The sequence below is a fragment of the Motiliproteus sp. MSK22-1 genome (assembly GCF_001968815.1).
Lineage (GTDB): Bacteria > Pseudomonadota > Gammaproteobacteria > Pseudomonadales > Balneatricaceae > Motiliproteus.
In genome coordinates this window covers 1-115,343 of sequence record NZ_MIEQ01000024.1, presented here as the reverse complement: position 1 = coordinate 115,343, position 115,343 = coordinate 1, and the positions used below count along the sequence as shown (strand labels likewise).

Annotated in this window: 103 protein-coding genes (1 of these 103 running past the window's edge); 57 read left to right on the top strand and 46 right to left on the bottom strand. The window is 46.6% G+C overall.

Annotated features, from left to right (window positions below):
- Positions 1 to 318, top strand: the end of a protein-coding gene (locus BGP75_RS05155; RefSeq protein ID WP_076716092.1) for a LuxR C-terminal-related transcriptional regulator. Its footprint begins 501 nt before the window's first position; 318 of the gene's 819 nt are visible here — the last part of the coding sequence; its start codon lies beyond the left edge, outside the window; the stop codon is at positions 316 to 318.
- A gap of 69 nt (positions 319 to 387) precedes the next feature.
- Here BGP75_RS05155 and BGP75_RS05150 read toward each other — a convergent pair whose 3' ends face one another.
- Positions 388 to 1,227, bottom strand: coding sequence for a helix-turn-helix domain-containing protein (locus tag BGP75_RS05150; RefSeq protein ID WP_076716089.1), 840 nt, complete (start codon positions 1,225 to 1,227; stop codon positions 388 to 390).
- Positions 1,228 to 1,324: 97 nt separating this feature from the next.
- Between BGP75_RS05150 and BGP75_RS05145 the strand changes: the two genes are divergently transcribed.
- The 4 genes from BGP75_RS05145 (at position 1,325) to BGP75_RS05130 (ending at position 5,072) form a co-directional block, all read left to right on the top strand.
- A complete protein-coding gene (locus BGP75_RS05145) occupies positions 1,325 to 2,515 on the top strand; it encodes an MFS transporter (RefSeq protein WP_233152844.1) in 1,191 nt (396 codons plus the stop codon).
- A gap of 3 nt (positions 2,516 to 2,518) precedes the next feature.
- Positions 2,519 to 3,421 (top strand): DMT family transporter, encoded by a 903-nt coding sequence (locus tag BGP75_RS05140; protein WP_233152843.1) that lies wholly within the window; start codon positions 2,519 to 2,521, stop codon positions 3,419 to 3,421.
- Positions 3,422 to 3,621: 200 nt separating this feature from the next.
- Positions 3,622 to 4,179 (top strand): YbhB/YbcL family Raf kinase inhibitor-like protein, encoded by a 558-nt coding sequence (locus BGP75_RS05135; RefSeq protein WP_076716086.1) that lies wholly within the window; start codon positions 3,622 to 3,624, stop codon positions 4,177 to 4,179.
- 98 nt (positions 4,180 to 4,277) lie between these two features.
- Positions 4,278 to 5,072: a helix-turn-helix transcriptional regulator gene (locus BGP75_RS05130; RefSeq protein ID WP_076716084.1), complete on the top strand. Its 795-nt coding sequence runs from the start codon at positions 4,278 to 4,280 to the stop codon at positions 5,070 to 5,072.
- A gap of 8 nt (positions 5,073 to 5,080) precedes the next feature.
- On the opposite strand, the gene gcvA is transcribed toward BGP75_RS05130, so the two are convergent.
- On the bottom strand, positions 5,081 to 5,983 hold the full coding sequence (gene gcvA / locus BGP75_RS05125; protein WP_076716081.1) for a transcriptional regulator GcvA: 903 nt from the start codon (positions 5,981 to 5,983) through the stop codon (positions 5,081 to 5,083).
- A 156-nt stretch (positions 5,984 to 6,139) separates the two neighbouring features.
- Between gcvA and BGP75_RS05120 the strand changes: the two genes are divergently transcribed.
- The 15 genes from BGP75_RS05120 to BGP75_RS05050 all read left to right on the top strand — a co-directional run bounded on the left by BGP75_RS05120 (position 6,140) and on the right by BGP75_RS05050 (position 18,586).
- Positions 6,140 to 7,285 carry a CaiB/BaiF CoA-transferase family protein gene (locus BGP75_RS05120; protein ID WP_143820987.1) on the top strand — a complete coding sequence of 382 codons (1,146 nt, stop codon included), beginning with the start codon at positions 6,140 to 6,142 and terminating at the stop codon, positions 7,283 to 7,285.
- A 9-nt stretch (positions 7,286 to 7,294) separates the two neighbouring features.
- Positions 7,295 to 8,137, top strand: coding sequence for a MaoC family dehydratase N-terminal domain-containing protein (locus tag BGP75_RS05115; protein ID WP_076716074.1), 843 nt, complete (start codon positions 7,295 to 7,297; stop codon positions 8,135 to 8,137).
- A 130-nt stretch (positions 8,138 to 8,267) separates the two neighbouring features.
- The gene (locus BGP75_RS05110) at positions 8,268 to 9,263 is read left to right on the top strand and encodes a TRAP transporter substrate-binding protein (RefSeq protein ID WP_076716070.1); all 996 of its coding nucleotides are present in this window, start codon (positions 8,268 to 8,270) and stop codon (positions 9,261 to 9,263) included.
- Between the two features lie 75 nt (positions 9,264 to 9,338).
- Positions 9,339 to 9,914, top strand: coding sequence for a TRAP transporter small permease (locus BGP75_RS05105; protein WP_076716065.1), 576 nt, complete (start codon positions 9,339 to 9,341; stop codon positions 9,912 to 9,914).
- Positions 9,914 to 11,299, top strand: a complete 1,386-nt coding sequence (locus BGP75_RS05100) for a TRAP transporter large permease (RefSeq protein WP_076716061.1) — start codon at positions 9,914 to 9,916, stop codon at positions 11,297 to 11,299. The genes BGP75_RS05105 and BGP75_RS05100 overlap by 1 nt, the downstream gene beginning before the upstream one ends.
- Positions 11,300 to 11,370: 71 nt before the next feature.
- Positions 11,371 to 12,264: a CoA ester lyase gene (locus BGP75_RS05095; protein WP_076716058.1), complete on the top strand. Its 894-nt coding sequence runs from the start codon at positions 11,371 to 11,373 to the stop codon at positions 12,262 to 12,264.
- Positions 12,265 to 12,267: 3 nt separating this feature from the next.
- Entirely contained in the window at positions 12,268 to 12,666 is a 399-nt protein-coding gene (locus BGP75_RS05090; protein ID WP_076716053.1) for a VOC family protein, read from the top strand.
- Positions 12,659 to 13,423 carry a sulfite exporter TauE/SafE family protein gene (locus tag BGP75_RS05085; RefSeq protein ID WP_076716049.1) on the top strand — a complete coding sequence of 255 codons (765 nt, stop codon included), beginning with the start codon at positions 12,659 to 12,661 and terminating at the stop codon, positions 13,421 to 13,423. Before BGP75_RS05090 ends, BGP75_RS05085 begins: the two co-directional genes overlap by 8 nt.
- Before the next feature lie 162 nt (positions 13,424 to 13,585).
- On the top strand, positions 13,586 to 14,215 hold the full coding sequence (locus BGP75_RS05080) for a hypothetical protein (RefSeq protein WP_076716045.1): 630 nt from the start codon (positions 13,586 to 13,588) through the stop codon (positions 14,213 to 14,215).
- Between the two features lie 2 nt (positions 14,216 to 14,217).
- A complete protein-coding gene (locus BGP75_RS05075; protein ID WP_076716041.1) occupies positions 14,218 to 14,601 on the top strand; it encodes a hypothetical protein in 384 nt (127 codons plus the stop codon).
- A 344-nt stretch (positions 14,602 to 14,945) separates the two neighbouring features.
- On the top strand, positions 14,946 to 15,188 hold the full coding sequence (locus tag BGP75_RS05070) for a Trp family transcriptional regulator (protein ID WP_076716037.1): 243 nt from the start codon (positions 14,946 to 14,948) through the stop codon (positions 15,186 to 15,188).
- Between the two features lie 14 nt (positions 15,189 to 15,202).
- Complete coding sequence (locus BGP75_RS05065) at positions 15,203 to 16,600, top strand: anthranilate synthase component I family protein (protein ID WP_076716033.1); 1,398 nt, start codon at positions 15,203 to 15,205, stop codon at positions 16,598 to 16,600.
- Positions 16,600 to 17,262, top strand: coding sequence for an aminodeoxychorismate/anthranilate synthase component II (locus BGP75_RS05060; protein ID WP_076716029.1), 663 nt, complete (start codon positions 16,600 to 16,602; stop codon positions 17,260 to 17,262). The genes BGP75_RS05065 and BGP75_RS05060 overlap by 1 nt, the downstream gene beginning before the upstream one ends.
- Before the next feature lie 129 nt (positions 17,263 to 17,391).
- A complete protein-coding gene (locus BGP75_RS05055) occupies positions 17,392 to 17,892 on the top strand; it encodes a DUF1993 domain-containing protein (RefSeq protein WP_076716025.1) in 501 nt (166 codons plus the stop codon).
- A 109-nt stretch (positions 17,893 to 18,001) separates the two neighbouring features.
- Positions 18,002 to 18,586, top strand: a complete 585-nt coding sequence (locus BGP75_RS05050; RefSeq protein ID WP_076716021.1) for a uracil-DNA glycosylase family protein — start codon at positions 18,002 to 18,004, stop codon at positions 18,584 to 18,586.
- A gap of 103 nt (positions 18,587 to 18,689) precedes the next feature.
- Here BGP75_RS05050 and BGP75_RS05045 read toward each other — a convergent pair whose 3' ends face one another.
- From BGP75_RS05045 to BGP75_RS05030, 4 genes are all read right to left on the bottom strand, one after another.
- Positions 18,690 to 19,277 carry a hypothetical protein gene (locus tag BGP75_RS05045; RefSeq protein ID WP_076716017.1) on the bottom strand — a complete coding sequence of 196 codons (588 nt, stop codon included), beginning with the start codon at positions 19,275 to 19,277 and terminating at the stop codon, positions 18,690 to 18,692.
- Between the two features lie 109 nt (positions 19,278 to 19,386).
- Positions 19,387 to 20,013, bottom strand: coding sequence for a hemolysin III family protein (locus BGP75_RS05040; RefSeq protein ID WP_076716221.1), 627 nt, complete (start codon positions 20,011 to 20,013; stop codon positions 19,387 to 19,389).
- A 160-nt stretch (positions 20,014 to 20,173) separates the two neighbouring features.
- On the bottom strand, positions 20,174 to 21,412 hold the full coding sequence (locus tag BGP75_RS05035) for a glycosyltransferase (RefSeq protein WP_076716014.1): 1,239 nt from the start codon (positions 21,410 to 21,412) through the stop codon (positions 20,174 to 20,176).
- 65 nt (positions 21,413 to 21,477) lie between these two features.
- Entirely contained in the window at positions 21,478 to 21,834 is a 357-nt protein-coding gene (locus BGP75_RS05030; RefSeq protein ID WP_076716010.1) for a DOPA 4,5-dioxygenase family protein, read from the bottom strand.
- A gap of 492 nt (positions 21,835 to 22,326) precedes the next feature.
- On the opposite strand from BGP75_RS05030, the gene BGP75_RS05025 reads away from it, so the two are divergent.
- The 6 genes from BGP75_RS05025 to cydC all read left to right on the top strand — a co-directional run bounded on the left by BGP75_RS05025 (position 22,327) and on the right by cydC (position 29,527).
- Positions 22,327 to 22,968: a GbsR/MarR family transcriptional regulator gene (locus BGP75_RS05025; protein ID WP_083704632.1), complete on the top strand. Its 642-nt coding sequence runs from the start codon at positions 22,327 to 22,329 to the stop codon at positions 22,966 to 22,968.
- Positions 22,961 to 24,562 carry a cytochrome ubiquinol oxidase subunit I gene (locus tag BGP75_RS05020; protein ID WP_076716005.1) on the top strand — a complete coding sequence of 534 codons (1,602 nt, stop codon included), beginning with the start codon at positions 22,961 to 22,963 and terminating at the stop codon, positions 24,560 to 24,562. The genes BGP75_RS05025 and BGP75_RS05020 overlap by 8 nt, the downstream gene beginning before the upstream one ends.
- Positions 24,563 to 24,573: 11 nt before the next feature.
- Positions 24,574 to 25,716 (top strand): cytochrome d ubiquinol oxidase subunit II, encoded by a 1,143-nt coding sequence (gene cydB / locus BGP75_RS05015; protein WP_076716002.1) that lies wholly within the window; start codon positions 24,574 to 24,576, stop codon positions 25,714 to 25,716.
- Positions 25,717 to 25,728: 12 nt separating this feature from the next.
- A complete protein-coding gene (cydX, locus tag BGP75_RS05010) occupies positions 25,729 to 25,854 on the top strand; it encodes a cytochrome bd-I oxidase subunit CydX (protein ID WP_076715998.1) in 126 nt (41 codons plus the stop codon).
- A gap of 131 nt (positions 25,855 to 25,985) precedes the next feature.
- Positions 25,986 to 27,767, top strand: a complete 1,782-nt coding sequence (cydD, locus tag BGP75_RS05005) for a thiol reductant ABC exporter subunit CydD (protein ID WP_076715994.1) — start codon at positions 25,986 to 25,988, stop codon at positions 27,765 to 27,767.
- Positions 27,764 to 29,527 carry a thiol reductant ABC exporter subunit CydC gene (gene cydC / locus BGP75_RS05000; RefSeq protein ID WP_076715990.1) on the top strand — a complete coding sequence of 588 codons (1,764 nt, stop codon included), beginning with the start codon at positions 27,764 to 27,766 and terminating at the stop codon, positions 29,525 to 29,527. Before cydD ends, cydC begins: the two co-directional genes overlap by 4 nt.
- A 112-nt stretch (positions 29,528 to 29,639) precedes the next feature.
- On the opposite strand, the gene fusA is transcribed toward cydC, so the two are convergent.
- Positions 29,640 to 31,733: an elongation factor G gene (gene fusA, locus BGP75_RS04995; RefSeq protein WP_076715985.1), complete on the bottom strand. Its 2,094-nt coding sequence runs from the start codon at positions 31,731 to 31,733 to the stop codon at positions 29,640 to 29,642.
- Positions 31,734 to 32,293: 560 nt separating this feature from the next.
- Between fusA and BGP75_RS04990 the strand changes: the two genes are divergently transcribed.
- The 4 genes from BGP75_RS04990 (at position 32,294) to BGP75_RS04975 (ending at position 35,904) form a co-directional block, all read left to right on the top strand.
- The gene (locus BGP75_RS04990) at positions 32,294 to 33,445 is read left to right on the top strand and encodes a glycosyltransferase family 4 protein (protein ID WP_076715981.1); all 1,152 of its coding nucleotides are present in this window, start codon (positions 32,294 to 32,296) and stop codon (positions 33,443 to 33,445) included.
- 6 nt (positions 33,446 to 33,451) lie between these two features.
- A complete protein-coding gene (locus BGP75_RS04985) occupies positions 33,452 to 33,853 on the top strand; it encodes a hypothetical protein (protein ID WP_143820986.1) in 402 nt (133 codons plus the stop codon).
- A gap of 20 nt (positions 33,854 to 33,873) precedes the next feature.
- Positions 33,874 to 34,683, top strand: coding sequence for a hypothetical protein (locus BGP75_RS04980; protein ID WP_076715974.1), 810 nt, complete (start codon positions 33,874 to 33,876; stop codon positions 34,681 to 34,683).
- A gap of 75 nt (positions 34,684 to 34,758) precedes the next feature.
- Positions 34,759 to 35,904 (top strand): hypothetical protein, encoded by a 1,146-nt coding sequence (locus BGP75_RS04975; RefSeq protein ID WP_076715970.1) that lies wholly within the window; start codon positions 34,759 to 34,761, stop codon positions 35,902 to 35,904.
- A gap of 4 nt (positions 35,905 to 35,908) precedes the next feature.
- Here the strand turns inward: BGP75_RS04975 and BGP75_RS04970 are convergent, their stop codons facing one another.
- Positions 35,909 to 36,793 carry an adenylate/guanylate cyclase domain-containing protein gene (locus BGP75_RS04970; RefSeq protein WP_076715965.1) on the bottom strand — a complete coding sequence of 295 codons (885 nt, stop codon included), beginning with the start codon at positions 36,791 to 36,793 and terminating at the stop codon, positions 35,909 to 35,911.
- A 449-nt stretch (positions 36,794 to 37,242) separates the two neighbouring features.
- Between BGP75_RS04970 and BGP75_RS04965 the strand changes: the two genes are divergently transcribed.
- Positions 37,243 to 38,475: an EAL domain-containing protein gene (locus tag BGP75_RS04965; protein ID WP_076715961.1), complete on the top strand. Its 1,233-nt coding sequence runs from the start codon at positions 37,243 to 37,245 to the stop codon at positions 38,473 to 38,475.
- A gap of 120 nt (positions 38,476 to 38,595) precedes the next feature.
- On the opposite strand, the gene BGP75_RS04960 is transcribed toward BGP75_RS04965, so the two are convergent.
- Both BGP75_RS04960 and BGP75_RS04955 read right to left on the bottom strand, forming a co-directional pair.
- Positions 38,596 to 39,429, bottom strand: coding sequence for an HDOD domain-containing protein (locus BGP75_RS04960; protein ID WP_076715958.1), 834 nt, complete (start codon positions 39,427 to 39,429; stop codon positions 38,596 to 38,598).
- Positions 39,430 to 39,603: 174 nt separating this feature from the next.
- Positions 39,604 to 41,274: a methyl-accepting chemotaxis protein gene (locus tag BGP75_RS04955; RefSeq protein ID WP_076715955.1), complete on the bottom strand. Its 1,671-nt coding sequence runs from the start codon at positions 41,272 to 41,274 to the stop codon at positions 39,604 to 39,606.
- A 476-nt stretch (positions 41,275 to 41,750) separates the two neighbouring features.
- Between BGP75_RS04955 and BGP75_RS04950 the strand changes: the two genes are divergently transcribed.
- Both BGP75_RS04950 and BGP75_RS04945 read left to right on the top strand, forming a co-directional pair.
- Entirely contained in the window at positions 41,751 to 42,986 is a 1,236-nt protein-coding gene (locus BGP75_RS04950; RefSeq protein WP_076715951.1) for an HDOD domain-containing protein, read from the top strand.
- 154 nt (positions 42,987 to 43,140) lie between these two features.
- Positions 43,141 to 44,463 (top strand): HDOD domain-containing protein, encoded by a 1,323-nt coding sequence (locus BGP75_RS04945; protein WP_143820985.1) that lies wholly within the window; start codon positions 43,141 to 43,143, stop codon positions 44,461 to 44,463.
- Between the two features lie 130 nt (positions 44,464 to 44,593).
- Here the strand turns inward: BGP75_RS04945 and BGP75_RS04940 are convergent, their stop codons facing one another.
- Entirely contained in the window at positions 44,594 to 45,178 is a 585-nt protein-coding gene (locus BGP75_RS04940; RefSeq protein ID WP_233152842.1) for an HNH endonuclease, read from the bottom strand.
- Between the two features lie 674 nt (positions 45,179 to 45,852).
- Positions 45,853 to 46,482, bottom strand: a complete 630-nt coding sequence (locus tag BGP75_RS04935) for a PolC-type DNA polymerase III (RefSeq protein ID WP_076715947.1) — start codon at positions 46,480 to 46,482, stop codon at positions 45,853 to 45,855.
- 376 nt (positions 46,483 to 46,858) lie between these two features.
- Here BGP75_RS04935 and BGP75_RS04930 point away from each other — a divergent pair, with 376 nt between their 5' ends.
- Positions 46,859 to 48,565 carry a formate--tetrahydrofolate ligase gene (locus tag BGP75_RS04930; protein ID WP_083704631.1) on the top strand — a complete coding sequence of 569 codons (1,707 nt, stop codon included), beginning with the start codon at positions 46,859 to 46,861 and terminating at the stop codon, positions 48,563 to 48,565.
- A 166-nt stretch (positions 48,566 to 48,731) separates the two neighbouring features.
- Here BGP75_RS04930 and tkt read toward each other — a convergent pair whose 3' ends face one another.
- The 11 genes from tkt to BGP75_RS04875 all read right to left on the bottom strand — a co-directional run bounded on the left by tkt (position 48,732) and on the right by BGP75_RS04875 (position 62,145).
- Positions 48,732 to 50,762 carry a transketolase gene (gene tkt / locus BGP75_RS04925; RefSeq protein ID WP_076715946.1) on the bottom strand — a complete coding sequence of 677 codons (2,031 nt, stop codon included), beginning with the start codon at positions 50,760 to 50,762 and terminating at the stop codon, positions 48,732 to 48,734.
- Positions 50,759 to 51,727 carry a transaldolase gene (gene tal, locus BGP75_RS04920; protein ID WP_076715945.1) on the bottom strand — a complete coding sequence of 323 codons (969 nt, stop codon included), beginning with the start codon at positions 51,725 to 51,727 and terminating at the stop codon, positions 50,759 to 50,761. Before tal ends, tkt begins: the two co-directional genes overlap by 4 nt.
- 15 nt (positions 51,728 to 51,742) lie before the next feature.
- Complete coding sequence (locus tag BGP75_RS04915; protein WP_076715944.1) at positions 51,743 to 52,402, bottom strand: HAD family phosphatase; 660 nt, start codon at positions 52,400 to 52,402, stop codon at positions 51,743 to 51,745.
- A 24-nt stretch (positions 52,403 to 52,426) separates the two neighbouring features.
- The gene (locus BGP75_RS04910) at positions 52,427 to 54,001 is read right to left on the bottom strand and encodes an FGGY-family carbohydrate kinase (RefSeq protein WP_076715943.1); all 1,575 of its coding nucleotides are present in this window, start codon (positions 53,999 to 54,001) and stop codon (positions 52,427 to 52,429) included.
- Between the two features lie 12 nt (positions 54,002 to 54,013).
- Entirely contained in the window at positions 54,014 to 55,090 is a 1,077-nt protein-coding gene (locus BGP75_RS04905; RefSeq protein ID WP_076715942.1) for an alcohol dehydrogenase catalytic domain-containing protein, read from the bottom strand.
- 264 nt (positions 55,091 to 55,354) lie between these two features.
- A complete protein-coding gene (locus BGP75_RS04900; protein WP_076715939.1) occupies positions 55,355 to 56,470 on the bottom strand; it encodes an ABC transporter ATP-binding protein in 1,116 nt (371 codons plus the stop codon).
- Between the two features lie 115 nt (positions 56,471 to 56,585).
- Positions 56,586 to 57,401: a carbohydrate ABC transporter permease gene (locus tag BGP75_RS04895; protein ID WP_076715938.1), complete on the bottom strand. Its 816-nt coding sequence runs from the start codon at positions 57,399 to 57,401 to the stop codon at positions 56,586 to 56,588.
- Positions 57,394 to 58,038 carry a carbohydrate ABC transporter permease gene (locus tag BGP75_RS04890; RefSeq protein WP_233152846.1) on the bottom strand — a complete coding sequence of 215 codons (645 nt, stop codon included), beginning with the start codon at positions 58,036 to 58,038 and terminating at the stop codon, positions 57,394 to 57,396. Before BGP75_RS04890 ends, BGP75_RS04895 begins: the two co-directional genes overlap by 8 nt.
- Positions 58,039 to 58,440: 402 nt before the next feature.
- A complete protein-coding gene (locus BGP75_RS04885) occupies positions 58,441 to 59,784 on the bottom strand; it encodes an extracellular solute-binding protein (protein ID WP_143820983.1) in 1,344 nt (447 codons plus the stop codon).
- Between the two features lie 166 nt (positions 59,785 to 59,950).
- Positions 59,951 to 60,982: a LacI family DNA-binding transcriptional regulator gene (locus BGP75_RS04880; protein WP_076715934.1), complete on the bottom strand. Its 1,032-nt coding sequence runs from the start codon at positions 60,980 to 60,982 to the stop codon at positions 59,951 to 59,953.
- Between the two features lie 242 nt (positions 60,983 to 61,224).
- A complete protein-coding gene (locus BGP75_RS04875) occupies positions 61,225 to 62,145 on the bottom strand; it encodes an ABC transporter substrate-binding protein (RefSeq protein ID WP_076715921.1) in 921 nt (306 codons plus the stop codon).
- 458 nt (positions 62,146 to 62,603) lie between these two features.
- Here BGP75_RS04875 and BGP75_RS04870 point away from each other — a divergent pair, with 458 nt between their 5' ends.
- The 8 genes from BGP75_RS04870 (at position 62,604) to BGP75_RS04835 (ending at position 72,788) form a co-directional block, all read left to right on the top strand.
- Positions 62,604 to 63,362 (top strand): ABC transporter substrate-binding protein, encoded by a 759-nt coding sequence (locus tag BGP75_RS04870; protein WP_076715919.1) that lies wholly within the window; start codon positions 62,604 to 62,606, stop codon positions 63,360 to 63,362.
- Positions 63,363 to 63,413: 51 nt separating this feature from the next.
- Entirely contained in the window at positions 63,414 to 64,007 is a 594-nt protein-coding gene (locus BGP75_RS04865) for a hypothetical protein (RefSeq protein WP_076715916.1), read from the top strand.
- Between the two features lie 140 nt (positions 64,008 to 64,147).
- Positions 64,148 to 64,468, top strand: coding sequence for a hypothetical protein (locus BGP75_RS04860; protein ID WP_076715913.1), 321 nt, complete (start codon positions 64,148 to 64,150; stop codon positions 64,466 to 64,468).
- 83 nt (positions 64,469 to 64,551) lie between these two features.
- On the top strand, positions 64,552 to 65,844 hold the full coding sequence (locus tag BGP75_RS04855) for a CinA family nicotinamide mononucleotide deamidase-related protein (protein WP_076715912.1): 1,293 nt from the start codon (positions 64,552 to 64,554) through the stop codon (positions 65,842 to 65,844).
- Between the two features lie 57 nt (positions 65,845 to 65,901).
- A complete protein-coding gene (locus BGP75_RS04850; RefSeq protein ID WP_076715911.1) occupies positions 65,902 to 66,753 on the top strand; it encodes an ABC transporter substrate-binding protein in 852 nt (283 codons plus the stop codon).
- Positions 66,754 to 66,987: 234 nt separating this feature from the next.
- Entirely contained in the window at positions 66,988 to 69,726 is a 2,739-nt protein-coding gene (locus BGP75_RS04845) for an ATP-binding protein (RefSeq protein WP_076715909.1), read from the top strand.
- A 61-nt stretch (positions 69,727 to 69,787) separates the two neighbouring features.
- Positions 69,788 to 71,791 (top strand): DNA topoisomerase III, encoded by a 2,004-nt coding sequence (locus BGP75_RS04840; RefSeq protein ID WP_076715906.1) that lies wholly within the window; start codon positions 69,788 to 69,790, stop codon positions 71,789 to 71,791.
- A 139-nt stretch (positions 71,792 to 71,930) separates the two neighbouring features.
- Complete coding sequence (locus BGP75_RS04835) at positions 71,931 to 72,788, top strand: PA4780 family RIO1-like protein kinase (RefSeq protein WP_076715905.1); 858 nt, start codon at positions 71,931 to 71,933, stop codon at positions 72,786 to 72,788.
- 67 nt (positions 72,789 to 72,855) lie between these two features.
- Here the strand turns inward: BGP75_RS04835 and BGP75_RS04830 are convergent, their stop codons facing one another.
- From BGP75_RS04830 to BGP75_RS26740, 4 genes are all read right to left on the bottom strand, one after another.
- On the bottom strand, positions 72,856 to 73,317 hold the full coding sequence (locus BGP75_RS04830; protein WP_143820982.1) for a hypothetical protein: 462 nt from the start codon (positions 73,315 to 73,317) through the stop codon (positions 72,856 to 72,858).
- Between the two features lie 260 nt (positions 73,318 to 73,577).
- Positions 73,578 to 74,099, bottom strand: a complete 522-nt coding sequence (locus BGP75_RS04825) for a MerR family transcriptional regulator (RefSeq protein ID WP_076715903.1) — start codon at positions 74,097 to 74,099, stop codon at positions 73,578 to 73,580.
- A gap of 156 nt (positions 74,100 to 74,255) precedes the next feature.
- Positions 74,256 to 74,828, bottom strand: a complete 573-nt coding sequence (locus tag BGP75_RS04820; protein WP_076715901.1) for a hypothetical protein — start codon at positions 74,826 to 74,828, stop codon at positions 74,256 to 74,258.
- 135 nt (positions 74,829 to 74,963) lie between these two features.
- Positions 74,964 to 75,176, bottom strand: a complete 213-nt coding sequence (locus BGP75_RS26740; RefSeq protein WP_143820981.1) for a hypothetical protein — start codon at positions 75,174 to 75,176, stop codon at positions 74,964 to 74,966.
- Positions 75,177 to 76,090: 914 nt separating this feature from the next.
- Here BGP75_RS26740 and BGP75_RS04805 point away from each other — a divergent pair.
- The 3 genes from BGP75_RS04805 (at position 76,091) to BGP75_RS04795 (ending at position 79,581) form a co-directional block, all read left to right on the top strand.
- Positions 76,091 to 76,654 (top strand): PEP-CTERM sorting domain-containing protein, encoded by a 564-nt coding sequence (locus tag BGP75_RS04805; RefSeq protein WP_076715895.1) that lies wholly within the window; start codon positions 76,091 to 76,093, stop codon positions 76,652 to 76,654.
- Between the two features lie 526 nt (positions 76,655 to 77,180).
- Complete coding sequence (locus tag BGP75_RS04800; protein ID WP_233152841.1) at positions 77,181 to 77,870, top strand: transposase; 690 nt, start codon at positions 77,181 to 77,183, stop codon at positions 77,868 to 77,870.
- Positions 77,871 to 78,627: 757 nt separating this feature from the next.
- A complete protein-coding gene (locus tag BGP75_RS04795) occupies positions 78,628 to 79,581 on the top strand; it encodes a cycle-inhibiting factor (RefSeq protein ID WP_076715892.1) in 954 nt (317 codons plus the stop codon).
- A gap of 71 nt (positions 79,582 to 79,652) precedes the next feature.
- On the opposite strand, the gene BGP75_RS04790 is transcribed toward BGP75_RS04795, so the two are convergent.
- The 4 genes from BGP75_RS04790 to BGP75_RS04775 form a co-directional block, all read right to left on the bottom strand.
- Positions 79,653 to 79,919 carry a hypothetical protein gene (locus BGP75_RS04790; RefSeq protein WP_076715889.1) on the bottom strand — a complete coding sequence of 89 codons (267 nt, stop codon included), beginning with the start codon at positions 79,917 to 79,919 and terminating at the stop codon, positions 79,653 to 79,655.
- 183 nt (positions 79,920 to 80,102) lie between these two features.
- Complete coding sequence (locus BGP75_RS04785; RefSeq protein WP_076715887.1) at positions 80,103 to 80,312, bottom strand: BrnA antitoxin family protein; 210 nt, start codon at positions 80,310 to 80,312, stop codon at positions 80,103 to 80,105.
- Positions 80,305 to 80,598, bottom strand: a complete 294-nt coding sequence (locus BGP75_RS04780) for a BrnT family toxin (RefSeq protein WP_076716213.1) — start codon at positions 80,596 to 80,598, stop codon at positions 80,305 to 80,307. Before BGP75_RS04780 ends, BGP75_RS04785 begins: the two co-directional genes overlap by 8 nt.
- A gap of 219 nt (positions 80,599 to 80,817) precedes the next feature.
- Entirely contained in the window at positions 80,818 to 81,261 is a 444-nt protein-coding gene (locus BGP75_RS04775; protein WP_076715876.1) for a transposase, read from the bottom strand.
- 256 nt (positions 81,262 to 81,517) lie between these two features.
- On the opposite strand from BGP75_RS04775, the gene BGP75_RS04770 reads away from it, so the two are divergent.
- Positions 81,518 to 82,063: a site-specific integrase gene (locus BGP75_RS04770; RefSeq protein WP_076715875.1), complete on the top strand. Its 546-nt coding sequence runs from the start codon at positions 81,518 to 81,520 to the stop codon at positions 82,061 to 82,063.
- 266 nt (positions 82,064 to 82,329) lie between these two features.
- On the opposite strand, the gene BGP75_RS04765 is transcribed toward BGP75_RS04770, so the two are convergent.
- The 3 genes from BGP75_RS04765 to BGP75_RS04755 all read right to left on the bottom strand — a co-directional run bounded on the left by BGP75_RS04765 (position 82,330) and on the right by BGP75_RS04755 (position 87,381).
- Positions 82,330 to 82,731: a GFA family protein gene (locus tag BGP75_RS04765; protein WP_076715874.1), complete on the bottom strand. Its 402-nt coding sequence runs from the start codon at positions 82,729 to 82,731 to the stop codon at positions 82,330 to 82,332.
- Positions 82,732 to 83,095: 364 nt separating this feature from the next.
- Positions 83,096 to 86,203, bottom strand: coding sequence for an AAA family ATPase (locus tag BGP75_RS04760; protein WP_076715872.1), 3,108 nt, complete (start codon positions 86,201 to 86,203; stop codon positions 83,096 to 83,098).
- 2 nt (positions 86,204 to 86,205) lie between these two features.
- Positions 86,206 to 87,381 (bottom strand): exonuclease SbcCD subunit D, encoded by a 1,176-nt coding sequence (locus BGP75_RS04755; protein ID WP_076715871.1) that lies wholly within the window; start codon positions 87,379 to 87,381, stop codon positions 86,206 to 86,208.
- A 274-nt stretch (positions 87,382 to 87,655) separates the two neighbouring features.
- On the opposite strand from BGP75_RS04755, the gene BGP75_RS04750 reads away from it, so the two are divergent.
- Positions 87,656 to 89,029 carry an L-serine ammonia-lyase gene (locus BGP75_RS04750; protein WP_076715859.1) on the top strand — a complete coding sequence of 458 codons (1,374 nt, stop codon included), beginning with the start codon at positions 87,656 to 87,658 and terminating at the stop codon, positions 89,027 to 89,029.
- A 55-nt stretch (positions 89,030 to 89,084) separates the two neighbouring features.
- On the opposite strand, the gene BGP75_RS04745 is transcribed toward BGP75_RS04750, so the two are convergent.
- Complete coding sequence (locus tag BGP75_RS04745) at positions 89,085 to 90,116, bottom strand: hypothetical protein (RefSeq protein ID WP_076715856.1); 1,032 nt, start codon at positions 90,114 to 90,116, stop codon at positions 89,085 to 89,087.
- 143 nt (positions 90,117 to 90,259) lie between these two features.
- Here BGP75_RS04745 and BGP75_RS04740 point away from each other — a divergent pair, with 143 nt between their 5' ends.
- Positions 90,260 to 90,646, top strand: coding sequence for a Rap1a/Tai family immunity protein (locus BGP75_RS04740; RefSeq protein WP_076715845.1), 387 nt, complete (start codon positions 90,260 to 90,262; stop codon positions 90,644 to 90,646).
- 64 nt (positions 90,647 to 90,710) lie between these two features.
- Here the strand turns inward: BGP75_RS04740 and BGP75_RS04735 are convergent, their stop codons facing one another.
- Positions 90,711 to 91,295, bottom strand: coding sequence for an XRE family transcriptional regulator (locus tag BGP75_RS04735; protein ID WP_143820979.1), 585 nt, complete (start codon positions 91,293 to 91,295; stop codon positions 90,711 to 90,713).
- 221 nt (positions 91,296 to 91,516) lie between these two features.
- On the opposite strand from BGP75_RS04735, the gene BGP75_RS04730 reads away from it, so the two are divergent.
- From BGP75_RS04730 to BGP75_RS04720, 3 genes are all read left to right on the top strand, one after another.
- Positions 91,517 to 92,278 carry a sulfite exporter TauE/SafE family protein gene (locus BGP75_RS04730; RefSeq protein ID WP_076715842.1) on the top strand — a complete coding sequence of 254 codons (762 nt, stop codon included), beginning with the start codon at positions 91,517 to 91,519 and terminating at the stop codon, positions 92,276 to 92,278.
- 184 nt (positions 92,279 to 92,462) lie between these two features.
- The gene (locus tag BGP75_RS04725; protein ID WP_198939275.1) at positions 92,463 to 92,903 is read left to right on the top strand and encodes an Hsp20 family protein; all 441 of its coding nucleotides are present in this window, start codon (positions 92,463 to 92,465) and stop codon (positions 92,901 to 92,903) included.
- A gap of 193 nt (positions 92,904 to 93,096) precedes the next feature.
- Positions 93,097 to 94,428 carry a DegQ family serine endoprotease gene (locus BGP75_RS04720; RefSeq protein WP_076715837.1) on the top strand — a complete coding sequence of 444 codons (1,332 nt, stop codon included), beginning with the start codon at positions 93,097 to 93,099 and terminating at the stop codon, positions 94,426 to 94,428.
- A 196-nt stretch (positions 94,429 to 94,624) separates the two neighbouring features.
- Here BGP75_RS04720 and BGP75_RS04715 read toward each other — a convergent pair whose 3' ends face one another.
- Positions 94,625 to 95,098, bottom strand: a complete 474-nt coding sequence (locus tag BGP75_RS04715; RefSeq protein ID WP_076715834.1) for a peroxiredoxin — start codon at positions 95,096 to 95,098, stop codon at positions 94,625 to 94,627.
- Positions 95,099 to 95,514: 416 nt separating this feature from the next.
- Here BGP75_RS04715 and BGP75_RS04710 point away from each other — a divergent pair, with 416 nt between their 5' ends.
- Entirely contained in the window at positions 95,515 to 97,557 is a 2,043-nt protein-coding gene (locus tag BGP75_RS04710; RefSeq protein WP_083704630.1) for a methyl-accepting chemotaxis protein, read from the top strand.
- Between the two features lie 72 nt (positions 97,558 to 97,629).
- Here BGP75_RS04710 and BGP75_RS04705 read toward each other — a convergent pair whose 3' ends face one another.
- Entirely contained in the window at positions 97,630 to 100,122 is a 2,493-nt protein-coding gene (locus BGP75_RS04705; RefSeq protein ID WP_076715831.1) for a bifunctional diguanylate cyclase/phosphodiesterase, read from the bottom strand.
- 2 nt (positions 100,123 to 100,124) lie between these two features.
- Positions 100,125 to 101,774, bottom strand: a complete 1,650-nt coding sequence (locus BGP75_RS04700) for a FecR domain-containing protein (protein WP_158070064.1) — start codon at positions 101,772 to 101,774, stop codon at positions 100,125 to 100,127.
- 596 nt (positions 101,775 to 102,370) lie between these two features.
- Here BGP75_RS04700 and BGP75_RS04695 point away from each other — a divergent pair.
- From BGP75_RS04695 to BGP75_RS04685, 3 genes are all read left to right on the top strand, one after another.
- Positions 102,371 to 103,948: a BCCT family transporter gene (locus BGP75_RS04695; protein ID WP_083704628.1), complete on the top strand. Its 1,578-nt coding sequence runs from the start codon at positions 102,371 to 102,373 to the stop codon at positions 103,946 to 103,948.
- Between the two features lie 81 nt (positions 103,949 to 104,029).
- On the top strand, positions 104,030 to 105,148 hold the full coding sequence (locus BGP75_RS04690; protein WP_158070063.1) for a mandelate racemase/muconate lactonizing enzyme family protein: 1,119 nt from the start codon (positions 104,030 to 104,032) through the stop codon (positions 105,146 to 105,148).
- Positions 105,149 to 105,151: 3 nt separating this feature from the next.
- Entirely contained in the window at positions 105,152 to 106,282 is a 1,131-nt protein-coding gene (locus BGP75_RS04685) for a mandelate racemase/muconate lactonizing enzyme family protein (protein WP_076715826.1), read from the top strand.
- 91 nt (positions 106,283 to 106,373) lie between these two features.
- Here the strand turns inward: BGP75_RS04685 and BGP75_RS04680 are convergent, their stop codons facing one another.
- Positions 106,374 to 107,033, bottom strand: coding sequence for a GntR family transcriptional regulator (locus BGP75_RS04680; protein WP_076715820.1), 660 nt, complete (start codon positions 107,031 to 107,033; stop codon positions 106,374 to 106,376).
- 102 nt (positions 107,034 to 107,135) lie between these two features.
- Complete coding sequence (locus BGP75_RS04675) at positions 107,136 to 107,318, bottom strand: hypothetical protein (protein ID WP_076715817.1); 183 nt, start codon at positions 107,316 to 107,318, stop codon at positions 107,136 to 107,138.
- Between the two features lie 252 nt (positions 107,319 to 107,570).
- On the opposite strand from BGP75_RS04675, the gene BGP75_RS04670 reads away from it, so the two are divergent.
- On the top strand, positions 107,571 to 107,762 hold the full coding sequence (locus tag BGP75_RS04670) for a hypothetical protein (RefSeq protein ID WP_076715814.1): 192 nt from the start codon (positions 107,571 to 107,573) through the stop codon (positions 107,760 to 107,762).
- A 207-nt stretch (positions 107,763 to 107,969) separates the two neighbouring features.
- Here the strand turns inward: BGP75_RS04670 and BGP75_RS04665 are convergent, their stop codons facing one another.
- The 5 genes from BGP75_RS04665 to iolD all read right to left on the bottom strand — a co-directional run bounded on the left by BGP75_RS04665 (position 107,970) and on the right by iolD (position 113,828).
- Complete coding sequence (locus BGP75_RS04665) at positions 107,970 to 108,800, bottom strand: class II fructose-bisphosphate aldolase (protein WP_076715811.1); 831 nt, start codon at positions 108,798 to 108,800, stop codon at positions 107,970 to 107,972.
- Between the two features lie 32 nt (positions 108,801 to 108,832).
- Positions 108,833 to 109,678, bottom strand: a complete 846-nt coding sequence (locus tag BGP75_RS04660) for a 5-deoxy-glucuronate isomerase (RefSeq protein WP_076716204.1) — start codon at positions 109,676 to 109,678, stop codon at positions 108,833 to 108,835.
- 86 nt (positions 109,679 to 109,764) lie between these two features.
- Positions 109,765 to 110,769 carry a 5-dehydro-2-deoxygluconokinase gene (gene iolC, locus BGP75_RS04655; RefSeq protein ID WP_076716201.1) on the bottom strand — a complete coding sequence of 335 codons (1,005 nt, stop codon included), beginning with the start codon at positions 110,767 to 110,769 and terminating at the stop codon, positions 109,765 to 109,767.
- The gene (locus BGP75_RS04650; RefSeq protein ID WP_076715809.1) at positions 110,769 to 111,941 is read right to left on the bottom strand and encodes a Gfo/Idh/MocA family protein; all 1,173 of its coding nucleotides are present in this window, start codon (positions 111,939 to 111,941) and stop codon (positions 110,769 to 110,771) included. The genes iolC and BGP75_RS04650 overlap by 1 nt, the downstream gene beginning before the upstream one ends.
- A gap of 36 nt (positions 111,942 to 111,977) precedes the next feature.
- Positions 111,978 to 113,828, bottom strand: a complete 1,851-nt coding sequence (iolD, locus tag BGP75_RS04645; RefSeq protein ID WP_076715806.1) for a 3D-(3,5/4)-trihydroxycyclohexane-1,2-dione acylhydrolase (decyclizing) — start codon at positions 113,826 to 113,828, stop codon at positions 111,978 to 111,980.
- 250 nt (positions 113,829 to 114,078) lie between these two features.
- Between iolD and BGP75_RS04640 the strand changes: the two genes are divergently transcribed.
- Positions 114,079 to 114,987, top strand: coding sequence for a TIM barrel protein (locus tag BGP75_RS04640; protein ID WP_076715802.1), 909 nt, complete (start codon positions 114,079 to 114,081; stop codon positions 114,985 to 114,987).
- Positions 114,988 to 115,343 lie beyond the last annotated feature (356 nt).

The following is a 115,343-nucleotide window of genomic DNA, read 5'->3' as shown; positions in this document are numbered from 1 at the left end:
ATCAACGCTCTGATCAGGCAGTTCTGGCTGTCTCAGGCATCGGAATATATTCAATACGAGAAATCTGATGGCCCGATGAAACAAGCGCTTAATAGCTTCGCCAGTGGCGTGTTGACACAACGGGAACGAGAAATAACGGGGCTGATTCTCAGAGGACATTCATCAAAAGCTATAGCCGATATGCTCAATATCAGTGTTGGGACGGTCAAAGTTCATCGCAAGAATATTCATACCCGACTTAACACCTCAACTCACTCAGAAATCTTTACGCTGTTCCTGGCCCATTTAAGCGAGCTCGAATCGACACAAGTTTCTTGAGCATTTTCAATCCCGCTCACTTATGTATCTTCAACATCATCCTTTCCTGGATGCTCAACATCGTCCCATTTATGTACTTTCAACATCAAAATAGCGTCCAGGGGTTTTTCCCAGCGCTTTACGAAACATGGTAATAAATGCACTCTGGCTTTCGTATCCTAAATCCTGAGAAATATTGGATACCGAATCCCCCTGGGCGATTCGGGTAATAGCCGCAAGTAATCGGGCTTGTTGACGCCATTGCCCAAAGGTCATACCGGTTTCCTGTCGAAAATGACGAGCCAGCGTCCGCGAACTAGTCCCCAATTCCATAGACCAGTGATCCATCGAGCGCTGATCAGCAGGGTTAGAGCGCAGCGTTTCTGCGATATGTTGGAGCGGCTTACTTTCGGGATAAGGTAAGTTTAGCGGTGTTTCAGGAATGGTTTTCAGTTGGTCCAAAAAGACATTGACGAGTCGCCCCTCTGGCCCCTCCTCATCGTAAAGGGTATCAAACTCAACCATGGCCAACATCAACTCTCTTAACAGAGACGTTACGGTAATAACCTGACAGTGATTGGGTAACCCATGAGCGGCTTCCGGTGAAAAATAAACGTTTCTCATCTGAACTGCATGAATCGTCTTGGCATCATGTTCAATAAATGGTGGTAACCAGACCGCCCGTTGAGGGGGGACAATCCAGTATCCGGCCCCCACTGCTGATACTTGCATCAACCCTTTGGCCACAAAAAGCATCTGCCCCCAACCATGACTGTGGAATGGTGCATAAAAACCAGCCTCATGATCAGCTTTGCGAACAACCACCAGTCGCGGAACTTCTTCTACCCGATTGACCGGTTTACCATTGAGAGTGGCCCAGTGTTTTGGCACTTCAGGCAACTCTGTCTGTTTCTCGATATATTTTGTCATGTTTTCTTATATACGCCACTTTTCAACTCTTTTAAAGTAGCTGTTCATAGAATGATATTCGAGATCATTGCACAGGATTGCGTTTAGGAGTGTTGTTGTGAAAGTTTTTCGCCGCCCAGAAATGTTACTTTTTTTAATGGCTGCTGCTATGCCAATTTCCTTTGGGGTCTGGCAGGCACTGCTCAATAATTTTGCCATTGAGCGTGCCGCTTTCGGGGGAGTCGAAATTGGAATTCTTCAGTCTTTACGCGAAATACCAGGTTTTCTAGCCTTCGGTGCAGTCCTGTTGCTGGTTTTTATGCGCGAGCAAACTCTGGCTCTGGTGTCGCTGCTATTGTTGGGCATAGGTACTGCCCTGACAGGTTATTTCCCATCAGAAATCGGGCTTTATTGTACGACTGTACTAATGTCTGTCGGCTTCCACTACTACGAAACCATCAATCAGTCCCTATCACTTCAGTGGTTTGAGAAAAAAGAAGCGGCTCACAAAATGGGACAGCTGGTCGCCGTCAGATCCTTTGCCGGATTGGTTGCATTCGGTCTGGTCTGGCTAGCCTTGGATCTGTTCAAGATAGAAATGGAAATGGTCTACTTGCTGGGTGGTGGCATTACCATCGCAATCACCATTTTCTGCTGGTTGATGTTCCCTCGTTTACCGGAAAAAGTAGAGCAGCATAAAAAACTAATTCTGCGAAAGCGGTATTGGTTGTACTACGCGCTCACTTTCATGGGAGGTGCTCGCCGACAGATATTCGTCGTGTTCGCAGGCTTTCTTATGGTTGAAAAATTTGGATTTTCAGCCGCTGAAATTTCGATCATGTTCCTGGTCAATGGCGCGTTAAACATGTATTTCGCACCGAAGATCGGAAAACTGATCGGTTACTGGGGCGAGCGTAAAGCGCTGACAGTGGAATATATCGGATTGATTGCAGTTTTTTCGGCCTATGCCTTTGTTTCCAATCCCTGGATTGCCGTAGGCCTTTACGTTCTGGATCACCTGTTATTTTCGATGGCAATTGCCCAGAAAACCTACTTCCAGAAAATTGCTGACCCGAAAGACATGGCATCAACCGCCGGAGTCGCATTCTCTATCAACCACGTTGCGGCGGTCGTGTTGCCCGCAGCCTATGGTTTATTATGGATCATATCCCCGGCCGCAGTATTCCTGACCGGAGCCGCAATGGGTGGCATATCTTTAATTTTAGCCAGAATGATTCCCCATAAACCCGAACCTGGCCATGAAGTAACCTGGAGCAAAGCAAAAATTACTGCAGAGGCTACTGGTTAACAAATGCTACCCAACAGAGAGAGTAAAAAGCCTCAACACAATATGTTTTGGGTAACAATGTGGATGGCCGGTGCCTTATTGTCCTTTATGGCCATGGCTTTAGGTGGCAGAGAAACCGCAGGGGAACTGAATACGTTTCAAATACTGTTTTTCCGCAGTGTTGTCGGCCTTTTGTTGATTATGATACTGCTACATCGCAGTGGATGGGATCAGATTAAAACACAGAATTTTGGTCTTCATTTTATTCGCAACGTTGCTCATTTTGGTGGACAATTCGGCTGGTTCTACGGGATAGCCTATATCTCTCTGGCAGAAGTTTTTGCTATTGAATTCACTGTCCCCATTTGGACCGCTATCGCTGCCACAGTCTTTCTGGGTGAAAAACTGACCCCACCGCGGGTTGCAGTTATCGTACTGGGTATCACAGGAATCATGATAATCCTGCGACCCGGAGCCGGTTTAATCAGTATTCCTGCGCTCGCTGTTCTGGGTGGTGCTCTTGGCTTTGCCATGACTCATATCCTCACCAAAAAGCTAACCCACCAAAGCACACCGCTATGCATCCTTTTCTACATGACACTGGTGCAGCTGCCAATGGGGTTTATTCCCTCGTTGGAAAACTGGCTATGGCCTTCGACTTATGGCTGGTTTTGGCTGGTAATACTGGGCATCACCGCAATGAGTGCCCACTATTGTGTTACCAAAGCACTGAAACTGGCCGATGCGACAGTAGTCGTGCCGATGGACTTTTTGCGTTTACCTCTGATTGCTTTGGTCGGATTTGTCTTCTATGGCGAGACTATTGATAGCTGGCTAGTGGTTGGAGCAGTGACAATTCTGGTCGGAATTCTACTCAATATTCAAGGTGAAAATCGAAAGTTAAAACTGGAAAACACTCCCAATTAGCCATAAGGCCGACTAATCAGCGAGAGTTTGCAGCCAGTAGAAGCAAAATAGAACCAACCTAGATAAGCCCCACCATTCCCGTTAAATAGTTTCAGAATGATCAGTTCAGTCGCCATATTGACCGTTTACGTACGTCTACTCACCAAAGAAGCCCGTAAGCTAACCTACTCCACAATCATCATTCAGGATAGGAATAGAATATGAGTTTTCCCCGTTATGGCCAACTGTTTCTCAGTACTGCGTTTGCATTAGCGATTTCCGCACCGCTACAGGCGTTCGAGCTGAATAGCTCTGACATATCAGAAGGCAGCACAATGCCCAAGGCGATGGAGTTTGCCGGATTTGGCTGCTCGGGAAACAACCAGTCTCCCGCATTGAAGTGGACTAACCCACCAGCAGGTACCAAGAGCTTTGCTATTACAGCTTATGACCCTGACGCACCAACAGGTAGCGGATGGTGGCATTGGCTGGTAACGGACATTCCGGCCAATGTGACTCAACTGAAAAGGGGAGCAGGTTCCAAAGAAGGTAAGCTACCTGTTGCCAGCAGATCCTTTAGCAACGACTATGGCACAATGGAGTTTGGTGGTGCCTGTCCGCCTGAAGGAGACGGAATGCACCGCTATCAGTTTACAATCTGGGCTCTCGGCGTTGATAAATTATCAGTTCCTGACAATGCTTCTTCAGCATTGGTCGGCTATATGCTGAATGCCAACGCAATTGAAAAGACGCGCTTAACTGCGACATACCATCGTTAAGCAGGTTGGCGGGCAGCTGATTGGCCTGCCCGCCTGATAGCCATTGATATAGGTAGCAGTTAATAGAAAGAACAAATAATAGAGAGAACAAAGCCCTTATGCAGCTAGAGATATCCAGTTTCAGGTCAAAGCGCCCTCAACCCCTTCGTGATGTACCGATTCATTCCCCCTGTATAATGCATGTTGATCAGGGAGTGAAACAGCTGGTCTGGGAAAACAGAACGATTGCTGTCGATAAGAGTAACCTGCTGATTGTCCCCCCGCGACAAACATTGACGTTTGTGAATACACCCGCTCAAGGACAATACCTGGCCAGAATAGTGAGCTTTTCCGGTCAACTTCCTCCCCATATTACTGAACAACTGTTTGCCGCTACAGCTCAAAAAGCGCCATCTCAACCATATAACTATAATCGACCTTTGGCAGATATCAGCCCGGAAGTAAGTCATATCTGGAATACACTGATCACGGCTTCTGAACAAAACCTGGATGAACAGCTTCTGCTTCATTACAGTTACGGGCTATTGTTGATGCTGTCAAAAAGTATCGACTTATCTGCAATATTTCTCAATAGAAGTGATTCTATTATCGATAAGGTTTTACAACAGTTTCGTTGGTCGCCCAGCCATGACTGGAAGATTTCAGATGTCGCACAACGGATGGCCATGAGTGAATCAACCTTAAGACGCAAACTCAGCCAACAGCAGACAAGCTTTAGAGAGTTATTACTGGAATTTCGGCTTTGTTACGGATTGGGACTGCTGCAGAAACAACATCTGTCGCTGACGGATATAGGAGCCATGTGTGGATATTTATCCTATGATCGGTTTGCCCGCCAGTTTACCGGACGTTTTGGACTTAGTCCCAATGCTTATCGAAAAACCAATCAATAACCACGGATTCAGGGTAGCTCCCGCCGCTCTGGTATTTTGATAATCCAGTCTCGCAGGGCCTGAACTTTAGCGCTCCGCATATGATGCTCAGTGGTGACGAAATAATAAGACGGCTGATGGCCCAGATTTGACTCCAGCTCAAAAGGGATGATCAATTCCCCTCGCTGCAGATATTCCGCAGCAAAGATACGATTAACCAGGGCAACGCCCAACCCCTCCAGCACCGCCTGAAAGGTATGAATGGAATTGAGAAACCAGAGCTGTCCGGGAGTCCGGATATGATCATAGCCACCGCTGGCAAGATAGTTATCCCACTGCACCAGCCGCCGCTCTGTATAGATCAGACGAAAATGCTGAAGATCCTCCGGCCCCTGAAGCTGTTTTCCCCCCTCAAGAAGCGCCGGGCTGCAAACAGGACACATGTCCTCAGCAAACAGATATTCACTGTGTAAGCCTTCCCAACCACCAAAACCATAACGAATCGCACAATCCACCTGATCTTTATCAAACTCCAGGTAGCGCAAAGTATCCGCAATCCTCAACTTAAGCTGTGGATGTTGTTGATAGAATGAACTGAGACGCGGAACTAACCAGCTTTTCAGTAACATGGGAGGTACCGCCATCGAAACCATCTCTCCTTCCCCATGCTGAACCAGGTCCCGCGTTGCATCTTCCATATCGTCAAAAGCAAGTCGCAGCCGGGTCAGATATTTTGCCCCGGAATCGGTCAGAGCAACGCGGCGATTAAAACGGCGAAACAGTGGCGTCTTTAATTCATCCTCCAGCTTTTGTACCTGGTGGCTCACCGCTGCCGGAGTCACACAAAGCTCATCAGCTGCTTGCTTAAAGCTGAGGTGACGGGCAGCCGCTTCAAATGCACGTAACGCAGACAGGGTAGGTAAACGCCGCAAGAGAATTCTCCAAAATTAATTCAGACTCAAATATCAGATTAATAAAACTATCCCGACAACCGTAATTTATCTCGTTTGTCAGCGGTTCAATCAAGTTTCATTATATCCATAAGAAAAACGAACACACAAATATTGCTCTTTCCAATGGGTATCCAGATGCAACAACAAACTGTAACAAAACCGCTTGAAGGGCTGCTGGTCATCTCTATAGAACAGGCATTGGCAGCACCACTATGTTCCTGTCGTCTAGCTGATGCAGGGGCTCGGGTAATTAAGGTTGAACGTGATGCCGGGGACTTTGCCCGCGGTTATGACAGTGCCGTCAACGGAGAATCCTCTTACTTTGTCTGGACCAACCGTGGCAAAGAATCCGTGGTGGTAGATATCAAATCTGCTGACGGCCTGGAGCTGATGCATAAGATGCTGGCGCAAGCAGATGTATTTATCCAGAACCTGGCACCGGGAGCGACCGCACGAATAGGCCTGGACTCCGACTCACTGAGAACTCGTTACCCTCGACTGATTACCTGTGATATTTCCGGTTATGGCGAAGCCGGCGAATACAAGGATATGAAAGCCTATGACCTGTTGATTCAGTCCGAGAGTGGGTTGGTTTCAGTGAGCGGAGCGGCAGAAGGGTATGGCCGTATCGGTGTATCTATCTGTGATATAGGTGCGGGTATGAACGCCTTATCCGGTATCCAGCAGGCCCTGCTGAAGCGGGAAAAAACCGGGCAAGGCAGTGCAATAAAGGTTTCGCTGTTCGACGGTGCCGCAGACTGGATGTCAGTACCAATACTGCATCAGAAATATACTGGTAAAGGTCCTGCTCGAGTCGGATTAAAACACCCTTCTATTGCTCCCTATGGAGAATTCAAATCCAGCGAGGGTAAAAGTCTGGTGCTATCAATTCAAAACAACCGCGAATGGCAACGTTTTTGTGAGGAAATTCTTGAACAGCCCGACTTGGTGGATGACCCTCGCTTTAGTAGCAACAACCAGCGAGTTGCTCATCGGCCAGAACTTGATGAGCTGATCAGTCATCGTTTCAATGATTTTAACAGTGCCGAACTTCGTCAACGGTTACAAACCAGTGGCATTGCTTTTGGGTCAGTTAATCATACTGAAGATCTGGTATCCCATCCTCAGCTTCGCTACACCCGGGTTCAGACTCCTTCTGGACCCGCAGATATCGTTGCACCTCCGGTTATCTTCGACAAAGACCCTATCGCTTTCAATCCTGTACCGGCACTGGGCGAACATACTGCAAGCATATTTGCTGAATTTTCAACCAATAAATAGGGTTTATCCATGTCATCCTTTCAGAACTATTCCAACTGGGTTAATCGGACTGAGCATAGTCGTGATCAGCTAGATGCAAACCGAGTCCGGTCTTTGGCAGCAACACTGGATTCAAATCAGTCTTGTGACAATAGCAGCCCACTGCCCCCCCTTTGGCACTGGATTTTTTTTAACCCTCAACATAATACCGCCGACCTGGGCCCGGACGGACATGCTCGAAAAGGTGGATTTCTGCCTCCAATAGATCTCCCCAGAAGAATGTGGGCGGGAGGAAGGTTTAAATTTGTTCAGCCACTACTGATTGGAGATCAGCTGACACGACTGTCAACAATCAGGAAGGTTCAGCTCAAAGAAGGGAGAAGCGGAGCGCTGGCCTTTGTAACTGTTGAACACAAAATACAGGGAAGCGCAGGCGGTGACTGGATCGAAGAGCACGATATTGTCTATCGTCCGGCAGCTGAAAGCCCCTGGCAGAAAGCCAGAGTACCCGAAATTGATTCCGAACCAGCCGATTGGTCACAAGAGATTCGACCTGATCCGGTATTGCTGTTTCGTTATTCGGCGCTGACCTTTAATGGCCATCGTATTCATTACGACCGGGAATACTGCCAACAGCAGGAAGGCTACCCTGGCTTGATTGTCCATGGGCCATTGACCGCAACACTGTTACTGGAACTGCTTAAAAGGAACCTGCCTGAAGCGACAGTCAAAAGCTTTACATTTCGCGCCCTGAGGCCGCTGTTTGATCACCTTCCTTACAGTATACACGGCCGTGTTGAAAACAATGTTGTGCGCTTATGGGCAAAAGATTCTCAACAACAGCGAGCTATGGAAGCTGAAGCCAGCTTGTAATCAGAAAAACATCAGCAACTGACAGGATTCTGCATAGCTCCCCTATCCACTGAAAGAGCCTTTAAGGCTCTGGGTAATCAATTAAAAGGGAATTTTAAAAGCTCTTTATAAAAACAAGTAGGAGATCACCATGAAAAAGCTACTGGCCAGCACGATAGTATGTAGCGCATTAATTATTGGCACACTGGATTCTGCAGTTGCCGCAAATAAGATAACCATCAAATTCTCCCATGTTGTGGCTGAGAATACACCTAAAGGGAAAATGGCTAACCGCTTTAAAAGCTTACTGGAACAGCGGGTCGGTGAGCGGGTGGAAGTTGATATCTACCCAAACAGCCAACTGTTTGGAGACAACAAAGTCCTTCAGGCAATGCTGCTGGGAGATGTCCAGATAGCAGCCCCAACCCTATCCAAGTTTTCCAGATACACCAAAAAGCTACAGCTGTTCGATTTACCTTTTCTATTTAAGGATATGGAGGCAGTAGAACGTTTTCAAAGCAGTGATCAAGGGCGTAGTCTGCTGAAATCCATGGAACGAAAAGGCTTGATCGGCCTGGGCTACCTGCACAACGGAATGAAACAATTATCTGCTAATGATCCACTGCGTATTCCCCAAGACGCAAACGGAAAGAAGTTTCGCATCATGAGTTCAGATGTCTTACAGGCTCAATTTGAGGCTGTTAAGGCTGTTCCCTTAAAGAAGCCATTCTCTGAAGTATTTACCCTTCTGCAAACTAAAGCGATTGATGGCCAGGAAAACACCTGGTCCAACATATATTCGAAGAAGTTTCATGAAGTCCAACCCTATATCACCGAATCCAACCATGGTTTAGTGGACTATATGGTGGTGACATCAGTGGAATTCTGGCAACAGTTGGACAACGAGCTACGTCGGGAAATTAAACAGGCAATGGACGAGGCCATTCAGTTTGGTAATCAGGTGGCACTTGAAAAATCAGTCAGTGATCGCCAGGCCATACTGGACTCTAAGCGCTCAGAACTCATCACAATTACAGACTCACAACGTCAGCTATGGATTGATGCGGTTCAACCGGTATGGAAACAATTTGAAAGTCAAATAGGCAACGCGCTGATCGAGGCCGCAGTTCAATCCAACACCCCCTGATTCAGTTCTTACTAACGCTGGATAACCTAAGGGCGGAACCCGCTTCCGCCCTCTTACTTGTATTCTGAGGCCACAATGTTACGTAATCTCATCAATAGCGTTGAGGAAGGCTTTTTGTCTTTGCTGCTGATATCCATGGTGCTCCTGGTCTTTGTCGAAGTCCTGATGCGCTTTGTTTTCAATAGCGGGATTCACTGGGCTCAAGAACTCACTCTACTACTCTCGGCCTGGTTTGTACTATTTGGCGCATCCTACGGAGTGCGTGTTGGTGCGCATATAGGCGTTGATGTTTTTGTCCGAATGCTTCCACGACCGATCCATCGTCAATTGAGTCTGCTGGCAATTATTCTTTGCCTGTTCTACTGCGGGCTGTTTCTTCTGGGCTCCTGGTCCTATTTGTCAAAATTAGTATTGATTGGCATTGAACTGGAAGACCTGCCGGTACCGGCCTGGGTCGCCAGCAGTGTCCTGTTAATCGGATTCACCCTGCTACTTTTTCGATTTCTGACATTAGGTTGGAATATCGCTCAGGGAAGAAGTGAAGGGTTTCAGTTGGCTGATGAAGCCAAAACATCGATGGCCATTGCCGATGAACTATCAGCCGATTATCAGCATTCCAGCGAAGCAGCCATCCCCCAGGAGCGCAAATAATGACGATCGCAATGCTTTTCATTTGTTTATTTATCTGCATGTTTATCGGCATGCCAATCGCCATCGCTCTTGGTCTGTCATCAATGACCACCATTTTACTTTTTTCCAACGATTCTCTGGCCTCCGTAGCACTGAAGTTATTTGAGGCGACTTCGGAGCACTACACATTACTCGCCATCCCTTTTTTTATACTGTCCTCTGCATTCTTATCCACGGGCGGAGTGGCTAAACGGCTGATAAATTTCGCCGTTGATTGTGTAGGGCACATTCGAGGCGGACTGGCAATGGCTTCGGTTCTAGCCTGTATGCTGTTTGCCGCAGTTTCCGGGTCTTCGCCGGCGACAGTTGCAGCAATCGGAACCATAGTAATCGCAGGCATGGTGCGATCTGGCTACCCACAATCATTCGCTGCCGGTGTGATAGCCAATGCCGGGACTCTGGGCATCCTGATCCCTCCCTCTATTGTTATGCTGGTTTACTCGGCAGCAACAGAAGTCTCTGCCTCAAAAATGTTCATGGCCGGACTAATTCCAGGTCTGCTGATGGGTTTTATATTGATGCTGGCTATCTATATTGCCGCCCGCATTAAAGGACTGCCATCACAACGATTTCCAGGATTCAGGCAACTGGCTCGTTCAGGCATGGTCGCCCTCGGCGGAATAATGCTGATCTTTATTGTGTTGGGCTCTATCTATGGTGGTGTGGCGTCTCCGACTGAAGCAGCTGCAGTGGCAGCAGTCTATGGTTATCTGGTAGCCGTATTCGGCTATCGTGACATAGGTCCTTTAAAAACAATCACCTGGATTAACAAGGGTGAAAGGTTTTACTGTGCATGCACACGTAATTTAATCCCACTGCTATTGGCACTGCCCCGTTCTGTTATTGACCCAGAGGTGCGAAAAGTAGTCCTTGATGCTGCCAAAGTAGCAATGATGCTTCTTTTTATTATTGCCAATGCCATGTTATTTGCTCATGTCCTTACTACCGAGCGAATTCCCCATCAGATTGCAGAAGCAATAATCGCTTGGGGGCTACCAGCCTGGGGGTTCCTGATCATCATGAATCTTCTGTTACTGGCAGCAGGTAACTTTATGGAACCTTCAGCTATTTTGCTGATCATGGCACCAATCCTGTTTCCGATTGCCATCCAATTGGGTATCGATCCCATTCACCTGGGAATCATTATGGTGGTCAACATGGAAATAGGCATGCTTACCCCGCCGGTAGGCCTGAATCTATTTGTTACCGCAGGAATCACCGGCCAGAACATGATCTGGGTAATTAAAGCCTGCTTACCCTGGTTAGGGCTGTTACTTGGCTTTTTGCTGCTGATTACCTACATCCCCCAAATATCGCTCTTCTTACCAGAACTGATGTATCAGTAACGAATGGACAGCGAACAGCTGTGCCAACAACTGAAATAAATCTCTGAATATCATCACTGGAGAACTACCCTATGAGTACATTAAACAAAGCTCGAAGCTATTTGTTTGTTCCCGCCAATCGTCCGGATTTTATTGCCAAAGCTGCCGATAAAAACGCTGATGTCATTGTACTTGACCTTGAAGACAGCGTACCTGATCAGGCAAAGGCAGAAGCTCGCAACCAGCTACCCACCAGTATCACCCAACTGAAAACCCAGGATCAACGGGTAGCCGTGCGGATTAACTCAGAACTGGAACACCTGACCAATGATCTTAATTGCCTGGAATTAGTACAACTAGATTCGGTGTTATTGCCCAAAGTAGAGAGTGCCGGTGTCATTAGCCTGATTGATTCACACCTCAGCAAACTGGAGGAAGAACAAAACATGGCCGCAGGATCAACCCGACTAATCGCCATGATCGAATCCAGCAAAGGAGTCCTGAACGCCCGTGAAATAGCCGCCTCATCACCACGAATCAGCTCACTGGCCTTAGGATCTGAAGACCTTTGCGCCGAGCTTGGAGTGCCACCAACGAATCAAAGTCTTCTGGGAGTCTGCCAGCAACTCGTCCTGGCTGCGGCAGAATCATCAATTTCGGCACTGGGTTTTCCGGGCTCCATTGGCGAATTCAGTCATTCGGAAAAACTGGACACTGATCTCTCAACCGCAAAAGCAATGGGATTCCATGGCGCACTCTGTATCCATCCACTTCAAGTGGCTGCGGTCAATCGCATATTTACCTACAGCGGAGAACAACGGCGATGGGCTAAAAGAGCAATTGAGGCTATGGATGAAGCAACCAGGCTGGGATATGGAGCCTGCCAACTGGACGGCAAGATGCTAGACGCACCTGTCATTGCATTGGCTCGACAGATATTAGCGCAAACAACCCCCTCTCAGGCAGATACCCCCAGGAGTATTTAAGCAATGTTGATATCTCGACTGGATCATTTAGTACTGACGGTTACCAGCATTTCTCGAACCTGTGATTTTTATAACAGGGTACTAGGTATGGAAGTGGTTACCTTTACCGGCGCCGATAACAGGGAAAAACGCAAGGCGCTGAAATTCGGTCAGCAAAAAATCAATCTGCACTCAGTTAAATGTCCACTGGAGCCTCATGCCAGACAACCTCAAGCAGGTTCAGCCGACATCTGTCTGATTACACCACTGGCGCTTCCTCTGGTCATGCAGCATATCCAACAAGAGGGCGTCATCATTGAACAGGGACCTGTTCCCCGTACCGGTGCCACTGGTCCCTTAACATCGATCTATTTTCGTGACCCGGACGGAAACCTGATCGAAGTGAGTAGTTACGATCTTTGAATCGCTACAGCTGTTTGGTATTGGCCTGGCAGCCAATACGCTCTCGGCGCTGGCTGGCGGGGGCACCGGCCTGTTGCAATTGCCACTGTTAATATGGCTGGGACTGCCGTTTTCCGTTGCATTGGCCACTCACAAGGTAACAACTGTCGCCATGGGAACAGGTGCTCTTTTTTATGCATTAAAAAAGAAAAATCTGAATTTCCACATCATCTTACTGCTATTTGGAGCAGGGCTGCCCGGAGTTTTACTGGGGGCAAAAATGGTGCTACTGATACCGGAGACTATAGGACTGATTTCCCTTGGCCTTCTTAATATTGCAATTGCCTGCTATTCAATCGCCGATAAAAACCTTGGCCAGACAATAGCACCAGCGACACTAAACAATAGGCCAAAATCAATAGGGCTCGGAGCGCTTGTATTATTCCTCATCGGTATCATCAACGGATCACTGACAAGTGGTACAGGATTAATGGTAACTCTCTGGTTAGTGAGGTGGTTTGGACTTGATTATCGACTTGCGATTCAACACACCCTGGTTATCGTAGGTATCTTCTGGAATGCAGCAGGAGCCATAACACTGACACTCTATGGAGAAGTCAACTGGCAATGGGTAGCAGTCCTGTTTCCTGCAGCAGCACTGGGCTCCTGGCTAGGGGTTTATATCGGCAGCCGAATCAGTAATCAGCATATTAAGAGGTTATTTGAAGTATCCGCATTAATCGCTGGCGCGCAGCTGATAATGCAGCCGTTTTATTAACAGCTGGAATCAGATTTTGTGATTTTTCTTGGAGTGCTTTCCGGGTTGCTAGAACAATAGTATGTCCCTGTAAAAGCCATTGACTTCCTAGATGGATATTGAGAAAGTTAGCGCGATTTTTTAGTACATAAAGGATTTTGGCTTAAATAAAGGATTTTTTATATGAGTGATTATGTCTTTCCCTTAGTGTTCCCTGATTTTCTTATTGCCGTTCCCAGACCATCTATTAAGGTCGATTTACCTGATTTTTTACCTTTTGATGATGTTATTGAAGACCTTTTGGATGATAAGACCACAAAAGTTCCTGATCTTGGTCATGCTGGAGTATTGTTTATAGGTAATCAAGGAGGAAAAGGTGTAACAAAATATTATGAATATGGAAGGTACCGTTCGGGCTCAGGAGAAACAAGAAGAAGACCAATGCCAGATTGCTCTTTTATAAATGGTAAACCTGAAACAAGGTCATTAACTGATATATTTCATCATATTTCTAAGGTTTCTGGTCAAAACGGACGGATTAGTGGTGTATCTATAGAAGTCCCAGAAAAATACAAAATAATGCTTGAATACTGTAAAAAAAGAGTCTCAGAAAACAGAAATCCTAACAGAAAAAAATATGACATCATAAATTATAGCTGTGTTACGTTTGTACAGGAAGTCGTTGAATCTGCAGGTGTTAAATATGACTCATCTGTTTTAGATGCTAGACCCATTTCTTATATTAATACTCTTAAATCAGAATTCACCGATATAAATTATTTCTCCAATACCCTTGAGATTGAAGGACATTAACCATGTTGATTCGAAAATTAGCATCTATAATGCTTATATTGTGTCTTTTGAATTCATGTGGACAAGATCAAGAGACAGAGTTAACAATTCCTAATCGACCTAATTCTGTCCCTGACAATGCTATGTGGCTAGGTGGAACTGATGGAGGGGCTTGGGTCGTATTATCCAAACTTAAAGATGATCCATCCAGCATCTATCGTGCAGAAGTTTATGGGGATCACGCAGGGGAAAAATGGTATATCGGGCGATTGAAAATAGAACCTGATACAGGTGCAGATATTAAGTTAGATAATCCCAAAATCTTCGGAGTTTGGGACGGTGACAACTTATTACTAAATGATGGTAGAGTTCTAAAATCAATAGATGAATTCGATCCATTTAAATAATGATCAACAGCCACCTGCAGAGCGGCTGGCATAATAAAACCCCATAGAGGCCAAAACCCAAGCTTCACTAACCTTATCCACTCTTGATACTCGCTTCTCTTCTGTTTGTTGATTCCGAATATATTCTCGAAATATATACTCAAAGCCCAATTGTTATTGCGGGTTAAGTACGCCTTTCGGGTGGTATCTGACATTGAAAGCCAGTGCACGATAGTGAAACACCAGAGTGAGAGAGTTTTATATCGCCTAAAACACAATACGAAGTGGATGCACGAGAGTCACGCTAGAGCCTTTATAAAAGTTCTACATTGACAGCCGCTTTTTTTGTGATAACGTACTAGTACATGAATACGGATGAATTATATACGCAGGAACTGATCTCTCATCTGTTGGAGGCCAAGAACCCGGACAGTATGGAGAAAGTACTGCACAGTCTGCTAACCCCTTCAGAATTCCACGAGATCAGCAAAAGACTGCAGATTATTAAACTGTTGCAGGCGGGTATGCCGCAACGACAAATCGCTGAAAAACTGGGCGTCGGTATTGCCACGGTTACTCGCGGCTCACGCGCCTTAAAGGCCCAATAGGTTAGAAACGCTTTATGAACAACAAGCCAGCTAGAATAGAGCTGCCAAGAAAGCCCAATTACGTCACGATCACAGCAGATTGTGACTTCTTTGGTCTATTCAAGAAAATAGAAAGGCGCTACAACAATTGCTTCTACCTCGAATCTCTGGGGGAAGAAAGTCATATAGCCCGTCATTCAATTATCGGGTTTGATCCGGAAAAAGTGCTGTACGCCAACGGAAACACCCTGACCATCGAAAACAGGGACGGCTCGATTGAAAATTATGAGAGCGAAAACCCCTACTACCTGTTACGTGAGATCGTTCCTCAGAATATTATTTCACGAAAGTATGCCGGAGGCCTGACAGGATATCTGGGCTACGACTGCATGAACTACTTTGAGTCGACCCTGAGCCTGCAAGACAGTGAGCTATTTGACGTATTCCGTTTTGGTTTATTCACCGATGGCCTGATTCTCGACAAGATGACCGGTGAAGTTATCTACTTCTACTACAACGACAGCCGCTTAGCCTTGGTGGAACAGCTGCTTGCGGCAGAAGAAGTGATTAGTGGTGAACTGGTGGTGACAGCAACAGGGGAAACCATGACCCAGGAGGACCACCGCGCAGCAGTACTGAAGGTAAAACAAGATATTATTAACGGCAAAATCTTCCAGACCGAAGTCGGATTTAAAAAGAGCTTTCACCTCGAAGGCGACACCATCAACATCTATGAGCAGATGAGAGAAGTTAATCCATCTCCCCAGATGTACTACCTCAAATTTGATCAACAAAAAGTGATCGGCGCCAGTCCAGAGCTCTTATTCCGCTTACGCCAGGGGGAAATGGAAACCTTCCCGTTAGCCGGTACTGCCAAGCGCGGGGCGGATAGAACTGAAGATACGGCTCTCGCCCGTGCGCTGCTGAATGATCCCAAAGAAATAGCCGAACACAATATGATTGTCGATTTACACCGTAATGATATTGGTCGTGTTGCACAATTTGGTACCGTCAAAGTCCGTAGTCTGATGGATATCAAGCGCTTCAGCCACGTCCAGCATATTTCCAGCGAAATAGTAGGCATTATCTCCGACAAGGAAGATATGTTCTCTGGCCTGGCAAGTAACTTTCCGGCAGGAACCTTGACAGGTGCACCGAAGATCGAAGCGATGAAGATCATTAACGAGCTGGAGAATGATGGGCGCGGACCATACGGCGGTGCTGTAGGTCATTTTTCTTTTAACGGTGATTGTACTTTTGCTATTCCGATTCGTACCTTATTTGCTAATGGCGAACAAGCCTATGTACAAACCTGTGGTGGTAATGTGTTCGACTCTAACCCAGAGGATGAGTACGAAGAGATTCGCCGCAAATTTGCTGGCACGAAAAAAGTCTTGGATAAATTCGCTCCCAAAAACCAGGCGCAGCAGTAATGAAAATTTATATCATCGACAATTACGATTCCTTCACCTACAACCTCTATCAGTTTATTGGTGAAATACTGACCGCCGAAAAGAATCAGGGCAATATCACTGATTTTGAGATCATTGTTAAGCGCAACGACCAGGTATCACTTGATGAAATCCGTCTGAGTGATCCCGATCGTATTATCATTTCCCCGGGACCAGGCTCACCTGACGACGAAAATTATTTCGGCATCTGTGCCCAGGTCATTGAACAGTTTGGTCCTGAAACACCGTTACTCGGAGTCTGTCTTGGAATGCAGGGAATTGTGCACGTGTTTGGCGGTAAGGTAGTTAAAGCTCAGTTACCAATGCATGGCAAAATCAGTCCTATCACTCACGATGGACAGGGTATGTTCTGCGATATTCCTGATCAACTGGAAGTTATGCGCTATCACTCATTGATGGCCGAGTCAGAGAGTTTTCCTGACAGCCTCAGACTGACTGCCGTAGTCGGTGACTTACCACTCAGCGCATTCAATCAACTGGAGAAAATTCGTGCAGGTGGCGACTTTGAAATAATGGCTATCCAACACAAACAGCATCCGATCTATGGCATTCAGTTTCACCCTGAATCATTCGCGACAGAAGGAGGGAAAGAGTTAATCAAGAACTTTTTGTTCTGCCAGTGAAGCGAATATACAAGGGGCTTGCACACAGGTCCCTTGCCTGCAAGAAATAGCTCAGCAGATCATCAGGCTAGTTAATCGCAATATTGCATTTGAGTAATGCGCCCATGAAATTGGAGCTAATTGAACAGGATGATTCCCACCAAAGTATTTATTCACTATCTCAATCGTTTAAAACGAATGCTCCGAAAGATGGAGCACTCCCAAGTGGAAAACCATGACCTACTGCACGCTCGTTTGGCGGAAGATATGTTTCCGTTAGTACAGCAGGCCAAAGTAGCTATTGGATTTTCGTTACGGGCCAGCTGCCCACTTGCAGGATTGGAAATAGTCTCATTCGAAGATAAAGAAGACTCTGTCACCAGCCTGATAAAACAGATATCGTTGACCGTTGATTATTTATCTAAGATTCCCTCAGAAAGCTTCAACCATATGGGAGACAGAATCATCCAGACAAAAGCAGGATTCGCAGAACATGAACTGGATGGCGATACCTATTTTTTAACCTATGCGTTACCTAACTTTTTCTTTCATCTGAATATGGTTTACGCGATTCTCAGAAATCAGGGAGTGGCTCTGAGTAAGTCTGACTTCGATGATTTTCATCAGTATCCTGATGATTTTTCGTTTTGAGTATTTTCGTTTTTAGAAATTTGACTGGAAACGATTAACTATCGCAGATTTACTATAGCGAACTGGAGACTAGAATTAGACTGATGGAGTAGCCGGGATACCAGAACCTATGAAACCCTTCACCTCCTTGTTGGCTGAAGTTCGAGCATGCCGGATATGCGAAGCTGATTTGCCCCTTGGCCCCCGGCCTGTTCTTCAATTACACCCTAATGCCCGTATATTGATCGCTGGTCAAGCTCCGGGAGTGAAAGTTCACAACACTGGAATGCCCTTTAATGACCCCAGTGGAAACCGTCTACGCGAGTGGATGGGTGTATCACGAGAACAGTTCTACGACTCTCAACAGTTTGCCATAATCCCTATGGGTTTCTGCTATCCGGGAACGGGAAAGTCAGGTGACCTTCCACCTCGCCCGGAGTGCGCACCCGCTTGGCGAAAACAGCTGTTGGAGCATCTACCTGACCTGGAGCTTACTATTGTGCTCGGCAAGTATGCCCAGTCCTACCACTTTCCCACAGCTAAGCTGTCGGTAACGGATCTGGTGAAATCCTGGCAGAATTATTGGCCAGAACTCCTTCCCCTTCCCCATCCCAGTCCAAGAAATAATATCTGGCTGCGACGAAATCCCTGGTTCGAAGCAGAAGTGCTCCCATTGCTGCAACAACGTGTCACAGAAATTCTCGCGAGCAAATAGTTATCCTGCAAAAGAACCCGTGCTAAATCGCCGGGCTACTGAAAGACTTTAGGTGCCTATAAACAAGGCCCTGATGCAGCCATACAGTATTGGTTTTTTAAAATCACTTCAGATCATCAAACTTATTGCGTAACTTTTTAAAGTTTTTATGGAAATGCTCACTATCACCGAACTCACTGAATTGACTGTACCGGTTATGCATTGTTTTGAGGTTACGGGCATGTTTGATAGGACACCAGTATTGCTCAGTTCTACCAGCGACTTCCTGCACATAGGCGATGACGCCGTTAAAATAGCCGCAGTAGACACAATTGATTTTCTCGATCAGGTTCAGGTATTGCAGATAATGACGATCAATAACAATATAGTCGCTACGCTTAACTTTGGGGATACCGTAAACAGGGAAACAGCTGAATTGGAAGATGGTTACCACCAGATCCATCAGCAGCGCCGGAAACAAGTTTAACCATATGATTGGTGCTGTAGCTATATTACGCAGTCTGGCATGTCTCAGATAGTCCCTTATTCGGGTAGTCTGTTCTCGATGCCTGCTAACGACTTCCTCCTTAAAGAGGATAGCTCGCTTAATCACATCATAGGAATACTCTTTCTTTTTATTTTCTATTTCATTGATAAGCTCTTTTTCAAGGGCTTTTATTTCATTTAACAACGCTTCCAGTCTGTTAGCCATGGGAAATCAAATCCGCCGGTCAAGTGAGTCGAGGCTTAATTCTTTTGTACTTCAGGAGTATAGTTCATCGTCACAAAACAACGATAATAGAACCGAATTCAGATAATCCCTAGCGCACAAATCCAAGTATAGAAATAAAGTGGCTGACCGAACCGGTCAGCACAAACAGATGCCAAATCCCATGGGCATGCCTGAGCTTATGGGCGCTATCCAATACATAGAAGATGATACCGATTGTATAAGCGATCCCACCAACGGTTAACCACACCACCCCGGCTAACGGCATCGCCGCTTTCAGACTGGAAAATTCCAGAGTACAAAGCCACCCCATAATCAGATAAATCGATATCTGTAGTACTTCGATTCGGCGAGGGTTCAAAGTATCAATAAGCAAACCGATAAGCGCCAGACCCCAGACGACAGCCAATAGCAAAGGTCCATTACCATCTACCAGAGAAACGAGCATATAGGGGCTATAGGTACCGGCAATCAGCAGATAGATGGCAACATGATCTAACTTTCTGAAGATTCTTTTCAGACCTGGAGAATGGAAGCTATGGTACAGGGTGGACATGGTATACAGAATAACCTGTGTCAGGCCAAACAGAGTAAAACTCAGCACCATCAACAGATTATTATGAGCGATACTAACGGTTAGCAAGGCCCCCAACCCTACCAGCGCAAAAACTGCACCAACCAAGTGGGAGATGCTGTTGAACTTCTCACCGTAGTACACTTTTTTGATACCGCTCGTTTTCAACGACTCTGAGGGATGCTTAATTATACACCAGTCTTAACAACAGGATGTTTGCACAGATAAACGTTAAATTCTCAGAATAAAACTGATACAAATAAAGAATCTACTGTCATATCAATCTACCTGTCGTTAGCGGAAATCAGCCCTGAACTTTATTTTTAGCTTCAATCCACTGGGACATATACTGGAAGCTTTTCATACTATGATGACGTAGCATAGACCCGGTAAAGTTCTCCAATCGATGCTGCTCCAGCTGCTCGCGTAACTGTTTAATCCGTCCTATCAGGCTATCACCAATAGAGCGTTGATCGTAACACTGGTTAATGATGTTCACTCCTCTTGATTGTAGTTGCCGCCAAAGCTCCTGATCCTGATACAGACTGACCGCCTGTTCTGCGAACAGCTCAGGATCATTTTCAATCATGCCGTTCCAGAGCAGGTCATCATGCATACCTTCAGCGCCAATATCAGTGGTAATACTGGGCGTACCACAACGCATAGCTTCCGTAAGCTTCCCTTTAATACCGGCACCAAAGCGTAATGGGGCTAAACAGACACGGGCCGATTTCATCACAGCCTGGGCATTTTCAGCCCATCCCAGGACTTTAAACCCCTGCTTTTCATTGTGTAACTGAGTGGCTTTAGGAGGTGGATAAGCACCGTAAACATGAATCTCTGCTTGAGGTAGCTGTTTACGAATCAGGGGCCAGATAGTCTGTTTCAAATGCAGTACTGCATCCCAGTTAGGCTCATGGCGAAAGTTTCCGATAGAAATAAAGTGCTGACGATGATTATATTCTGGCCATCCAGCCTGCACTTCGGAATCAATATTTGGCAACATAAAGCGACAGTGATGCAGTAGCGAAGAACATACCTTGAAACGATCTTTGAGAAGCGCTATTTCCACATCAGAGATCATCAGAGATAAGTCACAACGTAAGATGCTTGATACTTCGCGGATAGCCAGATCACCGGCTAAATCCTGTGATGTTAGCGCTCGTTGCTGCTTTAGCGCTTTATGGCGAGCATTTCTTAAACAATGTAAATCTTCGGTATCCAACAATCGTAAAGCTTGTGGGCAGTGTTTCTCCACTCGCCAGCCAAACTGCTCTTCCATCATAAAGCGGTCAAACATCACAATATCAGGTGCACATTGCTGAATAAACTGATCAAAACTACGGCTATTCAGCTCGATACTGACTTTTTCCACACCGAGCTCTGTTAAATCCGCCATAAAGTCGGTATCTGATGCTGGGCTGGCGTAAATCACTCGCCACTGCTGCTGGATAAATCGCTGAATCAATTGCAACATCCGTGAACCCGCTGCGGATGAATTGGGTTCTGGCCACACATAACCGATAATCAGCACTTGAGTCATAATGTCTTAAAAGTCCAGGGTTGGTAAAAACTCATCAGTGAATAGAACAAGAGCCAGCCAGCGGCCTATTCAAACTTGGAGAGATCAAGCTTCTTTATTTCTCCCATCCATATGGCACGCTCGGAATGATCACCAAGATCATTACCCGTATCAGGGTGTATAAAGATAACCAGACCTTGGCGATTAAATGCCAGCCAAGGGACCAGTTGCCCAAACAGCTCCGGTTTAAAGGCCAGTTGGCAGCTCCAGTCAGGGTGGGGACCAATCGGCTTTTGATGGATTCGCCCAACCGAAATGGGGAAACAGCGCCCTGCTGCTTGACAAAGGTTTCTGGCCTGCTCCAGCGTTGTCTTATCAAAATAAACATGAGCATGATAGCCGGAAATCACGGGTAAGGAATCGCTCAATTTAAGTGTTTTCATAGCGGTTTTTCTTAAGCTCTGGATGCTTCTGTCAGAAATTTTGTCGTTAAGCGATTGCAAAACTGCTGGTTATCCAGAATTTTACTTCAGATCAGCAACAATGTAGTGAATTCCTTTGCTAAAGAATGCTTTTATCATCGCCTGCTTTCGACTGGTTCAGAGAACCTGCAAAGAGGCCCGATGGGCTTATTCATCAGTTCTCTAACCGTTGATGATCCAAATAAACCCATCATAAATTGTCAGAACCTCGCTAAAGGGTGTTTTTTTTAAGGAAAAGTAAAAAATAGGACTTTTTCCTATATCGAATAATCTGAAATAGTCTTTAATTAGCTTACTGCAAGGAGAGCAGTGAAATGGACATACTGATACAAAAAGTACATATTTTTCTTTACCTTTCTTTTCTTATTCCTAATTGATTAATATCATCTGTTGATATTAATTTCTTTTGCTTTAAACTTTCAGAAATTACTGAACATTCAAAAGGCCTGAAAGATGACGATATCACCAATGATCGAGTCCTTTGTCTTTCATTTTGGAGAAATGGGTAGCCGCTGGGGCTTCAACCGGACAGTCGGGCAGATGTATGCATTGATGGTCGTCAGCGATAAGCCCATTAATGCTAATGAAATAGCAGAAGTACTGAATATATCCCGTGGCAACGTCAGCATGGGGATTAAGGAGCTGCAATCCTGGCAACTTATTCAGCTTCATCATTACCCGGGAGACCGAAAAGAGTACTACTCCCCCAAAGGTGATATCTGGGATATGGCTAATACTGTATTTGAAGAGCGTCGAAAACGAGAAGTTGACCCGACTCTCTCTTTACTTCGAGATATTCTGTTGGAGCAGCCTGGCAATGATTCTGAGGCCTACGCCCAAAATCGTATGCGTGAAATTCACGACCTGCTGGAAACCCTCGTTGCCTGGACCAGTGAACTGCAAGGCCTGAACCCAGACAAACTCAACCGGTTAATGAAACTGGGAACGGGGGTTTCTAAAGTGATGGACCTGTTGTCCAAAGCCAACAAGAGCTCTTCAGCAAAAAGTAAGTCCCGGAATAAAGATCAGCTACCCTTCAGAGATACATCAAATACCCATTCAGATTCTCCGATGAGAGACGATTCCAATGATTGACGATTCACTGGTTGACCTATCCCGATGGCAATTTGCCATCACTGCGCTTTATCACTTTCTGTTTGTCCCTCTGACCATTGGTATGACATGGATTCTGGTGATCATGGAGGCTGTCTATGTCATGACTGGGCGGGAAATTTACCGGGATATGACCAAATTCTGGGGCAAACTGTTCGGTATCAACTTTGCGTTGGGCGTCACCACCGGGCTGACGATGGAATTCGAGTTCGGTACTAACTGGTCCTATTACTCACACTATGTAGGGGATGTGTTTGGCGCCCCGCTGGCAATTGAAGGACTGATGGCGTTCTTTCTTGAATCAACTTTTGTTGGTATGTTTTTTTTAGGATGGGATCGACTCAGCAAGCGCCAGCATCTGACCTGTACCTTTTTGATGGCTTTGGGTACCAACTTCTCGGCTCTTTGGATTCTAATTGCCAACGCCTGGATGCAGAACCCAGTGGGTGCTGAGTTCAATTATCAGACCATGCGTATGGAAATGACCAGTTTTTCCGAGCTCGTATTTAACCCGGTTGCCCAAGTCAAGTTCATCCATACCGTCGCCGCAGGTTATGTAGCCGGGGCCATGTTCGTGCTGGGTATCAGTAGTTACTACATACTTAAGGGCCGAGACCTTGCTTTTGCCAAGCGATCTTTCTCAGTGGCTGCCGGATTTGGCCTCGCATCAATACTATCGGTGTTGATACTGGGAGATGAGTCAGGTTACGAGGTGGGTGATGTGCAAAAGGTCAAACTGGCTGCCATTGAAGCAGAATGGGAAACAGAGCCTGCCCCCGCAGCATTTACAGCTTTCGGTTTTCCCGACAGCGAACTCAGGGAAACTCACTATGCGATTAAGATACCCTACGCACTGGGAATTATCGCGACTCGCTCTCTGGATGAAGAAGTTACGGGCATCAAGGATCTGGAAGCCCACAGCGAAACACGAATCCGCAATGGCATGATTGCCTACGAATACCTCACAAAACTACGAGCGGGTGACGAGAGCAATGAAAATATCGAGGCATTCAACCAGACCAAACAAGATCTGGGCTATGGCCTGCTGCTGAAACGCTATACAGCCGATGTGGTGGATGCCACCGAGCAGCAGATTCAACAAGCAGCAAGGGACTCCACACCTCCTGTCGCTCCGTTGTTTTGGAGCTTCAGGGTAATGGTGGCCTGTGGTGTAAGTCTGCTGGTGATATTTATCATGGCCTTCTACTACAATGCACGGCGAGTGATCGAGCAAAAACGCTGGCTGCTTAAAGCAGCCCTGTATGGAATCCCCCTGCCCTGGATTGCTATAGAAACGGGTTGGTTTGTTGCCGAATTCGGCCGCCAGCCCTGGGCCATCAGCGAAATACTGCCTACATTTATGGCGACCTCCAGCCTGACTGCCAGTGACCTTATCATCAGCATGAGTGGCTTTATTATTTTTTACAGCTTATTGGCCGTCCTTGAATTCTGGTTGATGTTCAAATTCGCCCGTCTCGGACCAAGTTCGCTGCATACGGGAAAGTATCACTTTGAAAAAGACCAGAATTTGACTGCCTGCAAGACCGACGGTCCCCAAACAGTAAGCAGTATTTAGGAGTCCAGATCATGTTATTTGACTACGAAACACTAAAGCTCATCTGGTGGGGACTCATAGGAGCTCTGCTGATCGGTTTCGCCATCACTGACGGAATGGATATGGGTGTCGGGACGCTACTGCCCTTTATTGGTAAATCCGATGATGAACGCCGCGTGATAATCAACACCATTGGACCGCACTGGGATGGTAATCAGGTATGGTTTATTACCGCAGGAGGGGCTCTTTTTGCGGCTTGGCCCAGTGTTTACGCCACTGCATTCTCCAGCTTCTACTTTGCGATGATGCTGGTTCTGTTTGCACTGTTTCTACGTCCAATCGGTTTCGATTACCGCAGCAAAATTGCTGATCCCCGTTGGCGCCAGTTCTGGGATAGAGCCCTGTTTGTCGGCAGCAGCGTACCCCCGCTAGTCTTTGGAATAGCCTTTGGCAATCTTTTTCTGGGCATTCCTTTTTCATTGGATGAATTTTTACGTGCAAGTTTTGAGGGATCTTTTTTCGATCTCTTTAGCCCCTTCGCTTTACTCTGCGGTCTGGTAAGCTCCGCCATGTTCACCATGCATGGCGCTACCTGGCTACAGCTACGCGCCAGTAATCCCATAACCAACCGTGCAGCATCCGTAGCTGGCTGGGCTGCCGTCATTGTGATTATCTGTTTTACGATCGGAGGAATATGGGTGTATTGGGGATTGGGCGGTTACCTTATTACTGTTCAACCTGATCTGAATGGATTACCTGACCCTCAGGCAAAAACCGTAGTGTTACAAACAGGAGCCTGGCTCACTAACTATAGGGATATGCCCTGGACACAGCTATTCCCGCTACTGGGTTTTGCCGGAGCAGCCTCCGTATGCTTATGCTCTCGCCGAAACTGGCCAGCTTTAGCATTAGCCAGCAGTTCAATCAGTATCATCGGAATCATTCTAACCGCAGGCATATCACTATTTCCTTTTATCCTGCCTTCCAGCAGTAACCCTAATAGTAGTTTTACCGTCTGGGATGCTGTATCCAGTCATTCAACACTGAATATCATGTTCTGGGCTGCGGCAGTGTTACTGCCGATCATTATCAGCTACACCCTTTGGTGCTACATCCGTATGTGGCGACAGGTCACTGTGGATGAAATTCGCGATAACAACCATTCAGCTTATTAGAAGGAAAATACTATGTGGTACTTTGCGTGGATACTGGGTGTATTGCTGGCCTGTGCATTAGGTGTAATCAACGTCATGTGGTACGAAGTGGAACAGCACCAGGACGATGTCGCTGCTGATGAGACAATTGGCCACTAATAAACCGTTGCTAAAAAGACAGTGATTGAGCAGACAAGCGCTACCCGTCAAGCTCCTCAGCGCTCCCCTGCTGCTGGTAACAGTGCAGAACCTAAGGCCGGACCGACTGTTCTAAGATTGAGTGTGCAGATATGACCGACAACGCCGATACAGTCAATTCAGCTGACAACCTGCAGAACAAACGATGGTTAAAGGCTCAGAAGTCACTGGCTGGTTCAACACTCAGCCAGTCAGTGGCCATGGGGGCTATTGCAGGCATTTTACTTATTGGCCAGGCTGCCCTGATGGCCTGGATCGTCGATAAAGTGATGTTCTCAGACTGGTCCCTGAAGCAGTGCCAACCCTATTTATTGACCATGCTGGCGCTGATTCTGTCTCGATCACTGTTTAGCCGCTTCAGCGAAAGGCTTGCATTTGAAGGCGCCGCACGTATCAAGATAAGCCTGCGTGATCAACTTCTCCGCCGTCTCTACCAACTAGGCCCGTGCTATATAAATAATGAGCGCAGTGCCGAGATTAGCAATTGCCTTCATAACGGTATAGATGCTCTGGAAGCTTACTACGCCCGCTACCTGCCAGCAGTCGCTTTCAGCTCTCTCATTCCACTGGCTATTCTGGTTGTGGTATTTCCACTGGACTGGAAGTCAGGGTTAATCTTTCTGGTCACCGCCCCCTTGATTCCCTTTTTTATGATATTGATTGGTAGCCAGGCTGAACAACTGAACCAGCAACGGTGGCGCGCCCTGGCACGAATGGGTAACCACTTTCTGGATCTCATTCAGGGGCTCACGCAACTTAAGCTCTACAATGCAAGTCGTAGAGAGATTGATACCGTAGCGCAGGTCGCCGATCAATATCGCCACTCAACGCTTTCGGTCCTCAAAGTCGCTTTTTTATCATCCCTGGCACTAGAGTTCTTAGCCACTATCAGCATTGCATTGATTGCCGTCATTATCGGTTTTCGACTCTATTGGGGAGAAATGAACTTTGGCATGGGATTAATGGTGCTACTACTGGCGCCTGAGTTTTACCAACCTTTTCGTAATCTGGGGACGCAATACCATGCCCGTATGGAAGGTATCAGCGCTGCAGAAAAAATGCTGGAGATCCTCAATGCCAATGTGCCAGACCAACCCTCTGCCAGTGATACCGACAAAGCATCAAACAGCAATATTCTGCATCAGGTTCAGAGTATCAGTTTAGAAAACGTTCATTATAGTTACAGCCCGGATCGCCCGGCCATTCAGGGAATAAATATTAATATAACAAGCCCCGGGCTCTATGCACTGGTTGGTGAAAGTGGTGCCGGAAAGACCACTCTGGTAGAGATGCTGCTGGGATTTATTTCACCTCAAAAAGGCCACATTAAGATCAACCAGCAACCATTACAACAATTAGGCGTACACCTCTGGCGTCAACAACTGGCCTGGATACCTCAATCTCCCCAGCTATTTTCCGGCTCAATTATCGACAATATCCGCCTTGGTAATACAGCCGCTGATCTCGACTCTGTTAAGCGAGCAGCTGAAAAAGCGGGAGCATCAACCTTTATCGATGCTTTCCCTGATGGTTACAACACTCAGATTGGCGAACAGGGCACAGGACTGTCTGGAGGGCAACGACAGCGTATTGCTTTAGCCCGCGCTTTTCTTAGAAAGTCCACAGTACTTATTCTGGATGAACCCACCTCCCACCTGGACCCAGAGAGTGAACACCTTATTCAGCAGTCACTGAAGCTATATGCGCAAGAGCATATTGTCATAGTCGTTGCACAACGCCTTCATACGGTGCGTATGGCCGAACGAATTTTTATGATGTCTTCGGGGCTACTGCTGGAATCTGGTAATCATCAACAACTATTGGCCAAGAACGGGCACTATGCCCGGTTAATTGCCGGGAAACGCCCTGAATGAAAGACCTGTTGCGCTTACTTGCCCTGTCCAGATCCCGATGGCTATGGATGAGCTTAGGCATATTATTAGCTCTGGTCACTGTGATTGCCAATATCAGTTTGCTGTCTATCTCGGGTTGGTTTCTGGCTTCAATGGCTGTTGCAGGGATTGCCGGCATCAGTATGAATTATTTTACGCCAGCTGCCATTATCCGCTTTCTCGCTATTTTACGTACAGCAGGTCGTTACGGAGAAAGACTGGTAACCCATGATGCTACGTTACGTCTCTTAAGCGATTTACGAGTCTGGTTTTATCGCCGGCTAGAACCCTTGGCCCCCGCACAATTGCAGAATTACCACAGTGGCGACCTGCTCAGCCGTATCCAGGCCGATATAGACACTCTCGATAATTTCTACCTGCGGCTTTTATTGCCATCAGTTGTGGCCCTGATTGGTATCCCACTGGTGGTTATTATTATCGCCCTCTATGACCACACCATCGCCGGACTAACCCTGGCGGCACTACTCTTGGTCGGTGTAGCCATTCCATTACAACTGGCCAACCGCACCCGGAAAAAGGGTAAACAGCTTATAACAGAGTCTGCTGCTCTGCGAACAGCGTTGATAGACGGAGTACAGGGTATGCGCGAACTGATCATCTATGATGCTACCGAGCGTCACAGCGATCATTGCTTGAGCCTGAGCCAGTCTTACACCGACCTTCAACGCCAGATAAACCGGGCCAGTAGCAGCAGCCAGGCACTGACTCTGCTGGTCATCAACATCTGCGTCTGGATATCCTTATGGCTGTTGATTCCACAGGTAGCATCAACAGCAAGACCGCCGGTTGAACTGGCAATGCTCATATTGCTGGTCATGGCCAGTTTTGAAACAGTGCTGCAAATGCCGTTAGCCTTCGAACAACTCTCAACCACCCTGACAGCAGCACGACGCCTGTTCAGCATTATTGATACCAAACCCCGTAGAAAAGAACCAGGTAAGAGCTCCCCAGCCCTACAACGCTGCGATCTGCATCTTGATAATATAAGTTTTGATTACCGGGATAATGACTATCCTGATAATGATCCGCAAACCTGTACTCCCAATAAAAACGGAGTACTCAACCGCTTTAATCTAACCATAGGACAGGGTGAAAAAATAGCGATTCTCGGGCCCAGCGGTGCGGGTAAGACCAGCATTACCCATTTGCTACTCGGCTTTTGGCAACCACAACAGGGAAGTATATCCATCGGAGGATACAACATTGACGACTTCTACAGCGAAGACCTTCGGCGCCATTTCTCAGTCGTTTCTCAACATAGCTATCTTTTTGCCAATACCATTCGTCACAACCTGTTATTAGGCAACCCTCAAGCAGACCAGGCCATGCTCGATCATGCCTGTCGTGTCGCCGGGCTGGATACATTCATTAGCACCTTACCAGACGGCTATGATACCTGGCTTGGAGAAACAGGCCGAGGGCTTTCTGGTGGACAGTCCAGACGTATCGCCATAGCTCAGGCGATCATTAAGCAAGCTCCTGTTTTAATATTGGATGAACCCACGGAGGGACTGGATCCGATAACCGAAGCCAAGGTAACTGAAGCGCTGCTTGAAGCCATGAAAGAGCGTACGGTGATCCTCATTACTCACCGGTTAACAATGCTTGAAGCTATGGACAACATAGCGATTATAGAAAACGGTTCGGTTGTGGAAATCGGGAATCATCAACAGCTGAATAAAACCAGCAAGCGGTACCAGAATCTGCTGAGTTATTTTTAGTTGCAGGAAGTCGCAATTCGATTACAGACCCCACGCTGACAACCTTTTCTACATCAAAAAAAAAGCCCCGATGGCTTGCGCCATCGGGGCTTATTAAAGCAAGCCTGCTAAATTACTTCTTAGCTTTTTCCGCCTTACGTTCTAGCTCAGCTGCAACCACTTTCTCAGAAACAGAGTTCGGGCAAGGCAGATAGTGAGCGAATTCCATAGAGAACTGACCACGGCCAGAAGTCATGGTACGCAGGCTACCAATGTAACCAAACATCTCAGACAGAGGAACGTCAGCTTTAATACGAACACCAGTAACACCAGCCATTTGATCTTTGATCATGCCACGACGACGATTCAGGTCACCAATGACATCACCAACGTGATCTTCTGGGGTAAACACGTCAACTTTCATGATTGGTTCGATCAACTGTGGTCCAGCCTTGGACATGGACTGACGGAATGCACCACGAGCGGCAAGTTCAAACGCGATTGCTGAGGAGTCAACTGCGTGGAAGCCACCGTCGTACAGTTCAAATTCAACGTCCAACACAGGGAATCCGGCAACAGGCCCTGTGTCCATCATAGACTTGAAGCCTTTCTCAACGGCCGGGAAAAATTCCTTAGGTACGTTACCACCCACAACGGTAGAGCTGAATACGAATCCGGTTCCTGGCTCCCCAGGCTTGATACGGTAATCGATCTTACCGAACTGACCAGAACCACCAGACTGCTTCTTATGAGTGTAAGTATCTTCGATCGGCAGAGTAATAGTCTCACGGTAAGCAACCTGAGGTTGACCCACGTCCAGATCAACACCATAAGTACGCTTAAGGATGTCTACCTTAATATCCAAGTGCAGCTCACCCATTCCCTTAAGGATGGTTTCACCGGAATCTTCGTCCGTTTCAACACGGAAAGAAGGATCTTCTGCGATCATCTTACCGATAGCGATACCCATTTTCTCTGATCCGCCCTTATCTTTAGGTGAAACAGCAATGGAGATTACAGGCTCTGGGAAGATCATGGCTTCCAGGGTGCATGGGAACTTAGGATCACACAGGGTATGACCCGTCTGAACATTCTTCATGCCGACAATTGCGATGATGTCACCGGCTTGAGCTGAATCCAGCTCGTTACGGTCATCCGCATGCATCTCAACCATACGACCAACACGTTCTGTCTTACCGGTAAAGCTGTTAAGGATAGTCATACCCTTTTCTAACTTACCTGAATAAACACGAACGAAAGTCAGAGCACCAAAACGGTCGTCCATGATTTTGAACGCCAACGCACGCAATGGCTCATCAATGGATACCAGTGCAGTCTCACCAGTCGGCTCTCCTGCTTCATCAGTCAGAGGCTGTGGGTCAACTTCAGTTGGGCTAGGCAGATAGTCAACAACGGCATCCAATACCAGCTGAACACCTTTATTCTTAAAGGCAGAACCACAGTAGGTTGGGAAGAAGTCCAAAGCAATAGTACCCTTGCGGATGCAACGCTTGATATCTTCCATAGATGGCTCTTCACCATCCATATAAGCCATCATTAAATCATCGTCTTGCTCAACTGCCATTTCGATGAGCTTCTCGCGATATTCTTCAACCTGATCAACCATGTCAGCTGGAATATCAACAATTTCGTAGTTTTCCGGTAGACCAGAATCATCCCAGACAAACGCCTGGCGAGTCAGCAGATCAACAATGCCAACAAAGTTTTCTTCGATACCGATTGGCAGAACCATAACCATCGGGTTTGCACCCAATACGCTTTCTACCTGTCCGACAACACGCAGAAAATCTGCACCCATACGGTCTAGTTTGTTAACGAAAATGATTCGTGCGACTTCAGATTCGTTAGCATAGCGCCAGTTTGTTTCTGACTGAGGTTCAACACCACCAGAACCACAGAATACACCAACACCACCATCCAGAACTTTCAGAGAACGGTATACTTCAACAGTGAAGTCAACGTGCCCAGGAGTATCGATGATGTTGAAGCGATGGTCTTTCCAGTAGCAGGTAGTCGCTGCAGACTGAATAGTAATACCGCGCTCCTGCTCCTGTTCCATAAAGTCAGTTGTTGCCGCACCATCATGTACCTCACCGGTCTTATGGATCTTTCCGGTAAGCTTCAAGATACGTTCTGTAGTGGTGGTTTTACCCGCATCAACGTGCGCGAAAATGCCGATATTTCTATAAAGCGATAGGTCTGTCATTACATTACTCGATAGGTCAGGTAATTCTGGGCGGAATAAATAGCGCGCTAGGGTACAGGATATTAAAGTCGTTTGCACCACTTTTAGCTGACAAGAAGCACGTTTGATAAAGAAGAGTGGACCTTACCTGAATCTGTTCGTCAGTGTCCATCAACAAGACAGGGCTGGATCCTGCGAAATAGCGGGCGCGGACAAAATTAAAGCCTTGTTCGCCTCCCTGTTAAGTTTCCGATAACGGCCGTAATTATGTTGGAAAAAACACGAATAAATCTTGCTTCCTTAACACTCTGGCCTAACCATTAGCAGGGCAGGATAAATATCAGCGATCGCTCTGGAGGTATTTCAGCCCCTTCAAACAGCACTGTCTTAAGTCGCTGAAACAGGAATTCCTCCTTATGACTCTCAGCCATGTTTTTGCTAAAGTTCCTTTTTTGTGACACAAAGCTCTAATAAGGAAGATGCAAAAAAGGACGACCCAAAAACTTGGGGCTATACCGGATAGACATTAGCAGGCCTGCTGTAATTGCCAGAAGGCCAGGGAAAATAGGTAGTAGAAGGTAATGGAAAAAATCCAAAAGACTGCGGTCTTTTCTTTTTATAACACCCCAAGTGGCCGATTTTCCTGGTGGGATAGCTTTCCTCAGCTATTGACCCAAAAACTAGAAGACAAGAATGTTGATCACTTTTGTTTCTATAGAGAGTTCACCGAAGAGAGTACGCACCCCAAAGACGAACAGTTTACCATTACCACTGATGGCCTACCTCATTATTCCTGGCTCCTCAACATACACAGACTGTCCAGGACCTACGACAGTGTGATTTTCCACACTCATTCATTTTACCCTCCACTGAAAATCTGGATACTGACCCTGTTATCAAAAAACAGAGTATGGATTACCACTGAACACCGTATAGGCTCGACCAGTGCCCCTACCTGGAAAATGAAGCTCAGAGCCTTTTTAAGAAAACTGAAGCTCATGCCCAAGACTATAGTCTGCGTATCCAATGCTGTAGCAGAGCGAAACACTCAGCTCTACGGCGACTTTGGCATTGTGAGAATTCACAATGGGATTTGCCTTCCAGAAACCTATCGAAAGCCCAGAAAAAGAATACCTAAAAAAGCTCTATATGTCGGTCGGCTCGACAAGAAAAAAGGTATATGGAATCTTTTGAAAGCATTCAGGTTACTGCACACCCACTATAAAAGAAACGACATTAAACTCTGTGTCGTAGGAGGTGGGGGAATCCTAAACGATTTGAAGGCATATGTAAGAGATAACGATCTTAATGACATCGTTGAATTTGCCGGATATCAACCTGACCCCGAACCCTTCTACTCCGACTCAGACTTTGTCATCATTCCCACCATCGTTAAAGAGGCCTGCCCTCTCGTTGCGCTGGAAGCACGTTGTCACGGATTACCTGTCCTCTATTCCAATAAAGGGGGATTACCGGAAACAGTGGTCGAAGGAAAAAGTGGTATGCCTCTTTCTGGTCTGTCAGCTGAAAACATTGCAGAATCTGTAAATTGGTTTGTTAACGATGAACGATTATATAACTCCATGTTAGAAAGCTGTAGAGATGGATTAGAGTATTTCTCCATTGATCGTATGACTGATGATTATATCGAACTTTATCTAAGAAACCTGAAAACCAACAATAGCAAGACCAGATCTCCGTTCATCAAGGAAGAGAAACAGCAAAAAAGGTAAATGAAAATGCAAATATCTGATCTTTCCTGTCAGGACCAAAGGCATTCAAAGATAGTTTCTGCAAAAATCGACAACAACACTCTATGGTTTAGGTTTCAACATGATATAGACACCGACCTAAGTGATGCTTCTGCTTTCCTCGTCGCAGCACTTGTGCCTGCAATGTTATTAGGTGAAGATATTTATGTTGACGAAAAGTACACAGTATCCTCTCGCTTACTGGACAGTTTGCCTCATATTCAAGAGGTATATAAAAACTGGAATCCAATATTCAAACCAGTGAAAGTTATTTCTAAAAGAAAGGTACTTAAAAGCGAAAACAGCCAAGTCGCCTGTTTTTTTCTGGAGGCGTTGATGCAACCTATACATTATTTAAGAACTTTGAAAAAATTGACAGAGTCATATTAATCAATGGATTTGATTTCACCATGGATGACAACACCTGGTCCTCCATGGTAAATAAAAACAGAAACTTTTCTGAGGGATTAGGAAAACCACTTATTGCCGTTGAGACAAACTTTAAGAGTTTTACGTCTTTCTATGGATTGGTTCGTTTTACAAATTTTGGCTCATGTCTTGCCTGCATAGGGCTGATCCTTGGTTTTGAAACAGTTTATTTAAGCAGTTCTGCCACTTATAGAAAAATAATGTTCTCTGGCTCACACCCTTTGGTGGATCCTTTTTGGTCAACCGAGGTTACCCGATTTATTCATTGCGGTTTGGAGGCTGACAGGTCTGATAAAATCAAATACCTATGCAGTAATAGAGAAGCAATTGATAACCTATGGGTCTGTTGGAAAAAACCTGAGATTAACTGTGGAAAATGTCCGAAGTGCATTCGAACATATGTCGCATTATTAACAAATGATATTATTGACTTCAAATTCCGGGAAAAGCCAGAACCAGGAGATATTCAGAAGGTAGAAATTCACAGTGAAGAAGAACTCTCTTTCTTTGAAGAGTTTTTGATACATGCCAAAAACTATAAGAAAGTAGAATTATCGAAGGTACTCAGTAAAAAGATATTAAGATATAAACTCAAGCAGATATTGATTGAAATAGTGGACACCTATCTTCCGAGAGCACAAGCCTGGAGACTTAAGAGAAGAAGCGATGAAGACCATATGGTAGATATCAACCTGGAACCCAGGTACTCAGATAGAAATGTACTGGAACACGTACGAGGTAAGAAAAACCTCTCACTAAATGAAACAAAAGTTGGTACAATCTACCGCTAAATTTATTCCCCAGCAATCATTATTAATACTCAACCAACTGAGCCCGTTTTCTCAGCGAGAAACTTAGGAAAGAAAATGAACATCACAAGCATCCAGGTTAAAAATGAAGATAATTACAATGAGTTATCTGGTTTTTGTGACAACTACAATCTTTCGTATCGTTTTCCAAAACATATAATTCCGGAACTACGAGCAGATGCGTTTATTGCTGCAAGCCTTATTCCTGCTATGCTTACTGGAAAAAATATTATTATTGAAAAAAATATTCCCGTATCTAAAAAACTACTGAAAAACATTAATACTTTACAGGATATATTTTTTTTATGGGGCCCCTATTTAAAGAAAGACTTTCATAGAATAGAAATAATTGGTGGCATAGAGTCAGAGCCAAAAACAACAAACGACTCTACCGTTTCTTTTTTTTCAGGTGGTGTTGATGGAACTCACACATTTCTTAAAAACAAGAATAATATTGATTATTTATTGTTTTCAAAAGGAATAGATATGCAGTTGTCCAGCAAAGACCTTTATGAAATGGCCTTTGCTAAGAATGAAGCGTTTCTCAATAAGAGAGGAAAGAAACTCTATTCAATAGAGTCTAACGTACGCTTCCTGGGACACGAATATGGGCTCAGTTGGAATATCTGTTTTGGAGGCGGCCTTTCCAGCATAGCTCTGGCAGGAGGATTTAAAGGCTGCTATATAGCATCAGGTCTGAGCTATGCTGATATGTATCCTCATGGCTCAATCTTTGTTTCAGACCACCTTTGGGGGAATGAACACACAGAGATCATTCATGACGGTGCCGAATCAAGACGTATAGATAAAATTCAATCTATCGCAAAAGATACTGACGTTCTCAATATTCTCCGGGTCTGCTGGCATGATAAGGGATACAACTGTGGAGAATGTGAAAAATGCCTTCGAACCATGACAAGCCTTCGTGCACTGGCAATAACCGCAACAACATTCCCTGAATGTACCGATGAGGTTGTCACTCAAAAAATAGCAAAACTTAAACTGTATGAAGAACATGATGGTTCATTCTTGGCAGAAAACCTCAGTGAAGCGAAGAAAAGTGGGGATACTGTTTTAGTCAAGGCACTCACTAAGGTACAGAGAAATTTTCAGATACGGGAGTCGGTGCGGATGCTTGACGAAGCATTGTTAGGTCAGCGGCTCGGAGGATTCAAAAAATGGCTGAAGCGCGTACGCAGTTAAACTCTCAGTCTACACAGCTAAAATAGATCAGTTGCCCGTTATTCTCGCTAACGGGCTCTCCAAGGCTCACTTGATTGTCATCGACAAGCGTAAGCTCTTCATGATGAAGATACAGTTTCTCTCCTGCTCTTGTTTTTACATAAGTGCCATTTGTACTCTGATCCTTTAGCACCACTTTACCGGAACGATATTCCATTTGTGCATGAAACCTTGACGCGGTCTCTGAAACAACCCTGAGACTGCACTGATCACTACGCCCGATAGTACAGAGCTTTTGGGATGAGTTAAGAATGATGACCTGATCACAACATTTAAGGGAAAATGCTTTTTCAACTACAGGTTCTGTCGGAACCACAGAATGGCCAAAAAGTTCAGTATGATCACTTTCTTCCCATAAAACCTCATAGATATTAAACATATCCTGTTTGCCTTTAATTGGAATATGATTCAAATACCTTGCTTTTCTCTGTTTATAGCGGGACAACTTATTATATGCATCTTCCGATAGAATAATTTGATTTTTCTTGGCCAGATTAACCATCCTGGATGCTACATTTACAATATCTCCAAAAGGACGCCCTCCCTGCACTGCCGTAGGACCTGAATGAAAACCCATCCGCATTGCAATAGTACCTTTTCGGTTAAGCCGCTCCTGGATATCACAAGCTGCCTCTAATGCACTATCAGCAGACTCAAAGGAAGCCATGATCTCGTCTCCTATTATTTCGATCACAGTTCCAGAGTTTTCATTAATGATACGACCAGCATCGCCAAGACACATCACCACCATACTATGCGCCTCTGCATCACCCAAGCGCTCGTAAAGTGCCGTACTCCCGGCAATATCGGCAAAAAGCAGGGTTAGGTCTAGCGTATCATTATCGGGCATCTTACTTATCCTGAGAGCCTGCTGGAGCTAAAGGCCAGATCATGCGATTAGTAACCATCACCTGTCTGAGTATAGGATGAATGGAATAGCTTTTCCTTAAAGTCCAATCTTTGTTCAGTCCATCGTCTAAACCACTATCTGTCTCTTCTATCCCCTTCTGTCCATATGCTGCTTTTACTCAACCATCTTGAGCACTTAAGGTCAGCTCGCGTTTCTATAGAGAGCTGTTAAGTAAAACAAGTGTACATAAATTCCGTCTAATCATGGGTTCATTGCTATACTCAGTTTGTTGCCAATAGCAGACAACTACACTATGCAAAAATTAGCAGACTGTGAATTGTTGGACGCTCATCGCCTTTCCCAGGTAGCTTCGCTGCTACAGAGTCTCCATCCTCATAGACATTTCGTATGGTTAACGCATCTTCATTCTGATAAAGGTGGAATAAAATATGGATGCTTGTGGTTACCGGAAACATGTTTCGGCTGGTGCTGTCATATTTGGCGAAGGAGACGCTGGTGATTGCGCTTATATTGTAGATCGTGGGGAAATAGGGCTCGCAACCCGGATAAATGGACTGGATATTCAATTTGCAATAGCCAAAAGAGGGGACCTCATCGGTGAAATGGCACTTATTGATGACGGAGTCAGGTCAGCCACCGCAACAGTACTCGGTGATGCCGAGCTGCTTGTCATTCCTAAAGAATATATCCAGCGCCTCATTAAGGTAGCCGATCCGACCGTTGTATTATTAATCAAACTGGTACTGGAACGCTACCGGGAAATGAGAATCAGGGTCGAGCAGGTTTCCAGAGGAGTTACACTGGATAATGATCCGAACGCTCCTGAAGTAAGGGAATCCCATCTAAAACACCAAACAAGCATCGCAGCCCGCCGGTTAGATGACGAGCATAGCCTCCAAAGTGCATTGGAAAATAAAGAACTGCAACTCTACTATCAACCCATCATTGATCTGACCAATGGAAGAGTATTGGGCTGTGAAGCTTTAATTCGTTGGATTCACCCCCAAAAAGGCCTGATCCCCCCCTTAGAGTTTATTGGATTGGCAGAAGAAACCGGTCTGATCGTACCGATAGGTTATTGGATATTTCAAGAAGCAGGACGAGCCTTATCGGATTTCAAGCGGGTTATTGCTATGGATAACGATCCTGGCTCTTTTTTTGTCAGTGTAAACCTGTCAAGCCGACAGATTGAAACCCAACAGCAAGTCGAAGGTATTAAGAAGGCTCTGACCGATGGCAATATGGATTTAACTAACATGAAGATTGAGATTACAGAATCAGTTTTGATGAGCAATCCACCTCGAATTGCAGACGTGCTGACAGAATTAAAACAGTTTGGCATTAAAATCGCGCTCGACGACTTTGGTACCGGTTATTCCAGTTTCAGCTATTTACACAGATTCCCGATAGACACCTTAAAAATAGATCGCTCATTCGTATCAACAATGCGACATAACAGTAAAAGTGAAGCAATCGTTCGAACCCTTTGTAGCTTGGCCCATTCCCTGGGTATGAACACCATTGCCGAAGGCATCGAATCAACAGAAGACCAGCAGGTGCTGGAAGACTTCAACTGTGACTGTGGGCAAGGATATTTATATTCCAGGCCAATTCCTGAACAAGCCTTCATGACTCTGCTGAAGACTTGGCCCCAGCCTTAACCTGAAGAATCAGGCTTAAACCTTCACTGCCTGAATGCTCTAAGCTAATGACTTGAATGTGCTACGTTCATGGCAAGCAGAACTGCTCCAGTAACAGATGAATTCAAACAAAATAAAAGATCAACCCAAAAAGATACCAATGAGCGTCTCACGCTTGCGTAAAGCCTCCTGCTGCAACTCCAGCAGTGTATCAATATCATCATTGATAGCTATTGCTTCCCTGCATTGAGCCAAAGCTTCAGCCACTCTATGCTCATCATTATGGGCCAGAACATTTGCGATGAAGACAGCATGAGATGAATGCTTGTTTATCTCGGCTTTATTTGGCTGATGATGACAACCGGTGGCTTCAACGAGAATTCCGGGCAACCCCCAGCTTTTCATCAACTCTGCTCCAACTTCAGCATGATCAAATCCAAGCAGTTGCTGTTCAAAAGAATACTCAAAGGGGTTATCTTGCCAGTACGGAATCAGTAGTTCCGCTTTATCCGGTAGCACCTGGACAATCACCAACTTACCGACATCATGCAATAATCCAGCAATAAACAGAGCTTCTCTGTCCTCCTTAATCTTCCATTGTTCACCCAGCATTTTGCTACATATTGCGCAGAGCAACGCATGTTCCCAATAGTCCCTCATTGAGAAGGTTCCCGACTGAATTTGCTCAAAAAGCTCAGCGACTGTAGTACCGAGAACGAGGTTCCTAAAATCATTGCGACCGACAATAGAAATAGCTTGGGAAGCTGTGGAGATAGTATTGGAAAAACCATAGAACGCACTGTTAACAATGCTCAACAGTTTACCTGTAATACCAGGTTCTAATTTGACTACCTCCGCAAGCTCATTATTCGTTGTCGTTGGCTGGTCCAGCTTCTCTGATATTTTGTGATAGGCTTCCGGCAAGGATGCAATGTCTTCACACTTTGCTACTGTTTCAGTCACCGACCAACTCATATATCACTCCCGACCAAGCTATTAGAGTCTGTCAACAACTCTTAAGCAGTGAGGGCTTTCCCGCACCTGCACAGAGAGTATGTCAGCCTTTGAAGTATAGGCCTTTGTAGAAGATCTGGAGGAATCTCACTGAACCGAGCAAATTTAATATATCCTCGGACAGACAATGCTCGATCAGGTTTTAAAGAAATGGACTTGCTGGCTTAAACGCTGTGCCAGGTCGTCTAAACGCTTGCTGGAATCAGCAGATATCTTAATAGAGTCGGAAGAACGCTGTGCGATATTTGAAATAGTATCAACGTTGTTGCGAACATCCTGTGACACGGATGACTGCTCTTCAGCAGTCGCTGATATCTGCACATTCATATCACGAATCCTACTGACCGATTCATGTATCGTTGATAAGGCCTCCTCAGCTTGTAGCGCCTGGACAACAACATCTTGAGATGACTGCTTACTGCGGACCATAACCTCAACAGCTTTACTGGCGTCTTCTCGCAGTTGTCCGGTCACCTTTTCTATTTCACTGGTTGCGTCCTGAGTATTCATCGCCAGCTGCCTGACTTCATCCGCAACCACAGCAAATCCGCGTCCTTGATCTCCAGCCCTCGCCGCTTCTATTGCTGCATTCAAAGCCAGCAAATTTGTTTGCTCAGCAATGCCGGAAATTACTCCCAGGATTTTGGAGATACTCTGAGAATTTCCTTCAAGTTGCTCAATAACCTGCGCGGAACCTTCGATATCCTTGGAAAGATTGCGAATCGAATCAATCGTTTCGTGTACCACTTTTTTACCCGACTGTGCAGCAGAATCTGCTTCCTGTGCGGCTTCAGATGCCACCGTACAGCTCTCTGAAGCATGCAACGCAGTACTATTCATTTCATGTATGGCCTGAGCAATATGGGCGGTCTGTTGCTGCTGCTCTTCAATCAAATGAGCAGAATCCTGTGTCACTTCTGCTAGTTGTTGAGATGCCTCTTCCAAATCCTCAGTGGAATGCAGGACGCCATCTATCGTATTGTTCAGTTGCTGAGACAGCTGTTGCATGGCCCTCTGTAGCTTTCCTAACTCATCCTGCCGGTCAATGATGGTATCCACAGACTCCCTGAGATCACCTTCAGCCATTTTCTCTGCCTGCGCTACAGCTTGATTCAACGGACCAACGATATTTCTGATCAATAAAAAACTGGCTGCTATACCCGCCAAAACAGCCGTAAGAGTCGCTCCGATCATCAGTGTATTATCACTTTTCTGCAGTTCTTCCACTTCCACTATGGACTCAGCAGTTGACTGGTCAATCAAAGCATTTAGCTGCTCCATTGCCCCATCAATTTTTATCTTGGCTGCGGTAGCCTTCTTAGTAAATTGCCTTGCCTTAAACAGCCCTCTGCCAGTCCAGAGCTTGTATGCTTCAACAGTATTTGCCTGATAGTCCTGTTGATTAGCGGTAATTTCAGCAAACAGATCATTTAATGAGCTTTTAGTAGAACTGGCAGGGAAGCTCTCAAGAATTTCTACTGCGGAACTTAAAGACTCTTGCAGGTGCTTAGACAAAGCCTGAAACTGAACCAGAGAATTCTCAATATTGTGAGTACCATAGCTTTCGACAGCTTGCGACTTTTGAGCATGACTAAGCCCTCTCTCAACCTCAACCGCTTGAATTAAAAGTGTTTTATTAACATCAGAAACTGCTTTAAAGAGAGGAAGGTTTACATCGGAAAGGTGATGGATATTTGCACTAAGCACGCGGCTACTACTGAGATTATTGACGGTAAGGCCAACCAGCATCAACAGAAATAAAAGTACTAAAAGCATTATCTTATTGCGAACACTAAAAGATTTCATGAGCTGACCTCATAGCAGGCAGAGTCCCTTCCAAGTATCAGAGAGCCCTGGCCATATTATAGTTGTTATGAACAGACCTATGGGATTACAAGCATATCGCCAAAAAATAGTACTTTAGTCGCATACCTTTCGTGGAAGGATAACGAGCCTTGAGGCAATTGACAAGAATATTCAACACCCTGTTCAATACCCGCTAACAATCTCAAAACTAAACCTCACTGAAAATAAGAAAGCGCGATATCAACAGAAACAAAAAAGACGTTGACCTACATCAATCAAACTTCATACTGATCAACTAATGACCGAAGTACCTGCCTGGATCAATTCGATTTATCCACAAATAGAATAGTCTTGACGACAATTCAGTAGCGCCGGGCGAGCGTGACATCTGTGCCCGGCAGGAATAACAACAGTGCTCAGGCGGGAGTAACAACCGGGTACTCCAAGACCCCATAATATGCAGTGGATCACAAACAATGACCGCAGTCGTCAACTCAAAAACAGCTCCTATTAAAGTTCTAATGCTAGACTCTCGGGGGGAATATTTTGATTGGGCTTCCAAGATCAACCAGGGAGGTCGTCACTGGGATGTTCTTCGGGTCGACAACAACAAAGCAATGCTCTCGTTCCTTTCAGAATCAAAATATCATGCAGTCGTCGTTGCTTCCTCAACACGTATTCACGCAGATCAAGACTGCTTAGTCAAAGCCATTAATCTTCAGCCACGAGCACTACGTATTCTTCTCCCGGGAATGCCACTGAGCAGAGGCCAGCAAAACCGTACTCAGGACTTGGTGCACAGAGTCTACTCAGACCAGCAGCCTCTGGAAGAGGTGGCAGAAGGTATTGAAAATCTGATCAAAATAAATCGCCTGCTGTACAAGCAGAAAAACCGTGAATATATAAATTCATTAGGACAGCTACCTTCCCCCCCGAAAGTCTATAAAGACTTAAATGAAGCTCTCAGTTCAGATCAGAGCAATGCTACGCACATCAGTCGTATCATTGGCCAGGACCCGGCGCTTGCAGCCAAGGTCCTGAGTGTAGTTAACTCCGCATACTTTGGCCTGGATCGAAAGATTAGCAACATCACTGAATCGGTCACACTACTGGGCATAAGAATGCTGAGGGCTCTAGCCTTATCTGGACACCTGGTCAGTCTCTATCCACAGCAGCGTAACTGGTCCTATTTTTCTTTCGAGAGTTTAAATCAACGCTCAATGCTCGTGGCACGTCTAGCTCACCAGATATGCCGCGATCTAAAAGCCAGCCAAGCCATTCAGGACCAGGCTTTTATCGGCGGCCTGCTACATGATCTGGGTGTATTGGTGATGGCGTCTCAGGATCCGCAGCTCTATCGAAAGATAATGGTCATTTCAGCTCAGAAAAAAGCGCCGTTATGCAGTGTCGAAAAGAAGATGCTCGGACTTTTTCACGGTGAAGTTGGCGCCTATTTACTGGCTCACTGGAAACTACCCGCTGCGGTTATCGAAGCGGTACTGCTTCACCACACTCCTCAGCTTTCTCCGGGTTCAGAGTTCAGCCCTTTGACCGCCGTACATATCGCTGACTCGCTGTTAGCCGAAGCAGAGACAGAGATCGGAGCCAATTTATCAAATACCCTGTCAATGGACTATTTGAAGCGTGTCGGAGTTGATAAGGAAATACCTCGTTGGAAAATCACCGCTAATCTATATCAAAACTCAAAATAGTCACTGAGAACCACCGGGATCAAGATAGCTCCGAATCAGGATCCCTGAACGACCCCACAGCCCTTCGTTGCTCTCGCATCTGAAAAGCAGCTATACTTTTCGTTATGGCTGTAATATCCAGACAGGTTTCTATGAAATAGTTCAGGCTGTGAGTATGGTCGCCGGAGCAATCGACAAGCAGGATATAATAATTCCCATCCCTGATCCCCAAGTGACAGGATCGCCCGACGCTGGTGCTCGCGTCGGCAAACAGAAATGCGGATTAAAAGTCCTCATGCTGGATACCGAGGGTATTTATTTCGACTGGCAAAGTAAAATTAACCAGACTGGTCGGCATTGGGACATCCTTAGAACTGACGATGTAGAAAGTATGCTCAGTTTTCTTGAGCAATCCCGCTATCACGTTATTGCAATAGTCTCTTCACAACATATTCACCAGAGCTGGCGATGTTTGGTCAAAGCTCGCGCTCTGCAACCCATAGCTGTTAGAGTTCAGCTACCGGGAATGCCGATGAGTGAACAACAGCATGAATTGTCACTGAACCATGCTCATAAGGTATTTTCTGATCACTCAACAATTGAAGAGACTGCGCGAACCCTAGAGTATTTGGTTAAAATAAACCGTTTGCTGAATAAGCAAGCAATAAAGTCTTATCTGCACACCGATAGTCAGCTGCCAACTCCGCCGGCAATCTATGAAAAACTAAACAGCCTGCTGGGCTCTGAACAGAGTAGCACTGACCAGATCAGCCATATCGTCAGCCAGGATCCTGCTTTGGTGGCGACCATATTGAAGCTGGTTAACTCGGCTTCTTTCGGACTTCGTCGTCAGATCAGCAATATAAAAGATGCTGTAACACTACTAGGGATAAGGCATCTTCGGGCACTGGCCCTATCAGGGCACCTTACCCATAAATACCCTCAAAACGGATCATGGTCACTATTTTCATTTGAACATATGAACCTTCGATCACTGTTAGTCGCACGACTGGCACACCAGCTTTGTGTTGAACAAAAAGCCAGCAAAATTGTACAAGATCAGGCTTTTTTAGCTGCCCTGCTCCACAATATCGGTCATCTAATCCTGGCATCCAGAGATCCCGCCCACTACCAGAGCGTAATGAAACACGCGACCGAACATCAAATAGGTATTTGCTGTGCGGAAAAACAGCTCTTGGGAATTTATCACGGTGAAGCAGCAGCTTATCTGCTAAATAAATGGAATCTACCCAATCCTGTTGTGGAGGTGGCGCTACTTCATCACACACCTCAACTTTCAGCTGACACAGAGTTCAGTCCTCTTACCGCTGTACACATCGCTGATGCAGTCATTCCAGCAACCAGTAACGGTATGAACACGGATCTTAGCAATCGATTATCTAAAAGCTACTTGCAGCGCCTGGGAATAGACAAGAGAATCAAGGACTGGAAAGGACTTATCGCTCAATACCGCCAAATGGGGCAGTCCTTGCATTAAAAGGTTTTTCAGGAGGCTAATCTCAGCTTTCCTCACTCCCAGGGTGCTGCCTCCACATCAAATAACAAACGCCGCAGTTAGGGGCTCGAGTCTGATAAACAATGTGCGTACCAAAAACAAGACGTTCTTATCAGGCAGCTTCCCATATACGCTGTCCAGAAAAACGAGACTGCAAATACTCCATCTGATCACCAAGTATCTGACGATTAGCCAAATACATAAATTCAAATAGATTAGGTTCAAAAGGAACAGCTAACAGCTCCATACTCGCTTGTTCGGGTGTGCGCCCACCCTTATGGTGGTTACACCGCTGACATGCCGCTACAACATTGTTCCAACAATCGGCACCACCTTGAACTTTTGGAATAATATGATCTCTGGTCAACTGACTGTCACTGAATTGAAAGCCACAATACATGCAGCGATGACCATCACGACGGAATAAAAAGCGATTACTCAACGTCGGCGCAAACGGATGGCTGCGAACCGAACCATCACAGGCGATGATTGGTGCTACATCTAAATACGAGCGCTCACCACACCGATTGATCCCGCCATGGAGACGAAACTGTTCGTCCCCCAAGCTCCATACTACCTGCTCTTTAACATATAGCGTGGCGGCTTCTTCGCGGGAGAGCCATGACAGGGGAAGCCCTGTTTTATTTAACCTCAAAATACTGACAACCATACCTTTATATAGCATATATTCAGCCACTTTCGCACATTCCACTGAATCCAAGTATAGTAAATCCTCTATTCATCTGAGATTATTGAATTTTCTAAAAGTGCCCCATAACCCCGTTTTTCGAACATAAAAAAGTCATTCCACTACAGAACCGGCTATCGGGATGCTGTTTGAGCTTTGACAACACCAGGCCTTTTTCAACCGTTCCCCCTGATCGATCACCTCTGTGGTGAGGATGAAGAACCGCCAACCGCCACTTTTAATCAACGGGGGTCGACACACAGATAATCTACCAATACCCACACACAGAAACTGTGGGTATCTCTGTGTGTAAATTCTGCATAAAGCCATCCCTGGCCAGCACTTATGGGATTTTTAGATAGTTGATTAAAGTTTGATCTGAAATAAAAAATTATTCAATAAAAACAAACAGATATAATTTTCAATATATTACATGAAGAAATACGCATTGACCTTTAATGGAAAACTCGCTAGCTGTACCTCAACAACCATGGCTTGTGTATAACTTGTTTTATCATAAGAGCTAAAACTTCTATAACTAATGTTGCTGTTCCTTTCAGGCCTACCATTTTTACATATGTATTTTGTAAACCGACAGCAGACCAAGGCACCGGTCAGATCTATCGGCAAGCCTTTTGATTTAAGATTGTACTGACCACGCTTATTAGCGGGGCGCCAACCAGTCACTTACAGGACAACAGCTTTGCAACTGCTTTTTTGTTGGTACGCGTCAGCTTCTGCATAAGGGAAAAAGGTACATCCTGATATCCATAGATTTGCCCGATATCCTCCAACATCTGTAACCAAAGATGCGCTGTCATTTCCGCGTCTGCCAATGCACGGTGAAACACACCGTCGGTAGGGAGTCGTTTGTAAGCAACCAAACTGCTCAATCTATGATTCGGAGCATCCTGATACAGGCGACGGGCAGCAAGCATGGAACAGGCAAACCCACCGCTATAATTACGTCCTATTCGCAGTAGTTCTGCATCCAAAAAACAACGGTCAAACGACGCATTGTGGGCAACTAAATTATGACCCTCGATAAAGTCTGCAAATTCATTCATAACGATCTCGCAAGGAGCTGCGTCTCGCAACATAGCATTAGTAATACCCGTGTATTGCGAAATAAATTGACTCACCTGTCGCCCAGGATTCATTAATTGTTGAAAACGATCTGCTATTCGACCTCCTTCTATCAATACAGCACCAATCTCAATGGCCCTGTCTCCACTATTGGGAGAAAGTCCTGTAGTTTCAAAATCAAGCACAACAAGGGAATCTGCGTTTCTGCTATGGGCTTTTTCTATCATTTATTTTCCAGGTAAGAATTTTATCAGCAAGAGAGCATTGCCGGATTCCTAAGAGATTTCCGGGAAGTTGCTGGTTACAAACAGCACTCTGATGATAATAGTTTGAGTGTGATCCATCGAGACTATTCCTGGACATAATTTAATATCCCCGATCGATTATCGCTCGCACGTCATGACCGGGCAAAATCCAGAAAACCTGTCACAGACATTCGATCCAATCCGCCATTCCTCACCAGTGTTTTATTTAGAAATATCATTTAGAACAGATCTGGATCCTCTGCCTGTCGCGTATCGATAGGTGAGTGTCGCTATAGACTAACCAAGCAGACTCGACTCAATTGATATACTGCTCAAGTCCAATAACAAGGCTCCCAACATGACGGCGAATAAAGAAATGAGCGATAAAAAACACTTGTCCGATATCGAAATAGCCCGCGAAGCAACTGGAAAACCGATCCAGGAAATTGCGGAGAAATTGGATATTCCTCAAAGTGAAATTGAACAGTATGGCAAGGATAAGGCTAAACTGAGCCTCGATTTTATCCAAAGCGTTCAGCACCGCCCTAATGGAAAACTGATACTGGTTACAGCAATAAATCCGACACCCGCAGGTGAGGGAAAGACGACAACCACTATCGGTCTTGGCGATGCTTTAACTCAAATTGGTAAAAAATCCGCTATCTGCCTCCGAGAACCCTCTTTGGGCCCTTGCTTTGGAATGAAAGGTGGCGCGGCCGGTGGTGGCTACTCACAAGTCATTCCGATGGAAGAAATCAACCTGCACTTTACCGGTGATTTCCATGCCATTGGCCTTGCCCATAACTTACTCTCAGCCGCACTGGATAATCACCTTCACCAGGGGAATCAGCTGAATATTGATCCTCGTCGAATCACCTGGCGCAGAGTCATGGATATGAATGACCGTGCACTACGCCAGATAAATCTGGGCTTAGGTGGCCCTGGTAACTCAATCCCTCGTGAAAGTGGCTTTGATATTACTGTTGCTTCTGAAATTATGGCTATTTTCTGCCTCGCTAACAGTCTTGCAGAGCTGAAGCAGAAAATGGGTGATATCGTTGTTGCCCAGACTTACGACAAAAAGCCGGTTACTGCCAAAGAACTGAATGTTCACGGCGCTATGACCGTGCTACTGAAAGATGCTTTCAAGCCTAACTTAGTACAGACATTAGAAAGTACGCCCGCATTCGTACATGGCGGACCTTTTGCCAATATCGCTCACGGTTGCAACTCCGTCAGTGCCACTAAGCTGTCCATGAAACTCGCAGACTATACGGTAACTGAAGCTGGCTTCGGCGCAGATCTGGGGGCTGAAAAGTTCCTCAATATCAAGTGCAGAAAGGCAGGCCTGGTTCCTGATGCCGTTGTTCTTGTTGCCACAATTCGCGCCTTGAAACTTCACGGTGGTGTCGAGCTTAAGGATCTGGGTACAGAAGACTGTGAGGCTGTCTCCAGAGGTGTGGAGAACCTTAAAAAGCATATTGAGAACATACACCAGTTTGGGCTTCCTGTTGTTGTGGCTGTCAACAAATTCGTTACCGATACAGATAACGAAGTTAAGACTGTTCAAGACAAGTGTGACTACCTGAACGTTAAGGTCATCCCTTGTGACCATTGGGCAAATGGCGGTGCAGGAGCAATAGATCTTGCTCACGAAGTGGTTGATCAAATTGAAAATCACACGACTGATTTCAATTACTTGTACGAAGACGATATGAGCCTGTGGAACAAGATCAAGACTATCGCGACAAAAATCTACGGTGCGAACGACATTACCGCTGATAAGAAGCTACGTGATCAAATCCATGCCCTTCAGGAAGGTGGATATGGTCACCTGCCCATTTGCATGGCTAAGACCCAGTATTCATTCTCGACTGATCCTGGACTGCGGGGACGGCCTGAAGGCTTTGACGTTCCGCTCAGTGAAGTTCGTCTGGCTGCCGGTGCGGGTTTCATCGTTGTGCTGACAGGCGATGTCATGACAATGCCGGGGCTACCTAAAAAACCCTCTGCTGAGGTAATTGATATTGACGACGAAACAGGGAATGTCATCGGTCTGTTCTGACAGGCAATTCCGGGAACGACTACATCCCCAGTCGTTCCCTGTTGTAAGTTTGTCACTTGTTAGTAAGATTATCTCTTGCACTCTGCATTGGTGATCTTGCAGCTTTGGTCAGACGCCGAGGGGGATCAGCCTGATTCCCCTCTGATACTTTTACGCTCAGTAGCCCCTATTCAACGTTAGCCAGTACTTCCCTGGCGATTACTTCCACCTGCTCGACCGTAAACCCAAAGTGCTTCATCAATTCTCCAGCAGGAGCTGACTCCCCAAAGGTGCTCATTCCCAGAACCTTACCATCCAGCCCGACATAGCGATGCCAGCTTTCCGGGTGTGCCATCTCAATTGCAAACCTGGCGCGCACCTCTGTTGGAAGCACAGCATCACGATAAGCCTTATCTTGTTTTTCAAAACGCTCCAGGCAAGGTAATGACACCACTCGAACAGAAACCCCCGTCGCCATAAGACGGTCAGCTGCGGCCAGTGCCAGTGAGACTTCAGAGCCGGTCGCCAATAAAATCAACTGTGCAGTTCCGGTACAATCCCGCAGGATATAACCACCTCGACTGATAGCTTGCAGCTGTAATTCATTACGAGGCACTGCTGGTAAATTCTGACGTGAGAGCACCAAGGCACTCGGACCCTCGACACGCTCAAGCGACGCACACCAGGCAGCAGCGGTTTCAGTTTCATCACAAGGACGCCATACCTCCATATTAGGAGTCTGACGCAAACTTGCTATCTGTTCCACTGGTTGGTGGGTAGGACCATCCTCCCCCAGCCCAATGGAATCATGGGTATAAACAAAAATATTGCGAATCCCCATCAGCGCCGCCATCCGCACGGCATTGCGAGCATACTCCATAAACATCAGGAAGGTGCCCGCATAAGGGATAAAGCCACCATGCAGTGACAGGCCATTCATCATCGCGCTCATGCCGAATTCACGGACACCGTAGTGAATATAATTACCACCGCTTTCATCCGCCGATATTGAAACGGACCCTGACCACTGCGTCAGATTAGATGGGGCAAGATCTGCCGATCCGCCAAGAAGTTCCGGTAATATGGGCCCAAGTGCTTCCAACACCTCCTGAGAACTTTTACGAGAGGCCAGGCAGCGACCTTCAGACTGGCAATGACGTAGCAGTTCATCGCGCCGTTGATCCCAGTCCAATGGTAACTGACCTTGCAGACGACGATCCAGCTCCGCGGCTAACTGCGGATAAGCTTCCCGATAGGCTTCAAACCGCAATCGCCAGGACTCCTCCTGCGCAGCGCCCTTCTCTCGCGCATCCCAGTCCGCGTAAATCGCATCAGGTATTTCAAAGGGTCCATAATCCCAATCCAGCTGCATCCGTGTCGCAGCAACTTCCTGCTCCCCCAGAGGTGCGCCATGACAGTCGTGACTGCCAGACTTGTTGGGTGAACCAAAACCAATAGTCGTTTTGCAGCAGATCAAACAGGGTCGAGAAGTATCCTGCTTAGCCTTTTGCACAGCCCCCTCAATATCCTCAGCATTATGACCATCCACATCTTCGATCACTTGCCAGCCATAGGCACCGAAACGCGCCGCAGTGTCATCGCTGAACCAATCCTCAACGTCTCCGTCTATGGAAATACCGTTGTCATCATAAAACACAATCAATTTGCCGAGAGCTAAGGTACCAGCCAGAGAGCATACCTCGTGGGAGATTCCCTCCATCAGGCATCCATCTCCAACAAAGGCATAGGTATAGTGATCAACCACTTCGTGACCGGGGCGATTAAATTGAGCAGCCAGTATTTTTTCTGCCAGCGCCAGGCCAGTAGCATTCGCTAATCCCTGCCCTAGTGGACCGGTAGTAGTCTCCACACCCGGCGTATAACCATATTCTGGATGACCTGGGGTTCTGGAGTGCAGTTGGCGGAAGCTTTTCAGCTCCTCTATGGGCAAATCATAGCCGCTAAGGTGCAACAGACTGTATAACAGCATTGAACCGTGACCATTCGACAGCACAAAACGGTCACGATCAGCCCATTGCGGATTAGCCGGATTATGTTGCAGGTGATCTCGCCAAAGTACTTCGGCGATGTCAGCCATCCCCATGGGGGCACCTGGATGCCCGGATCCTGCCTGCTGCACAGCATCCACACTTAACATTCGCAGAGCATTGGCTAACATACGACGATTTTGTGGCACAATAGTTTCGACAGATTTCATTTAACACAACCCTCCAGGCGCTCTGCTAACATAGCTTCCAGCTGCAACTGATCCCCTTCAAAACCGCGAATACCCTCGGCAAGTTTTTCTGTTGCCATAGCATCCTCGTTTAGCTGCCAGCGGAACTGAGATTCAGAAAGAACCTCTGGTACAGACAAATACTCCCCACAGTCCTTTAGCTGTGACTCAACAGTACCTTCGGTGTTAGCAAGTTCCTCAAGTAGCGCGGGACTGATCGTGAGACGGTCACAACCTGCTAAAGCCAGAATTTCACCGACATTGCGAAAGCTCGCACCCATGACTACGGTTGAATACTGGTGGCGGCGGAAGTATTGATAGATATTAGCAACAGATAACACTCCAGGTTCTTCATCAGCCTGGTAACTTTTCGAAGGATTGTTTTTTTTGTACCAGTCCAGAATTCTCCCCACAAACGGGGAAATCAGGTAAACCCCCGCTTCAGCGCAAGCACGAGCCTGAACAAAACTGAAAATCAGGGTCAGGTTGCATTGGATACCCTCTCGCTCCAGAGCCTGAGCTGCACGAATACCTTCCCAGGTGGCAGCCAGTTTAATCAAAACACGATCACGGCTAATACCAGCCTCCTCATAAAGCCTCACTAAATAGCGTGCTTTATCGATACTGGCATCCCGATCAAAGGACAACCGAGCATTCACTTCGGTAGAGACTCGACCAGGTATGGAGCCAAGAATTTGAGTTCCCATAACCACAATCAAACGGTCACAGGCCTCGTCAATTGCTTGATCCAGGTTACCTCCAGAATATCGGACAGTAGTGAGAACATCCCTAAGTTGCGCTTCGTACTGGCCGGATTGCACCGCCTTTAAAATCAGAGAGGGGTTAGTGGTCGCATCCTGGGGTACAAATCGGCGAATAGCATCAAGATCCCCCGTATCGGCCACCAAGGTGCTGTATTGTCTTAATTGCTCTAACAAACTGGGCATGGTACTTCCTAAGTATTATTCAATGGATTCTGCAGCAACCTGTTGCAAGCTATCCAAACTTTCATAGAGGTTACGATGGATATGATCGGCAATGGAAAACTGTTCAGGCCGAGGGTGAGCTAAGCCCGGCACAGCCACAACTTCCATCCCAGCGGCCTTGCCAGCGATCAGCCCATTCACCGAGTCTTCCCAGATCCGACACTGCCAGGGAAAAGCATCAAGCCTGTGGGCAGCCAACTCGAACACCGCAGGATGCGGCTTGGAGCGAGGAACTTCGATACCAGATGCAAACACCTGCACCGGTAGATCATATTTTTTGACGACGGATTCGATAAACAACAATGGCGATGAAGAGGCTATCGCCAAACCGATACTCTGCTGTAAAAGCCACTGAAGTAACTCTTCAGCTCCCGGCATCAAGGGCGCCTGATGAATTCTTGCCCCCATGGTATCGAAAATAGCCTCTCGAAGTTCATCCGGCTTTATCAAGGCCTCTGGATGGATACGAGCCATTGTATTGGCAAACTCTCTGGTACTGGTACCGCAATACCGTGCAACCTCAGCCAGTTCTAATTCAAGGCCATATTGCTCCAGCAGAATCTCCTGCTCGGCTTTTTGCCAAAGCGGCTCGGAATCAATCAGCAGCCCGTCCATATCAAAAATTGCGTATTTCATACTTACACTCGATAGTTGGCTTGATTAAGGTTCAGCTTGCCTGGAATCATTACTCAGCAAACCCTGACGATGGCTCAAAGCATGCATATTTGGTTTAAGTGCTTGATAAATATCACAGTACTGCTCGAACATATGGTCATACATCACCTTATTCGCTGGATCAGGAACGGCACGGGATTCCAGGGTTCGCCAGTTGTGAATTTCATTAATACTGGCGATTTCACCAATAGCCAGCGCTGCCAGCAAAGCCCCCCCCAGGGGTGCTTCAACCTCCTGCTCAATAGTCAACACAGGGTAGCCGGTGATATCAGCGATAAGCTGCATCCACAGATCAGAGCTTGCCGCACCACCAACCACTATCAATTCCGGGTCCAGACTGATCGCCCCAAGCTTGCCGCATTCCATATTGTGGCGCAGAGCAAAGGTTAACCCCTCAAGTACTGCGCGATACAAATGAGCCTTGCTGTGGTAGAGCGTAAGACCCACAAAAGCCCCGGAAGCTTTTGCATCCCATACAGGGCTGCGCTCGCCCATCAGATAAGGAAGAAAAAGCAGACCATCTGCGCCTGCCGGAGTTTTAGCTGCCCCTAACTCCATAAGCTCATGTACATCAATTTCGGGCAAAAGGCTGGCGGCCTGTTGCTCTGCTGAACAAAACTGATCACGAAACCAACTGACCGATGCGCCAGCCGTAATCGCGCCACCAAAGATATAGAGATCCTCGCTTGCGTTGTGCACGTAAGGCATACTGATCAGACCATTGCGAGCATCTGTCTGTTTGTTGACAAACCCCCAACACATACTGGTTCCGATCATCGCAACATGATTACCGGACTCAACTACACCCGCAGCCAGCGTTGCCATTGCAGCATCGACACCACCGGCGACAACCGGCGTACCGGGCAATAGACCCAACCGGTTTGCTGCATCAGGTAGCAATCGACCCACAATCTCATTGGATTCCACAAGTCGGGAAGGCATCAACTCCGGATCGATACCAAGAGCGTTAAGCATGGATACAGACCAGGTACGAGAGCTGATGTCGTAAATCCCGCCGATATTTCCTGCTGAGCTATGATCTACAGCAAGCTCTCCAGTCAGGTGATATTGCACATAGCTATTGGGTGGCAGCAGGTATCGCGTCCTTGACCACACTTCAGGCTGCTTGTGCTTCAACCAGAGCATCTTGGTATAACCATAATAGCTATCAACGCCATTACCGGTAACCTGTTGCAAGTGCTCCATATCAATATGCTGTCGTACCCATTCCACTTCTTCGTTGGAGCGCCGATCCATCCAAATAAGACAGGGGTGCAGCGCCTTAATCTCCGAATCCACAGGAATTCCTGAACCACCATACAAACTGCTGACACAGATCGCTTTGATGTCTGACGGCATTACTCCGGCAGACTGAATAGCTTCAGCTGTGGATTGATATACGGCTTCCAGCCAGACTTCAGGCCATTGCTCGGCCCACATAGGACGAGGCTGTTCCACTTGATATCCAACTGAAGCCTGAGCCAGAATTCGTCCATCTGTCGCTGTCAGCAGCGCCTTGGTGCTCTGGGTACCGATATCGACACCGATAACGTAACTCATGGAACACCTCCTTTAAGGCTTGAGCAAAACTTTTATCGAATCGGCCCCCGATGCCAACTCAAATGCATTTTCCCAGTCACTTAGCGGATAGCTATGTGTCACGATATTTTTTGAGGTCACCAGGCCACGCTGAAACAGGTCAATCGCCACGGGATAAGTGTAGGGCCCCAAATGAGCACCGCGAATATCCAACTCTTTACGATCACCAATGACTGACCAGTCAGTCGTGGTTTCCGCACCAAAAACACTAAACTCTACGAACCGCCCCAGTTTTCGAATAATCTGCAACCCCTGGGTAACCGCTACAGGAGCCCCGGTAGCCTCGATATAGACATCGCAACCATAACCATCAGTCAACTTTCGAACCTCTGCATCGATGTCATCCCTGGCAGGGTTCAAGACAAGATCGGCACCAAACGTTTTCGCCAGTTCAAGACGCTCATCCACCATGTCAATAACCACCAGTTTTCGTGGAGTCTTCAATCGAGCCACCTGCACCATACAAAGCCCTAAAGGCCCGGCTCCAGCCAGGACGACCACATCATCCAACTGAATATCAGCCCGATTGACTGTATGGATGGCACAAGCCATAGGTTCGATCAGCGCCGCATCTTCCATCGAAACCGATTCAGGGATCTTGTGCAGCCGAGCATTAGACGGGACACGCATGTACTCAGCCATACCTCCTTCAGCAACATCCTTCTGGAAACCAAAGATATTATGTACTTCGCACATCCAGTATTGACCTGACGTACAAAAACGGCACTTACCACAGGGAACTATCTGCTCGGCAATCACTTTGTCACCAACCTGAACACCGAAATGCTCAGCAGCACCTTCACCAAGTTCTGCAACTCTGCCGTAAAATTCATGTCCGGGAATAACTGGTGCCTTAAGCCAGGGAGTGTCACCGCTCCAGAACATATCGGCTCCCGAGCTTGCTTTGCAATCGCTGCCACAGATACCGCAGGCTTCTATTTGAATAATAACTTCGTTTAATCCCGCTACCGGACACTGGCGTTGTTCGAGACGGTAATCATTGGGGGCGTAACAGACCACAGCGGTCATATTTTCTGGTATGTCTCTCATTAATTCTCTCCTGAAACGCTGATTGAGCGAATTGAATAAAGGAAAAGCTGATGTTTGCTTGCAGCGAGTACTGCCCTGTTGAACTGCTTATCAATACCTGTCAGTCTCAGGACAACGGCCTATCATTCCTTTTTGGCAATTTGTTCTTCCAAATGGCTAAGCTAAGGAAAAGTAAGTAGTCAGCAACTGCCAGCTAATTCTCGGCTAGCAGCTCTGTTAATCACCCGGTTTCATCACTAGAGCCAGATTGAAAAATAACTCTCTTTATGCACTGTGCAGTGCAGTGACTGTTCCGGTACATTGAGTAGATAGATTCGGACTAATACGGTTATCGTGGTTATCAAAAACATGACAGCGGTGTCTGGGTAGTGTGAGATATATGGTTTCTCCACCGTGATAGTTTCGTTCACCCACGGCGCGGACAGTGACTGAGCCGACCCCCGGAATCTCAACAATCAGAAAAGCATCACTTCCCAACTGCTCTTCGACAACTATCGTTCCGCACCAGTCACCCTGTTCATGGGAGTATTCGAGATGCTCAGGACGAATACCAACGGTCATGTTGGAAGTCATGTCCTCATGAGCAATACCGGGAACACTGATCAGTGTTCCGTCAACCAACCTTATCTGGTTATCAGCTGCTGGCTGAGCACTGACAAAGTTCATCTTGGGTGAACCGATAAAACCAGCAACAAATTTGTTGACGGGACGATCATATAACTCGACCGGCGTATCAAATTGCTCAATCCTGCCCGCCTGTAATACCACAATTCGGTTAGCCATAGTCATGGCCTCAACCTGATCATGGGTTACATAGACCATAGTTGTCTTAAGAGAATCGTGAAGACGGATCAATTCCACCCGCATTTGCACTCTCAAGGCAGCATCAAGATTGGATAGCGGCTCATCAAACATAAAGGCTGTCGGGTCCCGGACAATCGCACGTCCAATCGCCACCCGTTGCTGCTGCCCTCCGGACAGTTCACGTGGTTTGCGATCGAGCAATTTTTCCAGCCCTAAAGTCTTTGCCGCGTAACTGACTTTTTCTTCAATAAGCTCTTTCGGCGCCTTGGAAATACGAAGCCCGAAACTGATATTGTCCCGAACACTGATATGGGGGAACAGCGCATAGGACTGAAACACCATCGCCAGACTCCGGGATGAGGGCTTTTCATCAGTCATATCCTGACCTTTAATGAAAACCCGCCCTGAAGAAACCTCCTCAAGCCCTGTGATCATTCGCAGAAGTGTCGACTTACCGCAGCCAGAAGGACCAACAAAAACAACGAATTCGCCATCTTGTATTTCAAGATTAATATCCTTGATAATACTGACTTCACCAAAGGACTTGCATACATTTTCTAGAACTATTCCACCCATCTCGAACACCCTACGAAATAACTATTTCTTATACTCAATTTATTGTCACCAGCTATGGAAGCTGCGAATAAGTCCGTTCTGTTCTCAGCGGTTTTACGCTGACGGACGCCATACCCTAATTTTTTACAGCTCCCATAGTGAGGCCGGAAACGATGTGCTTTTGCATCAACAGAGTAAAAATAATCGGAGGGAGTATCTGGATAATTGTCGCAGCCGAAATAAGCTCCCAATATGTCTTAGTAACCGTCGAAAATGATGAAATAACGACAGGAAAGGTTTTTGCTTCACGGCTGGTTAAAAACAGCGCCAATAACAGCTCGTTCCAGGCAAAGATAAAGACAAACGTGGATACGGTTGCGATACCGCTTTTAGCTAACGGCAAAGCGACAGTCCGGAATGTTTGTCCCCAGGTACAGCCTTCAATTCGAGCTGCTTCAATAATTTCCTTGGGTATATTCCTGAAAAAGGACATTGATACCCAGATGGCAAAGGGGAGGTTAAAACCCGCATAAACAATGATTAATGAACCGATGGTATCCAGCATTCCAGCGGTATTAAAGACCATGAACAAAGGCACTGCTGCCGCAATGGGTGGCATCATTCGAGTACTGAGAATCCAGTCTGCAAGAAAATTTCGTCCCTTAAATCTATAGTTGACCAGACCAAATGCGGCAGGCAAGGCAAAAGCCATACAAACAGCAGTTGCTCCTAAAGTCACAATGACCGAATTCAAAAGGTATTGCCAATTTTCGGACAATAACAAGACAAAGTTATCCAAATAGCTAAAGTCCGGTATCCAGACAGGCGGAATAGCATAAATATCTGAAATGTTTTTAAATGCAGCCAATACCATCCAGATAATTGGTGCGGTGAATATAAGGGTAATAAATAGCGCAGCAATTACAGCTAACCGATTATTTGATTTAGTCATTTTGCATTCTCCGCAAGTACCTTACTGCGATGGTCGTTATAATGATGCTGATCAGCAGTATCAGCACCGCGGCAGCAGAACCATAACCTACCTGGAAAAACCGGAAATCCTGGCGATAGGCAAAGAATGTAACCAGCTCGGTAGCGTCACCGGGCCCACCACGAGTAGTGACATAAACCAGATCGAATAACTTAAGATTGTCGATGACTCGAAGAATGATACCGATAAGGATCACATCCTTGATGGCGGGTAGCTCGACCCAGCGGGCAACGTGATACCACTTAGCCCCCTCAAGCTCAGCCGCTTCGTACAAGGAGTCCGGGATCGAAACCAGGCCAGCTAACATCAACAGCATCATAAAAGGTGTCCACTGCCAGGCATTAATCAGAATAACGGAAAGCAGTGCAACAGAAGGATCACCAAACCATGAGAGAGGCTCAACACCTACATTTGAAAGTAAATAGTTGGCAATACCTAATGTCGGATTCAGAATATAGCTGAAAATCAATCCTACACAGATTGGTGTAATCATCATTGGTAAAATAGACATTGAACGCAATACCTGACCTACCCTTTGTTCCCGTAAGCTCAGAAATATCTTTGCACAAACAAAACCGAGAACTATTTCAATTGCCATTGAAGAAACAGTTAGAATCGCGGTATTTAATATTGATTTCAAAAAAAGTGGGTCATTGAGAAGATTCAGGTAGTTTTCTAATCCCACAAAATATTTTTTATCCAGACGTGTTAGTTTAACGTCATATAAACTCAAGTACACTGAGTACAAAAAAGGAAACACACTTAAAAAAATTAAATAAAGAACAGCAGGAAATATAAATAAAAAACCAGCTCGTTTATCTAAATCTATTTTCGAAAGCGGTAGCACCAATTTGCCAAGACTATAAGATATTTGTGCCATCGTATCGCCTAAATATATTTTTACATCAAAAACCACAACCACCCTATTTGAAAAGGTAAGGAGCCAAGCCCCTTACCTTTGACAATCTAGAGGCTCTAGAGTCTAGGGGGCCTAGAGTCACTACTTGTCGATATATCCTGCTCGAGTGAGCATCTTGGTGATATTCTCGTTAGCCCTATCCATTGCCTCCTGGGGAGTAGCATCACCGACTATCGCGCGGTTCACCTGAAGACCCAAAGCATCAATCATTTCGAAAGTCATCGCATGACGAGGACGTGATTCAGCCCAAGCTTTCTTCGATGATTCATAAAGTGTAGGCACCCAGGGCTGAGCTGCAATAATATCCCGATCCTGCATCGCAGAGTGTCGACTTGGCGGACCACCGGCCAGTACAAAACTCTTGTGAATTTCTGGACTGGCGAACCACTTCATAAAGTCCCATGCAGCTTTTTTCTGCTTGGAGTGAGCATTCAGACACATAACCCAGCCTCCCACCGGAGGCACAGACTTCTCACCCTCAGCGTGAGGGAACATAGCTACGTCAAACTTGTCCCATACTTTGGAAATCTTAGGGTCGGTAAACAAGGGAGTACGTACTGACCAGTTATTGATCATCGCCACCTTCCCCTGAGTAAATGCGTTCGCTCGCTCATCCCAGGCAAACTGTTCAACCCCTGGAGGTCCGTAAGGCACCATATCCTTAAAGAATTGAACCATCTCTACCGCTTTCGGGGAATTGAACAGTGGAGTCTGATCCTTGTAGGGGGCATTGGAACCGGGGTAATTGCTTTCCCAGGGTTTTCCACCAGCCGAATAAATCCATTCAAAGAACTGCTGGCCAGCGGCTGATCCACGCTGGAAGTTCATTGCCATCCCGTCAACACCAGGGAAATCGGGACTTTCAGAGAAGAATTTTGCAGCAGCTTTAAGCTCTGCAAACGTTTCCGGAACCTTAATATTTGCCTTTTCAAACAGATCTTTTCGGTAATGGAGCATGTGCCAATAACCGGCAACAGGTAAACACTGAAGCGTGCCGTTCCAATACGCCTGCCCGGTAAAGGACTCAATATAATCATCCATTTCAGTTACTTCGGGATTAGTTCTTCCCACCCGCTTCTCGATCGGATCAATACAGCCGGCCTCAACAAACTCACCCGTCCAGATACCGTCAATAAAGAGCACGTCGTACTGATCATCACGCTGAGAACAGTTGAGAATCTGCTTTTCGTGCAGCGGATCGTAGCCAAAACCCTCGATTTCCACACTCGAGTTTGTTAGCTTTTCAAAATCCGGGCTAATTTTTTTCAGAGAATCGATAAACGGATCTTGGATGGTTTGAATACGCAGCTTAACGCCGTCATGCTTCTTTAATTCTTTATTCCAGTCTGTTGCACCTGCATCCGCCGCAGCCAGCCCTAAGGCCAATGCGGAGATCATTCCAGACTTCTCTATTAATTTTTTCAAAGCCGCACCTCTTCTTATTTTTTCGTTTTATTCTACTTCCAAGGAGCCAATCAACAGCTCCTCATATCAACACACATCCTGTGTTTGATTCGTTGATTCCATACGGAACCTGATGCCCTCTAAACAGGGATATTCTTAAAACCCCCTGACAAAACCAACGGCATACTTATGAGGTTTTATCCAACTGAATGTTTAAATTCCCGGCAGGACGAGTTGATTCCCTCACCGAAAGAGAACAACGATGGACAATATGTTTGGTGTCCGAATCGTCTCCGTTCATTCTTGCATTAAGACAGTCCCACACAGACTGTGCGATTGCTTCAACGGGCTGACACACCGCAGTCAAAGGGGTCATTCGGGCCGACATCCACAAATAATCATCGAAGCCAATCAGTGAAATATCCTCACCCACCTTGATACCTCGCTGGGCAAAACAGGATAAAATTGCCAGCGTAACCATATCTGTCATCGCACAGATCGCTGTCGGCCGATCGTGACTATCCAGCCAACGACCAAGACGCTCTGCACCAATATGCGGGTTCGCCCCAACCTCAGCAATTTCAGCCACACCACCCGATTGTTCGATTTCTCTGCGCGCTCCCTCACAACGAAGGCGAATAGGCTCCAACTCCAGATCAGATCCCAATAACAGAACACGTTGGTGACCGAACTCAGCCAGACAGTTGGCAACGATTGAACCTGCGTGCAAATTATCGATTGCAACGGTATCGACCTCAGGTTCGCCCGAAAAACGATCAGCGATGACAAAAGGAAGGTTCTTGCGTTCCTCAAGAACGCGACCCGGAACCTCATTAGAACAAGGAAAAACGGCCATGCCGGCAGGTCGCCAGGACAACAAAGCATTAAGCCGACGCTCTTCGGCATTCACATCGTTATTTGAGTTGCCAACAATAATTTCATAACCGCTGGCTCCTGCAATTCGTTCTATCTCAGTAATAATCGATGTAAAGAAATGATCAGAAAGATCAGGAACCAGAATCCCTACAATTTTGCTTCTGCCACTGCGTAGAACAGATGCTGTTCGGTTCACGCTATAACCCAGCTGATCCGCCACCGAGCGAACATGTTTTGCCAGCTCGTCACTTACAGGTTTCTTACCGCTAAAGACATTGGATACAGTGGCGCTGGAAACACCAGCACTCTTGGCCACGTCAATAATCGAAATCGATTTTTTCAAAGATCCAGACCTCTCAGGTACTTAATTCTTATAATCAAAGCATCAGTCAACTGGGCAATTTACAAAATGTTAAACGTTTAACCTAGACTTATAAACGTTTAACTCTTTCTGTTAAACGTTTAACATAGCAAAAAAACTTTAGCACCATGATTGATTTTTTTCAACTTTGAGCCTCAGATTCTCACAGACCAAAACACTGATATGCGCATTAGGAGCACAGATAGACCGCTCTCAAAATATACTTACCAATTGAAATCGGAAGCTTTGGTTCGATCAATAAGGGTTACATTGACCGGAACAACTTCCGGAACACTACTCCCCCACAACTTAGCTAACGCCATTGCCAACCCAAGGCGTACCTGATCGCGAGGATACTGCGCTGTCGTGGCAATAAACCTTGAGTTTGGTTTCAAAATGGCCTGGATAGCCTGCGGGTGCCCATCAACACTAACCAGCTTAACGTTCCGATCATTGGTCTCAATGGCAACCAAGGCACTCAATGCGCCTATATCATTCACACTAAAAATCCCTTTCAAGCCCGGATATTTCAAGAGCATAGCCTCGCTTACTCTCAAGGCAACATCACGCTCCTGTCTGCCATTCCTCTTGGCAACAATCTTAATGCCGGGATACTCTTTCATGGCATCCTGAAATCCGCGAACACGCTCTAAAATAGGAACAACAGAAATCCCATCAAGAATAGCAACCTCGCCTTCTCCTCCAATGTTGTCTGCCAGGTACTGACCTGCCAGATATCCGGCTTCATAGTTTTTTGAACCCACATATGAATCCAACGGTCCTACAGCCTGAGCATCAACGGCTACAGTCACGACGCCTGCTTGCTTGGCCGATAAAACCGCAGACTGTATCCCTACCGAGTCGGTGGGATTAAGCAACAGAATATCGATACCCTTTTCAATCATACCTTCGACATCATTAATCTGTTTAGCAACGTCATGACGAGCATCAGTGACAATGACCTCAGCACCAATAGAGTCAGCAGCTCCCTCCAAAGCCTCTTTCATTGCCACGAAATACTGATTATCAAGTTCCTGAAAGGACATGCCTATTTTCAATCCTTCAGACTGAACCGAGCCGGAAAATCCGATCAGGCAACTGAAAACAGCCACCAATGAAGTCAGTTTTTTACTTATCGAAAACACATCTGACCTCTCACTTTTGGTGAATATAAGAACTTTCAAGCTGCAAATCGGTTATCAACTGATAACTTCTCCTAGAAACAAAGTTAAACGTTTAACCGTCCGGTTACTCTACCACCCTCTGACAGGTATTTCAAATATTTGAATAGCTTGATAACACAAATTCTGTCGCATATAGAATTAACAATGAACAGAGTGATCAACAACAGACAAAGGCACCTAAGGAACCTAAGGAACCTAAGACTGCTATAGTTTTACGGTGGCGGCTTCGATATCGTGCTTGTCTATACAATCACCTCATCAAAAGGCTAAGCACAGATAAAAATTCCTGGCCATAAGTGAAGTTATCCAGAAAGAATAAGCATCCATTAACAACAGGCCCATAAAGTTCGTTTTACAGTGCTGTTGTCTGAGCAATTAACGTCTTCGAGAAATGTCTTGTGCTGAAAAGATACCGTTTAATGTACGTATTGCTAACGCTAATACTGCTTGCCATCCCAACTATTTCTAAAGCCATAGCAAAAGAAGTATCTATTGCGGTATATGAGTACTCCCCCTTCATCGGCCCCAAGCTGGATCGAGGAGGTATCATTATTGAATTAGTTGAAACTATTTTTAAACATGCTGGCTACGAAACCCGACGGGTAACTATGCCACTTGCACGCGCTATTGCGACATCAAAAAATGCGGGCTTGGATGTTATTCCTGGTCTTTGGCGAAGCCCTGAACTGGAACAGCAGTTTTTGTATGGAAAAAGAAGCCTGCTTACAACCCCGCTAGGGCTTTATAAAAAGCGCGCAAATGACGTTCTCCTGGATCAAGACAATTCTGGCCGGATTACCGTAGCCATACCAAGAGGCTACTCTTACACATCTGAAAACGACCTGTCTCACCTGTATCATGTATCCGTCAATAGTGATCTTCAGGCACTCAAGCTGGTACTCAAAGGCCGTGTTAAATTCGCTCTGACCTCTCTAGAAGTGGCCAAACATCTATTCATGGAGAATCTGCACTTAAGTGAGACGCACTTGGAATTAACAAGCCCCCTTGTTGGTGTCCGGGGTTTCTATATCGGCATTTCCCACCAACACCCCAATGGCAAGCGCCTCCTTGACGATTATGAACGCTCTTTTTCAGAATTATTCAGTCGGGGACTGTTGCAGCAAATTGTTCAACGGTGGAGACTAACGGTCAAAGCACCGATCTCCAAGAGTCGCTGAGAAGCCTGTTACCATCTGCTAAAACAAATTCTGTAGCAAAGTCATATTAAAATGATCAAATACTATTTCCTACTCTTACCACTCATAACATTTAATGCCCTGGCTGGTAATCAGGAGGATTGTCTGCGAGGCTTTGGTATTTACAGCTATCCCTGCGAGCATAAAAAAACAACCAAAGCAGCACTGAGAGAGAACCTAACCCTAAGTCAAAGCAGCAACAGTAAAACGCCTGATCAAAGAGGCGAAGACGCCTTAGAACCGGCAATTATTCCATCCACTTCTGAAGCTTCCGAGTCGTCAGAACAAAAAGGGCCCGAGTTGCTCAACTCTGTGCCACCCGATCGCCTGAGAGAGCTGGAGATCATGGGCGCGATGGAAAAACTGGACCGAATACTGACAACTGAAGATGAACGCGAGATAGAACGACAAAAAGCAGAGGCGGCTCGACAGAAAAAATTCCAGCAGCTGATTCACAGAAATTCAATAGGAGTTGGAATGAATCCCCAACAGGTTATCGATTCCTGGGGAAAACCCTTTCGTATAAACCCGTTTAGTGAGAGCATTGAGCAATGGATATTCCAGCGCAGGGATGGTCGCGACCAGATTATTTATCTTGAAAACGGCAAGGTATCAAGCTGGGAATGACCACATCGATGCAACAACAATGCTGTTTTTCTTTCGCTAACGTAACGCCTAAAATAAACGCTAACGCTTAAGCAAGAATATCAAACATAGAACCCTATATATAATCTCCTAATTCAAGTATCAGACTCAGTGCCTCCAGTATGAAACGCCTACCAACCAAAGCACAGATTCGAACCGAGATCGAAGATCAGGTTGAAGAGTTCCTCAAACAAGGAGGAGAAGTACTGGAAGTAAAGACAGGCAGCACAGGCCTGGTAAACGGGGAGTTAAATACCAATAATCTCGGTTTTGGACAGCCCCGCCAGCAACGCACTCCGGTTCAGGAAGCCATCATTGCGATTGAGAAAAAGCGTCAATCGAAGCTGGCAACTAATAAACCTAAAAAACCAAAACCTGCTAAACCCCAAAAGAGAGTAATCTATGATGACTTTGGCGAACCTGTTCGGGTTGTCTGGGAATAAAACAGGCTCCGTTTGAAGTCCTCAGATCTCAACCTATGACAGAAGGAACCCAGGTTCCCGAACCAACTTCCAGGAAAGCATATATGAATATTCAGCTGTTGCTGACGGGCAACGAATTGATGAACGGCGACATTGTCGATTCAAACTCCGCAATGATTGCTCAGCAATTGCTGGAACTCGGCCTGACGATAAAAACTAAAGTCACCATTGGTGACGATCTGAGCTTGCTGGTTGAGCAGTTACAGACTCTCTCAGCTTCAGCCGATATACTGATCGTCAACGGTGGTCTGGGGCCAACCCGGGATGATATGACAGCTGAAGCTCTGGCGCAGCTGACCGCTACTTCGTTAACCGAACACCCTCAGGCTCTGAAGCACCTGACACAATGGTGCCGTAACCGGGGTAGCCAACTGAATAACGCCAACCTTAAGCAGGTAATGTTGCCTGAGGGATCTGGAATCATTCCGAATAATAGAGGTTCCGCAGTAGGCATTCGATTGAATCACAATCACTGCCAGATTCTATGTACTCCAGGAGTGCCCAGTGAGCTAAAGGCAATGCTGGAGCAGACCATTATTCCTGAGCTCGGAACACAATCCCCCAGAGAAAAGTCTTTGCTGCTCAGTCGATTTCAAACATTTGGTATTGGAGAATCGGGACTGCAACAGTGGATAGATGAGCAATTTCCTGATTGGCCCGAGGAAGTAGAGCTCGGTTTTAGAGCAGGAGTACCTACCTTAGAAGTTAAGCTGCAAACACAAATTCAATATTCCGATCAGCATGAAAAATGGTGTCATAAACTACAGGAATTAATCGGAGACTATATAGTCTCGGAAGGAAGCCAAAGCTTGAGCCAAGCTGTAGTAAAAACCCTTTCACAGCTAAAAAAGAAAGTTACAACAGCAGAATCATGCACCGGTGGTTTGATCGCTTCAATGTTAACTCAGGTACCGGGGTCATCCTCGGTATTTGAAGCGGGCTATGTTACCTATGCCAACAGCGCCAAAATGAAAATGGTAGGAGTCAAAGAAGAAGATCTTAAACGTTACGGAGCAGTCAGTGAAACCGTGGTCAGACAAATGGCTCAGGGAGCACTGGAACGCAGTGGTGCAGACTTTACCATAGCCGTATCAGGTGTCGCAGGCCCTGATGGAGGCAGCGACGAAAAGCCTGTGGGACTGGTCTGGTTAGCATGGGGTGATCATAGCGAAATCCATAGTACCAGCCTATACTTCCCCTATGGACGGGGTATGTTCCAAGCTATGGTAGCTGGTGCAGGCTTGGATCTTATTAGACGAATCGCCTGCGAAATAGAGGGAACGCCACGCTACATTACTGAGCGCAAACCACCACAGTTGCTATCAAAGCAAACCTAGTCTCAGTCATAGAAGAGCTCTCCAAATAAAGAACCGGAAACAAGGAGCTCTTACAATATGAATCGAATCAGCCCAACAACAGCGAGTTCAGGCTTTTGTAAGCTATGTATGGCCCTAATACTGTTTTCAGGTACTGACATTGCTATCGCTAATGGAGACCAGCAATCTCTAAAGCAAAATAAAAATCCAGTGATTCGTATCTGTTATGAAGAGCAGTTTTACCCGCCCTATTCTTACCCTCCAGCACGAAACAGCCATCAGGCAACGCACAAACCGGGTCTACTGATAGAGCTGGTAACCCTTGCGGCTGAAGCATCCGGCTTGCAGCCGGAATTTGTTACGTTGCCCTGGAAGCGTTGCATCAGACAGCTCAAGCATGGTCTGGTCGATGGGATTTTCGCCGCTATCTGGCAAAAAGAACGCGATAAATGGGGTCTGTTTCCCAAACAACTGAATCGACCCGATCAAAGCAAAAGTCTCTGGACTGGCCGTTACTCCATCTATACCTACAATGACTCACAATTAACCTGGGATGGTACTCGTTTTGGAAATGTTCGACACGGTCTATCCGCACCTCTGGGCTACGTAACCGAAAAAAAACTGCGTCAGTTAAATGTCTTTTCAAATCAGGCGTACTCTCCTCAGGAGGGACTGAAAATAGTCACTCTGAAACGACTGGACGGCTATGTGGTAGACGAAGCGATCTTTGAGACCCAGTTTCGATCAGACAGACAACTGGGTCAGCTTCGCAAGCTTCCAGTCCCCTTTATCGAAGCTGATTGGTATTTGCCACTGTCCTTTCAATGGGTAGAAAAAAACCCTGAATTGTCAGAACGTTTTTGGTCATCCCTTGGCAAAGTTCGTCAGGACCAGGGCAAAAGGCTATACAATAGTTACATCCCCCATTAAAATCGCTGACCAGAGAACATCCACCAAGATTCCATCTAATCCGATGGGACAGTTGTCAAAACAGCTTTTTACTGCCTATCTTTTACCACTAACGGCTCTTTCTTCACTGATAGAACCACGTATGCTTAACTCCCTGAGCGGCCTATGGCATTTGGCGTCCTCCCAGCGCTATACTGAAACGCTAAAGTAAAAGCTAAAAACACACGAGTGCCTGATTTTTAACGCGGAAACAAAATGAATCAAGGATTTGAAACAGCAGTATTTAAGGCAGCAAGATCGGCCGCTATCGAGACATTGGCTGATTGCAACGGCTTCGTTTTGATCGAAGGCGCTTCAGGCACTGGTAAGACGTTGTTAAAGAAACAACTCGAAGATAAGCTGCAAACCCGATACACCCTTGTCAGCCTGTCTTACTGCCGTTTTGATGTCGAAGAGTTGCTGAACACAATTGCCGACAAGTTAGAGCTCTCACAAAGCCCCGCTCATAGCCCTGCTACTGCTAACGACAGCTGCCTGGATGCAGTGCGTGAATATGCACAGGAAAAAGAGCGGACCGGCAGTCCACTGGCGCTTCTGATCGATGATGCTCAATACATCCCCGAGGAAACATTAACATCCCTTGCCAACGCGATCTCCGGAGACACACCGCTTCTTCCGATCAGGGGAGTACTCTTCGCATCACCGGGGTTCCACAGACAACTGTTACAAAAACATATTGATCGAACACTGCTCAGTCAACACTTACTGCTTAGTCCTCCCACGGAAGATGAATTGAAAAGCTACGTCAAGGGGCTTGTAGCACAGGAGTCAAAAGGAAACCTGAGCATTAAGGAATCAGCGCTGCAATCACTGTTGTTTAATGCCGCTGGAAGCTTTCGAAGCGCTCAAAAGCTGGTCAAACTGGCAGTGATCGAAACCACAATCTCTGGTCAGAATCAGATTAATGAAGAGATCGTTGATCAAGTTCACTCTGAAAACAGTTTTGGCCAGCTAAATGCGGATCAATGGCCTGCGCAAGAGAAACAATTCCAGCCCTCCGAAACTGAAGGAACCAGCTCTCACCAGGGAGACACTCTTGGAGGTCTTCTAACGGCATCCTTATTAGATACCCCAAAAGTACCTCAGCTAAAAAAACGCTCTGATCGTTTGGACACTCCCTTATTTGTTAACGATCTCGCCGCTCCAAAGGTTGAAATCGATTCAGTATTAGAGCCCTCCGATCCAGTTGAGCCGGAAAAAAACCCAGAAGAACAGCCCACCTCATCAACTAACCGGACAGATAAAGCGGAATCCCGCGCAAAGACTACCGTTGAAAGTAACTCCGCACCTAAAAGTGCCGTTATCAAGAAACTCAAACCGACCCTAAAAAACGCCGAATCCCCTTCGAAAAGCCCGGCAATATCTGCAAAAAAACAGCCCCAACAACATCCAGACACTCTGACGCAACCAATAACTGAAAAAGTAACGCCACTCCCGCAAGCAGACCAGTCCTCTGGCAACAGACGCGCTAATGACAAACAGAACAGACCAACACCGATCTCGTCTGAGTCCAAATTGTCAGTTAAAGAGTCCTTAGGTAAAGAGTCAGCAGTTAAACAGCAAAGTCTGTCGCAACAGAGCCCAGCAACCAAAGAGTACCCTGAAGCTAACAACGCTACAGAAAATGCCCCTCTGGCGGTATCTCCAACCCCAGTTTCCTCAGCTCAAAACAAATCACAAGGTACAACAAAGTCAGGCGCTGATGTTCTGGAGTTTTCTCCCGGGACAAGCCGCCCTGAACTTCATCCAATTAAGTCCATTACTGATTTTGATGAGAAGAAAAAGCGCTCAATAGCCTTACCCATGGTCGCTATACTTGTGATTGTCGCCGGAGGGGCAGGCTACCTGCACCTGAGCAAGAATCCGGATTTTGACCCCAAGCAACTTGCCGCTCAAACTCAACAACAGGTCACCGAGTTTATCTCTGAAATGCAGCTGAAGATCCAGTCTTTAATCGATGACCAGCCTCCAAGCCAAGCCATTACCGTAGCAAAAGCCCCAACAGAACCTGCTGCAACAAAACCTTTACCGGCCCAGGAAAGCAGTCAACCGGCCACAGATACAGACAGCATAAGAAATTCCGCTACAACCGCTCAGATTGATGAAAAATCCCCCCCTACAGGTACCTCACCAATTCCGTCCGAGCCAACCAACAGCCAGAGTCAAGAACCAGTAGCCACAGTGGAAGCACCCGCAATCCCGCAGCAGCCAGTTGTCCTGGAGGACAAAACCGCTGCGGCTATTAGCGACATCACGACTAACAGAGACACCACCACGAACACGGATGTCGCTATTAATACAAATGCTGTAACTAATACGGATTCCAGCCTGAGCAAAACGGTTTCCTCTTCACCAATTTCCGAAACCACGATGTCTCAATCAACTGAACCTGAACCCAACGGATCTGAACCAACGACAGCGACTAGCGCAGAAATCAGCCAGAAAGAGCCCCTGTCTGAGAACATCAGCAGACAAATCCCCAACATAGAAAATTCGGCCCCCGTTGGACCTGTTACGTTATCTGAAGAGAACAGCGTTGATAACAGGAATCAAGATGCCTCAGAAATTCCAACGCCCGACAGCAATATTGAAAAGACTGCCCTCACTGCAGAAATAGAAGCACGTCAAGCTCAGATAAAACTATTGTTGAAAAAAGCCGAGATCCACCAAAAAGCGTACCGATTAACGATCCCTGAAAACGATAATGCAGTGCTCACTTATCGTCGTATTCTGGAACTGGACCCACAAAATACCGTGGCATTAAACGGTATCAAAGATATAGCACAACGCTATCAAGCCCGTGCAGAACGCGCTATGGAAGAGCAGAACTGGGGGATCGCTGCGCAAAACTACTCGCGACTATTGTGGATGAGTCCCGACAACGAGCGTGCTCAAGCAGGCGTTGCCCGGCTCAAACAGGAACTGAGTAACTAACCACTAATCAAATGAAAACCCTTAACTGAAATACTCATCCTGAACTGAAACCCTGTCCTGAATGATTCTTTATATCGCAGAAAAACCCAGCCTCGGCCGTGCCCTTGCCGATGCCCTTCCCCGCCCTCACCGTCGCCAGGAGGGCTGCATCTACGTTGGCAACGGTGACTGTGTAAGCTGGTGTATTGGCCACCTGTTAGAACAGGCTGAACCCGATAGCTATGATCCAACCTTCAAGCAGTGGAAACTGGAACATCTGCCGATTATTCCCGATCAGTGGCAACTAAAACCTCGGTCAAGCAGCCGCAAGCAATTAAATATACTCAAAAAACTTGTCAAACAAGCAGAACAGTTAGTTCATGTAGGCGACCCGGATCGCGAGGGCCAGCTGCTGGTGGATGAATTGATAAATTTTGTAAAGGCAACCGACAAAACAGGTGTCAAAAAGGGGAAATATCAACAGGTTCAGCGATGTCTGGTCAATGATTTAAACCCTTCAGCCGTTAAAAGGGCTCTTTCCCAGCTTAGAGAAAATCGTGACTTTATCCCCCTTTCCACTTCGGCACTGGCCCGCTCCAGAGCTGACTGGCTTTACGGTATAAACCTGACCCGTGCCTATACCGTTCAAGGACGTAAGGTAGGCTATCAAGGAGTTCTGTCCGTCGGTCGGGTGCAAACTCCGGTTTTGGGACTGGTTGTCAGGCGAGATAAAGTCATTGAAAATTTTGTATCCAAACCCTTTTATGAGGTTTTGGCCCACCTTATGACAGCCGACGGCGAGCCATTTACTGCAAAATGGCAACCGAGTGAATCCTGTCAACCACAGATGGACGAAGAAGGGCGGGTGCTTTCTCGTAAGCTGGCAGAACTGGTCGCTAAACGAATTACCGACAAACCCGCTGAAATAACCAAGTCAGACACAAAGAAACGTCGACAGGCACCTCCCCTCCCTTTTAACCTATCAACACTGCAAATTGAGGCCAGTAAGCGCTATGGCATGACAGCCCAACAGGTGCTGGATAATTGCCAATCTCTTTACGAGCGTCATAAATTAATCACTTATCCTCGATCAGATAGTCGTTATTTACCTCTGGAGCACCATCAACAGGCTTCTGCTGTAATCCAACAAATCGCCAGGAATTGCAGTACATTCAGTCAGATCATTCAATCAGCAAATCCAGGGATAAAAAGCAAAGCCTGGAACGACAGTAAGGTTGACGCCCATCACGCTATCATACCCACATTAGCCGCCAAGCAGCTAAGCGCTCTCAGCAAGTCTGAGCAGCACCTGTACGAACTGATTAGCCGTCAGTATCTATGCCAGTTTTTCCCCGATCACCGCTTTCTTGAAACACGCGTTGAGCTGGTTATCGAAGGTGGATTATTTACCTGCAAGGGCAATCAGATAACGGACCAGGGCTGGAAGATGCTGTTCCCCAAGAAGCCTGAACAATTCAAGCACCAGAACTCAGAACCCAATCAGGACAAAAACTCAAAGCTTAACTCGACACCAGAACAACAAACCGATGCCCCTTCAACGCTTCCTGTGCTAGAGCAGGGACAACAACTACATTGCCATCGGGGTGAACTTCTGGAAAAACAAACCCAGCCCCCCAAAGCCTTTACCGATGCGACCCTGCTGGCAGCAATGACAGGGATTTCCCGATACGTTGAGGATGCTGAAATCCGGAAGATACTGAAAGAGACTGATGGTTTAGGGACTGAGGCAACCAGAGCAGGAATAATAGAGCTGCTGTTTAAACGGGGTTTTTTAGTCCGTCAGGGGAAACAGATCCATTCAACACCGGCGGGTAAAGGGTTAATTTCCAGCCTGTCAGAAAGCTCAACTAAACCGGATATGACCGCTCAGTGGGAATCTGTTCTCAACGCCATTAGCCTTAGAGAACGCAATTACCAGAGTTTTATGGAGCCGATGATAACCACTCTGACACAGCTGGTTGCGGAGGCCAGTCAAACGTTACCGACCGGGTTACAGGGAGTGGCAACAGCACCGACCAGGAAAAAGCGTAAATGGGGTAAAACAAAACCCAAAACAAGAAAGTAATCCCACTGGAGATTCCCTACCTCCCCTATTGCCGTTTATTCACCCCCCGCACAGGAAAGTACCTGTCAGAAAGTACAAATATGCTGGAAGATTCACTTCCTGTATTCCATATTGCTCTCAATCAATGTATAAGGGCGCTATGAAAATTCCGAAACGAATCCAACCTCTGGTTGAAGATGGTCTGGTTGATGAAGTCATCAGCCAATTAATGAGCGGTAAAGAAGCCACGGTCTACGTAGTACGCTGCGGTTCTGAAATCCGTTGTGCCAAAGTCTACAAAGAAGCTAGCAAACGCAGCTTTAAACAGGCTGTGCTCTATCAGGAAGGTCGTAAAGTCCGTAATAGCCGCCGTGCCCGTGCAATGGAAAAAGGCTCTAAATTCGGCCGCAAGCAGCAAGAAGATGTCTGGCACAACGCCGAAGTTGACGCTCTGTACCGACTAGCCAATGCCGGAGTACGAGTGCCACAGCCTTACGGCTGCTTTGACGGGGTATTACTGATGGAACTGGTTACTGACGATGAAGGTGAAGTCGCCCCCCGCCTGAACGATGTAACCATGTCTGCCGAGCAAGCTCGTGAAGACCATGCCACTGTGATGCATTATGTGATGCTCATGCTCTGTGCCGGACTGGTACACGGTGATCTGTCAGAATTTAATGTGCTGGTTGATGATTACGGCCCGGTTATCATTGACCTGCCCCAGGCAGTGGACGCAGCTGCTAACAATAACGCCAGGAGCATGCTGGAACGAGATGTTAATAATATGACCCATTATTACGCTCAATACGCCCCTGAGCTGCTGGAAAGTAAATACGCTAAAGAGATGTGGGCGCTCTATGAAGATGGAGAGCTACTCCCAGAAACAGAACTGACCGGCCTCTTTGAAGAGAGCGCTGAAACAGCTGATGTAGACTCTGTTCTGTTAGAAATCAAAGCGGCTATGCAGGAAGAGCAAGACCGCATTGAGCGCCAGCGCGAAGCAGAGGCACTGGCCTAGTTTCACAAGATCTGGCAGCGATGTCCCTTATGACTGCTGCCAACCCCCTATTTATACGATAAACCGGCTAATCAACCTCTTTGTCTATCACCAGACGAATCGTTTGATTTGCCCCTTCAGTAAAATCAATGGGTAAGGATTTAGCCAATAAATCCCCCACCACCGTTTTGTGCGGCGAACCATGTCGGGTAACTTTAGCAGCCACGGTGACTTTATCTACTGAAGCTAAGGTCAGATTTTCCAACAGAAAGTTCTTTTCTTCCAGAAGTACCCTCATCGGAACCTGATTAAGCGTTAGCTTTTTTGAAGCGACAGGGACCTTAGAATCCAGAGGCTTGGCAAATACATAAACCACCCAGGGTTTATCAGCATACTGCCGCAGTGATTGGTCCAGAACCAAATCAATGCTGATAGATCGCTTTTCAACCTGACTGTCGGCATAGATATTCAATGTCACTGCCATTAAAAGCGGCAGCATAAGCCAATGGGCCAGCTTCATAAATAAGAGCCTTGTTGTTGATCGTTTCATTTGATACACCTGCATAAAAAGCCTTTACTAACTGATCTCATCATTATCCAGATACCTGAAGTCGACAATCACTAGCATCCAGTCAATTGATCTGCATTAGATCAGGATTAATTTATAGTAAAGCCTGCCCATGTAAGTTGTTTTATCAATGTAGGCAGTTTTATCCATCTAAAGGATCCTACCCTTGCGGAAAATCGCTTTTTCCGACTTGCCCCTCCCTGGGCAAGTTTATTTACAGCATTAACTTTCGGGACTTCAGACTAGCTCCGGGACCACTCTCTGATCCGGCTGATTTCCTCATCCTCAATACTCAATGATTCGAGAAATTCCTGATGAGAATCCGGTTCCATCTTTTCAAACTGCCGATGCCAGTTGTGCATGGCCTCATCACTCATCCCAGATACTTTCATTATCTCGACCCAGCGTTCTTTACTGACCATTGTTTCCTCCAATACCATTGGGTTATCCAGAAATTTTAAGATGGCGCGTTGCTGCTGGCGCAGCTTCTTTATTTCCCGTTCCAGATTATGAAACTGGTCCCAGAGAAGCTGTGCACTGCCAACATCATCTTTTCGTTGCAATAGCCCATTAAGTTCAGACACGGGAACACCAACAGAACGGTAGGTCAAAATGCGTTCCAAGCGCTCAATCTGATCACTTCCATACCAGCGATAACCATTTTCTGATCGTCTGGCTGGCAGGAGTATATTTTCCCGCTCGTAGTAAAGAATGGTTGATCTTGATATTTGGAACTTTTTCCCCAACTGGCTAACTGTCAGCATATTCTGTGCTCTTCTCCCAATGAGTTCAGGGACAGCATCCACCCTGCACCCATAGACAGGTCAAGTAACTTCACTTTAAAAATTTCCGTAGCTGTTTAAAAGCGGTTATGGGACCAGAATAGATAAGCAAATTCACTTCGTCAGTAACCCTGGAGATTAACGGTATCGTCGTGATCGGTTTCGATTGACCTTTCCCTGAGCGGTAATCCCATCCATCAGTGCTTCTTTACTTTTTGCATAGCGGGTCTGACGTTGATACCGCTGTAACGACCGTACCAGTTGATGCTCAAATTCACGCTTCACTACAGAATTTGCAGATATTTCATTCAGCGCCAGCATTTGTGCTCTGAGATAGTCCCCGTAAGCCCCTTCCCGATGCTCCCTCCAGGCAAGATCAATGTCTGGTTTATTTAACCTGACCCATTGCTGAACCTGACTTCGAAGCAGTTCCGTATCCGTACTGAACTGCTGCACTTGTTCCTGCAACTCAACACTGGAACTCAAAACATTATCACGTAACTGAAGCCCAGCCTGCTCCAACAACCCAGTGATCAACGCGAAGGTTTTCGGTCCAATACGGCGTGTGTTTTTTAACCTGGATCGAGATAGATTGTCTGCAATATCCTGTAATGTCTCAGCTCCCAGTTGTTGCAATTTTTGCCGGGGAGCGGCTGCCAGGGCAGAAATATCTTCCAACTTAGTTTGCGCCGAAATTTCGTCTTTTTTCATAGTGATATGTCTAAAAAATGCTTATGTTCCTTTAGGGGTTTCTTAATGCGCATTTCTGTCAGTCACTCTTTTTATAGGTTAATCTGTGTCGCAATTATCTCAGATTCTCAAGGGAGTATGACCTTACTGCTCTCATTACTGAGCAGTTGGAATACCTACGGAAACTACTATTTTTAGCGCCTGATCTTCGCTAAAGCCCTCGCTAACAAGAGCATCAAAATAACTTTTAGAAAATCGGGCAAGTTGTTTTGTGACTGCCGGGTCAGCTAATGCCTCAAAACGCCCAGACATCATGCTTTGCACCATATTCCCAAACATAGGTGCCATTTTGTTCATTTGCTCTTCCATATCGACCTCCGACACCTTCGAATGAGCCGTGTTCCCACAAGGGTTTTTCGCAGAATCACAGGCAAAAACTGATATCGACATCAACAACGAACTGAAAAGTACTACTGTTTTTAACATTTTGATCTTCCACTAAAAATTTCAAGGATATCCATCAATAAATCCGTCATAATAGCTCTCTTCGCCTTATCCAAATTATTGCTCCTACAATTAAAGATATTTCGGCCCGCCCCTTTGAGCCATCTGTTTCCCAATCGCTCAGCATAGCGTTTCAAAGACCAACGATCTCTGAAAATCATATAGCCAGCCTCCCATAGCCCTAATGCTCAAATAATAAGATGCCGAAACATAGCGAAGCGGCGAGTAGCCATTCCCTTTGAGCTTCTTGTTGAACGAAGTCGCTTACAGTATGGGCTTACGCTTGGCTGAAACCCTGTACCTGACCGTCGCAGATATCGACAATCACTAACCGTTTCACCAAGGGCAACGAAGGGCGTCCTCAGCTCAAGCCAATGGGAGAAAAAGGGGAAGCTATACTCAGAGCTTAGATAATGACTAAATCAAGGGCTCGCAAGATCATATCAAAGCCATCGAGGTAAGGCATCTGCAGAATATCGGACAAATGGTGGTTGATGAAAATTCGATTAAAAATCAACCAAACGGATATTTATTTTCAGATGATCACCAGGATTTATAGGGCTTTCAGACGCTATTGGCAAACATATTTTCCCACTAGATTAATAAAACCTAACGATTAGGATACTAGAAAGCTTGATGTTATCGTTACTATCAATCCGAAAATGAACCACTCAATAATATTTTTACTAGTGGATGCCTATTGACCTCGGTTAGCTAATGGGCAACACTGTTTTTCTTATGGCTTCTTTAACCGTAGACAATCATTATAGGGAAAATTAATGAAAAAATTGGCATTCCTCTGTGCACTCTTTCTTTCAGGCCTGTCCAATGCTGGGACAATATACTTGGATATGGATACTAATCCTACGGGGCAAAATTTAGGAAACGCTCCTCTGATTACATCCGAAGGAACTATTACCTTTCTAGGTGCTGTATCAAGATCAACAGATGTCGATTTTGAAGCATTGGGAGCTACAGGAAATAATCTAGATATAGCTTCCTTCGGAAGCGGAGCAAGTCTACGATTCAATTTCGATGTAACTTCTTTCGAATTTATATTCGGCGGTAACTCTGGTCAATTTGATATGGTCGCCAAAAATATTTTTAACAATACTGTTGATTCTTTTTTTCAAGCCAGCACTGGTTCAGGAGAATTTGCCGGTCCAGTGACGCTGTCGGGAGTAGGGATACGAAGTATCAGTTGGAATGATCCAGCTGGTGGTTTTGCCGCTATAGACAATGTTACCATTACAGCAGCCCAGGTCTCTGAATCTACATCTATCGCTTTACTCGGCCTTGGTCTAATAGGCCTCTATTTTGGACGAAGAAAAGACTTCACCTAATGCTGTGAGGTGACCAACTAATTAGATTTCCAATCACTAAACTCAAGGAGATTTAAACACCTGGTTAAAGCAGATTATCGACTCTTAATCAGGTGTCCAATAAATCGGGATAAAACCACACCTGTATAAGGCATCAATTAAACGCTTGCTATGTTTTCCAACCTTCAATCGACCCAATAATAAGTGTGTACTGGAACGGCTTTAATGCGAGTGTTGTGCTTTTCCCACATCTACACTTAAACTTATGCCACCGTGCTCTTCTCCTGATAGAGCTTGCGACTCAAAATCCGTAAAAGTTTCACGCATATACATTCTATTGTCTCCAGAGAGGCCTGAAAATCATATAGCCAGCCTCCCATAGTCCGATATCGGAGTAGGCTGGTAGTGCGCAAACTAACTTGCCGCTACAGGAGGATGCCATGAACTTATTTTCCGCCATTGACCTGCATTCTGGCAATAGTGTTGTCGTCGTTATTGACGAACAGGATAGGTCCTCTTACAAAAACGCTTACCTAATAACATTGATATGATTCTCGGAGCATTGCTACCTTTTCGCCTTGAGCTAAAGGGCGTTGCCGTTGAATCTACATTTAACTGGTATTGGTTAGTTGATGGGTTACAAGATGCAGGTTTTAACCCTTGTTTAGTCAATACCACCGCTACTCAGCAATATAAAGGACTGAAGCATACCGATGATGCTTATGATGCCTTTTGGTTGGCACATCTAATGCGTTTGGGAATATTGCCCACTGGATATATCTATCCTCAAGCCGAGCGCCCTTTACGTGATTTATTGCGAAAGCGTCTCCAGCTCGTTCGTCATCGAGTGACTCTCTTGCTTAGCGCACAAAGTCAAATTTGGCGCTGTACAGGCGTTAAAGTAAACTGCGCCCTAATCAAACAGATTAACACTCAATTGGTCAGCTACCTTGATCATGCCAACCAGCGGTTGGTTTTACAGTGTAGTTTGAACTTGTTGAAGGTTCTGAATGAGCAAATCAGCGCCATAGAACGCAGTGTCGAAGCACAGGTCGCTCCACGCTCCGATTTTCAGTCGCTGCAAACAGTTGATGGAATTGGACCTATACTCGGGTCCACTATTGCGTTGGAAACCGGTGATATAAAACGCTTTCCAACGGTGGGTCAGTTTGCTTCCTATTGTCGTTGCGTTGACGCACACCGTTTCAGCAATGGCAAAAAAAAAGAGCCAAAATAACAGTAAAAATGGTAACAAATACTTAGCCTAGGCCTTTGTCGAAGCTGCCCATCGTATTATCTGTTACAACAAAGCCGCACATCGGTTTTACCAACGAAAGCGAGTACAACGTAATGGGGCGGTTGCCACGAAAGCACTGGCACATAAAATGGCGCGAGCCTGCTATTACGTTATGCGCGATCAGGTTCCATTTCAGTCAAGTCGATTATTTGGCTAAACAGTATGAATGTATCTGATAACCAATATGGGGTTTGGTTGAAACCATGGGTCTGAATGGAATCAGATACATTCTCCTTAAAATAATGGTTTAACTGATGCGCCCTTACCTTGAACCACTTAGAGGATGGGAACCAATGACCTTCTGGGGCTAAAAGCCAAGGGAGGCCGCAAAGCCTCCTTAATTCTGATGGGTGACTGGAGCAGATCAGTCCGCATCCACTAACTGAAGGCTATGGGTGCGTATTAGTCGCCGTTATTGAAAAATATACGGCTTCCCACTGCTGTAGAATTTAGTGCTGCTTATTGACCTCTACTGGCTAATGGGTGACCCTACGGCTCTAAGTCCCATTTTCTGATAACCAAATCACCAACGATGCGTAGCTCACCTGTTTGAGCCAGACTCTCTGGTCGAGATAGAAAGAATACTAAACGACGGCAGTCGCACCGATAAATTAAAAAATTGTGAACTTCGAAGTAAAACTTTCTACTCAAGGATATAAAATTCGATTTATCCTTTGAAAAAGAGGCATGTGCAATTGTGATTGGTTCCACCTCCCAACCTGAAAATTCACCAAATAAAATCAACTTTACTCCGAGTAGTAATACAACCCAAAATAACGCAGTAAGCGCCCAGGTTGCTGCTGATCCTCCTTTAAGTGATATTGCTTTCTATCAAAATTCCAGAATTGTTTATGAACTAGCTTCCCAAATGGAAAGAAATCCAAGTATTGCTGCAGCTTTTAAGGATGATGCTCACGGTAACATCAATGATTTAGAACCAAGAGAAATACTTAAAAAAATCAACCGAACTCAACAGGAGTTGATTAATGCAGTGGGAGGTCGTAGCGCTGCAGTAGCGATGGGAATTCCTTTAAACGAAAGGCCCTTAGCTCCTGTATGTGGCGAATCAGCTAACTTTCTCATTCATGCCTTTGTCGATCAACCGGGAAAAAAACCATTCAATCCTGAAAACATAACCAAAGAAGGAGGCTTCTCAAGTTTTTCTTCACTAAAAGAAACACTCAAAAATCTTGATTCAACTAAAACCAATATTATACGTGTTCAAGACTCCCGTTTAGGACATGCCTATGTAATTGACATCCCACCACAAGAAAGCAAGTCTGATCCAGGTGACATGTCTGTATTTATGTACCAAACGGATATGGGAGATGGAGTGATGCCCCCTCTTAAACTGAAAGAATGGATGGATTCTTCCGGTAAAAGTCCGGTTAAGTTATCCAGCTTTGTAACCTATTGGGATAAATCAGAATCAGGACAAAGTGGTGAAACACTGAAAAATGAATTAACAGAGCTTTTTGAAAAAGATAAGGATTCTAAAAAAGTCGATGAAAAAAGATATCTAAGAGCAGGTGAAAAAGGCCTAAGATTTAACTTCCATACTGTAGATCCAGATAACTTTAAAAACAATATCGAAAATATACGAAAGAAGTCCGAAATAAGAAATCTTCCGGCCTCTTCTAGATCTACTTAACAGTCACAATCTATTGATCAACCTCAGACAGATAGGCTGTTGTGTAATATTTACTCTTGCATTTAATGCTTCTAAACCCATGGACATTTTCGCTCAATCCTACCTGTCGTGATATCTACAGTAAATCGCCAATCAGTTCGTTCATTTATTTTATGATCTTGATCAAAACATACAATCACACATGGACCGTCAATCTCAGTAACAACAGGGAAATAAAATCCAGAGTTATCTGGAGGTTCAATTTCATGCAAAACCTTATTGCTATCATCAATTATTAATAGTTTTAAACCATCGGTTAGAACTCTTAATGTGAAATTTTTGTAGGTAATATCATTCATTATTTATTTTAGATAACAAGACTGTCAGATTACAGGAAAACGTATCTCCAGGGGGGCTGGCCCTACGGCTCTCTAAATAATTACCAGCAACAATCAAAAACAAGACAATCTATTGATTTTATGGATTATTTCATTACTACCGAGACCAATCAACATTTAGTGCGAACATAGCCGATTAACTGCTTATTGCCATTGCATTTTTAAGTCCCGATGTGACTGTGCGCAATCTCTTAAATACAAGTTGATTAAGCTTTGATATGGAATACCCTTATCCTCAGCCAGCTCTTTGAAATATACGATTGTGTCTTCATCCAATCGTATAGTGACCTGTTTTTTAAGCTTTTTTGCGTAAGGGTTTTTAACTGAATCTGAAAAATCATAATGATCACGCATGACGATACCTCTCATAAATATTACGTTCTTGTTTGTCAGCTTTACGCGCAGAAATTATGCGTATACTTTCTTGTTCTCTGATGCAGTGACAGACAACCAACAAACGAGAATCAATACTCGTACCTAGTAGAATAAACCTGTCTTCATCTTCAGAGTGGTCAGGATCTCCAATCATTCGGGCATACTCGTCAGTAAACACGGTCTTTGCTTCCTCGAAGGAGATCCCGTGCTTCTTGATGTTTGACGTATTTTTGCTTGAATCCCATTCAAATAGTAACTGAGCCATGGAATACATTGTAATTACAGTGTAAGTATAGTCAAATTTTTGAAGGATAGCTGACTCAAGGTGCTATCAACTTGACCCGGCTCCCTTCCCTGTCCGCGATAACATCCAAGCGAACCGGCATCTGCTCTTTCAGTTCAGTCACGTGAGATATAACTCCAACCATTCGACCCGCAAAGCTCAAGGACATCCATCAAATTGTTATTTTTCTGGGGATAGCTTTCAATGTTTGGGTCTCCCCGATTTCGTGAACATCTCTCGACCGATCAATCCCATCTGGTTGAAAACCATCAAAACATGAGTAAATAGCGGTGCTATCCCCTCATCCATCCGGGTAACAAAGTCCGCGATGGTACTGTGGTGAGGTTCGCTGTCGGCGGAAAGCGCCATAAAAAGCACATTCTCGCGGCACGCCTGAGCAATACATCGACTGGACGTGATGCCTCTTGAATAGGCAAATAAGACGATCTTTAGCAGTATGGCTGGGTCATAAGCAGGCGCGCCGTTTGTATCATTACGATAGCGCTGCTCGAAGATACTCAGGTCAAGATCATTATCAACGACATGATTGAGGGTATGTTCAAATGTACCGGGCTGGATTTGATCTGCAAACCGCAATGGAATCATTTTAGTCTGGTTGTAATCGTAGTGTTTGAAGCGTGCCATCCCTTGCCCTATCTGCGATTAAATTCTTTTTGCCGAGTTTAGCGAGAATGAACTCCATTCGCCAGGGGCTGGAGGACTTTTCCGACAGCCTCAACGCTTCAATAACAGGCCAGAAAAATGCGCAGCGTTTTGGAGGTCCGAGCCCGAAGGGCGATCGTTGATTGATTTGTTGAACGAAGCCGCTTCGCGGCAGAGGGATTGATCAACCGTACTTCTTAGACCCTTCAACGTTGAAGGCTGTTTGAGGAGTTTCATCATGAACATAGAAGACCAAATCCGTTTCGACTCTTTATATCAACGCTGTCTTAACGAATTAACCCTACAAGGGAAAAGCCTTAAAACCATCAATATGTATTCGCGTTGTTTGCGCCAGGTTGGTGACTTTTTTGATTGCTGTCCCGATAACCTGACTGCTGAGCAACTCAAAATCTACTTTCTGGATCTCGTGGACCGCCGTTCCTGGAATATGGTCAAGGTCGCTCGTAATGCCATCCAGTTTTTTTATAAGCATGTGCTTGAGCGACCTTGGGTGTGGATTCATATCGTCAAGCCGCCGAAAGTGCAATCGCTGCAAGACGTCCTCTCTCAAGAAGAAGTCTGCAACACCATTAACCACTACAGACTACGCCGAACGCGAGATTACGGCTTCTTGCACGGTAATGCTAAGCGAACCCTCAAGCGGCTACAGTTCATACTGAAAATGAAGATCGCTGAGCAGGACTACCTTCAGCATAAGAAAACACAACGACTTTGTCCCTGTTGCGCTCTTCCTATGCTGGTCATTCCATTCATTAGGCCCTGAGCCCGGATCAAGCTCCGATCAACCGACTGAAGGGAAAAAGCTCCGAGGATAAGTGCACTAAAACGAAGGAAAAACAGGATCTATGTCATAGCGCCAACACACCAGTCGAGCGGCTGCGGCCTCATTCGGCTTGGATATAGAGCTCTTCAGACTAACGCTCAAGCACCAGAAAAACTCACCGAGATAATTGCTTAATAAGATACGGGCTCGTACAACAATCGGATTAAGTTGCGGCTGCGCGCAACCTATCCGTATTAGTTATGTGTTTATTCTGGTAGATGTTCATAAGAAGTTACTCTGTCCATATTTTTTGCCCAAGAAGCTGAGCTAGAGGTAAAAATATGAGCTGTTGGTTTTATAGATATATCTTGGTCTAAGCTGCCTGCCGGCACAACAACTAATTGATTGTTCATTTGTAAACTTGGTAGTGCCGAACCACAATTTGAGCAAAAACTTTTTACATGCTTAGTTGATGGTAGCTGATAAGACTTAATTCTGTCTTCGCCCGTTTTCCATATCAACTTTGCCGAAGAAGAAAACAGGTTTGATCCGTGTGCTGAACCTGTATCTTTTTGGCAGCGTTTGCAATGACATAAATATAGACTTTCAAATTCGCCATTAACTTCAAAGCTAACGGCACCACATAAACATGATCCTGTAACATTCATCCTAAATACCCGTATCTGACTCTACACATAACATTTGTATATCGCGCACGCTCGGTTTGTCGGTCCGATTAATCGGCCGATATCCATGTAAGAAATTGAAACTATAGAAATTTTTCAGACATTCACAGCCTCCGTTCTGCGGCATAACGCGCATGCGCGTTTCCATGCAGTGATATGCGCGATATTTCCACCTACGCACTCAGATACTCTTGATATTGCGCCAATTTATTCTTTGGGTCCAGAGCAAAGCGAGTGTAAAAACCGGGGAAGCGAGCCAAAGGGATCAAGCTTTCAAGGACCTCAACTCCTGGATGGCTGTTTTCAAGCAGCTACATTTTACAAATTGATCCAGATTCAAGCTGACTCAGGGGGCGACTAACTTGACCCGGCTCCCTTCCCTGTCCGCGATAACATCCAAGCGAACCGGCATCTGCTCTTTCAGTTCAGTCACGTGAGATATAACTCCAACCATTCGACCAGAGGCCTGAAGATCGATCAGAGTACGAACCGCTAACTCCAGCGACTCAGGATCGAGACTGCCAAAACCTTCATCGATAAACAGCGTATCCAAGCGGATCCCTCCTGCGTAGGCTTGAACCACATCTGATAATCCCAAAGCCATGGACAGCGCTGCCATAAAGCTCTCACCACCGGAAAGCGTTGCGACTGATCTGACCTTACCGGTATAGGCGTCTTCCACTTCAAGCTCCAGCCCTGACGCTTTGTTGCCTTTGGCCCGGTCTTCTTTACGAAGCAGCTGATAGCGGCCTTTACTCATTAAGTTAAGTCGTCGACTGGCTTCGATCAGAACATCATCCAACAACACACTCAATACAAAGCGCTGTAAGCTGATCTTGTTCCCCGTTTTTCCGTTGGCCACATCACTCAGCGTTCCAACCATGCGGTAATGGTTTTCAAGATCAGCTTGCTCTGCCAGATATTGTTGTACCTTCTTTTCAGTATCTGATAACTGAGTTATCCGCCGATCCAACGCTTGCCATGCGGCATCACTGGCTCGTTTAAGTTCTTCTGCCGCCACCAGACTCTGTTGATAGTGTTCCAGGTCGGGTGGTTGCTGCTCTTTCAACGAAACTTCCTGCTGCGTCACTGCCCCTTTTAGTTCAGCGCTAAGACGATCAAAATCTGTAATTGCCTGCTTCAGTGTCAAAATCTGCGTGTCATCAAGTTGCGCCTGCTGAAACGCCAGTTCTGAGTCAAACAGACTGGCAGCCAAAACTTGCTCCCAGGTCACGGAGGCAATTGCCAGCTTTTCCTGCAGCTGGACTTTTCGTTCCTGTAAAGATTTCAACGTCGCTTCATTAGCATGCCACTGCTCGCTATATTGCTGAAACAGCTGTCGTATCTGCTCAATGTTGGTTTGCCGGTCAGCGATTTCTGACTGCACCTGGGATATAGCCTTTTCCAGGGCTCCCGAAAGGCGATAGGATTCCGGCAGCTCTGCTTCGGCCCTTTCCAACTGGCTTTTAGCCGCAGCTAACTGTGCTTGTTGCTCTGTCTGTAGCTTCTGGGTTACATCTGATTGTTTGCGTAAATCAGCTTCAGTCAGTTTTAGCTGCTGCAGCTCAATCAACAACTGTTGAGCCTGCTGCTGTTGGGCGAACAGAGTCTTCACTTCCCGTTCCAAAGCTGATTGCTGCACAATTAGCTCTGTACTGCTGATATCCGGTGCCTGTAATTCCGTTAAGCGCCCCTGCAACTGCGTGATTTTTTCACAGAGATGCTCATAGTCCTTTTTCATTCCCTGATAGGATTCCCGCGCATCAATCAATTGTTGGTGCGCAGCTTCAACCTGGCTTCTGGCCTGATCCAATTCATGTTGGCTTGGTGTCAACTGATCATCTGTTGTCGGATCAGGATGCTCACGGCTACCACAAACCGGACAAGGCATTCCGGTTTCTAATTCCAGAGCCAACAATGCCGCCTGCCCTTGATGCCATCGCATCTCCAGCATTTTTGTCTGATTTCGCTGCTGTTCATAGCCAGCTTTAAGTTGCTTTCCTTTTACTTCCGCCTGCTGCAACCTTTGTTGAGTTTTGCTTTGCTCGCTAATGACCTTTTCAAACTCAACCCTGATTCGAATAACCTCATTTAATTGATCGAGGCTACGCTGTTTATCCGTCAGTGAAAGAAGCTGTTCCTGCAACTGCTGATGTTGCCGCTCCATTCGTTCCTTGTCAGCCAAACTTGCTGCAAGGGCGTTTTGTTCTTTTTCCTGTTGCTGAGCTAGCGTATCAACCCCTGACTGCTGTTGCTTAAATCGTTGTTGAGCCTGATTCAGCTCCTCGGCTCTCGCTCCATAGGACTGGAGCAATGCCAATTGTTGCTTATAGCCATCCAGCTGCTGCTCCAGCCCAGGACAATTATCCAGCGACACCTGAGCTTTCTGCAACCGTCCCAGACTTTCTTGCAGCCGCTGCTCCGCCAGTTGACATTGCTCATCAATCTGACTTTGCTCATGTTGACAGCGCTGCCATTGGGTAAACTCCGGGCTGAGTTTTTGCGCTTGCTCTGCCCGCTCCAGCTGCTGGCGTTGGGCGTTGATCTGCTCGCTGTTACTTAACAGCTGCTGATATTCCATCCGAGTACTGTTGAGCGCCTGAAAGGACTTACTCAGTTGATTGGCTTTTTGTAGCGCTTCAGCGGCCTGTTGAAACTGACGCTGATGACGTTCCTTATCCGCATTCGCCAATAACAACTGTGGTTGCAGCTGTTCCAGCTCTTTGACCAGCTCCTGCTCAGATTCCACACCAGTCCCTTCCAGCAACCCTTGCTTGCGCTGGCGCTGCTTTTCAACTTGCTGACGTATCTCTGAAGCTTTGAACTTAAGCCGTTCTTCCAACTGCTTATAAACATGAGTCTGAAATAATTGACTAAAAATCTGCTCTCTTTCCTTAGAGTCGGACATTAGCAGTTGTCGAAATTTACCCTGTGGAAGTACCATCACCTGACGGAACTGGTCTGCATTAAGACCCGTCAGGTTTTCAATTTCCCGGGTTGCTTCCGTAACTTTGCTGGAAACAATCAACTGCTCTTTTTCAGACTCCTGAAGCAATACGACTCCATTCACCTCAGCGCTGCTTGCAGAGCATTCCAGCTTCCACAACTGAGCTTCAGGAGATTGATGCGTCACCCCCTCTCCTCTTGCCTTAGGCTTGAGCTGTTCAGGAACTCGTCGGATACGATAATAATGGCCTGCCAGTTCAAACACTAAAGTAACTTCTGTCAGTTGCCCGGCTGTCGCCAGATCTGCCCGCATCTGACTGCCTTCTCTTTCATCCCCTGTGGTTTTGCCGTAAAGAGCAAAACAAATAGCGTCCAGTATGGTCGTTTTTCCAGATCCCGTAGGGCCGTTGATAAGAAACAGAGGGTTCTCACCCATGCGATTAAAATCAATAGACTCCTTTCCCGGAAAAGGTCCAAAAGCGGTCATGGTTAGAGATATCGGGCGCATCGTTACACGTTGTCCCCGTCACTCTTGAGCTGCTGCTGATGAATCGACTCCAGCACCTGCTCCACCATTTCAGACTGCTGCGGGTCTAACGGATCACCACTGACCTGCTGAAAAAAATCCTTGAACATTGAAAGCTCACCTTTTTTTAGCTGATCTTTTCGGACAGCGGTCAGCGTTCCCTCAGCCATTAACCCTGGCCGCTCCAGATGCAGCACATTTGGAAAAACCTTACGTAACTTTCCCATAACATCGAGAATCGCGTGTTTGTCTGTCAGTCGTACCAAAAGATAGTCTTCTCGTTCAGGATCATTTTCACCCGCCGCTAACAGCTCAGTCAGCTCGCCCTCAATCACCCGCATATCTTTCAATGGTGTCAATGAGACTTGCTCAATTTCACTTTGCCCTTGTTCATTAATATCAACCAACACCACAGACTTATGTTGATGCTGCTCAGAAAAGGAATACTTTAAAATAGAGCCGGAATAGCGAATCGACTCAGAGCCCTTAAACTGTCTGCCATGAAGATGGCCCAGCGCAGTATAGTTAAACGTTTTGAAGTGTCTTGCCGAAACCCGATCAGCCCCTCCTATGGACAGCGGCCGCTCCGACTCACAGGATTCGCCACCATCGATAAAGCAATGGCTTAACAGAACGCAGGGAGAATGAGCGTAATCACTGTTTTTGTGGTGTTGATCTACCTGCTCGCAAAGAAAAGCCATCGCCTGATCGTGAGTCGAAACCTCAACGGCAAAACAATCTCTGACCATCGCCGGATCAGCGTAAGGAATACCATAAAAAACAACCGGGGAGCTGGTTTCGGTTTGAATCACCACCGGTGTTAACATTTGCTCCAATGGTCCAATAATATGCAATCCGGCTCCCAGCAACTGTCGGGCACCGAAACCCAGGCGTTCAGGGCTATCATGATTGCCAGCAATCATGATTACCGGTACCCCCAGCTCTCGACAAATCTGATCAAGTACATCATCCAGCAATGCAACGGCTGCCGCTGGAGGAACTGAGCGATCATACACATCCCCGGCAACCAGCAGGACATCCACCTCGCGTTCGGCAATAATCTTAACGATCTGGCTGAGCACATGTCTCTGATCTTCCAGCAGCGAAACATTGTGAAACTGACGACCGATATGCCAATCGGAAGTATGAAGCAAACGCATATAATTAGAGTTCCGCAAAATGTTATGTATTGGTAAGGAAATCGACAAACAAGTCCCTCGGACCTCAAAGGATTCGCTGTGAATATAACCGACTTATTTCACAGACTCCTTAGCAGAAAGGGCACAGTGTAGCGTTTTAACAACCACTCTGTGAAACAGATATAATCGGTTTTGAACCATCCGCCGAAAGATAACCCTTTCTCATGGACTAAGCTATCTACAGGGCCAGTAATAAAAGATTTATACCGATCAGTAGAGCGAGAAGGAGAAGCTGATGTCTATTAGTGTTTTCGATTTGTTCAAAATAGGCATAGGCCCATCCAGCTCCCATACGGTCGGGCCAATGAAAGCAGCCAATAGCTTTGTCACTGCATTACAGCAGTTGGCGTTGCTTACTCAGACTGCCCGAGTCACCATCGAACTCTATGGATCATTAAGTGCAACCGGCCCTGGCCATGGTACAGATAGAGCAGCAATTGTCGGCCTCACCGGCGAACAGCCGGAAACAGTTGACCCTGAGCGACTGCATAAGTGCCTGGATGAGCTGAACAGTTCTCCTGAGCTGATGCTGAACGGTACTCATAAGACTAAGTTTGATGTAGTCAATGACCTGAAGATGAATGATACTGCGCTGGCGGAGCATCCTAATGGTATTCGGTTCAGTGCCTTCAACAGCCAAAATGAATCATTGTTAGAACGTACCTATTTGTCGGTTGGCGGTGGTTTTATATGCGAGCTGGGTGACACAAGCGTTAAAGAATCAATATCAGCCTCTCCACCTTTTCCGTTCAAATCGGCAGAAGCATTGCTGGCACAGTGCAAATCCCAACAGATAAGCATCAGCGAACTTATGTTAATAAATGAACAAAGCTGGCGCAGCCGAGGAGAAATATTCACAGGCCTGCTACAGATATGGTCAATAATGAAAGCCGTTGTACAAAAGGGAATCGAAACTCAGGGAATATTGCCAGGAGGACTCCGGGTAAAGCGTCGAGCTCCGGATCTATACAAAGCACTGGAAAGTAAAAGCAAGTACAACATGATCACCAGCAGTCTTGAAGCTATGGACTGGGTTAATCTTTATGCATTGGCAACCAATGAAGAAAATGCAGCAGGAGGGCGGATAGTCACAGCCCCTACTAACGGTGCCGCCGGTATTATTCCTGCGGTATTACATTATTTTGAGCGCTATAGCTGCCCTGCCAATAATGACCAGATAGTCCGGTTTCTTCTGACATCAGCTGCGATAGGCATACTCTGTAAAGAAAACGCCTCTATCTCAGGAGCTGAAGTGGGTTGCCAGGGGGAAGTCGGCTCAGCCTGTGCGATGGCCGCAGCGGGTTTGACAGAGGTTCTGGGCGGAACCCCTGAGCAAGTTGAAAATGCAGCTGAAATTGGCTTGGAGCATAACCTTGGACTCACCTGTGACCCCGTGGCCGGGTTGGTTCAGGTCCCCTGTATAGAGCGAAATGCTGTTGCGGCAATGAAAGCGATCAACGCAACTCAGATCGCCCTGCGCGGCGACGGCAGCCACTTCGTATCCTTGGATAAAGTGATTAAAACCATGAAGGATACGGGGGCAGATATGCAAGCCAAATACAAAGAAACCTCACAAGGGGGTTTAGCGGTTAATGTCATTGAATGCTAGGAGCTTTCTCACTATTGCAGCCCCTGTGGATAACGACTTAAACCGCTTCAGCAGATCATATTTTCCAGTTACTCAGATTACTGATCCACTGCTCCACCATCTGTTGGGCATCATCTATGCCGTACTCAAATAAAAACAGGCCGGTAATACCCAGTAAAAAAAGCAGTATGACCATGACAGCAGTAGCAAAGCGCCTGCCTCCATGGTTTTCTTCTTCATAGCGGACCTGACGCTGCCGGATACCCGGGTTTAATCGATCAACTTCAGCACCTGAAGAAATCGTAGCTCGCCCCTGCCGGATGCCAATCAAACTGACAATATCGACCCGTTTGCCGTCCAGTTCAGCCCCCAACTGATCAAAATCCATGGACTGGGCCAGGTGACGATACACTGAACGATCCTGACGACAAGCCGGAAGCACGGGGTTTTGAAAATAGTAAAGGGCCTTAAAACGGTAGCTATCCTGCAGCAAGGCATTAAGTTGGTCACCCCCTGCGTCAGATCCAAAAGAAAGTCGATTCAGGAAATGACTGAAATGGAGATGATAAGACATTGCCAGCGTATAAAGAATCAATCCTCGAATAAAATCATTTTCATTTTTACTGCCGGTAATAAACCCTTGGGGATGATTCATAATCCAGCTGTCGGGAGTATCCAAACGTGGCATATCTGCAAGACTGATATTAGAAGCGCCGCTGAAAGAAGTGAGCAAATTGGTAAACTCCTGCTTTTGTACTCCTCTTGGTAACCACATCGCCCGGTTCTGGTAGTCAGGGTGGAAGAAAAGACTGTCGTTGGTTACTTCTAAAATTTCAGCTGCTTGCTGACGGCAAGTTTCAGACAGATTGCTACGGCCCTGATGATCAAGATCTTTCACTACGATGACCAGTTCAGTATTAAAAGGTTTTTTAAAGAAACGTAAGCAATACGCGGTAGAATCCGTATAGGCAAGTTTAGAAAGAGCGCAATCCTTTAGAACCGAATCATAGGTATGAACAAATTTTTCGACTGCCATTTTCATTCCGAAATGTTCTGGCAGTTTGGCTTTAGATGAATCAAGGAGGTAAATCAACGCTATTTTAGCCATGCTGTATTCCCAACAAGTAATGTACTGGCAATTAAAGACTTGCGCAGATAGTTGACAGCTGAAGATAGTGTAGCTAATTCTGAACTATATTCCCTGGAAACAAACAGGATCGGTAATACTGAGGGAAGATTTATCAAATTGGAATGGGAAAACAAAAAATGACACCTCTGGCCCGTAGTATATTCGTTGCTGTCCTGTGTTTTATCCCTTTTAGCACCCATGCCGACGGCACCTATTTATTACAGCGATGCCAAGCCGCCGTTGCATTCTCCAAAGCTCCTGAAAAATTCAATCGCAAAGCAGAAATGGCCTATTGTCTCGGTTTATTGCAAGGGGTACGGGAGACTAATCGAATGTATGAGGATAAGGACAAGAAAAATGCTTATTTCTGTCTGGAAGGAAAACACCTGGGTCATACAGAAACAGCACAGTTAGTCGTCAGTTATCTTGAAAGCCATCCAGAACGACTGTTTCAGAACGAATCGGTACTCACCGTCCAAGCGTTAAGGCAGGCCTTTCCCTGTAAATAGCGCGATCATCAGAAAAACCATGACGTAACCAAAAGCCGAATAAACTTGTTCATGGGTACCCTGACTAGTTATCTCTTTGCAGAACCAGAAATGCGCGGGCAGGACAATTCCCGTCATTGATAATACTGTGACTCACATCGGCGGGATACCGCAAGGTCCCCAGGTCTTCAATGGTTTGTTCCAGATCCTTATTCAGGCGAACTTTCAACTCCCCTTCTACTAATGACAGGTGCTCTACCGTTCCCATTGCATGAGGCTCTGAGTGTAATGCTCCACCAGGCTCGAAAACCAGTTCATACCATTCAAACTGAGTTGCGGTGGATAACGGATTCAGAGCCCTGAGCTGACACCCCCCATCATCACTGACCATTTTCGGGGTTTGCTGGCCACTGAGATACTCAATGAACTCTAAAGGTCGATTGTCACATCGGCTTGCCAGTTCATCGATGGAAACCCCCAATGCCTGAGTAATGTTCCACAAAGTAGTAAAAGTAGGGTTAGCATTTCCCCGCTCAATCTCGGAGAGCATTGAACGGGAGACACCACACTGTTCCGACAGCTGAGCCAAATTATAACCCTGCTGCTTACGCTCCTGTTTTAGTGCTGCGCCAAGATTAGGTGTCGAACGCTCCATTAGTTTTTTACTCACTCTGTATTTATTACTAATATTTAGACAGTTACCAGGACGATACCCTGTACACCAGCCAACAGATTCCCGGAATCCGCCTAGTTTATCGTACTATTCACAGCGGGGGGATCATCCTATAAGTTTTTAGACGAAAACTCAGGTAACCTAGGCGGCAATTTTCATACCCGAATCAAACCGGGCTGTTTGTTAAGCTGCCTGTATCTTACCGGAGTATTATCAGTTTGATTGATGACCCCTATTTTTATCTGGCTGCCATTCCCGCTGTGCTTATCGTTGGCATATCCAAAGGAGGAATGGGAGGGGGCTTAGGCATTCTTGCTGTGCCAATCATGGCCCTGGTCATCCACCCATTTCAAGCGGCCGCTATTATGCTACCAATCCTTTGTGTCATGGATCTGGTGGGTATGTGGAGCTTTCGGGGCAGTTACGACAAAACCAATCTCAAGATAGTTCTACCCGCCGCGATTCTGGGTATTACCTTCGCGGCGCTAACCTACCAGTATCTGTCGGAAGCCCATATCAAACTAATGGTTGGTATGATCGCAGCAGGCTTTACCATCAACTACTGGTACAGAAAAATACGAAAAGTACCTGAAAAAATCACAACTCCAGATCCAGTCACTGGCGGCTTCTGGGGGATGCTGGCGGGATTCACCAGTTTCAGCGTGCATGCCGGAGGCCCCCCGATCAATATCTACCTGCTACCCCAGAAGCTCAACAAAACATTGTTTGTAGGCACAACGGTTGTTTTCTTCACGGTGGTCAATTATGTCAAACTCATACCTTACACAATGCTCGGATTGCTAAATTACAGCAATTTAACGACCTCTCTGGCGCTGATTGGATTAGCGCCAGTTGGTGTTTATTTAGGCATCTATTTACACCATCGAATCAATGAATTCTGGTTCTATCTGCTTTGCTACAGCCTGCTATTTGTGACTGGAATAAAATTGATTTACGAAGGGGCTCTGGGGCTCCAATAACAAAAACGAAGGATAAAAAAATACCGAAGAATATGGCACCCAGGGCTTGGATCCCTGCCAACGATCCCCATATAGTAAAAAGCGGTCGCCGTTAGGGGCCACTAAGTTAGTCGTAAACAACGTTTTATTTACTATGTCCGTTCACTTGAAGGGCATTAACCACATATTGCTCGAAGAGGATATGATTATGCATATTGATTTCGCCCCACTATACCGTTCATCCATTGGTTTCGATCGTCTGGCCAGTCTCATTGAGAATGCTTCTAACAGTAACAGCCAGAACGGATACCCTCCTTATAACATAGAGCTGCTGAACGAAAACAAATACCGTATAACGATGGCTGTTGCAGGTTTTGCCGATGCAGACCTGGACATTCAAAGCCAGGCCAACACTCTCGTGATTAAGGGTAATAAGCCCAGTGGCAGCGACAAGCGCCAGTTTTTATATCAGGGTATTGCTGAACGGGGATTCGAACGTCGCTTCCAATTAGCTGATTATGTTCGTGTTGTTAGCGCGTCTATTGAAAACGGCTTACTCCACGTTGATCTGGAAAGAGAAATCCCAGAAGCAATGAAGCCACGCAAGATCGAAATCAGCAACGGAACAACCCTGCTCGATAGTTAGCAAGTTGCTGTGTCTCTTTCGTTATAACAGGTAGATCTGTTCTACCTATAGAATCTGGCCAGGCAGCTTAATTCCCTGAGTTGCCTGGTTTGTTTACACCTTCTAAATGGATCATTATCACGGAACCTACCCGTTAGGTTGAACTCAAAGCCTCTTTAAGCTTATTAAGTCCACAGCATTGGGAGATTAGTTAATGGGCCTGATTCGTATCCTGCTATTGGTTTTACCGCTTTTATTCAATCCGATCCTCAGTCAAGCAGCCCTCCCCCTCGCAGATGCTCAAGGTAGAGAGCTTCCCTCATTAGCACCATTGCTGAAGAAAGTTACACCTGCCGTTGTCAATATATCCACATTCACCACTCAGAGAATCAGCAATCCACTGCTCCAGGACCCGTTTTTCAGACGTTTTTTTAACATACCTCAGCAACAGCGTCAGCAGCAGACCCAAAGCGCCGGGTCGGGAGTTATTATTGATGCGAAAAATGGACTGGTTATCACTAATCACCACGTTATAAAAAATGCGGATGAAATCCATATATCTTTAACAGATGAACGTCAGTTTCAGGCAACACTGATCGGCAGCGATCCGGAAGTCGACCTTGCGTTACTGAAGATAAAGGCGGACAACCTTAAAGCCTTACCGCTGGCCAATTCGGATCAAATGGAAGTCGGTGATTTTGTTATTGCCATCGGTAATCCATTTGGCCTTGGTCAAACAGTTACCACAGGGATTGTCAGCGCCTTGGGCCGCTCCGGTTTGGGAATAGAAGGGTTTGAAAACTTCATTCAAACAGATGCCTCTATCAATCCGGGAAACTCCGGAGGAGCGCTGGTAAACCTCCGTGGTGAGCTGATAGGTATCAATACCGCAATTATTGCCCCAGGCGGTGGAAACGTTGGTATCGGATTTGCCATCCCCAGCAACATGGCTCAGACCATCACCAACCATCTGAAAAAAGATGGCCAGGTAAAGCGAGGGCTACTGGGGATCGTCATGCAGGATTTAACCCCCGAACTTTCAGCTGCATTTAACCTCAAAGCCAACCAAAAGGGGGTACTGATTACTCAGGTTGTTCCAGATTCTGCTGCCGACAAAGCAGGCGATATTGTTCTTCGTATCAATAACAAACGAGTGAAACAAACAGCGCAACTGCGCTCCCGTTTGGGTGTACTTTCAGTGGGAGACGCCGTTCAACTACAGCTACTCCGTGACGGAAGCAGATTAACAATATTCGCACAAATGGAAGCATTGGCTTCCCAGCTCGAAGACGGCGAAAAACTGCATCAACAACTTGTCGGAGCCCGTTTAGCCAACAGCCCGGAAGGTGTCGTTATAGCAGAGGTCAAACCTGGCAGTCGCGCAGCTAAGGCGGGATTCCAAGAAGGTGATCGTGTCATTTCGGTCAACCGAATACCCATTAACAACCTTCAGCAGCTGAAGCAAATCACCAATAGTCGATACCGTCGTATCCTGTTACTTATTGATCGTGACGGAATTCCTCTCTATCTGGCACTATCCAGATAAAACCTGACTATCTGACATTCGTTTTTGATGGTTATTCTGATCATCGATAGCATGAAAAGGGGCCTGATACAGACCCCTTTTTTACTACAATATGAGCTACTGTAAACGCTAGCTACACAGTGACCGGCCATAAAAAGACCGCCATAAAAATAATCAACGGCCACATAACCAACGGACAAATAGCAGAGCAGCCAGCTTATAAGGCTGCCAGCATGGTTTCCGCATCACTTACAGCAAAAGCTTTAGGTTCTTCCACATTCAGCACCTTCACCACTCCATCTTCAATCAACATTGCATAACGCTGAGACCTTAAACCACCAAAATCTCCAGTGTTCATTTCAAGCCCCAGGGCTTTGGTAAAGACTCCTCCGCCATCTGCCAGCATCGTAATGGCTTCTGCATTCTGAGCATTACCCCAGGCTCGCATGACAAAAGCATCATTAACAGAAACACAGGCGATGAGATCAATACCTTTGTCCCGAATCTTATCCGCCAGGACAACATATCCTGGCAGGTGGGATGCAGAGCAGGTCGGAGTAAATGCACCAGGCACAGCAAATAATACGACCCTTTTTCCGGCAAAGTATTCGTCAGCTTTTACAATAGTCTGATCATCTCCAACCACACAAGTGATTGCTGTGCTGGGGATTTTTTCTCCTAACTGGATCATTGGTGCTCTCCTGATTGATAATCTTTGTAGATCTAGTTCTTTAGTCAAATATTGACTAATATCACATACTCGATGTATATAACTACCCGCTGTATTAATTTACACTGGCGCCTAAGCCCAGTTCGCGGTCAGTTGCTACTTCTTTCGAGCGCTGTCGGAAACCTTAGATCATTCACTTATTGAGGATAGTCATATAATTCTATAAATCCTCTCGGCTAAATCAAACAGCGATGTCTCCTATTCGAAAAACTAGACCTATACTGTTTTATGCCTGAGCACAATTGGCAGGTATCAGCTGCCGTTGAGCATTCAAGAATTCCTTTTGGAGCAAGTAGACTGTCGGTTTAGGCGTTGCTGCAAACGCCTACACTATATGCAACTCAGTACCATAGGGCTGTATTTCAAGGACGGCCTGTATGAACGACTTAAATGGAGTAGCCGCTATGAGTATCATTAAAGATCTGTCCTTTCGTTTTAAGCTGATTTTACTGGTGTTGCCAGCGTTGCTCGGATTGCTCTACTTTGCAGGCCTGAACATGCTGAACCTGACTGAAGTCAGAAGCAGTTCTGCCGATATTCAGCAGCTTGTATCGATTTCCTCTTATAACAATGGCTTGGTTCACGAACTGCAGAAAGAACGTGGCGCTACTGCCGGCTTCTTAAACTCCAGGGGTGCAACATTTGGTGACCTGCTGAAGGGCCAACAGCTGCACACTGACAGTGCACTGACCGACAGAGAAAACTTTCTTGGTAGTCTGGAAAATTCTGTTGAGCACCCTCAGGTCAATAACCAACTAAAGAACATTCGCTCTGAGCTTAATAAACTCAAAAATATTCGCCAGCAAGTTAATAACCAAAACATCTCAGCTAAAGATGCCATCGATTATTACACTGCCCTCAATACCCGGTTGCTATCGGTGACAGCTGTTATCGCTCAGCTATCTGAAGATGGACTAACGGCCAATCAGCTTCAGAGTTATTACAACTTTCTGCAAGGAAAGGAACGGGCCGGTATCGAACGGGCAGTGCTCAGCACAGTCTTTAATATGGATCAGTTTAATCAGCAGACCTACAAGCACTTTATCGAGCTGGTCACTGAACAAGACACTTATTTTGATACATTCAGCAAGTCAGCATCATCAGAACACCTGCAGTTTTTTAATACCAGCATGAACGATCAGTCTGTGATAAATACCTATAACATGCGTGCTAAAGCGTTGGAGAAATCATCCACTGGGCAGTTTGGTATCGACAGTAGCACTTGGTTTGATCAGTCAACGGGACGGATAAACCAACTCAAACGGGTGGAAGATCAGTTAACCGAAGATGTGCTTTCGCTGACTGCCCGACGATACAGCAATGCAAACCAGGCAGTGATAGTGAATGGAACCAGCGTCCTGGTGTTGATACTTATCGTTATTACATTTGGATTCGCCCTGGTGCGCGGACTCACTCGTCAACTGAACAGTCTCAGCAAATCGATGATGGAGGCCTCAGAAGAGAGGCTGCTGTCAGCACGTGCAGAGGTGCTATCTCAGGATGAGCTGGGGAAAATTGCGGAACAATTTAATAGCATGATCTGTATTTTCGAAGGAATCATTCAGGAAATTGGCAGCAAGAGTGACCAGCTGGCTACGATTTCCGAAGAAACCTCATCATCGGTGGATAATAACCACAGAAATCTCGAAAGCCAGCGTGCTGAAACAACAATGGTAGCCACCGCAATGGAAGAGATGACAGCGACAGTGCAAGAAGTGGCCAGCAGTACTTCAGCCACAGCAGATGCCGCTAATCATGTTGATAAGGTAACCGAAGATGGCGTTGAAATCGTAGCAAATACAATTGATAAAATTGACACTCTGGTTAAAGAAATGAACCACGCCAATCAACGAATTTCGGAGCTTAATGTAAGTAGCAACAATATCTTTGCTGTTGTTGATGTGATCAAAAGCGTCGCGGAACAAACCAATCTTCTCGCCCTTAATGCGGCCATTGAAGCCGCAAGAGCGGGAGATCAGGGCCGAGGGTTTGCAGTAGTCGCCGACGAAGTTCGTTCTCTGGCACAACGGACTCAGGAATCCACCACGGAAATAGAAACTCTGATCAGCAAATTCCAGGATGATTCCGGGCTGGTATCAACAGCTATCAACAATTGCACATCAACAGCAACCAGTACAGCTCAGAAAGCCCATGATATGGAAGAGAAGCTTAGCGAAATTCAATCTGCAGTATCTTCAATCAAAGGAATGAGCCAACAAATCGCTGCGGCAGCAGAGGAGCAGGTTGCGGTAACAAATGAAATTGCTCAAAATATTCGCAGCATTAACGATCTTTCAGACGAAACGACAGAAGGAGGCCAGCAAATATCCCTGGCCGCCAATGAACAAGCTTTGCTCGCTTCAGGCCTGCATGATTTATCCCAAACCTTCAAGCTGTCAAACTCAGCCTCGACCCGCTAAAAACGACTTTCAAATCGGATCGGGATGGTGATAGTCGAAGCGGGCCCCAGCCCCGAAAGCGACTGCGGGGCTTTAGCCTTTGGAAAAGCCGTTACTCCGTTCCAGCAAAGAGGTCAACTCGCTGGCTGGAACGGGCCGACCAAAGTAATACCCCTGCAGCTCTTCACAGTCATGATCACTTAAGAAGTTCTGCTGTTTCTGGGTTTCCACCCCTTCGGCAACGACCTTTAGTTTCAGTTTGTGAGCCATTTCTATAATTGCCAATGTGATATCAGATGACTCCTCACTGGTACCAATATCACGTACAAATGAGCGGTCTATTTTAATACGGTCTATCGGCAATCGTTTGATATAACTTAAAGATGAATACCCTGTACCAAAATCATCGATGGATAACCCTACCCCCATTTTTTTCAGCGCAGCAAGCGTATCCGTTGCGATATCCAAATCCCCTATCAATGAGCCCTCTGTCACTTCAAGCTCCAGTAGCGAGGGTGGCAGCGCGGTAGAATTCAGGATCTGCCTGACATTCTCTACCAGGTGCGGATCAACAAACTGAACTGCTGACAGGTTTACAGCCATTCTGATTGAACCGATTTTCTGATCTCGCCATTGCTGCCCCTGAATACAAGCCTGTTCCAGTACCCAGTTTCCGATAGGTATAATAAGCCCGGTTGCCTCGGCAACCGGAATAAATTCGTCAGGGCAAATAGCCCCAAGTCGACTATTCTTCCAGCGAAGCAGTGCCTCTACTCCAACCACCTGACCCTGCTCTGCCAGCACTTGTGGCTGGTAATAGACTTCCAGTTCATTATTGCCAAGGGCCTGACCCAGCGCCTGCTCCAAATCATAGCGCTTTAAAGTTTCCCTGCGAAGGTTGGCAGAGTAAAACTGTAACCGGTTATGGCGGTCCTCTTTAGCCTGTCTCATCGCTGAATAAGCATTACTGACCAAAGACTCAGCATCCTCGCTGTCCGAAGAGCAGAGAGTCACACCGATACTGGGAGGTATTAAGAACTGTGATTCTTCGATCAAAAAAGGACGCTGTAACAATTGCACTAATTGCTTTCCCAACGGTTTCATCGATGTAGAAGTACGATGCCGTTCAACCAGAACACCAAACTCTCCACCGCTTAAACGCGCAACCTGGCTGTCAGCCCCTGCAATATGCTTAATACGTTCAGCTACCATTTGCAGGAGTCGGTCACCGCAGGCAAAGCCCAGACGATCATTAACTGTTTTAAGACGTCCCACATGAATGACCATCACGCCGAGTGTATGACCTTTTCCTCGGCCTGCACGGATTGCCTCCTGAACTAATTGATGAAACATCGTCCGATTTGGAAGTTTCGTAACCGGATCACACTGTTCATGCTGTTTCAGTTGCTCACTCAGTTGATGGGTTGAACGGGTAGAAGACTGTAAGTTGAACCAGACACCGCAAAAATAGCTGAATACCAGAACAACCAGGACGGTAACTGGTGGAAACCAGAGATGCCAGAAAGTAAACATCAATACGGAGGTGACAATGGCAACGGCAAGGGAAACAAGTAGACCAAAAGGAGCAAATCTTGCCGGTGGAAGAAAAATAAACAGAGCAGCACTCAGAATAAGTACGACTGTCAGAAAGGTTTGCTGATACTTGTCCAGTGTCGTTATTCCTGCACCAGAAAGAATTGTATCGACTGCATTAGCGTTGACCTCAACACCATGCATACGCACGTGAGAACCGGTTGAAGGAGTTGAGAGCGCATCACCCAGTCCGGTAGCTGTGGAACCCACTAATACAATCCGATCCCGGAATACCTCAGGATCAAGCCGTTGCAGCAATACATCGACGAAGGATATATGTTGAAAATGCCCCGGAGGCCCCGCAAACTGAATCAGCAATGGATCACTACGCACCCAGCCATGGGGGCGTTGAACCAGAGACTCTGCTGCGTCCTCCATACCAATAAAATCAACTGAACTTTTATTTGACAGTTCTGGACGAGCCAGACGCACCAATGCCAAAGCCATTGCAGGCCAACGCGCATCACCTAACCCTGCATTAAGGAACAGGCTGCGGCCAACACCATCCTCATCCAGCTCAAAATCGACATGACCCAGAGCAGCGGCCGATTCAGCTAACAGCGGCAGGGGCAATGATTCCTGTATATCATGCTCGACTGCGGTTGCCTTTGGGGCAACAGCCAATACGACTTTGCCATTACGCTGAATAGCGTCCGCGAGCATTGCATCAGCTTCAGGATCAGTTTTCTCTTCTTCCAGAAAAAGAATATCAAAACCCACAGCAGCCACGTCACTTTGCGTTAGCACATCCAGCATTACAGCATGAACTCTGCGGGACCAGGGCCAGCGCCCCAGTTCCGACAAGCTCTTTTCGTCAACTGAAACAATCACCACTTCATCGACTGAGTGAGACTGAAATGCCATAAGAGAATCATAAAATATCAGGTTCAGTCGATTAAAAAGCCCCAGAGAACCCAACGTCAGTGCCACAACAATTGATATGGCGCCCCAGATCAGCGGGCCTGAAAAACGATGTATCCAGTCGATGAACATGACTAAAACAGCAAGCCAAAAATTCCTGGAACGACGACAAACAGCCAGCCTTTATCGGGGGGTGGATAAATACGCTGACGGGTTCCCCAGGGGCCCTGATAACCATCGGGCTCTATAGCACGGATACGCATAAAACGTAGATTACTGTATTCCCGTTCGAGCCATATGCGAGGCTCGGAAACAGTTTCATCCTGCAACAACGGATCAAATTCCTCGTTCGAGGCTACCTGAACCTGGTAAGTTTGCCCCGGTCCTCCTTTACTCCAGGACGCCAGTACCGAATCGCTGTTAACACTGAGTTCAGGCTCTGGTTTAACCGGAACCGGTTTCACCACGACTGTTCGGAAAGGCGCAAAGGGTCCTTGCTCGCCATCCTCAGCAATAGTAGCAAGTCGCCAAAAATAGGTTCCGACCCGGGCCGTATCCTGAGATTGCAATGTTGTCCTATCCAGGCTGTCATCATCTATTAACAGCTGCTCAAACCGCAGATCAGAAGCAACCTGCAATCGATAGCGATGCGCTCCGGTAACGGCAGTCCAGCGTAATTCAGGAACAGTTCCGCGTATCACTTCACCATCGGCAGGCTGAAGAGGGACCGGAGGTTCCGGATGAGCATCCAGATGAATTGTCCGCTGAGCATTCAACCCTTCAAGCCCCAACTGATCAATCGCTCTCAGTCGCAGGAAATAATGTCCATCGGGAAGGTCTGGAAATTGGATTCGGTTCGAAGAGCTGGCTCGCTGCCAAAGCAGGGTATCAAATGTACTTTCAGCCGAAACCTCCACACGATACCCTTTTGCAAGAGGGTTAGCCTGCCAGGTAATGGGCCAGGAAATACGCTCTAACTTATCGGGTACTGCATCAATGACCGGCGATTGCAGCAGTTTCTGAGGCTGTAAGGGAGCCTTTCCCCGCTCTACAACAGTGCCAAAACCGGCAGAGATCAGTTCTCGTTTCGCTCCAGCAGATACACTGACCTGCCCCCCGATAACTTCGACTCTGGATGTCGCACTGTTATCGGCAGCGGTCCGATAAACGGTGCCCCGCACTGCACTGATGGCCGACGGAGTGTGAATTTCAAAGCGGCTTCCCGGGCCGCTGGCCCGTTTGGCTTTGGTATCAATACGGCCCTGCTGCAAACGCAGACGCGAATCCACCATTCCGGTGTCGCCATAGACATTGAGGTGATCCAAAGAGACCTGGCTTTTCTCGTGAACAGTAACCGTCGTCCCATCGGCAAAGCGTATTGTAACAGTCGTCGAGTCACCGGTTTCCAGACGATCCCCCAGATGAAGCAGCGTATTGGCAGCTACCGGAAAATATTGATCAGCGCCCGATTGAAGTAATCGTACCTCCCCGATCACAGCGGTAATAACAGCAGGGGCCGGTTCCACCCGAATCCAAGCCAAAGGGATACGTAACCTCGTACCCGGTTTGATCATATTCGGATTCTTGATGCCATTGATTTTCTGTAATTGTTTCCAGTAACTAAGCTTATTCAGGTAGGTCGCACTAAGAGTCCATAATGTATCACCATCACTAACGGTATAGACCCACTCCGACGCAGAATTCGCCGGATTAACATAAGAGATTCCAAACAGTAAAGTTACTAACCAAGTACGCATTGAGCGCCTGAAACAGGTCAGCATCATATCCCCTTCCTCCGACTCCATAGAGTTGCCAATCAGTACCAGGCTTCCTCATTGATTAGAGAACCAACATATTTCAGTGCACTATCTTCCTGGCTGGCAACAGAATGCCAGCCAGGTCAATCCAGCCTCAGCAACATGACAGGTCCTTTCCTGTAATTTAGCCAGCATAAAAAATCGAGCGGACAACCACGATAAAACCCGCCCTTCGGGACCTTCCGTGGTCTAACTGTTTGTTTTCAGTTTCCTGAACTACCGGTATCCACAAATGTACCTACAATCAGCGTAGTTGTATCTCCAGCTATTTGCCCGTTTTCAATCCGACAATTGCACACTGAAAAGACAGCGCTTTGATCAGTCTGCTGCCGGAAGAATATCCATTATCACTGCTGACACCTGTTCAAGACCTTGCTGATCAGCAGTCGCCAAATGAAGCCTCCTGATGAAAGTAGCAAATTCACGCAAAATTGATGATTGTTGGACAATCTACAAAAACATGCTAAAGTTCAGAATCTCTGAATGAGATCCCATCGAAGGCGATGATGAATACACAGCTTTTCAGATCGCCACCGAATAAAACAAAAAAAGAGGTATATACAATGGGCGTCCGTACTGATTGGCCGACCTTTAGCGCCACACTAGTGGTTCTTCTCGGCATCTGTGTTCCATTGCTGGTTATGCAAGAGCAGGCGAATGATTTTATAAACGCCGCATTTGGAGTGATGACTTCAAAGTTTGGCATACTTTATCTTTGGGGAGGTATTGCCGCTGTCGGCCTGCTGCTATGGCTGGCTATGAGCCGATTCGGAGCAGTAAAGCTGGGAAGCCCGGAAGACCAGCAAGAGTTCACCTCCTTTAGTTGGGCAGGTATGCTGTTTTGCGCAGGAATCGGTTCCGGTATTCTTTATTGGGGCACCATCGAGTGGGCCTATTACCTGCAATCCCCTCCTCTGGGCCTGGAAGCCAACTCAGATAAAGCTGCCGAATGGGCCGCAACTTATGGCATGTTCCATTGGGGTATTACTGCCTGGGCCTTTTATGGTGTACCTGCCATCCCCCTGGCCTATCTCTACCATGTACGCAAACAGCCAACCCTTAAGTTAAGCGCGGCCTGCGAAGGCGTATTGGGAAAACACGCCCGCGGCCCGCTGGGTCGAGTGATTGATATTCTTTTTATGTTCGGTCTGCTGGGAGGTGTCGGAACCAGCCTTGGTTTGGGTACTCCGATGGTTGCTGCCGGTCTCAGTGAAGTATTCAGTATTGAGAACTCGTTTGGTCTGAGCATTTTTGTCATGCTTCTGTGCACCGTCATCTTCGGAATCAGTGCCTATTCCGGCCTGAAAAAAGGCATCAAAATCCTAAGCGATATCAACGTCTGGCTGGCGATTGCACTGCTTGTTTTCATTGTCGTGGCAGGTCCTACCTTATTTATTCTTAAAACCACCACCAACGGTCTTGGATTGATGTTCCAGAACTTTATCCAGATGAACTTCTGGACTGATCCCATTACCAATTCCGGTTTTCCTGAGGGTTGGACTATCTTTTACTGGGCCTGGTGGATCGCTTACGGACCTTTTATGGGGTTATTTGTAGCCAAGATCTCTCGTGGTCGCACCATCCGTCAAGTCATCACTGGTATGCTGGTTTTTGGCAGTCTGGGTTGCTGGGCCTACTTCGGTGCGTTAGGCAACTATGCCATGCACCTGGAGCTGAACGATATTCTATCGGTCACCAGCCTGCTCAACGACAATGGAGCGCCCGCAGCAATCATCGCGGTGATTAACTCTTTGCCGTTATCCACCATCGTATTGCCACTGTTCTGTATCCTGGCTCTTATCTTTCTGGCAACTCAATTTGACTCTGCTGCCTACACCATGGCCGCAGTCGCCACCACCGAACTTCAGGAAGATGAGCATCCAGCTCGCTGGCAACGATTATTCTGGGCTTTTGCTTTGGCCGGTTTGCCATTGAGCCTGATGTTTGTCGGAGGTTTAAAAGCATTGCAGACAGCAGCGATTACACTGGCCCTACCGCAACTGTTTATCACAACAATTATGGCTATATCACTTGTTCGCTGGTTACATCATGACGAACGCCATGGAATTCCTGCTGTTGGAACCTCCAGCAGTGAAACTCCACCCACCCTGACTGCCTCCTCTGTAGCCACTGCTCAGTAGGCCTGCCAGGACGGCAGTCTGATGCAACAAAGATTGTCGTCCAAAACTCATTCAGACATCTATAAAGAGTGGAATCTGTTGATGAAAGAACTTGTAATCAATAGCGCTGAGTTATTCGTCGTTGGCCCTGACGTAACTCGCTGCCGGCTGGCAGCAGATATGGGCGAGGTCTATGAAACCCTGACCCTGCTTCGACTGAAAACTCGCTGCGGACTGGAGGGCATGGCTGGAATCACCACCTATTCGGAGCACTGTTTCGACGAGGCTCCGGGCGCAGCACTGAAGCCTTTACTAGCGGATTTGATCGGTGTTAACGCCTGGGACACTGACGCAATCTGGGGCCATTTAATGACACGCTACAACAGTATGACACCTAAGCCTCAATCGGCCATAGATATCGCATTATGGGACCTGAAAGCCAAAGCCATGGATCTGCCTCTTTACCAGTTACTTGGAGGTAGCCGGGATCATATCCGTTCCTATGCAAGCACCCCGTTTCTGGATACTACGACAGCCTATGTAGACTTTGTCCATAACTTACAACAGCAGGGCTTTAATACCGTAAAGTTTCATGTCTGGTGCGATCTGGATCAAGACTTGGCGCTGCTGGACACCATTGACAGAACATTTGGTCATGATCTGGCCTTTATGATCGATCTGGAAGAACGCTATAGCCGGCAGGATGCCCTGGTGATTGCCAAAAGACTGGAGCGGATGAATTGTATCTGGCTCGAAGCCCCCATGGTCGATACAGACCTCGCGGGTTACGCGGAGCTACGTCGACACACCAGAGTACCGATACTTCCAGCAGGTAATACACTGTTATCACCCGGGTTAATGACCCTTGGAATAGAACAACGGTCCTGGGATGCCCTAAGAACAGATGTTACCTACGCAGGAGGCTTCACTGCTACTCGTACAATCGCAGCGCTGGCCCAGACCCATGACTTACCGCTGGAACTGCAATCCTGGGGCTATACCCCAACACAGGCTGCCAATCTGCATCTGATGCTGTCCATTCCTAATGCAACCTACTTTGAGCAACCCGTTCCCCAAGCCAGCCATGAAGCCTTTTGTCTGACCCCGATTCGTACTGAAGATGGCATCGCTAAGGCCCCTGCTGGAGCCGGACTCGGAATTGAAATGAACTGGTCGCAGATAGATAAACAGGCGATCTGGCAATATCAGATCGGTGGATAGCGAATGAAAATCACCAATATTGAAGTCATTGAACTCAGAGTACCTGGCAGACGAAAACTCGATCTGGATCCGACAAATAACGGTTGTCTGGTACAGGTCTCAACTGATGCTGGAATCACCGGAACATCTGAAGTGGATAGTCTTCCCTCCGTGATTAAAGCGATCGTCGAAGCTCCACCCCGGATCAATACGCTAATGGGTCTTAAGTCCATTCTGCTGGGTGAAGACCCCACTGATATTTGCCAACTATGGCATAAGATGTACCACCAAACCAGCTACTGTGGCCGTCGTGGTGTGGTTATGCATGCAATCAGCGGAGTGGATATCGCTCTCTGGGACATACTTGGAAAACTGGAAGGTAAACCGGTACACCAACTGCTGGGATCTGTCCAACGAAAAAAGTTACCAGCCTATACCACAATTTATCCGCTCGGATGTACAACAGATGAAGTGCGACGCTCCATCGACATCGGACTCGCATACCCGGTTAAAGCGCTGAAAATTGCCATCGATCCCTTTTGGCGGGAGCAGACTGATCTCGCTATTGAGTTGCTGCAGGCAGCCCGTAAACATGTCGGTCCAGACATGCAGTTAATGCTGGATGCCACTGCCAGCTTTAGTCACTATGAGGAACTGGAACCACTACTACCAGCCCTCAGAGATTGCAATGTACACTGGCTGGAGGCTCCTTTTCCTCTAGATGCCATCCATCAGCATCGACGGCTCAGTAACTGCGGGATTGCCATTGGAGCTGGTGACACAGGCCTGACCGCCCCTGCCGAATGGGAATCAATGTTTGATGAAGGGAAGATCCAGATTGCTCAGCCGGATATCAGCTGGGTAGGTGGCTTTACCGGACTCCAGAAGATTGCTGAAATGGCTACAGAGCGTGATTGCCGACTGGTCCCCCACGGTTGGAATACCGATCTGACCCTGGCCAGCAATCTACACTTCCTGGCACAGCATGAAACTGAAGAATGGGCGGAGTTTTCCACGTCCAGCTCTTTGTTACGCTGGGAATTAACCGAGGAGAACCTGCAGATCGATCCACAGGGAATGTTATCCGTGCCGGAAACACCAGGTCTTGGTATCAATCTCAACCAGAAAACCATTGAGCGCTACCGGGTCAGCTAAGCTGCCGACCCGTCCGTACCAGCGATAAACGAACCAAGCTTAAAACCTAAGCAGATCAGCTCCCAGATCACTTCCAGTGTTTTGTATGGGATCAGCTATGGAGGGTCAGTTCTTCCTGTAATTGCTCAAAACCCGTGATGTTCTTAACCGCTTCCTCTTCAGCCAACTCACCATCACCGTTGCAGATAGCCGTTACCAATGCCTGATGGCTTTTGCCAACCAGATGCGGATCAAAGGTACGGTTAGCGGCTGCTATATAGGCTAGAAACTGGTTTTCAACCAAACGATATTGCTGAGCCAAACGCTTATGGCCCGATAAATCGATGATCGTTCTGTGAAGATCCAGGTCTGCCCGGGTTATCGCCTGCAAGTCATCTCCTTGACAAAGAGCTAACAGCCGTTGAAATGAGAGCTGTAGCCGACTGATACCTTGATCACAGATTTTTCCGGCAGCCAGCCGGGCAGCCATTCCTTCCAATGTAGCTCGCAAGGTATAGAGTTCCCAGATATCCTGATCATCCAAACTGGAAACAGACCACCCCGCATAGGGAACCTGAGTAACCAGCCCTTCCGAGCCCAGTTGATGTAGCGCAATACGAATGGTTCCCCGAGATAACCCATATTCTTTTGCGAGCGCTGTCTCGATCAGTCGGGTCCCCGGAGTCAGATCACCATTGGTAATATCCTGACGAAGCAAGTCCGCAGCCTGATCCTCCAGGCTGCGTTTATTAATTATTTCTGATTTTTTCATCTAAAAGAAAAAAGTCCGATTGGAGTTGTCAGATTGATCGACAATTGTATCAAAACTACCGCGCTATAACGGCAGAAAATCACCCTGCCCTTGGGCAATCATTTACGGCTGGGCAGTATCAGATTCTTTCTCAATGGTTACTGTCAGTTCCTTAGCATCCCCTGCAAACCATTTTTGAACATAAATTGACCCTACAACCGGCGCTCGACCATCCTCGACAACTTCCTTATATCGAACACTGTGCTTCACTTCTTTTTCTATCTCGAATTTAACCCGAATGGACATAGTCTATTTCTACCCTAAGCGACAAAATGCAAACTCTACCCTATCGTTGAGGGAAAATACTACGGAGATGACTGCAAGTGCCTATATTCTGAAGCAAGTACCGATATTCTGAACAAGGGAACCTGCATCGTTGCCAGGCCCCTGAAATTTTCCCTGTAAAATCAAGGAAAATTATCTCGACGGTACTACAGTTTATAACAACAAAAGTTGAGAGCATAAATAAACTGAGGCAGGCCACGCAGAGATTACGAAATGAGTGAAAAAACGGAAGTACTGAATGCGATAGAAAAGAAGATGAACATCCCTTCTGATGCGGCACTTTACTGGTACCAGAATAAAATCCTTCAACCGCTGGGAATGACTGCAGAGCAAGCAGTTGATGCGGGTCTGACACAGACAGTCCTTGAGCATATTCAAAGAATAACGGAAAAGGGATTTAGTTGACGCCCTTGAGCAATCCTCTGGGACCTCAGGCTTTCAGGCGAGGCTTACGACACTGAAAAGAAAAACCGCGGCTGCTGCAAACAGCCGCCAACAGAGCGGGAGGAATCAGCCTAAAAGGTCAGTGGTCATTAACACCACGAACCCCCTCTGAATCCTACTTCAGAAACACAATATAGTTTTCGGTTACAGCTATTGGCCCCCAGCGAGTCAGCCCAGTAGCTTTAGTATTCTCAGGGCATCATCTCGAACATAGGGCATCGCTTTCTTGATAAAATAAAGGCGATCAAACTGATCGGGCTCTTCATTCATCAGTCGACGAAGATTGTTACCCATAGCCATACGTAGTGAAGTACCGATATTAAATTTTGATACTCTGGTCTGCTTTAATCTCAACAGATCTTCTTCTTTTATGCCCGTCGTACCATGGATGACCAATGGAATATCGCCCACCACATCCGCAATACATTCCAGCCGCTGATAATCAATAACCGAAGTGGGCGTCGTCAGACGATGAATATTACCCACTGCGATAGCCATCGCATCGAGGCCACTTTCTTGTCCGTAGCGCCGCGCCTGTTCAGGTTCCGTATGAATAGACTTGATATGATCACGCCCTTCTTCATAGGGTACCGACCCGATCTCACCTTCAACTGAAACACCAACCGCCTTTGCGACATTCACCACTTGTCGGGTACGGCGGATATTTTCTTCCAGTGGAAGTTGCGAACCATCAAACATCACTGAGGAAAACCCATAATGGATCGCCTGATAAACGATCTCCTCATCATAGGTGTGATCGAGATGAACACAGACCTTGGCTGAGCTGTCTTCAGCCAACCCGGTCAACATTCGAGCAAGAAGCTTTACTCCCATGAAGTCGGCCATGTCTTTATTAGCGGCAAGAATCACCGGTTGACGTAACTCTTCAGCAGCCTCAACAATGGCACGAGCATCTTCGTAGCCAAATATATTAAAGCAAGGCACCGCATAAGTTTGACCTGCCGCCTGAGGAAGCAGATCGTTCAGATTTACCAACATAGAAACATTCCCTACTAGAGGTGAAACAACCCTTACTTAAATTTAGCCACCATATCTTTGATACCGGGAATCGTATGCACTTGATATTCATGATGAGGATCAAAGTGCTGGCGTAACGACTTAGAATGTTCACCGACAATGATGGTAAAGTAATACATCTCATAACCCGGCGCCGCCACACAGGGGTGGTAGCCCTTATCAATGGCAATCACACTGCCATTCTTAACATGATAAACAGGACCAATATCGTCTTCATGTTGATAAAGAAACTGGGCTCCAAACCCTTGCCCGGGGTTAAAACGAAATTGATACACCTCCTCATAACGAGTCTCTTCGCTACCTCGCTCTGTATCGTGTTTATGAGCCGGAAAACCAGACCAACCACCCGCACCCACCGTAAATAACTCGCTCACCAATAAGCGCCCTCGCTTATCAGCGTTTTTCTGACCCAGAATATGCTTGATCTTACGGTGGGTTTTGGTGTCATCACTACCGTATTGGACCTGGTCGCTCTCTTCTGGGGTAATGGCAAAAGGAGCCAGCTTTTCCTCGTAACGACCACCGGCTACCAGCACATCAGCCTCTTCAGACTCACAACGGACTTCCACCTGAGCACCGACAGGAGCATAAACTGCAGCGGCATTGCCATCCCATACACTGGTTCGCTCCCCCATATGTTCAAATGTTTCTCCGTCAACAACAATAGTGCAGGTGCCAGCAGCCATCACTATAACCGACTCATAGTCATTCAATTGGTAACTATGGTTTTCGCCTTGCTTCAACACCAGCGGATTAAAATAGATCAGTGGTACCGTGTCATCGTTAACGTTGATAACAGGTTGGTTATTATTTTGGTACGCAGGAATATGTTTACCCATGCTTTTATCCTCTGGTTCCATCATCCACAGTCACCAGGACAGAGGACGAAAAATATCGATGATGCGGCGAATTCAGCCGGTTGCTGTCAGCACAGGGCCATTTCTTGTTCATGCCGGGCAATAAAAGTTTCCAGCTCTGGCAGCGTTGGCATAGCCTCTGTGCAGCTGTCTCCGCTGACATTAATAGCAGCCGCAGCGGAGCCCATCCTCACCCCTGATTGCAGATCAAGACCATTCAGCAAGGCATAAAGGAGAGCCCCGGCAAAGGAGTCACCAGAGCCAAAAGGTTTTTTCATCTTCACCGGAAAAACCCCCTGAGAAAACTGCTCACCCCAGCGGGTGTATACCTTAGAACCTAACTCACCAGCTTTAATCACCACCACCTGAGTAGCAGCAGCCAGAAAGCGATCTGCACTGCGATCATCATCCCGGTTGTCTGGATCAACCAGGCTTTCAAGCACATCGAACTCTTCCCGGTTACCGATCAGAATATCAGCCTGTGCAGCAGCCATCTGACAGTAGACAGCCGACTCTTCAACCGACGACCAGGAGTAAGCCCGATAATCGATATCCAGTACCACCAGCGTTCCTGATTCCCGCGCATAGCTGATCGCTTGTAAGGATGCTTCACGAGAAGGACTGCAAGACAATGCTGTGCCGGTGATCACCAATGCTCTGGCGTCCGCAATATAGCTTCTGTCGATATGGCCGATGTCCAGTGAAAGATCTGCCGCGTTATTCCGGTAGATAACCACTTCACATTCACTGGCTTTCATCTCGGTCACCGCCAGACTGGTTCGAGTACCGGCCCCCAGGACCTGCATTCCTTGCAGATCAACACCCTGTTGCGCAAGATAATGCCTGACGTAGCGCCCCAGACCGTCATCGGACACACAACTGATAATTCCAGCTTTACAACCCAGTTTGGCCAGCGCTACTGCGATGTTAGCCGGAGATCCTCCCACCTGTTTCTGAAAACCGCTGACTTCAACCATATCGGTATCAGCTTCCAGCGCATAAAGATCAACACCGGCCCGCCCAAGGCAGATAGCATCGATCCGGCGTTGCTTTGGAATAACTAACCCTGACATCAGAACTTCACCCATTTGCAGCCGTTATCAGCAGATTCAACGCAACGTTCCAGCAACCGGACCCCTTCAATCCCGGCATCTACATCGGGATACCAGAGATTGGCCAGTGTTGCCTGATCATCCCTGTCCGCCGCATCCATAGCCATACCAAAACGGTGATAGATGTTAGCCCAGGATTCAAAGAAGCCCTCTGCATGGCCACCACCAATACGATGACTGCCAACCCCTTCTGATTGCTGATACAAATAATCCATACCCCGCTCCAGAATACCTACCGGCTCCCCCTGGACTTCATACCGCAGTTGATTGGGGTACTCATCCCACCACTCAATACTGGCAGTTTCACCAACAATGCGAATCTTCTGTTGATGCATTGAACCGGCATTGATACCGCTGGCCCAGAGCGTCCCAACGGCACCATTGCTGTAATGCATCAGTACGTGGGCGTTATCTTCCAGTGGCGCACGGGATTTAACGAAGCTCTGGCGGCTGCAACAGAGTTCATCCACTTCAAGACCTGCCATTAACTGAGATAAATAGAAAACATGAGTGCCAACATCTCCCAGCACATAGGCTGATCCGGAAACCTCCGGGTTCATTCGCCACTTAGCTCCAGGACTGTTTTTTTCAACTTCGGTATTATGAAAACCATGGGCAAACTGCATATTGATGACCCGGACAGCCCCAATATCTCCCTGCCGAATCATTTCCCGGGCCTGATGGATCATCGGAAAACCGGTGTATCCATACATCACTCCCAGAACCCTGTTCCCCTTCCGGGCTATTTCTTTTAACTCCTGCGCTTGAGCCACGGTGAAAGTGATCGGTTTCTCACAGATCACATGAAGCCCGGCCTTCAACGCGGCCTTGGTAATTGCATAATGAGTACCATTTGGAGTGGCTATGGAAACAGCCTGAATGCCGTCCTGCCGTTGTGCTTCCTGCTCAAAGAGTTCTTTATAGTCGTTATAACAACGCTGCGGATCCAATCCAAGGTTACTGCCAAAGTCCCGCCCTCGTTGAGGATCAATATCAAAAGCCCCTGCCACCAACTGAAACTGGTTATCTCTTGCCGCAGCCGTTCGATGAGCATAACCAATTTCACTACCACGCCCGCCACCCACCATGGCCCAGCGAATGGGGTGCTGCAAACGAATCTCTTCATTAAACATCACTAAAACCTCACAAAAATGCCCTGTAAAAATACGCTAGACACCTGGACGCTGAAATCCACGACCTTCTTCAAAATTAGCCACTGCCTCAGCGGTTCGTTTATCACGACTAACCGCTGGCAAACCGACCTGCCACCAACAATCACACTCTGACCATTTATGTGGATCAACATCGACAACAATGACATAGCTCCGATCCGCTGCCTTGGCGCGACCGAAAGCCGCATCAAATTCCACCATCGAACCGATTTTTTCGCTGAGTGCTCCCTGAGCTTCAGCATGTTTAGCAAAGTCCACCCGAGGGACTTCTTCACCGGGACGTCGGCAATCTTCCAGCAGATTGTTAAAGGACTGGTTGCCGGTGTTATTCTGCAGCTTATTAATGACCGCGAACCCGCCATTATCACAAACCACTACAATAAGCTTATGACCACTCAGCACAGAGCTGTAGATATCAGAATTGAGTATCATGTAAGAACCATCACCCACCAGGACCACCACATCATTGTCTGGATTGGCTATCTTGGCGCCCCAGCCACCGGCTATCTCATACCCCATACAGGAGAATCCAAATTCAATATCGAACTTACCCAGTTGTTTGTTCTGCCAATTCATATTTAACTCAGCCGGTAGCCCACCGGCAGCCGTCAGGACGCTATCACCCGGGGCCATCAATCGATTAACCGCGCCCACCACCTGAGCATAAGATGCGGTTTCACCTTCCGCTATAGCACTACGACCAGCGCAGAGATTCTTCCAGATATCAGCTAACACCTGAGTCTTGCGACTCCACTCATCAGGCCCTTGCCAGGACCTCAGCAGCTTATTGAGTTTGATCAAGGAAGCCTTGGCGTCCCCAATAACGGGTATTGAGCGGTGTTTAATGGCATCAAACCTGGCCACATTGATGCTGATTATCTTTAAATCGGGGTTGCGAAATACCGACCAGGAGCCGGTAGTAAAATCCTGTAACCGCGTACCGATGGCCAATACCACATCTGCTTCTCTGGCCAGACTATTGGCGGAATCTGATCCGGTTACCCCAATAGGACCACCATTCAATGGGTTCTCCTGCAGCAGTGTTGCTCGTCCTGCAATAGTTTCGACAACTGGAATATTGTGCGCCTCTGCAAGTTCCTTTAACTCCTCACAAGCCAAAGAGTAATGAACACCACCGCCACTGATAATCAGTGGCCTTTTCGCCTGCTTTAAAGTGTCAGCAGCGTGCTTCAGAGCATGCTCTTCAGGTTCTGGACGACGAATACGATGAACAGTCTCGGCGAAAAATACCTCGGGATAGTCAAAAACCATACCTTGAACGTCCTGGGGAAGTCCCAGAAATACCGGTCCACAACTGGCTGGGTCGAGCATGGTATCCAACGCCTGCGGAAGGGTATGGAGCAATTGTGCCGGATGGACAACACGATCCCAGTAACGTGTTACAGACTTAAACGAATCATTTACGGTTAGTGACGGATTATAAAAATGCTCAGTCTGTTGCAGCACCGGATCAGGTAACCGACTTAGATACGTATCACCGGAAATCATTAACAAGGGTAGACGATTGGTATGCGCAATCCCCGCAGCAGTCACCATATTAGTTGCACCGGGACCGATAGAAGTAGTTGCAATACCGATACGACGTCGCTTATTTGCCTTAGCGTAGGCAACAGCGGCCATTGCCATAGACTGCTCATTTTGCCCTCTCCAGGTAGGGATCTGCTCTTCGATATTTTTTAGCTGCTGACCGAGACAAGTCACGTTACCGTGACCAAATATTGCGAAGGAACAACCAAACAGGGATTCAACACACCCATCAATTTCAACTTTTTGCGCAGCCAGATAACGAACCAAAGCCTCCGACAGCGTCAGGCGAACAGTATTCATAGATGCTTACCTTTCTTATTTTTTATACGACGATTCAGAGTTCGCCACATCCCCATCCCTTGTCGGGATTTGAAATACTATAAAATTCATCAAATACTTTTGCAAACGTTTTCAATTAAATTACTTAAATGGACTATTTACTTCGCACATCCTCTAATAATCAGCCAAATTATCGATTGACTTATTGAAATCGTTTTCATTAGTATAGAAAAATCTGAGATAATTTGTACTGACAGCAGGAATAATAAAAATGATGATCCGTCTCTCAAACGCCCCCTGCTCCTGGGGCATAGAGTTTGCCGACAATCCAGAAAATCCTCCTTATCATCATGTTATCAAGGAGATATCAAAGTCTGGATACAAAGCAACAGAATTGGGCCCGCTGGGTTACCTGCCGACGGACACACAAGAGTTAAGCGCCGCACTGGCTCCGCTTGATTTGAAATTGATTGCAGGAACTATCTTCAAACATCTGCATGATTCCAGCCGCTGTCAGGAAATTCTCGATTACACTCTGGCCACATGCCGGGTACTTGCGCCCCAAGGCGCCAAATATATGGTCGTCATCGACCATGTTTCCTCACCTCGCACGGATCAGGCAGGTCAAGCAGATAACGCCACCCGACTGACGAACAGTCAGTGGGATGAGATGATGCTAACCATCACCGAGCTGTCAAAGATCTGCCAACAGTACAACATAACACCTGTACTACACCCCCATACCGGAACCTATATCGAATACCGGGATGAAATAGACCGTGCCATGGCGGACCTGGATCCTGAACAGGTAAAGCTCTGTGTCGATACCGGCCACTGCCAATATGCTGGGATTGATCCGGCGGAATTGATCCGAAGCTATGCCGACCGGGTGGAATACCTGCACTTTAAAGACATAAAAGCTGATATTCACCATCAGGTCGTTAGCAACTCCATTGATTTTTACAGTGCAATTGCGCAAGGAATTTTCTGCCCATTAGGCGATGGTTGCGTAAATTTCAATGCCATACGCTCAACCCTGATTGACATTAGTTACGATGGCTGGGTAACCGTTGAACAAGATGTCGACCCTAAAGCCAACAACAGTGCGCTAGAGAACGCAGAAGCCAGCCGATGTTTTATTGAGGATCGAGTGATCAGAGCTGACATGACTTCTGATTAAGTGACTCCTGATCAAGAGCTGATATGACTCCCGATTAAGTGGCTCTTGATTAAGAGCAGGCATGGCTCCTGATTAACTGCCGCCAAACAGATTCTGACAATTAAAATCAGACGCTACAGATAATAAAAACAATGAGGTTTTAACCATGTCTACGACAACCACACTAGACAACGACTCAAAAGCGACCGATGAGCGCCTACGCAGCGTCTCTCTGACCCGGACGCTCCTCAATCGTCCCGAGCTGGGCTCCGCCTCGGGCGTTCTGCTGGTGTTTATCTTCTTCGCCCTGGTAGCCGGTGACTCCGGTATGTTCAATGCTGACGGAATCATGAACTGGACCACCGTTTCCGCCCAAC

Coding starts and splice junctions, on each gene's coding strand:
- BGP75_RS05150 (WP_076716089.1), bottom strand. CDS start 1,227: ATGACAAAATATATCGAGAAACAGACAGAGTTGCCTGAAGTGCCAAAA.
- BGP75_RS05140 (WP_233152843.1), top strand. CDS start 2,519: ATGCTACCCAACAGAGAGAGTAAAAAGCCTCAACACAATATGTTTTGG.
- BGP75_RS05135 (WP_076716086.1), top strand. CDS start 3,622: ATGAGTTTTCCCCGTTATGGCCAACTGTTTCTCAGTACTGCGTTTGCA.
- BGP75_RS05130 (WP_076716084.1), top strand. CDS start 4,278: ATGCAGCTAGAGATATCCAGTTTCAGGTCAAAGCGCCCTCAACCCCTT.
- BGP75_RS05120 (WP_143820987.1), top strand. CDS start 6,140: ATGCAACAACAAACTGTAACAAAACCGCTTGAAGGGCTGCTGGTCATC.
- BGP75_RS05115 (WP_076716074.1), top strand. CDS start 7,295: ATGTCATCCTTTCAGAACTATTCCAACTGGGTTAATCGGACTGAGCAT.
- BGP75_RS05110 (WP_076716070.1), top strand. CDS start 8,268: ATGAAAAAGCTACTGGCCAGCACGATAGTATGTAGCGCATTAATTATT.
- BGP75_RS05105 (WP_076716065.1), top strand. CDS start 9,339: ATGTTACGTAATCTCATCAATAGCGTTGAGGAAGGCTTTTTGTCTTTG.
- BGP75_RS05100 (WP_076716061.1), top strand. CDS start 9,914: ATGACGATCGCAATGCTTTTCATTTGTTTATTTATCTGCATGTTTATC.
- BGP75_RS05095 (WP_076716058.1), top strand. CDS start 11,371: ATGAGTACATTAAACAAAGCTCGAAGCTATTTGTTTGTTCCCGCCAAT.
- BGP75_RS05090 (WP_076716053.1), top strand. CDS start 12,268: ATGTTGATATCTCGACTGGATCATTTAGTACTGACGGTTACCAGCATT.
- BGP75_RS05080 (WP_076716045.1), top strand. CDS start 13,586: ATGAGTGATTATGTCTTTCCCTTAGTGTTCCCTGATTTTCTTATTGCC.
- BGP75_RS05075 (WP_076716041.1), top strand. CDS start 14,218: ATGTTGATTCGAAAATTAGCATCTATAATGCTTATATTGTGTCTTTTG.
- BGP75_RS05070 (WP_076716037.1), top strand. CDS start 14,946: ATGAATACGGATGAATTATATACGCAGGAACTGATCTCTCATCTGTTG.
- BGP75_RS05065 (WP_076716033.1), top strand. CDS start 15,203: ATGAACAACAAGCCAGCTAGAATAGAGCTGCCAAGAAAGCCCAATTAC.
- BGP75_RS05060 (WP_076716029.1), top strand. CDS start 16,600: ATGAAAATTTATATCATCGACAATTACGATTCCTTCACCTACAACCTC.
- BGP75_RS05055 (WP_076716025.1), top strand. CDS start 17,392: ATGATTCCCACCAAAGTATTTATTCACTATCTCAATCGTTTAAAACGA.
- BGP75_RS05050 (WP_076716021.1), top strand. CDS start 18,002: ATGAAACCCTTCACCTCCTTGTTGGCTGAAGTTCGAGCATGCCGGATA.
- BGP75_RS05045 (WP_076716017.1), bottom strand. CDS start 19,277: ATGGCTAACAGACTGGAAGCGTTGTTAAATGAAATAAAAGCCCTTGAA.
- BGP75_RS05035 (WP_076716014.1), bottom strand. CDS start 21,412: ATGACTCAAGTGCTGATTATCGGTTATGTGTGGCCAGAACCCAATTCA.
- BGP75_RS05030 (WP_076716010.1), bottom strand. CDS start 21,834: ATGAAAACACTTAAATTGAGCGATTCCTTACCCGTGATTTCCGGCTAT.
- BGP75_RS05025 (WP_083704632.1), top strand. CDS start 22,327: ATGACGATATCACCAATGATCGAGTCCTTTGTCTTTCATTTTGGAGAA.
- BGP75_RS05020 (WP_076716005.1), top strand. CDS start 22,961: ATGATTGACGATTCACTGGTTGACCTATCCCGATGGCAATTTGCCATC.
- cydB (WP_076716002.1), top strand. CDS start 24,574: ATGTTATTTGACTACGAAACACTAAAGCTCATCTGGTGGGGACTCATA.
- cydX (WP_076715998.1), top strand. CDS start 25,729: ATGTGGTACTTTGCGTGGATACTGGGTGTATTGCTGGCCTGTGCATTA.
- cydD (WP_076715994.1), top strand. CDS start 25,986: ATGACCGACAACGCCGATACAGTCAATTCAGCTGACAACCTGCAGAAC.
- cydC (WP_076715990.1), top strand. CDS start 27,764: ATGAAAGACCTGTTGCGCTTACTTGCCCTGTCCAGATCCCGATGGCTA.
- fusA (WP_076715985.1), bottom strand. CDS start 31,733: ATGACAGACCTATCGCTTTATAGAAATATCGGCATTTTCGCGCACGTT.
- BGP75_RS04990 (WP_076715981.1), top strand. CDS start 32,294: ATGGAAAAAATCCAAAAGACTGCGGTCTTTTCTTTTTATAACACCCCA.
- BGP75_RS04985 (WP_143820986.1), top strand. CDS start 33,452: ATGCAAATATCTGATCTTTCCTGTCAGGACCAAAGGCATTCAAAGATA.
- BGP75_RS04980 (WP_076715974.1), top strand. CDS start 33,874: ATGGATGACAACACCTGGTCCTCCATGGTAAATAAAAACAGAAACTTT.
- BGP75_RS04975 (WP_076715970.1), top strand. CDS start 34,759: ATGAACATCACAAGCATCCAGGTTAAAAATGAAGATAATTACAATGAG.
- BGP75_RS04970 (WP_076715965.1), bottom strand. CDS start 36,793: ATGCCCGATAATGATACGCTAGACCTAACCCTGCTTTTTGCCGATATT.
- BGP75_RS04965 (WP_076715961.1), top strand. CDS start 37,243: ATGGATGCTTGTGGTTACCGGAAACATGTTTCGGCTGGTGCTGTCATA.
- BGP75_RS04960 (WP_076715958.1), bottom strand. CDS start 39,429: ATGAGTTGGTCGGTGACTGAAACAGTAGCAAAGTGTGAAGACATTGCA.
- BGP75_RS04955 (WP_076715955.1), bottom strand. CDS start 41,274: ATGAAATCTTTTAGTGTTCGCAATAAGATAATGCTTTTAGTACTTTTA.
- BGP75_RS04950 (WP_076715951.1), top strand. CDS start 41,751: ATGACCGCAGTCGTCAACTCAAAAACAGCTCCTATTAAAGTTCTAATG.
- BGP75_RS04945 (WP_143820985.1), top strand. CDS start 43,141: ATGGTCGCCGGAGCAATCGACAAGCAGGATATAATAATTCCCATCCCT.
- BGP75_RS04935 (WP_076715947.1), bottom strand. CDS start 46,482: ATGATAGAAAAAGCCCATAGCAGAAACGCAGATTCCCTTGTTGTGCTT.
- BGP75_RS04930 (WP_083704631.1), top strand. CDS start 46,859: ATGACGGCGAATAAAGAAATGAGCGATAAAAAACACTTGTCCGATATC.
- tkt (WP_076715946.1), bottom strand. CDS start 50,762: ATGAAATCTGTCGAAACTATTGTGCCACAAAATCGTCGTATGTTAGCC.
- tal (WP_076715945.1), bottom strand. CDS start 51,727: ATGCCCAGTTTGTTAGAGCAATTAAGACAATACAGCACCTTGGTGGCC.
- BGP75_RS04915 (WP_076715944.1), bottom strand. CDS start 52,402: ATGAAATACGCAATTTTTGATATGGACGGGCTGCTGATTGATTCCGAG.
- BGP75_RS04910 (WP_076715943.1), bottom strand. CDS start 54,001: ATGAGTTACGTTATCGGTGTCGATATCGGTACCCAGAGCACCAAGGCG.
- BGP75_RS04905 (WP_076715942.1), bottom strand. CDS start 55,090: ATGAGAGACATACCAGAAAATATGACCGCTGTGGTCTGTTACGCCCCC.
- BGP75_RS04900 (WP_076715939.1), bottom strand. CDS start 56,470: ATGGGTGGAATAGTTCTAGAAAATGTATGCAAGTCCTTTGGTGAAGTC.
- BGP75_RS04895 (WP_076715938.1), bottom strand. CDS start 57,401: ATGACTAAATCAAATAATCGGTTAGCTGTAATTGCTGCGCTATTTATT.
- BGP75_RS04890 (WP_233152846.1), bottom strand. CDS start 58,038: ATGGCAATTGAAATAGTTCTCGGTTTTGTTTGTGCAAAGATATTTCTG.
- BGP75_RS04870 (WP_076715919.1), top strand. CDS start 62,604: ATGTACGTATTGCTAACGCTAATACTGCTTGCCATCCCAACTATTTCT.
- BGP75_RS04865 (WP_076715916.1), top strand. CDS start 63,414: ATGATCAAATACTATTTCCTACTCTTACCACTCATAACATTTAATGCC.
- BGP75_RS04860 (WP_076715913.1), top strand. CDS start 64,148: ATGAAACGCCTACCAACCAAAGCACAGATTCGAACCGAGATCGAAGAT.
- BGP75_RS04855 (WP_076715912.1), top strand. CDS start 64,552: ATGAATATTCAGCTGTTGCTGACGGGCAACGAATTGATGAACGGCGAC.
- BGP75_RS04850 (WP_076715911.1), top strand. CDS start 65,902: ATGAATCGAATCAGCCCAACAACAGCGAGTTCAGGCTTTTGTAAGCTA.
- BGP75_RS04845 (WP_076715909.1), top strand. CDS start 66,988: ATGAATCAAGGATTTGAAACAGCAGTATTTAAGGCAGCAAGATCGGCC.
- BGP75_RS04840 (WP_076715906.1), top strand. CDS start 69,788: ATGATTCTTTATATCGCAGAAAAACCCAGCCTCGGCCGTGCCCTTGCC.
- BGP75_RS04835 (WP_076715905.1), top strand. CDS start 71,931: ATGAAAATTCCGAAACGAATCCAACCTCTGGTTGAAGATGGTCTGGTT.
- BGP75_RS04830 (WP_143820982.1), bottom strand. CDS start 73,317: ATGAAACGATCAACAACAAGGCTCTTATTTATGAAGCTGGCCCATTGG.
- BGP75_RS04825 (WP_076715903.1), bottom strand. CDS start 74,099: ATGCTGACAGTTAGCCAGTTGGGGAAAAAGTTCCAAATATCAAGATCA.
- BGP75_RS04820 (WP_076715901.1), bottom strand. CDS start 74,828: ATGAAAAAAGACGAAATTTCGGCGCAAACTAAGTTGGAAGATATTTCT.
- BGP75_RS26740 (WP_143820981.1), bottom strand. CDS start 75,176: ATGGAAGAGCAAATGAACAAAATGGCACCTATGTTTGGGAATATGGTG.
- BGP75_RS04805 (WP_076715895.1), top strand. CDS start 76,091: ATGAAAAAATTGGCATTCCTCTGTGCACTCTTTCTTTCAGGCCTGTCC.
- BGP75_RS04800 (WP_233152841.1), top strand. CDS start 77,181: ATGATTCTCGGAGCATTGCTACCTTTTCGCCTTGAGCTAAAGGGCGTT.
- BGP75_RS04790 (WP_076715889.1), bottom strand. CDS start 79,919: ATGAATGATATTACCTACAAAAATTTCACATTAAGAGTTCTAACCGAT.
- BGP75_RS04785 (WP_076715887.1), bottom strand. CDS start 80,312: ATGCGTGATCATTATGATTTTTCAGATTCAGTTAAAAACCCTTACGCA.
- BGP75_RS04780 (WP_076716213.1), bottom strand. CDS start 80,598: ATGGCTCAGTTACTATTTGAATGGGATTCAAGCAAAAATACGTCAAAC.
- BGP75_RS04775 (WP_076715876.1), bottom strand. CDS start 81,261: ATGGCACGCTTCAAACACTACGATTACAACCAGACTAAAATGATTCCA.
- BGP75_RS04770 (WP_076715875.1), top strand. CDS start 81,518: ATGAACATAGAAGACCAAATCCGTTTCGACTCTTTATATCAACGCTGT.
- BGP75_RS04765 (WP_076715874.1), bottom strand. CDS start 82,731: ATGAATGTTACAGGATCATGTTTATGTGGTGCCGTTAGCTTTGAAGTT.
- BGP75_RS04760 (WP_076715872.1), bottom strand. CDS start 86,203: ATGCGCCCGATATCTCTAACCATGACCGCTTTTGGACCTTTTCCGGGA.
- BGP75_RS04755 (WP_076715871.1), bottom strand. CDS start 87,381: ATGCGTTTGCTTCATACTTCCGATTGGCATATCGGTCGTCAGTTTCAC.
- BGP75_RS04750 (WP_076715859.1), top strand. CDS start 87,656: ATGTCTATTAGTGTTTTCGATTTGTTCAAAATAGGCATAGGCCCATCC.
- BGP75_RS04745 (WP_076715856.1), bottom strand. CDS start 90,116: ATGGCTAAAATAGCGTTGATTTACCTCCTTGATTCATCTAAAGCCAAA.
- BGP75_RS04740 (WP_076715845.1), top strand. CDS start 90,260: ATGGGAAAACAAAAAATGACACCTCTGGCCCGTAGTATATTCGTTGCT.
- BGP75_RS04720 (WP_076715837.1), top strand. CDS start 93,097: ATGGGCCTGATTCGTATCCTGCTATTGGTTTTACCGCTTTTATTCAAT.
- BGP75_RS04715 (WP_076715834.1), bottom strand. CDS start 95,098: ATGATCCAGTTAGGAGAAAAAATCCCCAGCACAGCAATCACTTGTGTG.
- BGP75_RS04710 (WP_083704630.1), top strand. CDS start 95,515: ATGAACGACTTAAATGGAGTAGCCGCTATGAGTATCATTAAAGATCTG.
- BGP75_RS04705 (WP_076715831.1), bottom strand. CDS start 100,122: ATGTTCATCGACTGGATACATCGTTTTTCAGGCCCGCTGATCTGGGGC.
- BGP75_RS04700 (WP_158070064.1), bottom strand. CDS start 101,774: ATGATGCTGACCTGTTTCAGGCGCTCAATGCGTACTTGGTTAGTAACT.
- BGP75_RS04695 (WP_083704628.1), top strand. CDS start 102,371: ATGGGCGTCCGTACTGATTGGCCGACCTTTAGCGCCACACTAGTGGTT.
- BGP75_RS04690 (WP_158070063.1), top strand. CDS start 104,030: ATGAAAGAACTTGTAATCAATAGCGCTGAGTTATTCGTCGTTGGCCCT.
- BGP75_RS04685 (WP_076715826.1), top strand. CDS start 105,152: ATGAAAATCACCAATATTGAAGTCATTGAACTCAGAGTACCTGGCAGA.
- BGP75_RS04680 (WP_076715820.1), bottom strand. CDS start 107,033: ATGAAAAAATCAGAAATAATTAATAAACGCAGCCTGGAGGATCAGGCT.
- BGP75_RS04675 (WP_076715817.1), bottom strand. CDS start 107,318: ATGTCCATTCGGGTTAAATTCGAGATAGAAAAAGAAGTGAAGCACAGT.
- BGP75_RS04670 (WP_076715814.1), top strand. CDS start 107,571: ATGAGTGAAAAAACGGAAGTACTGAATGCGATAGAAAAGAAGATGAAC.
- BGP75_RS04665 (WP_076715811.1), bottom strand. CDS start 108,800: ATGTTGGTAAATCTGAACGATCTGCTTCCTCAGGCGGCAGGTCAAACT.
- BGP75_RS04660 (WP_076716204.1), bottom strand. CDS start 109,678: ATGGGTAAACATATTCCTGCGTACCAAAATAATAACCAACCTGTTATC.
- iolC (WP_076716201.1), bottom strand. CDS start 110,769: ATGTCAGGGTTAGTTATTCCAAAGCAACGCCGGATCGATGCTATCTGC.
- BGP75_RS04650 (WP_076715809.1), bottom strand. CDS start 111,941: ATGTTTAATGAAGAGATTCGTTTGCAGCACCCCATTCGCTGGGCCATG.
- iolD (WP_076715806.1), bottom strand. CDS start 113,828: ATGAATACTGTTCGCCTGACGCTGTCGGAGGCTTTGGTTCGTTATCTG.
- BGP75_RS04640 (WP_076715802.1), top strand. CDS start 114,079: ATGATGATCCGTCTCTCAAACGCCCCCTGCTCCTGGGGCATAGAGTTT.